Source organism: Thalassospira sp. GO-4 (assembly GCF_023588965.1).
In the GTDB taxonomy this organism is placed as follows: Bacteria; Pseudomonadota; Alphaproteobacteria; order Rhodospirillales; family Thalassospiraceae; genus Thalassospira; species Thalassospira povalilytica.
The window spans coordinates 921612-1036954 of sequence record NZ_CP097807.1 but is presented as its reverse complement, the minus strand read 5'-3'; the positions used below and the strand labels follow the sequence as shown (position 1 = coordinate 1036954).

The window sequence follows — 115343 nt, the reverse complement described above, 5'->3', positions numbered from 1 at the left end:
AGAAACAATCATTCCAAGCAGCGCGAACAAGGGCGTGTTTATCATTGCCCCGATGCTGACTTTCATTCTCGCGATCATTGCCTGGGCGGTTATTCCGTTCGACGAAGGCATGGTTCTGGCGGATCTGAATGTCGGTATTCTTTATATTTTCGCGATTTCTTCGCTGGGTGTTTACGGCATCGTGATGGCCGGTTGGGCATCAAACTCCAAATACGCATTCCTTGGTGCGCTGCGTTCCGGCGCGCAGATGGTTTCGTACGAGATTTCGATCGGCCTGATCATCATTTCGGTCCTGTTGACCACCGGCTCCTTGAACCTGAGCGACATCGTCCGCGGTCAGACCGGCGGTATCTGGGAGTGGAACTTCGTTTATCACTTCCCGATGTTCATCATCTTCATCGTGTCCATTCTGGCAGAAACCAACCGCGCACCGTTTGACCTTCCCGAAGCGGAAGCAGAACTGGTTTCGGGTTACAACGTCGATTATTCGGCCATGACCTTTGCGCTGTTCTTCCTGGGTGAATACGCCAACATGATCCTGATGAGTGGCCTGTGCGCCATTCTGTTCCTGGGTGGCTGGAGCGCGCCGTTGCCGTTCCTCGAATTCATCCCGGGCGCGATCTGGTTCATTCTGAAGATCTGCTTCGTTCTGTTCATCTTCCTGTGGGTCCGTGCAACCTTCCCGCGTTACCGTTATGACCAACTGATGCGTCTGGGCTGGAAAATCTTCCTGCCGCTTTCCTTCGCATGGGTCATGCTGGTTGCCACGTTCCTCGTTGTTTTTGACAAGGTCCCGGCCTGATCGCCGCGCATCGGAAAGAGAGAGGTAAACGATGTCATTTATTGATCGGACGGCCCGGAGCTTCCTGCTCGCGGAACTCGTATCGGGTATGGCGCTCACCTTGAAATATATGTTCAAGCCGAAAGTGACGCTGAACTACCCGTATGAAAAAGGCCCGCTGAGCCCGCGTTTCCGTGGCGAACATGCGCTGCGTCGCTACCCGAACGGGGAAGAGCGCTGCATTGCGTGTAAGCTGTGCGAAGCAATCTGCCCGGCACAGGCCATTACCATCGAGGTAGAGCCGCGTGACGACGGTTCGCGTCGTACAACCCGCTACGACATTGATATGACGAAATGCATCTACTGTGGTTTCTGCGAAGAAGCCTGCCCGGTAGATGCGATCGTCGAAGGTCCGAACTTCGAGTTCGCAACCGAAAACCGCGAGGAGCTGTTCTATGACAAGGACAAGCTGCTGGCAAACGGCGAGCGTTGGGAAGCCGAGCTTGCTGCACGATTGGAGGCAGACGCACCTTACCGGTAAGTGTCGCGTCTGATCGTTAGAAAGAGAGTTCATGGGCCGTTGTCAGCCAGAAGGGCGGCAACGGTTCGCCAAGGGGGTACCTTATGGTCGTACAGGCTTTGGCTTTTTACCTGTTTGCTACCGTCGCGGTCCTGTCCGCGACTGCGGTTGTGACCGTTCGCAACCCGGTGCATTCGGTACTGTTGCTGATCTTGACATTCTTTAACGCAGCCGGACTTTTCGTCCTGCTGGGTGCCGAGTTTCTCGCCATGCTGCTGGTCGTCGTCTATGTCGGCGCGGTTGCAGTCCTGTTCCTGTTCGTCGTGATGATGCTGGACATCAACTTTGTTGAAATGCGCCAGGGTTTCCTGAACTACCTGCCGATCGGGGTTCTGATCGCTGTGGTTCTGTTCGTCGAACTGGCACTTGTTGGCGCTGGTTGGACCCTTACCGACGGGGCGGTTGCGGTTCTCGCACAGCCAACACCGGAAGGGGTGACCAATGTCGAAGCACTCGGTCATCTGATCTATACCGATTACGCATACATCTTCCAGGCGGCTGGTCTGGTTCTGCTTGTTGCGATGATTGGCGCAATTGTCCTGACGCTGCGTCACCGTGAAGGTGTCCGCCGTCAGAAAATCTCCGAGCAGGTCAAGCGTTCCCGCGCTGATACGCTTGAAATCAAAAAAGTTCCGGTCGGAAGGGGGATCTGATGGAAATCGGTCTTGCACATTATCTGACCGTCGCGGCGATCCTTTTCACACTCGGGATCTTCGGCATCTTCATGAACCGCAAGAACGTCATCATCATCATGATGTCGATCGAGCTGATGCTGCTGGCGGTCAATATCAACCTGGTCGCGTTCTCGTCGTTCCTTGGCGACCTCGTTGGACAGGTCTTTACCATTTTCGTTCTGACGGTTGCTGCGGCTGAAGCGGCAATTGGTCTGGCGATCCTGGTCGTCTATTTCCGTAACCGCGGCAGCATCGCGGTTGAAGACATCAACATGATGAAGGGGTAAGGCAGATATGTATCCGTTGATTGTATTCCTGCCCCTGATCGCGGCAGCCATTGCCGGGACCATCACGCTGGTTGGCGCCATGTCGACCGCCAAAGATGCCCCGCATGACGCGCATGGTCACCACCATCATGGTGTTTCTTCGGCTGATCGTGTGGCACAGCTTGTCACCGTTTGCGGTGTTGTTATTGCCTTTATCATTTCGATCTTTGCCTTTGTGGACGTCGCGCTTGGCGGCAACCCGCAGACGATCGAACTGTTCACCTGGATTTCTTCGGGCAGCTTTGATGCATCCTGGGCCCTGCGTATTGATACGCTGACCTGTGTGATGCTGATCGTTGTGACCGGGGTTTCCTCGATGGTGCACATCTATTCGATCGGCTATATGTCGCATGACCCGGACAAGCCGCGCTTCATGGCGTATCTGAGCCTGTTCACCTTTGCGATGTTGATGCTGATTACCGCCGACAACCTGATCCAGCTGTTCTTCGGCTGGGAAGGCGTTGGTCTTGCATCCTATCTTCTGATCGGTTTCTGGTATTCCAAGCCGTCGGCATCTGCTGCTGCGATGAAGGCCTTTATCGTCAACCGTGTTGGTGACTTTGGCTTTGCCCTTGGTATCTTTGCCGTCTATGTGCTGTTTGACAGCGTTCAGTTCGACGTCATCTTTGGCAATGCCGAAGAAGTCGCTGGTGCGACGCTGATGTTCCTGGGGCATGAATTCTCGGCGCTGGAAATTACCTGCTTCCTGCTGTTTATCGGCGCGATGGGTAAATCGGCACAGCTTGGTCTGCACACCTGGCTTCCGGACGCAATGGAAGGCCCGACCCCGGTTTCCGCACTTATTCACGCGGCAACCATGGTGACGGCCGGCGTATTCATGGTCGCACGTCTGTCGCCGATCTTTGAATATGCTGAAACCACCCTGATGATCGTGACCATTGTTGGTGCGACCACGGCATTCTTTGCCGCAACGGTTGGCTGTGTTCAGAACGACATCAAACGCGTGATCGCATATTCGACCTGCTCGCAGCTCGGCTATATGTTCTTTGCGTGCGGCGTGTCGGCATATTCGGCTGGTGTCTTCCATCTGATGACGCACGGTTTCTTCAAGGCGCTTCTGTTCCTTGGTGCCGGTTCTGTCATCCACGCGATGTCTGATGAACAGGACATGCGCAAGATGGGCGGTATCTGGAAAATGGTTCCGCTGACCTTTGCTGTGATGATGGTCGGTACGCTTGCCATTACCGGCTTCCCGGGTCTTGCAGGCTTCTATTCCAAGGACCTTGTCATCGAAAGTGCCTATGCGGCACATACCGGTGTTGGTCTGTATGCCTTCTGGGCCGGCATTCTTGCTGCTCTGATGACCTCGTTCTATAGCTGGCGTCTTGTGTTCATGACCTTCTTTGGTGCGCCGCGCGCCGATGAACGGACCATGGCACATGTTCATGAAAGCCCGGCTGTCATGACTGGTCCGCTGCTGTTCCTGACCATTGGTGCGGTCTTTGCCGGCTGGTTCGCCAAGGACTGGTTCGGTGGTGGCGACTATGAAGAAATGCTGTCCTTCTGGAACGGCGCCATCTTCATGGCCGAAGGTCACCAGGCGCTTGAACATGCGCACCATGTTCCGGGTTGGGTCAAACTGGCACCGTTTGTTGCCATGGTTACCGGCTTTGTCATTGCGCTTGTGATGTACAAACTGGTGCCGTCGCTTCCGCGCACCCTGGCGAACACCTTCAACGGTCTGTATCGCTTCGCGCTGAACAAATGGTACTTCGACGAACTCTATGACAAGATTTTCGTCAAGCCGGCCTTTGCACTTGGCTATGGCTTCTGGAAATCGGGTGATGGTGCCATCATTGATGGTTGCGGTCCGGATGGTGTTGCTGCTGCTTGCCGTAACATCGCACGTCGCGTCAGCGCCATTCAGAGTGGTTTCGTCTATCACTATGCATTTGCAATGCTGATCGGTATTGCAGCGCTGGTCTCCTACACAATTTGGAAGATGGGTTAACGGGCGATGAGTGATTGGCCAATTCTTTCGATCGTCACCTTCTTGCCGCTGGTCGGTGCAGCTCTGCTGCTGCTGATCAATGGTGAAGAGGCGACTGTTGCCCGCAATTCCCGTTGGGTTGCGCTTTGGACCTCGGGGTTCACCTTCCTCGTCTCCTTGATGCTGTGGGTGAACTTCGATGCAACGACCGCAGATTTCCAGTTCGTCGAGCAGGCGGACTGGATGCCGGGTCTGAACATTTCCTATCACATGGGCGTTGACGGAATTTCGGTTCTGTTTGTGCTGCTTGCGACCTTCCTTACGCCGATCTGTATTCTTTCGGCATGGGAAGCAATCCAGAAGCGCGTGAAGGAATATATGATCGCCTTCCTCGTTCTTGAAACGATGATGGTCGGTATGTTCAGCGCCCTTGACGGTCTGCTGTTCTATCTCTTCTTCGAAGGCGTCCTGATCCCGATGTTCATCATCATCGGTGTCTGGGGCGGTCAGCGTCGCGTCTATGCGGCATTCAAGCTGTTCCTTTATACGCTTCTTGGCTCGGTCCTGATGCTGGTTGCGCTGCTTGCGATGTATTTCGAAGCTGGCACCACCGACATCCCGACCCTGATGGAGCACGGGTTCAGCTATAATATGCAGCTGTGGCTGTGGCTGGCATTCTTTGCATCCTTCGCGGTCAAGGTGCCGATGTGGCCGGTTCATACCTGGCTTCCCGATGCCCACGTTGAAGCACCGACTGCCGGTTCGGTTATTCTGGCTGGCGTGCTGCTGAAAATGGGTGGTTACGGTTTCCTGCGTTTCTCGCTGCCGATGATGCCGCTGGCATCTGAAACCTTCGCGCCGCTTGTTTTCACCCTGTCGATTGTTGCAATCATCTATACGTCCCTGGTCGCACTGGCCCAGCAGGACATGAAAAAGCTGATTGCGTATTCGTCGGTCGCTCACATGGGTATCGTGACCATCGGTGCATTCACCTTTAACCAGCATGGTATCGAAGGTTCGATCTTCCAGATGCTGAGCCACGGTGTGGTTTCGGGCGCGCTCTTCCTTTGCGTTGGTGTTGTCTATGACCGCATCCATACCCGTGAAATTGACGCCTATGGCGGTCTTGTTCACCGTATGCCGAGCTACGCACTGATCTTCATGTTCTTCACCATGGCGTCTGTTGGTCTGCCGGGGACGGGTGGGTTCGTTGGCGAAATCCTTGCACTGCTTGGTGCATTCGAAGCCAACACCTGGGTTGCGTTCTTTGCCGCAACCGGTCTGATCCTTGGTGCGGCTTATGCGCTGTATCTCTATCGCCGGATTATTTTCGGGGCACTCACCAAAGAGAACCTGAAAACCATCCTCGATCTGAGCCCGCGTGAATGGCTGATCTTTGCGCCGCTGGTGGTCATCGTTCTGTGGATGGGGGTCTATCCGGTCTCCTTCCTCGACATCATGCATGTTTCGGTTGAAAACCTCGTCAACCAGGTCGAAACGGCACAGGCTGCAGCGGCACATGCCGCCCAGCTGGCCGCGAATTGAGGGGAATGAACATGGGAGTTTCTATGCTCAACCTCGGGGCCGCACTGCCCGAAATGTTTATGGCAGTTTCTGCCTTGGCGCTGTTGATGCTTGGGGTTTTCGCCGGCAAGGACAAAGCGTTCCGTACTGTTTCCTGGCTGGCAGTTGCCGTTCAGGTCGTTGCCATCATTCTTGTGATGACGGGCGAGGGCGGTACCGCGTTCTTTGGACAGTTCAGTGCTGATGCATTTGCCAAGTTCTGCAAAGTCATGATCCTGATCGGTTCTGCAACCGGCATCATCATGGCGATGAACTTTGCCGAACGTGAAAATATGGCACGTTTCGAGTTCCCGATCCTGATCACCCTTGCCACCCTTGGCATGATGGCGATGGTATCGGCAACCGACATGCTGTCGCTGTATCTTGGTCTCGAACTTCAGTCGCTTGCACTTTATGTCGTTGCTGCTATTCGCCGTGACACCGTGCGTTCGACGGAATCTGGCCTGAAATACTTCATCCTTGGGTCGATCGCATCGGGCATTCTGCTGTATGGCATGTCGATGGTGTACGGTTTCACCGGTTCCACCAATTTCGGCGTCCTTGCAGAAATCCTGACGGCTGGCAATCTGCCGGTTGGTGCGATGGTCGGCATGGCCTTTATCTTTGCCGGTCTGTGCTTCAAGGTTTCCGCTGTTCCGTTCCACATGTGGACCCCGGACGTTTATGAAGGTGCGCCGACCCCGGTCACGTCCTTCTTTGCGGTTGCGCCGAAGATCGCCGGTCTTGCACTGTTCATCCGTGTCGCAATCGGCCCGTTTGGCGGTGTTGTCGAAGACTGGCAACAGATCATCGTTCTGATCTCGATCCTGTCGATGGCTGTTGGTTCGTTCGCGGCCCTGCGTCAGGAAAACATCAAACGTCTGATGGCCTATTCGTCGATCGGTCACGTTGGTTTTGCGCTTGTCGGTTTGGCAGCAGGCACCAAGGATGGTGTTACCGGTATTCTGGTTTATCTTGGCATTTACCTTGTCATGAACCTGGGCACCTTTGCCGTTATCCTGTGCATGCGTCGTAACGACCGTATGGCCGAAGAGATCACCGATCTTGCCGGTCTTGCCAAAACCAAGCCGCTGATGGCTGCGATCACCGCGATCCTGATGTTCTCGATGGCGGGGATCCCGCCGCTGGCTGGCTTCTTTGGCAAGTTCTATGTCTTCAAGGCGGCTGTCGATGCCGGTCTTGTGACGCTTGCTGTTATCGGTCTCGTGACCTCGGTTGTCAGTGCGTATTACTATCTGCGCATCATCAAGGTCATGTATTTCGACGAGCCGGTCGAAGGGTTCGATCGCAATGGCACCGAGATGAATGTGATCATGGCTGTTGCCACGATCGTCATCTTGGCCTTTGTCTTCTTCCCGAACCTTCTGATGGACAGCGCAGCGGCTGCTGCGGCATCCCTGTTCGGAATGTAAGCATGACAGCGCGAACGATCCGTCTTCCCGAAGGTTTCTACCTTCATGAACTGGAAGCGATCGACAGCACAAATGATGAGGCCAAGCGCCTCGCAGACAAGGGCGCCCAGAGTGGCGCCCTTGTTCTAGCAAGAACACAAACGTCCGGTCGCGGTCGCCGCGGCCGTGCATGGTCCTCGCCGGTTGGCAATCTGTATTCATCCCTGTTGTTGCGCCCGACCTGTTCGCTGGCCGAAGCCGCACGGCTGACCTTCCTGATTGCGGTCTCGATGGCCGAAGCGGTCGAAATGGTGACCGGCAATCAGGTGCGCCCCGATTGCAAATGGCCAAACGATCTGATGGTCAACGGACGCAAGATTTGCGGTATTCTTCTGGAAAGTGCATCCAATCAGGGATCGGCGACCGACTATCTGGTGATTGGGACCGGGGTGAATGTTGCCTTTGCGCCCGATGATGCCGAACGACCGGCGACATCGCTTTCGGCGCTTGGCGCACCGGTTTCGGTAGACGAGCTTGTATCGACCTATCTGGCGCGGATCGCCCATTGGCTTCCAATCTGGGAGGACAAGGGATTTGGCCCGGTTCGGGAAGCCTGGCTGTCGCGAGGTTACGGGATTGGCCAGCCGGTCGTGGCTCGATTGACCGAACGTGAACTTTCAGGAACGTTTGTCGGACTTGATGATGATGGTTCACTTGTCCTAAGAGAAGACAACGGAACCGAACACCGTATCGGGGCGGGCGAAGTTTTCTTTGCCACCGGATCTGAATGATTACCTTGCGATTTAGCGGAGGCCTGTAAGCATCATGTTGCTTGCGATTGACGCCGGGAACACCAACATCGTCTTTGCTGTTTTTGATGGCGATACCATCAAGGGACAGTGGCGCTGTTCAACCACCACCGAACGGACGGCAGATGAATTGGGGGTTTGGCTCCATCATCTGTTTGCGCTGGCAAATGTGCCGGTTGATGCGATTAGCGGTGCCATCATCGCAACTGTGGTTCCGGCTGCGGAATTCAGCCTCAAGACCTTGTGTCGCCGTTATTTCAGTGTCGAACCGATGGTGGTCGGCGATCCTGCGGTTGATCTTGATATGAAGATCATCATGGATCGCCCCAGCGAAGTCGGTGCAGACCGTCTTGTCAACGCGGTTGCCGCCCATCAATTGTTTGGCGGGCCGCTGGTCGTGCTTGATTTCGGGACGGCCACGACTTTTGACGTTGTTGATGGCAATGGTGATTATCTGGGCGGGGTGATTGCCCCGGGGGTCAATCTGTCGATCAAGGCATTGCATATGGCAGCCGCCCAGTTGCCGATGGTTGCCATCGAAGCCCCGCGCAATGTGGTCGGGAAAAATACCGTCGAAGCCATGCAATCAGGTGTCTATTGGGGCTATGTCTCGATGATTGAAGGCCTGTTGGCAAGGATCCGGAAACAGCAAAATCTTGATTATATCAAAGTCGTGGCGACTGGCGGACTTGCGCCGCTATTTGCAAAGGCTGTAGATGAAATTGAACATTTGCACGGCGATCTGACCATGTTGGGTCTTTTGATGATTTATCGTCGCAACAGCGACAAGATCGCCAAACAGGCCTGATCAGACCTGATCAGGTTTGCGCCGGGGGCGGGCATGTTTTGCGCCCCTGATCTGAGCGTCGAAAATAAAGGATTACGGTCAGTGGATTTGTATTTGCCAAAAGACGAAGTGTTGTTCGTGCCGCTTGGCGGTTCGGGCGAAATTGGCATGAACCTGAACCTTTATGGCTACGATGACCAGTGGCTGATGGTTGATATGGGGGTTTCCTTTGGTGAGGAAGGGCTTCCGGGTGTTGATGTTGTCATGCCTGACCCGTCCTTTATCGAGGACCGCAAGGACAAGCTGCTTGGTCTTGTTCTGACCCATGCCCACGAAGATCACCTTGGGGCTGTGCCATATCTTTGGCCGCGGCTGAAATGCCCGATCTATGCAACGCCGTTTGCCGCCGAATTCCTTAAGGCCAAGCTTGCCGAAACCGATTTCGCCGATCAGGTGCCGATCCATGTGATCGAACTTGGCGGCCGGTTCAAACTGGGCTGCTTTGACATCGAATTTGTCACCATGACCCATTCGATCCTTGAACCCAATGCGCTTGCCATCCGCACGCCCAAGGGATTGATCGTTCATACCGGCGACTGGAAATTTGATCCCGATCCGCAGATCGGCGAAGCATCCGATGTCAAGAAGCTTGAAGCACTGGGCGACGAAGGCGTCATGGCGCTGGTGTGCGATTCAACCAATGTCTTTTCCGAAGGCAAAACCGGATCAGAAGGCGAGGTCGCCAAAAATCTGTCGACCCTGTTTAAGGAACATCCGCAAGGACGCATTGCGGTTGCCTGCTTTGCGACCAACGTTGCCCGTGTTCAGTCGGTGATCGAAGCCGCGCATGAAAATGGCCGTTGCGTCGGACTTGCCGGGCGATCACTTAATCGCGTGACAGAAGCAGCCCGCGAAGTCGGTTACCTTACCGGCTATCCGAACCTTTTGTCCGACGAAGAGGCAATGGAAGTCCCCAAGGATCAGGTGCTTTTGATTTGTACCGGATCGCAGGGTGAACCGCGCGCGGCCCTTTCTCGGATCGCCAAGGGTGACCATCCGACGGTGGAACTTGATCCGGGTGATACGGTTGTGTTTTCCGCCCGCGAAATTCCGGGGAATGAAAAATCCATCGGCTATATCCAGAATCTTTTGATCCGGCGCGGGATCAAGGTCATTACCGCCCGCGATGAGCCGATCCACGTATCTGGCCATCCGGGACGTGAAGACCTGACACGGATGTATCAATTGACCCGCCCGCAAATTCTGGTGCCGGTGCATGGTGAAACCCGCCATCTGTGCGAACAGGCGGCATTGGGGGCGGAATGCCAGATCCCCGAACAGGTCATTCCCCATGATGGTACGGTCATTCGGTTGTCACCGGGCAATGCGCATGTGATTGGCGTGGCGGATGCGGGAATTCTTGCCCTTGATGGTGGTCGGCTGCTGAAACGTGATGCCGATACCATCCGCAACCGTAACCGGATTGTCTGGAACGGGGTCATGTTTGTCACCGTGGTCCTGAACCAGTTTGGCGAGATGGTGAACGATCCGATGATCACCGCGCCCAGCCTGTTTGATGAACCCGATGACCAGACGCGGCTTGATCATTTTGCTGCGGAAATCGGCAACCGGATTGATCAGCTTAATGATGATGAAGTCCTTGATGATGCGGCGGTTATCCTTGCCGTCCGTCAGGCATTGCGTCGTCCGGTACGTCAACGCCTTGGCAAACGGCCATTGATCGAAGTCCATCTGGTGCGGGTAACCGAAAAGGGCTGATGGCGCAATCAATGCGACCCTGATCACAGTCCATTGGGCGGGCGCGCGGATAATAACCCTTTCGACGAAATGGGGAATTGTCTTTTGGCGTCTGCCTATCCTAGATTGTCGGTGATCGGGCTGATCATATTCGCAGGAGCAAGACCATGATTGGACGGCTGAACCATGTCGCCATTGCCGTACCGGACCTTGAAGCAGGGATCGCGCAATATCGTGATGTCCTGGGGGCCAAGGTATCAGAGCCACAGGACGAACCCGATCACGGCGTAACCGTTGTGTTTGTCGAATTGCCCAACACCAAGATCGAATTGCTGTATCCGTTGGGAGACAATTCACCGATCAAGGGATTTCTGGAAAAGAACGCGTCGGGCGGTATTCATCATGTGTGTTATGAAGTCGACGATATCCTGGCTGCGCGCGACAAGCTTCAGGCAAGTGGTGCGCGTGTGCTCGGTGACGGCGAACCGAAGATCGGCGCGCATGGCAAGCCGGTGCTGTTCCTGCATCCCAAAGATTTCAACGGCACACTGGTCGAACTTGAACAGGTTTGAGCCCGCGTAAATCATCATTTGGCATCATCCGACCAATCGGGCAGGGTACATCCATCCTGCCCGTCCTATCAGCACCACCATCAAAAGAGATCTTCATGAACTGGTTTTCGGGACTTCTGGTTTACATCGTTATCTGGTGGCTGGTGCTGTTCATGGTGCTGCCGTTTGGTGTGAAACGGGCAGAAAATGTTGAACCGGGTCATGACAGCGGCGCCCCGCAAAAAGCCCATATGTGGAAAAAGGTGCTGGCAACCAGCCTGATTTCAGCCATCCTTTGGGTGGTTGCGGTTTTCGTTATCACCAGCGGCATGATCGAAGTCCGTCCGCCAAAATAATACCGGGTACGGTCAAACCACCAAAACAGGCCCGCCAACAGAAAACCCCGCACGAAATGCTGCGGGGTTTTGTCATTTTATGCTGCAAGGAGAACCGGGATCAAAGCGGCGGGCAAAAAAAAAGCAAGATCACAAGGATCTTGCTAAGATGCTATTTTTATAGCTGTTTTCCCGTAATCTTTTTATGCTTCCTCCTAAGACCTGGGCTTCTTGGCACAGGTTTTAATTCGACGTCGCGCCTGCTTCTTGTATGCTTATTGGCAACAAAGCCTCCCGCAATTTTATGAGCGGCTGCGATACGCCTTCCGCAACGATCTTGCGTCGAAAGCGGAGGACTAAAAAGCCACATGTTTCAGTTTTATGCAAGCTGTTTTGACCAAACTTCACAAATGTTTCGATGCTGCAGTGCACACAGATAGGGTGAAACTAAGAGATGCATAATATTCCATTGGTCGAACCTATGTTAAGCCGTGGTTTTGGTCATAAAATCAGACTATTGGCGGCTGTCGCCGTATCATTGCTGGTGACGGGGCCGATATCTACGGCACTGGCGCAGTCCGAATCCCCGCTGCCAACCAAACAGGATGAACCGGCATCGGGCGAAGCCGACCCCGCGGGTGCCGGTACGGAAACCGCAAAGCCCAAAATCATCGTGTCGCGATCAGCCTGCAAGGCCCTGGTACAGCATGTTCCCGATGATGATGTTGCCTACAAACCCGGCGTCGATGTTCACGGCAACAAGGTTGTTGGTGCCGATCTGGACGGGGGCAGCGACATCACCAAATCCCTGCCGAAACAGATCGAATTTCCGGTTACGCTGGATTTCTTTGAATATAGCGGCATCGCAGTACCAAGCGGCATGAGCGGCGAGCAATCTGTCGGCAAAATCACCTATCGCAATGGCAGGGTGTATTTCAATGACCAGCCCCTGGGCGATAATGCCTATGATGATGAATTGATTGCGGCATGCCGTGCGGCGGGTTTCCGGTAACCTGGCGATGGTGGAACTTTGGTCATCGCAGTTTTGCCATCATTGAAAATTAGGGTCCGCATTCAATTGCATGTGAACCTTATTTGGGCGGGGACCAGATAACCGAAGTTCCGGCTTGCGTTTCGGGCAGCTCTGTCGCATTTTCCGGGCAAGGTATTCAAACACCCAAATATTCAGATTTGATCATCACGAGGCATTGATGCGTCTTTCCCAGTTCTTCCTGCCGACCCTGAAGGAAACCCCGTCAGAAGCACAGATTGCTTCTCATCGTTTGATGCTGCGTGCCGGTATGGTCCGTCAGCTCACGGCCGGGATTTATTCATGGTTGCCGCTTGGTTACCGTGTTCTCAAAAAGATCGAGCAGATCGTTCGTGAAGAACAGGACTCCGTTGGTTGCAACGAATTGCTGATGCCGACCATTCAGCCGGCCGAGCTGTGGCAGGAAAGTGGTCGTTATGACGATTACGGTCTTGAGATGCTGCGCATCACCGACCGTCATGATCGCAAGATGCTGTTTGGTCCGACCAACGAGGAAGCGATCACCGATATCTTCCGCAAGGATATCCGCTCCTACAAGCAGCTGCCGCAGCTGATGTATCATATTCAGTGGAAATTCCGCGACGAGATCCGCCCGCGCTTTGGCGTGATGCGTGGTCGTGAATTCCTGATGAAAGATGCCTATTCTTTTGATATCGATTACGAAAGTTCGCGTCACGCCTATAACAAGATGTTCCTGGCTTATTGCCGCACCTTTACCCGTCTTGGTGTCAAGGCGATCCCGATGGTGGCCGATACCGGGCCGATCGGCGGTGATTTGAGCCACGAATTCATCATTCTTGCCGATACCGGCGAAAGCGAAGTCTTCTGCGACAAGAAGTGGCTGGACAAGGATCTGAGCGGCAAGGGCGTTGACCTTAATGACCGCACTGCACTTGAAAACTGGGTGCAGGGTACGCTGGTTGACTATGCCGCGACCGAAGAAAAGCACGATGCGGACAACAGCCCGATTTCCGGCGACGACCTGATTGCGACGCGCGGTATCGAAGTTGGCCATATCTTCCATTTCGGCACCAAATATTCCGAACCGATGGGCGCGACTGTTCTGGGCCCGGATGGCAAGGAAGTGCCGGTCATGATGGGATCGTACGGTATTGGCGTTTCGCGTCTGGTTGGCGCACTGATCGAAGCATCGCATGATGAAAACGGCATCGTCTGGCCGGATGCGGTTGCACCCTACAAGGTTGGTTTGATCAACCTGCGTACGGGCGATGACGAATGCGATGCCGCCTGTGAAGATGCCTATGGCAAGCTGACCAATGCCGGTGTCGAGGTTCTTTATGATGACCGCGATATCCGTGCTGGCGGCAAGTTTGCCGATATGGACCTGATCGGTCTGCCATGGCAGATCGTGATCGGTCCGAAGGGCCTTAAAAACGGTGTTGTCGAATTGAAAAACCGCAGAACCGGTGAAAAAACAGAAGTCACTTTCGAAGCGGCTCTGAATCAGATCAGCGCCTGATAGACCTTGTTCAAACGGGGCAGCGATTGCTGCCCCGTTGCCATTTCCGGTTCTGGATATATCTTAACCTGTTCAAACCGTTTCCCGACCCGCTTCCACAAGGATAGATTGCCCATGTTCAGTCCGTTCGAACGTATGGTGGCCTTCCGCTACCTGCGTCCACGTCGGCAGGAAGGCTTTGTTTCCGTCATCGCCATCTTTTCGTTGCTTGGCATCATGCTTGGTGTTGCAACGCTGATTATCGTGATGTCGGTGATGAACGGTTTCCGCGCCGAATTGCTTGGCCGTATTTTGGGGCTGAATGGGCATATTTCAGTTTATGCCCAGGGCAATGGCGGCATTGGTGATTATGCCAACATCGAAAAGCAGATCGCTGAAAACGGCAATGTCATGATGACGGTGCCGGTGGTCGAAGGCCAGGTCATGGCGTCCAAAAATGGTCGCGCATCGGGCGCTATTGTGCGCGGCATGCGCCCCGAAGACGTCAAGAAACGCAAAACCATTGCCGACAATATCGTTTTCGGATCCCTTGATGATTTCAAGGGCGATGACACCGTGATCATGGGCGCACGTCTTGCCATGAAACTTGGGGTCGGGGTTGGCGATACGGTCAATCTGATATCGCCCAAGGGCAATGTGACGGCATTTGGTGCCGTGCCGCGGGTGCGTGCATATAAGGTCGCCGGTCTGTTTGACATCGGCATGTATGAATATGACAGCGGCTTTATCTTCATGCCGCTATCAGCAGCCCAGGTCTATTTCCGTCTGCCCGAAAAGATCACGCATTTCGAAGTGATGCTTGATGATATATCGGCGCTTGACGATACCATGGACCAGTTGCTGACAACTCTTTCCGGTGAAAGTCTGCGCCTTGTAAACTGGCAGCAATCCAATGCCGGATTCTTTAACGCGCTTCAGGTGGAACGCAATGTCATGTTCCTGATCCTGACGCTGATCATTCTGGTCGCGGCCTTTAACATCATTTCGGGCATGGTGATGCTGGTAAAGGACAAGGGGCGCGATATAGCGATCCTGCGGACGATGGGGGCAACCCGCCAGTCGATCATGAAGGTCTTTTTCCTGGCCGGGGCATCAATTGGTGTCTTGGGCACGATCAGTGGCCTGATCATCGGGGTTCTGTTCTGTCTGAATATCGAAAATATCCGTCAGTTCATCCAGAGCCTGACCGGAACCGATCTGTTTAACGCCGAGATCTATTTCCTGTCGCAGCTTCCGGCAGATATGGATGTTGGCGAAGTGGTAATGGTTTGCATCATGTCGCTGAGCCTGTCGTTCCTTGCGACCGTGTATCCGGCATGGCGCGCATCACGCCTCGATCCGGTGGAGGCCCTGCGTTATGAGTGATCTTATCAAAACCACTGCTGAACAACGTTCGCGCAATGTCGTGCTGCGTCTGGAAAAGATTGATCGCATTTTCAATCAGGGTCCGGATCAGCTCGAAATTCTGAAATCGGTCGATCTTGAAATCCATCAAGGCGAAATTGTTGCGCTTGTCGGTCCGTCGGGTGCGGGCAAGTCAACGCTTTTGCAGATTGCCGGACTTTTGGAAAAACCCGATGGCGGGCTGGTTTCCATTGGTGGAAAGCGTAGCACGGATCTGTCGGACCTTGCGCGGACCGAAATGCGCCGGAACCATATCGGCTTTGTGTATCAGTACCATCATTTGCTGCCGGAATTTTCGGCCTTGGAAAATGTGGTCATGCCGCAAATGATCAATGGGCTGAAACGGTCCGAGGCCGAAGAACGCGGTCTCGAACTTCTGCGGTGCCTTGGTCTGGAAAAACGCGCCGATCATCGTCCTGCGCGTCTGTCAGGTGGTGAACAGCAACGCGTTGCCATTGCGCGTGCACTGGCCAATGTGCCCGATGTGCTGTTTGCTGATGAACCGACCGGTAACCTTGATCCGCATACTGCCGATACGGTGTTTGGCATGTTGATGGCACTGGTGCGTGAAACCGGTCTGGCGTCGCTGATTGCGACCCATAACCCGGAACTGGCGCGCCAGATGGATCGGGTTGTGACCCTGCGCGATGGTCATCTGATCGAACTTGACCGGGCTGAACTTTCCTAATCGGTCAAAATTCTTTAAGCTGATTTCCAGCGTCGCTTCGCATTCTAGCAAAGCGGCGCTTTACCTGCCTTTTGTCTTATTTTCCGGGGTTAGACTTCGATGGAAAACGGTTTCGTCCATCTTCGTGTTCACACCAACTATTCGCTTGCCGAAGGTGCCATCACGACGAAGGAGCTTGCCAAACTTTGTGCAGCCGATGGCCAGCCCGCCGTTGCGATGACCGATACCGACAATATGTTCGGTGCTCTTGACTTTGCCGGCGTACTGAGTGGTGGTGGCGTGCAGCCGATCCTGGGTGTCCAGATGGGGGTCGAGCGGTTTGGTGATAAACCGGCCGTTGGCAAAATTGCCCGTGAACCGATGCCCGATCGACTGGTGCTGATTGCCCAGAACAAGGAAGGTTATTTCAATCTTCTGAAAATCGTGTCACGCGCCCATATGACGTCCGAAGCCGGGAGCGAGCCCAAGGCGCTTTATGACCATATTCGGAAATATTCCGGACATATCATCTGTTTGACAGGCGGCCCGACTGGTCCGCTGGCCCGCTTGCTGGCCGATGAACAGGTTGAAAAGGCCGAAGAATGTCTTGCGCAGCTCAAGGATATTTTTGGCAACCGGCTTTATATCGAACTGCAACGCCATGGCGAGGAACTGGAAGACCTGGTGGAACCGGGGCTGATCAAGCTTGCCTATGATCATGATGTTCCACTGGTTGCGACCAATAACTGCTACTTCCCGTCGGCAGATATGTATGAAGCCCACGACGTCTTCATCTGTATCGGGCAGGGGGCGGTTGTCGGCCAGGAAGATCGCTGGAAACTGACGCCCGATCATCGGTTTAAAACCGCAGCAGAAATGCGCGAACTGTTTGCCGATATTCCCGAAGCCTGTGACAACACACTTCTGATCGCCAAACGCTGTTCCTGGCATGTCGAAAAAATTGACCCGATCTTGCCGCCATTTGATTGCGGTGAAGGCCGGACAGAGGTCGACGAACTGCGTCACATGTCAGAGGAAGGGTTGAAAGGCCGCCTTGAAAAATATGTCTTTACCGAAGACATGTCGGATGCCGAAAAAGAAGAAATCGCCAAACCGTATTGGGAACGTCTGGATTATGAGCTGGGCATCATCAACCAGATGGGGTTCCCGGGTTACTTCCTGATCGTTGCCGACTTTATCCAGTGGGCGAAGGATCATGACATTCCGGTCGGACCGGGTCGTGGTTCGGGTGCCGGTTCGCTGGTTGCATATGCGCTTTTGATTACCGACCTTGATCCTTTGCGGTTCTCGTTGCTGTTCGAACGTTTCCTTAATCCGGAACGTGTGTCCATGCCCGACTTTGACGTCGATTTCTGTCAGGACCGGCGCGGCGAAGTTATCGAATATGTGCAAAAGAAATATGGCCATGACCGCGTGGCCCAGATCATCACATTCGGTAAGTTGCAGGCAAAGGCAGCCGTGCGCGACGTCGGGCGTGTGTTGAGCATCCCGTATGGTTATGTCGATAAAATCTGTAAAATGATCCCGGGCGACCCGGCCAAACCGATCCCGCTTAAGGAAGGGATCGATATGGAACCGGATTTGCGGCGTATTGCGCGCGAAGACCCGGACATTGACCGACTGCTGTCGATCGCCATGCAGATCGAAGGTCTTTATCGTAACTCCTCGACTCATGCCGCCGGTGTTGTGATTGGTGACCGCGATCTTGACGCGCTGGTCCCGCTTTATCGTGATCCGCGCTCGGACATGCCGGTAACCCAGTTCAACATGAAGTTTGTTGAAAATGCCGGTCTGGTGAAGTTCGACTTCCTGGGTCTTAAGACGCTGACGGTGATTATCGAGGCCGTCAACCTGATGCGTCAGCGCAAGGATGTCCCGCAAAACTTTGATATCGGGGCTATTCCGCTTGATGATCGTGCGGCGTTCAAGCTTTTGTCTGCAGCCGAAACGGTTGGCGTGTTCCAGCTTGAATCCCAGGGGATGCAGGACGTGTTGCGCGGCCTGAAGCCAGATACGCTAGAAGACATTATCGCTGTTGTGGCCCTGTATCGTCCGGGGCCGATGGATAACATTCCCCATTACATCGCGCGTAAGCACGGTCAGGAAGAACCTGACTATATGCACCCGATGTTGCAGCCGATCCTCGAAGAAACCTATGGCATCATGATCTATCAGGAGCAGGTCATGCAGCTTGCCCAGATCATGGCGGGTTATTCGCTTGGTGGTGCTGACCTGTTGCGTCGCGCAATGGGTAAGAAAATTGCCGAAGAAATGGAAAAACAGCGCGGGCTGTTTGTTGATGGTTCCGAAAAGAACGGCGTCGATCGTGCCCAGGCGTCTGATATCTTTGATCAGGTCGCAAAGTTCGCATCCTACGGCTTTAACAAATCGCACGCGGCGGCCTATGCGCTCGTGGCGTATCAGACTGCCTATCTGAAGGCGAACTATCCGGTCGAGTTCATGGCTGCTCTCATGACGCTCGATATGCATAACACCGAAAAACTGGCGGTGTTCAAGCAGGAGGTCGAACGGCTTGAGATCGAAATTCTGCCACCATGTGTCAATAATTCCCAGGTGGCGTTTTCGGTTGAAAACCATGACGGGGTTCGCAAAATCCGATACGCGCTGGCGGCGGTTCGAAATGTCGGTGATGCGGCGATGGAAAGCCTTGTCGCCGAACGCGAAGCCAACGGTCCGTTCAAGGACATTACCGATTTCGCATCACGCATCGACAGTCGCGCTGTCAACAAACGTCTGCTTGAAAACCTTGTGCGGGCAGGGGCGCTTGATTGTCTGACGCCCAACCGCAAGGTCATGTTTGAAAATGTCGATAAGGTGATTGCCGTCGCGCAGCGTGAAATGCAGGCGCGCAATGATGATCAGATTTCGATGTTTGGTGACAGCAGCGGCTTTGGCAAGGACAAGATCCGCCTGCCTGATGATCGTGACTGGGTGCCGATGGAAAAACTGACCGAGGAATTTTCCGCCATCGGTTTCTATCTGTCAGCACATCCGCTTGATACATTTGGCAAAAGCATCCAGCGGATCGGTATTGCCCCGATCAAGGAACTGCCCGCGCGCATGCGTGCCCAGAACAAGGGCGCCATTCGTCTTGCCGGGACATTGATCAATGCGCGTGAAATGATTTCAAAAAAGAACGGGTCAAAGTTTGCCTTTGTCATGTTCTCGGACCCGACCGGAAGCTTCGAGGTTGCCTTCTGGGCAGAAGCATGGGCGGCTTATAAGGAAATCATCAATGCGGGGCGGCCTGTTCTGTTGATTGTGGCAGCGGAAATGCGCGAAGGACAGCTGCGCATCCAGGGACAGCGCGTTGAGGATCTTGAACAGGCTGTTGCTGGCGCGGCCGAGGGTATTCGTATTCGCCTCAATCGTCCTGACCCCGTACCGGAAATTTGTCAGCTTCTTGCCGATGCCGGCAAGGGACGGGGGCTCGTGACGCTTTCATCTGTCTGCGATGACGGTCGCATGGCCGAAATTGAACTTGAAGACAAATACAAGGTCGGGCCGTCGCTGATTGGTGCGATTGGCGCAATTCCGGGTGTGGAATTCGCCGAAGAAATCTGATGATTTGACGTCGAAACTGTCCGCGTGTCGGGCAAAGGTTCCCGGATCGCGCAGAAATGCGTACTTTAGGGCTTGCATTCTTGTCGGGACGGGATTAAAACCCGCCCCGAACATCGCACGCGAAAGAGCGGCGACTGCCGTCATATGGCAACTCGTCCATCCGGTGTTTCATGCATGAGGCATGAGATTCCCTTTCGCGGAGGTATTAACCGGAAAAAGGTAGGAACTATTATGGCATTGCCAACCTTTACCATGCGCCAGCTCATGGAAGCTGGTGTCCACTTTGGTCACCACACCCGCCGTTGGAACCCGAAGATGAAAAAATTCATCTTTGGTGCACGTAACGACATCCACATTCTGAACCTGCAGGAAACCGTTCCGATGCTGCATCGCGCGATGCAGGCAGTTCGTGACGTTACCGCATCTGGTGGTCGTGTTCTTTTCGTCGGTACCAAGCGTCAGGCTTCCCCGATCATCGCAGACGCTGCAAAGCGTTGCGGCCAGTACTATGTGAACCATCGCTGGCTCGGCGGCATGCTGACCAACTGGAACACCGTTTCCAACTCGATCAAGCGCCTTAAAGAACAGGAAGAAATCCTGTCTTCTGGTGCAGAAGGTCTGACCAAAAAAGAAATCCTGAACCTGACCCGTTCGCGCGATAAGCTTGAGCGCGCGCTTGGCGGTATCAAGGACATGGGTGGTCTTCCGGACATCATCGTCGTGGTCGACACCAACAAAGAATCTCTTGCCATCCAGGATGCCAAGAACCTGAACATTCCGGTCGTTGCAATCCTCGACTCCAACTCTGATCCGGCAAACATCCAGTACCCGGTTCCGGGCAACGACGATGCGATCCGTGCGATCCAGCTGTATTGCGACCTGTTCGTCGGTTCTGTTCTGGACGGTATCCAGGAAGAAATGACTGCTTCTGGCGCAGATCTCGGCGAAGCGGAAGAAGTTCCGGCCGAAGCAGCTGCCGCAGCTGACGCTGCAGAAGAAGCTTCCGCATAAGTTTCATTTTGTACCTGATGAAACGGCGGCTAGCATGCCGCCGTTTTGTTAGGTGTTCACCTGATCGCGTAATAGGGGCTTAAAAAATGGCTATTACCGCTGCTCTCGTAAAAGAGCTTCGCGAAACCACCGGCGCTGGCATGATGGATTGCAAAAAAGCGCTGTCTGAAACCGATGGTAACCTTGAAGCAGCTGTTGACTGGCTGCGTACCAAAGGTCTTGCTGCTGCTGCCAAGAAAGCTGGCCGTGTTGCTGCCGAAGGTCTGGTTGCTGTTGCTGTTGACGGCACCAAAGGTGCAGTTGTCGAGCTGAACTCGGAAACCGACTTCGTTTCGCGTAACGAAGACTTCCAGAAATTCGTCAGCGAAATCGCAGTACAGGCTGTTTCGGCAAATGGCGACATCGATACCCTTAAAGCTGCTGCGTTCCCGGGTACGTCGCGTAACGTCGAAGAGCAGGTTACCCACATGATCGCCACCATCGGCGAAAACATGTCCCTGCGTCGTTCGGCTGGCCTGTCGGTGGAAAAAGGCGTTGTTGCGTCCTACATCCACTCGGCTGTTGCTGCAAACCTCGGCAAGATCGGCGTTCTGGTTGCTCTGGAATCCGAAGCTGATGCTGCTGTTCTCGAAGGCCTGGGCAAACAGATTGCAATGCACATTGCAGCAACCAACCCGGCATCGGCAACGGTTGATGATCTGGATCCGGAACTGGTCGAGCGTGAAAAAGCCGTTCTGACCGAGCAGGCCAAAGAATCCGGCCGTCCGGCAGAAATCATCGAAAAGATGATCGAAGGTCGTATCCGTAAATATTACGAGCAGGTCGTTCTGGTTGAACAGACCTTCGTTATTGACGGTGAAAGCAAAGTCAAAGCCGTGATCGAAAACGCTGCCAAAGAAGCTGGCAAGCCGATCACCCTGAAGGGCTTTGTTCGCTTCGAACTCGGTGAAGGCATCGAGCGCGAAGAAAAAGACTTTGCTGCAGAAGTTGCTGAGCAGCTGAACAAATAAAACATCTGATCGGAATGGTGCGTTCGTCATCATTTCGTGTATGATCCAGACCGGCGAGGTCGGCAGCGCATATCCGCCCTGTTACTCGCCGGTCTTTTTATATCTGAATTTTGCATTTCCCGATCCGGGGCAGTGCGCTACATCGGCATTTAAGAGGCATTGAGATATGGCAGAAAACGGCCAACTGAAATTTCGCCGCGTTCTTCTTAAGCTCTCGGGTGAGGGGCTTTTAGGGAAACAGCAATACGGAATTGATCCTGAAACGGTTGACCGGATTGCCAGCGAAATCAAAGCCGTTCATGACATGGGTGCCGAAGTTTGCATGGTGATTGGCGGTGGGAATATTTTCCGCGGCGTCAAGGGCGCCTCACAAGGGATGGAACGCGCAACCGCCGACTATATGGGCATGCTTGCGACCATCATGAATGCGCTTGCGGTTCAGAACGCGCTTGAGCGCCACGGGGTTCAGACCCGTGTGCAGTCCGCGATCCCGATGTCCTCTGTTTGCGAACCCTATATCCGCCGTCGTGCTGTTCGTCACATGGAAAAGGGCCGCGTCGTCATCTTTGCAGCCGGGACGGGCAACCCGTTCTTTACCACCGATACCGCTGCTGCTTTGCGTGCGGTTGAGATGGGCTGTGATGCCCTGCTTAAGGGGACGCAGGTTGACGGTGTTTATACCGCAGACCCGAAAACGGACCCGACTGCGGAACGCTATGATCAACTGACCTATATGGAAGTTTTGTCCAAAGATTTGCGTGTGATGGATGCATCGGCTATTTCTTTGGCACGCGAAAATGATATTCCGGTTATCGTATTTTCTTTGCATAATCCGGGTGCCTTTGCAGACGTCGTTACTGCGAAGGGGACGTTTACGATTATTTCGAATGGAGACTGAACGTGTCTGACGTTGCTGGCCTAAAAAAGGACCTGTCCCGCCGTATGGAAGGGGCTGTCGAAGTGTTGCACAAGGAATTCACCGGTTTGCGGACCGGACGAGCCAGTGTGAGCCTTCTTGAGCCGGTCATGGTTGAAGCCTATGGCGTTCCGACCCCGCTTAACCAGGTGGCGTCTGTTAGCGTTCCCGAGCCGCGTATGCTTTCGGTTCAGGTATGGGATAAGTCCATGGTCAAATCCGTTGAAAAAGCCATTCGTGATTCGGGTCTTGGCCTGAACCCGGCTGCTGACGGAACTCTCGTGCGCGTGCCGATTCCGCCGCTGAACGAAGAACGTCGTGCTGAATTGTCCAAAGTTGCTGGCAAATACGCTGAACAGGCCAAGATTTCCGTACGTAACGTCCGTCGTGACGGTATGGACCAGCTCAAAAAATGGGAAAAAGACAGCGAGATTTCCAAAGACGAGCTGCACAGCGAAGAAAAAGAGATCCAGAAGCTGACTGACAAGGTCATCGGCGAGATCGACGAAGCGCTGTCGCACAAAGAACAGGAAATCATGCAAGTCTGATTATGGCTGTGCTTTCTTCGCAAACCCAACCGTCAGATACGCAAATTGTCCCGCGTCACGTTGCCATCATCATGGATGGCAACGGGCGTTGGGCGCGTAGCCGCGGGCGTCCTCGTACAATGGGGCATCGCGCAGGCGTCGAGGCCGTGCGTCGTACGATCGAGGCATCTGTCGAACTCGGTATCGAGTATCTGACGCTGTACGGATTTTCGACCGAGAACTGGAAACGCCCGGAAAGTGAAGTAAGTGACCTGATGGGCTTGCTGCGCCTGTTTATCAAGCGCGAGCTTTCCACCTTGCAGAAAAATGGTGTGAAAATCCGGATTATCGGTGACCGGTCGCGGTTTGCAGATGATATCCGTGCTTTGCTTGATAAGGCCGAAAGCGCAACCAGTGGCAATTCGCGGCTTAATCTTACAATCGCACTTAGCTATGGCGCGCGTGCCGAATTGACCCAGGCGATGCGTGAAATTGCCAAAAAGGTCGCATCCGGGGAAATTTCGGTAGACGCGATTACCGAAGATCTGATTGAACAGAACCTGTCCACAGTCGGGATTCCTGATCCTGATTTGTTGATCAGGACCAGTGGCGAGCAGCGTATCAGCAATTTCCTTTTGTGGCAGTCCGCCTATACAGAATTCGTTTTCGAAGACGTATTGTGGCCGGATTTCGACCGTAACCATCTGGAAAAAGCCATTGACAACTTTGCCGGACGGGAGCGGCGTTTTGGTGCAGTCATCTGAAACCGAACGTCTCAAAGATAATAATTCCGGATTGAAGCCGCGCATTCTTTCTGCGCTGGTTATGACCCCGGTGGCTGTTGCCGCTGTGTGGTTTGGATCACCATATTTCGATATTCTGCTGTTTGCTTTTTCCGCGGGTATGATGTGGGAATGGTCGCGCATGTGCGCGCGGGCAAACTATAATGGCATTTCGGTTGTTGCTGCTGTGGCACTTGGTGTTGCGATGTTGATGCAAATGACCGGCCAGGAAGAATATATCGTGATGCCGCTTGCTATCAGCGTCATCATTGGCGCTGCCCGGTCGGGCAAGAATTGGTTCCTTGCCGGTTTTGGCATTCTGTATGTATCGCTTGCTGCATTGGCGGCACTTTGGTTGCGCAATCAGGATCATGACGGATTGCTGACCATCATGTGGTTGTTCTTCCTTGTCTGGGCCACCGATACGGGGGGCTACGCTTTTGGAAAGATGATCGGCGGGCCGAAGCTTGCACCGCGTTTCAGTCCGAAAAAGACGTGGGCGGGGCTGATTGGTGGTATGGTGTGTGCGGGTTTGATTGGCGCAATTGTCACCTATTTCAGTGCCGATGCAATCAACTGGATGATTGTTGGTGTCAGCATGTTGCTTGCTGTGGTCGCACAGGTTGGCGACCTTGGTGAATCGGCGCTCAAACGTCGGTTCGCAGTCAAGGACAGCAGCAACCTGATCCCGGGGCATGGGGGCCTGCTTGATCGCGCTGACGGGATGCTGTCGGTGTTTCCGGTTGCCTTTGTTATTATCTGTTTCGCAGGGCTAGCACTGCGATAGGGCGGTTGAACCAGCGACCGCTTTTTTTACAGGTGTTTGATGAGTTTGAAGAAATCCGTCAGTGTTTTTGGCGTGACCGGTTCAATCGGGACCAGTACGGTTGATATTCTCAAAAGCCACGCGGACAAATATAGCGTCGATGCAGTGACAGCACACCGCAATGTTGAGGCCTTGGCGCAAATCGCCAGGGATCTGTCGGCAAAATTCGCGGTGATTGGCGATCCTAACCTTTATGATGAGCTGTGCGATGCGCTTGCCGGATCGGGTATCGAAGCCGGTGCAGGTGAAAGTGCCCTGATTGATGCCGCTCAGCGCCCGTCCGATATTGTTATTGCTGCTATTGTTGGCGCTGCCGGCTTGAAACCTACATTGGCGGCAATCCGGCGCGGGGCACGTGTCGGTTTGGCCAACAAGGAAACCCTTGTCTGCGCCGGTGCCCTTATGACGGCAGAAGTTGCGCAACATGGGGCGACACTCATTCCGGTTGATTCGGAACATAGTGCTATTTTCCAGGTTCTAGAAGACCGTTCGGAACACCAGGTTGATCGCATATTGCTGACGGCTTCAGGCGGACCGTTTCGCGAATGGTCCCTGGACAACATGAAGTCGGTGACCCGTGCACAGGCGCTTGCCCACCCAAATTGGGATATGGGGGCGAAAATCTCAATCGACTCTGCGACGATGATGAACAAGGGGCTGGAGCTGATCGAAGCCTGGCATCTTTTCCCAGTACGGGAAGACAAGATTGAAATTGTTGTTCATCCTCAATCGGTTGTGCATAGTATGGTCGAATATTGCGATGGTTCGGTACTTGCGCAACTCGGTTCACCGGATATGCGAACCCCGATCGCCTATGCGCTGGCATGGCCGGAAAGGATCAAGGTCGATGTACCTCGTCTTGATTTTGCCACGATCGGAGGGTTGAACTTCCAACAACCGGATACAGAACGCTTTCCTGCATTGCGTTTGGCACGCCAGGCCTTGCAGGAAGGTGGTACACTGCCTACTGTCCTGAACGGCGCAAATGAAGTTGCGGTTGAGGCCTTCTTGCGCGATCAGATAGGATTCCTGGATGTTGCGGGAATTGTCGAGACTGTGATGAACAAGATCGGCAGTCATCGATTGACCGATCTGGAACAGGTGTTTGAGACAGATGCGATGGTGCGCCGTGAAACGGCTGCCTGTATCGCTGCTGTTTAAGTTGAAATTTCCGGTTTTTCCGGACAAGGGACGTCTTGATGGAAACCTTACTTGCCTTTCTTTTTGTTCTGTCGGTTCTCGTGTTCGTTCACGAATACGGTCACTATTGGGTCGCCATCAAGAACGGGGTCAAAGTCGAAGCATTTTCCATTGGTTTCGGGCCGGAATTGTTCGGCTGGAAAGATAAAAAAGGTACGCGCTGGAAAGTAAGCCTGATCCCGCTTGGCGGTTATGTGAAGATGTTTGGCGACATGAACCCGGCAAGTGCCGGTCAGCGCGATGATCTTGATGCCGAGGAAGAAAAATACGCCTTCCATCACAAAAGTGTTGCTGCACGCGCAGCCATCGTATTCGCTGGGCCGTTTGCAAATTTCATCTTTGCCATTGTTGTCTTTACATTCTTGTTTGCCGCTGTTGGCCAACAGCGCGCGCTGCCTGTCGTTGGGGATGTGCTTGATGACAGTCCGGCTGCGACCGCCGGCTTGCTCAGTGATGATCAGATCACGGCAATTGATGGTGAAAGCGTTCAATGGTTCTCTGAACTCTCGGAAATCGTTCGCGCCCATCCGGCGCAAACACTTTCGATTACTGTTCTTCGTGATGGCCAGCAGATCGATCTTTCTGTAACGCCAGAGGCAATCACTGCCGATGAAAACGGTCAAACTCAGACCTTTGGGCGTTTGGGCATTACAGCAGGGGCCTTTGACACCAGTCGGGACGGCGTGATCGATGCCGTAAGCCGGGCGTTTGAGACATTCTATTCACTGACAACGCAAACTTTTGCCGCCCTTGGTGAAATGATCAGCGGTGATCGCGATAGCTCTGAGCTTGGTGGGCCGATCCGGATTGCACAGATGTCGGGGCAGGTGGCCGAAGGGGGCCTAGGACCTCTTCTGTTCTTTATGGGCTATCTTTCAATCAGTCTTGGGTTGATCAATCTGATGCCGGTACCTGTTCTTGATGGCGGGCATCTTGTGTTTTACGCGATCGAGGCAATTCGCGGTAAGCCATTGGGGGCAAAAGCACAAGAATATGGTTTCCGTATCGGCGCTGGTTTGGTATTCAGCTTAATCATTTTCGCAACGTGGAACGATTTGACGCAATTGGGTGTCTTCAGTTTCCTCAAAGGACTTGCTGGCTAATGAATGACAGCAACAGGGGGGTTAACTTGCTGCGTAAGGTAAAAGCGGCCGCACTGGCTGCGGCACTGCTTGGCGGTACAGCGCCAATTGTTATTCCGGTGGCAGCATATGCCCAACAGAATTCCGGCCTGATTCGCGAAATTCAGGTCGAAGGCAACAATCGAATTGAAAGCGGTACCGTCAACGCGTATCTGACCGTTGCACCCGGTGATTCCTATGACGCCCGCCAGATCAATGATTCCCTCAAGGCATTGTTCTCGACCGGTCTGTTCGCAGACGTGTCGTTCAGCTTCAACCAGGGTGTGTTGAAGGTAAACGTTGTTGAAAACCCGATTATCAACCGCATTGCATTTGAAGGTAACAATCGTCTGAAAGACGATGTTCTCAGTGCCGAGTTGCAGTTGCGTCCGCGTGTTGTTTATACCCGGACCAAGGTTCAGGCAGATGTCCAGCGTATTCTGGAATTGTATCGCCGAAGCGGGCGTTTTGCGGCAACTGTTGATCCCAAAGTCATTCAGCTCGACCAGAACCGCGTTGATCTGGTCTTTGAAGTTGATGAAGGCGAAGCAACCGGTGTTCGCAAGATCAATTTCGTCGGCAACAAGGCGTTTGATGACGGTGAGCTTTCCGATGTCATCCGTACCACCGAAAGTGCGTGGTGGAAAATTCTGACATCCGATGACAACTACGATCCCGATCGTGTGACCTTTGACCGTGAATTGCTCCGTCGCTTCTATTTGTCGGCGGGGTATGCCGATTTTCAGGTTCTGTCATCTGTGGCGGAACTGACGCCGGATCGTTCCGATTTCTTCATTACCTATACGGTGAGCGAGGGACAGCGATATCGCTTTGGCGATGTAAAGATCGTATCGCAGATCGACAAAATCGATGCGGACTCCCTGTTGCCATTGGTCGAGATCGAAAAAGACGAATGGTATAACGCGACCATGGTCGATGATGCTGTTGATGCATTGACCAACAGTGTCGGCGATCAGGGCTATGCCTTTATCGATATCCGCCCGAGTGTTCAGCGCAACCGCGAAACCGGTACCATCGATTTGACCTTCACGATTGCCGAAGGACCCAAGGTCTATGTCGAACGGATTGATGTTGTCGGCAACGTCAGGACGCTTGATGAAGTTATTCGACGTGAATTCCGTCTGGTTGAAGGCGACGCATTCAGCAGTTCGAAAATGAAGCGTTCAAAGCAGCGTATTGAAAACCTGAACTTCTTCAAATCGGTTGATGTCAAAACGCTTCCGGGCCAGACGCCGGATCAAACCATCCTTGAAGTCGATGTTGAAGAAAAATCGACCGGCGAATTTTCGATCGGGGCAGGTTACGGCACGGATAACGGTGCTTTCGGGCAGTTGGGTATTCGTGAACGCAACCTTCTTGGTAAAGGCCAGGATCTGCGACTTAACTTCACTTTGGGTTCCACGGATCAGCAAATCGATTTGTCCTTCACCGAGCCTTATTTCTTGGATCGTGAAGTCGCCGCCGGTTTCGATGTTTATCGTCGTGAAGAGGATAACCAGGACGAAAGCTCGTACGATGAAGAGCAGACTGGTGGACGTCTTCGTGCCGGCTTCAAATATACCGAAGACCTGTCTCATTCGTTCCGCTACACGCTTGAGCAAAACAGCTATTCCGACATCGACGAAGATGAAGCATCACGTCTGCTGTTGGCAGAAGAAACCGAATTTGTTGAATCCGCCATTGGTCACACGCTGACTTATGACAAGCGTGACAGCGCCGTCGCCCCGACCGAGGGCTATTTTGGGCGCTTGTCCAACGATTTTGCGGGCCTTGGCGGGGACGAGACCTATCTCCGTACGCGACTTGAGGGCGGTTATTACTATCCCCTTGATCGCGAGCACGAATGGGTTCTCTCGACCCGTGCCGGTACCGGTTATATCTTTGGTATCGGTGATGACACCCGCATTTCCCAGCGCTTTATGGTTGGTGGTTCCAACCTTCGCGGTTTCGAATCCGCCGGTGTAGGCCCGCGTGATATCGCAACGGGTGACTCCCTGGGTGGCAAGATGTATTACACCGGGTCTGTCCAGATGGACTTCCCGCTTGGTTTGCCGTCCGAGTTTGCCCTGAAAGGGCGCGTATTCAGTGACTTCGGCTCATCCGAAGGCGTTGACGGTGCGCGTGCCGGTGAAATTTATGACACCGGATCCATCCGTGGATCGGTCGGTGTCGGTGTTGGTTGGGAATCGCCGTTCGGCCCGATCGGTGTCGATCTTTCCCAAGCCATCCTGAAAGAAGACCACGACAAAGAGGAAGTGTTCCGACTTAACTTCGGAACCAGATTCTAATGATGAAAAAGTCGTTCCAGAAAATTCTCGTTGCGTCCGCACTCGTTTTTGGTGCCGCAATGGTTCCGCAGGCCCAGGCGCAAGAAACGCCAAATCCGGAAACCGTCGCATCGGTCATGATTGTCGATTATGCGGGCATCATGCGTGAAGCATCGGCCATGCAGGACGTGAAAAAGCAAATTCGCGAGCGTCAGGTAACCTATCAGCAGGATATCGAAACGCGTCAGCAGGCGCTGCGCGAAGAGGAAAAGCAACTGGCGCAACAGCGCACTTTGCTTGCTGCTGACGTCTATCAGGAAAAGCAAAAGCAGTTCCAGCAAAAGGTCGCAGCATTCCAGAAGTTTGCCCAGGGACGCAGCCGTGTACTTGATCAGGCGCTTGCCGAAAGTCAGGCAACTTTCCAGAAAGCATTGAACGAGGTTATTGCCGGTCTGGCTGAAGAGCGCCGCGCAACGCTCGTCCTGCATCAGGCTCAGGTGATTATCTTTGCCAATGCAATGAATGCCAGCAAGGAAGTGTTTGACCGGATCAATAAAAAAGTGCCGACGATCAAGGTTGAGTTCAAGGAAGGCTCCTGATGGCTGATTCCCGTTTTTTTAGCCGCAAAGGACCATTCAGCGTCGCGCAAATTGCCGAGCTGACGGGAGCAGATGTTGTAAATGCTCCTGATCGCGACCGCGTGTTTGATGATGTTTCGCCGCTGCAAAATGCCGACAGCACGATCCTGAGCTTCTTTGATAACCGCAAATACATTGATGCGTTTATCAATAGCAAAGCCGGCGCGTGCTTTGTCCGGCCCGAGTTTGCCGACCGTGCACCAAAGGACATGGTCCTGTTTACGACCAACGATCCATATCGTGCCTATGCCAAGGCTGCGACGGCGTTTTACCCGTTCGAGACCGGAAATGGTTCCATTTCCGAATTCGCGGTTGTTGACCCGTCTGCCAAGCTTGGAAAAGGCGTGCAGGTCGATGCCGGGGCCGTTATCGGTGCGAATTGCGAAATCGGTGATGGAACCATCATCGAAGCCAATGCGGTAATCGGCAAGGGTGTGGTTATTGGTGCGGGATGCCGGATCGGGGCAAATGCATCAATCAGTCACAGCCTGATTGGCAATCTTTGCCTGATTTATCCTGGTGCGCGTATCGGTCAGGATGGGTTTGGCTTTGCTATGGGCCCGCAAGGGCACGTAAAAGTGCCACAGCTGGGCCGCGTTGTAATTGGCAATGATGTCGAGGTCGGGTCGAATTCCACGATTGATCGTGGTGCAGGCCCGGATACCGTTATCGGCAATGGTTGCCGTATCGACAATCTGGTGCAAATCGGCCATAACGTCGAAATGGGTATGGGATGTGTTATCGTATCCCAGGTCGGCATTTCGGGATCGACCAAGCTTGGCAATTTTGTGGTTCTTGCCGGGCAGGCCGGGATCACCGGCCATCTTGAAATTGGCGATGGCGCCAAGGTTGCTGCCCAATCGGGTGTCATGAAAAATATCGGGCCGGGGGAAACAGTTGGCGGAAGTCCTGCTGTTCCGGTCATGGAATATCATAAACAGACGGTGGCCTTGTCCCGTCTGATACGAAAAAAGAAATAAGGGCTACACACATGACCGAATTGGTAAGTGTTGATATTCAGCGCATTCTGGAAATGATTCCGCACCGTTATCCGTTCCTGTTGATCGACAAGGTTGTCGATATTGCCGAGGGTGAATCCGCAACCGGCATCAAGAACGTAACGATGAACGAGCCGCAATTTACCGGTCATTTCCCGCAGCAGCCGATCATGCCGGGTGTTCTGATCGTTGAAAGCATGGCGCAAACTGCGGCCATCTTGGTTGTTCAGACCCTGGGTGCGGATGCCGAAGGCAAACTTGTCTATTTCATGAGCATCGATAACGCCCGTTTCCGCAAGCCGGTTACACCGGGTGATGTCATGCATATTCATGTCACCAAAAAGCAAAGCCGCGGACCGGTCTGGAAGTTCGAAAGCCAGGTCAAGGTTGACGGTCAGGTCGTTGCCGAGGCCACCATCGCCGCGATGATCCGGGATAACTGATAATGTCAAAAGTGCATCCAACCGCCGTTGTCGAAGATGGCGCGCAGATTGGTCAGGATGTCGAAATCGGGCCGTATTGCGTTATTGGTCCGAATGTTGTCTTGGGTGACCGTGTCAAATTGCACAGCCATGTTGCGATGGCCGGGCACACGACCCTTGGCGAGGAATGCGAAGTCTATCCGTTTGCTTCGGTCGGTCATGCGCCGCAGGACTTGAAGTTCAAGGGCGAGCAAAGCCGCCTTATCGTCGGAAAACGCACTAAAATTCGCGAAGGTGCGACCCTCAATCCCGGTACTGAAGGTGGCGGGATGGAGACCACCATCGGCGATGACTGCCTGCTGATGACCGGGGCCCATGTCGGGCATGATTGTCACGTTGGAAATCATTGCATTCTGGTCAATAACGGCACTTTGGCCGGGCATGTTGTGGTTGAAGATTTCGCGATTGTTGGCGGATTGTCGGCCGTGCATCAGTTTGTGCGCATTGGCAAACACGCCATGATCGGTGGCATGACCGGTGTCGAAAGCGATGTGATCCCTTATGGGTCGGTGATCGGCAACCGTGCATATCTGTCGGGCCTGAACATTGTCGGCCTGAAACGGCGCGGATTTGATCGTGAAACCATCCATTCCCTGCGCAAGGCATACCGTTTGCTGTTTGCCCAGGAAGGAACACTGGCCGAGCGCGTAGAAGAAGTTGCCAAAGACTTCGAGGGTGTCGGTCCGGTGATGGAAATCATCAACTTCCTCAAAGCGGAAAGCATGCGTTCCGTGTGTACGCCGAAATATGACAGCTCCGCAGGATAATCCGCTACCGAAACTGGGGATTATTGCTGGGGGCGGGGCGCTTCCGGCCCGCTTGGCTTCTGCTGCGCAGACGGCCGGGCGGGCTGTTTTCGTTGTGAAACTTGACCGCCACGCCGATGACCCCGAACTCGACCAATATCCCGGAATAACGGCAAGGCTGGGGGCTGCTGCCAAGATTCTGGACGCCATGCGTGACAATGCTTGTCAGGATGTCGTCCTTGCCGGCAAGGTCGCCCGCCCAAGTTTTACGGCCATTCGGCCTGATTGGCGCGCGGCCAAGCTTTTGATGAAAGTCGGCATGAAGGCACTGGGCGATGACGGATTGCTGCGTCTGGTCGGTCAGGAGCTTGAACGCGAAGGCTTTCGACTGGTTGGTGCGCACGAAATTCTGACAGATCTTGCTGTTTCAGAAGGCGTTCTTGGCACCATCAAACCCGATGATCAGGCATTAAGTGACGCCAGACATGGCTTGCGGGTTGCCCGGATCCTTGGTCAGGCGGATGTCGGGCAGGGATGTGTCGTTCAACAGGGGCTTGTTCTGGCACTCGAAGCGATCGAGGGCACGGATGAAATGGTGCGTCGATCAGCCAATTATCGTCGTGACGGCGTTGGCGGAGTTCTGGTCAAATCATCAAAGCCCCAGCAGGACAAACGTCTTGATCTTCCGGCCATCGGTCTGACGACGGTGGAAGAAGCCCACAAGGCAGGCCTGTGTGGTATTGCGCTTCTGGCTGGTGGGACAATGATCATTGACCGGTCGGCTGTGATTGAACGTGCGGACAGGCTCGGGATGTTTGTCATTGGCATCCGTCCTGACCATGACGGGGATCCCGAAAATGACTGATGATGCCCCGGCAACCGGGCCTAAAATCATGCTTGTTGCGGGCGAGGCATCCGGTGATCAGCTGGGCGGGCGTCTGATGGCGGCAATTAAACGTCAGGAACCGGAAGCCCGTTTCATCGGTGTCGGTGGCCCGAGAATGGAAAGCGAGGGCCTGAAAAGCCTGTTTCCGATGAATGAGATGTCCGTCATGGGACTGACCGAAGTCGTGCCCCATATTCCGCATCTGCTCAAACGGATCTCGCAAACGGCGGAATTTGCCAAAACACAAAGGCCCGACGCCGTCGTAACCATAGATGCCCCGGATTTCAGTTTTCGCGTTGGTAAAAAACTGAAAGGCAAAGGCATTCCCCTGATCCATTATGTCGCACCATCGGTGTGGGCCTGGCGTGAGGGACGGGCAAAGAAGATTGCCGGATTTCTGGACCATCTTCTCGCGCTATTGCCGTTTGAACCGCCATACTTTGAAAAAGAAGGCCTTCCAACCACCTTTATCGGCCACTCAGCGGTCGAAGAGCGTCATGACGGCAATGCTGAACGGTTTCGGGCCAAACACGATCTGGACGCGGATAAACGGCTTTTGGCGGTATTGCCCGGCAGCCGCAATTCCGAGGTAAAGCGTCTGTTGCCGATTTTCCGCGAGGTCATCGACGCCATTGCTGCAAAATATCCCGATACCCGTATTGTCGTGCCGACGGTCAGCAAGGTGGCGCAAACGGTAACCGACGAAATGCAAGACTGGCCGTTATCGCCGATTGTCGTTACGACCGATCAGGAACGGCATGATGCGTTTGCGGCGGCCAATTGTGCCCTTGCCGCATCGGGTACGGTATCGCTGGAACTGGCGATTGCCGGTGTGCCGCATGTCATTGCCTATCAGGTCAATGCGATTACGGGCTGGATCGCCAAACGTTTGATCAAGATTGACACAGTCACCATTGTCAATCTTGTCTTGGGGCGGAAATTGATCCCCGAGTTTCTTCAGGACAAATGCCGGGCAAAGGCGATTTTGCCTGCGCTTGAAGATTTGCTGAATGCGACCCCGGCATATGAAGAGCAAAAGGCCGGATTTGACGAGGCATGCCAGATGCTTGGTTTCGGGGATCGCGCGCCCAGCGAAAAAGCAGCCGAACAAATTCTGGCAATTATCGCTAAAAAATAATGGCTAACGACTGGCATCGGTCGTGAAATGCATTTAGTTTCAGGTCATTGATCAATCCATGACGGAGACATTGCTATGCGTTATTTGCACACGATGGTGCGTGTCGAAAATGTCGATGAATCGCTGAAATTCTATTGCGATCTGCTTGGCATGAAAGAGACCCGCCGTATCGAGAGCGAGCAGGGGCGTTTCACCCTGATCTATCTGGCTCCGCCGGCTGATATCGAAAGTGCCAAGGCAACCAAGGCCCCGGAACTTGAACTGACCTATAACTGGGATCCGGAAAGCTATACCGGTGGGCGCAATTTCGGCCATCTCGCCTATGAGGTCGACGACATCTATGCAACCTGTCAGAAACTGATGGATGCCGGTGTTACCATTAACCGTCCGCCGCGTGACGGCCGCATGGCGTTTGTGCGTTCGCCTGACGGAATTTCGATCGAATTCCTTCAGAAGGGCGGCAACCTTGAGCCGGCCGAACCATGGGTAAGCATGGAAAATACCGGCAGCTGGTAACACAGTTTATCCGGTGAACAGCCAATACCTGTTCACCGGAATTGAAATGCAAAAAGGCCCGGATTTCTCCGGGCCTTTTTTTGATCTTGTTCAGATCGTCGTCGGTACGACTTAACGTTTGTCGACCGGAACGAACGGACGTTCTGCGACGCCGGTGAACAGCTGACGCGGACGACCGATTTTCTGCGACGGATCTTCGATCATTTCTTTCCACTGGGCGATCCAGCCGACGGTACGTGCAACCGCGAACAGCACGGTGAACATGCTGACCGGGATACCCATCGCCTTGAAGATGATGCCCGAATAGAAGTCGACGTTCGGATAGAGTTTCTTCTCGATGAAGTACTCGTCTTCACGTGCAATGCGTTCGAGTTCCTGAGCAACGTCAAGCAGCGGATCGCTGATGTTGAGTTCCTTGAGAACTTCGTGGCAGGTTTCCTGCATGACTTTGGCGCGCGGATCGTAGTTTTTGTAAACGCGGTGACCAAAGCCCATCAGACGGAACGGATCGTTCTTGTCTTTTGCTTTTGCAACGAATTCCGGAATGTTTTTCACATCGCCGATTTCGTTAAGCATAACCAGAACCGCTTCGTTCGCACCGCCGTGTGCCGGGCCCCACAGGGACGCGATACCAGCAGCAATACAAGCGAACGGGTTCGCACCCGAAGAACCGGCAAGGCGCACGGTCGAAGTCGAAGCATTCTGTTCGTGGTCAGCATGCAGGATCAGGATACGATCCATTGCCTTGGCCAGAACCGGATTGACTTCGTATTCTTCGCACGGGTTGCCAAACATCATCTGAAGGAAGTTTTCAGCAAAGCCCAGCTTGTTGTTCGGATAACGGAACGGCTGACCGATCGAATACTTGTATGCCATCGCTGCGATGGTCGGCATTTTCGCAATCAGGCGATAAGCCGAGATCAGACGCTGCTGCGGATCATTGATGTCGGTGCTGTCATGATAGAAAGCAGACATTGCGCCAACGACACCGCACATGATGGCCATCGGATGCGCGTCACGGCGGAAGCCGTTATAGAAATTGCGCATCTGCTCATGCACCATGGTGTGCATGGTGATGTCGTTTTCGAACTGTGCCTTCTGGGTGGCGTTCGGGAGTTCCCCGTACAGCAACAGATGGCAGACTTCCAGGAAGTCGGAGTTTTCTGCAAGATCGTCAATCGCATAACCACGGTGGCGCAGGATCCCTACGTCGCCGTCAATATAGGTCAGCTCGGACTGGCAGGAGCCGGTCGAAGTGAAGCCCGGATCATAGGTAAAATATCCAGTTTCAGCGTACAGCTTGCGAATGTCGATAACAGACGGGCCTACGCTACCCTCAATCACCGGCATCTCGAACGACTTGCCAGTGGCATTGTCGGTCAGTGTTACGGTGTGGGAAGTCTTGGAATTCTGAGCCATGACTTATTTTTCCTTCCCTGTTTGAACGAACACGGTTTCAAGTTGGGTGCAGCATAATGCTGCGGCGCATTAAGCGCAAACAGACTATTAGTTTTTTATAATTCGCTGTTGTTATGCATCGAAATGTCGAATGCGTTTCAGCGTTTGCTCTTTGCCAAGCACGATCATTACTTCGAAGATGCCTGGTGAAGAATTGGAACCGGTAAGCACCGCCCGCAAGGGCTGCGCAACTTTTCCGAGTTTAAGATCAAGTTTCTCGGCAGTTGCACGAACACATGCGTCAACGTTCTCTTCGGTCCAGCTTTCAAGCGCTTCAAGACTGTTGGCCAATTCTGCAAACAGACCTTCAGGTGCGCTATCGATCAGGGACTGAGCTTTCTCGTTAACGGACAATACGCCGTCAGTAACATAGAAGGCCGAAGATTCGGCGAGCTCGATAAGTGTCTTGGCCCTTTCTTTAAGGCCTGACATGCCATTGATCAAGATTTCTTTTTGCGCTGCATCAATTGCATCGGTTCCAATAATGGTCGCAACCCGTTGGGAAATCTCGTCTACAAGCCGTTTATCGTCGGCCTGACGCATGTAAATGCCGTTAAGGTTTGTCAGCTTCGCAAAGTCGAAACGTGCCGCACCCTTGCCAACATCCTTGATGTCGAACCATTCGATGGCCTGTTCCTGGGAAATGACTTCATCATCTCCATGGCCCCAGCCCAGACGCAGGAGATAGTTGTTCACGGCTTCCGGCAGGAAACCCATCTCGTCACGATAGGAATCAACACCCAGCGCACCGTGACGTTTCGACAGTTTCGCACCATCCGGCCCGTGAATAAGCGGAATATGGGCAAAGGTCGGAACATCCCAGCCCATGGCGTCATAAAGCGCCTTCTGGCGAAACGCGTTGGTCAGGTGATCGTCACCGCGAATGACGTTGGTAACGCCCATATCATGGTCATCAACAACAACCGAAAGCATATAGGTCGGGGTGCCGTCGCCACGCAGAATGACATAATCGTCAAGCTGTTCATTGGCGACGCGGACTTCGCCCTGGACCTGATCATTGATCACGGCGTCGCCATCCTGTGGCGCCTTGAGACGCACGACAGGTTTTACACCTTCCGGGGCTTCTGACGGATCGCGATCACGCCAGGTGCCGTCATATTTCATCGGGCGGCCTTCGGCGCGGGCCTTTTCGCGCATCGCGGTCAATTCTTCGGGCGTGCAATAGCAATAATATGCCTTGCCGGCATCCAGCAATTGTTGTGCAACTTCGGCATGGCGGTCGCGACGGGCGAACTGGAAGGTCGGTTCATCGTCTGCGGTCAGGCCAAGCCAGTTGAGTCCGTCAAAAATGGCTTCGACGGCCTCGGGCGTTGAACGTTCGCGATCGGTATCTTCAATACGCAGCAAGAATTTGCCGCCGGTGTGCTTGGCATAAAGCCAGTTATAAAGGGCGGTGCGTGCGCCGCCGATGTGTAAAAACCCGGTCGGAGACGGGGCAAAACGGGTAACAACCGTCATTCAATCTATCCGCTATCTGGATGTTGTCGCTTGTCGTATGGACTTTTGGCGTGCAGGCTATAGCACAAATGACACGCTGTTGCACCACAGCCGATGTTAGATAGAAACTAAGCTTAAGGCGGGCTATTGGACATTCGTCGTAATACTTTTACAAGAAGTATTAAAAAACAAAGGCTTGCGGGGTTTTTCTCGCAAGTCATATTTGTTGTTACAAGCCAAAGAAATAAATGGTTTCTGTCCTCTGTTATCTTCTTTGGGTTGGGATGTGCCCTTTATTTCTTGCTTCCTGCGCGCATTTCCGTTGCAGAGATTTCAGTTGCCGTGATTCTTTCGGTCTGCGCGTTCTGGATGGTTCGCAGCAAAGCCTGGCTGGCATTTTTGATGCAACTGATGGCCAGTATCACAGCAGGTTGTCTGATCAGTGCCCTGCATACGGAACTGGGACCGGAAAACATCCCGACCAGAACCCTTTATTCGACCGAAATCACCGGAACTGTCATCGGTATTGAACCCCGCGGCAGTCGCATGCGCGTTACCCTTGATCCGACAAATATTCAGGGTCTTTCCGATGATTGGAATGTCCGGCTTAGTTTTCTCGGTGACAGCGCGCTTTCAATCGGTGATGAGGTGCGCGTAAAGGCACGGTTGTTTCCACTGCGCCCGCCGTCGGTTCCCGGTGATCCCGATTTCGCGCGCAACCTTTATTTCAGCCAGATCGGCGCAACCGGGTTTGCATTCGGCCGTCAGTTTGAAGTGTTGAGCGAGAAGGATGCATATGAAAACAATGGCATAGGATCGATTGTTGAACATCTGCGTCAGAAAACATCCGACGTGATCAATCGATATGTAACCGCGCCCGAGGCCGGGATTGCCAAAGCATTGATCATCGGTGAACGCGGCGATGTCACTGCTGAAATTGCCGAGGATCTGAGGAAATCCGGGCTGGCCCATCTTTTGGCGATTTCCGGATTGCATATGGGGTTGCTGTGCGGAACCGTTTTCTTTCTGGTGCGTCTTGGGTTGGCTGCGATACCGGGGATCGCATTGCGCTATCCGGTCAAAAAATGGGCGGCACTTGCGGCCGCCGGGGCGGGGTTCATTTATCTCGGACTGTCGGGGGCAACAGTGCCGACGCAGCGGGCCTTTGTGATGTTGCTGGTCGTATGGATTGCTCTGTTGCTTGATCGCCGTGCCATATCGTTACGGTTGGTGGGGGTGGCCGCACTGGTTGTTTTGGTGTTAAGGCCCGATGCGGTGCTTGGTGCCAGTTTTCAGCTTTCCTTTGCTGCTGTCGGGGCACTTGTTGCCTTTTATGACGGGCCCGGGCGTCGATGGCTTGACCGCCATGGCGGACGTCCGTGGCATGAACGTCTTGTGGTCTATATGGCGGGGCTTTTGATCACCAGTGTCATTGTGACGGTTGTGACAGCACCGATTATCGGATTTCATTTCGGGCGGATATCGGTGCTTGGCATTGTTGCCAATCTGGTTGCCATTCCGATAATGGCATTTTGGGTGATGCCGTTAATTGTCCTGACGCTGGCATTGATGCCATTCGGGTTGGCGGGCGGTGTGCTTGCACTGATGGCGCCCGGATTGACTGTTCTGATCAAAACAGCATCCCTTGTCGCCGCCCAGGAATGGGGTTTGTGGTATGTGGCCGGGCTCGGTGATGTGGCAACCGCCTGTTTGTTGCTGGCAATTGCGTGGGCCGTGATCTGGCGCGATCAGATTGCCCTTGTGGTGTCCGGGCCGCTTTTGATCATCGCCATCATTGCGCAGGTGACCCACCAAACACCGGATGTTCTTGTATCGGGTGATCAGGAAAGCTGGGCCGTTTATGACAGGGAACAGGAAATCCTGCATTTGGCCGACGGGCTTGGTGATTTCCAAAAATCCCTGTGGATGAGCCGTTTTGGCATCCGTCCGGAAGATGAAGCCGCAAGAATAAGGCATTGTAAAAACGATCCGTGTCTTGTGGTCACTGGCACTGGTGATAAGGAGACTAGGACCATTGTCGCAACCAGTCTGGCCAATCCGTTCTATGCCTGTCGCAATGCCGATCTTGTGATTACGCTAAAAAACGATTTGCCAATCCGAAACTGTCGCCAGGACGGGGCGCGGGTGATGATTGATGATGACGTTTTGTGGTGGCAGGGCGGTGTGGCCCTTGATACGGCGAAGCTTGATCAGGGAAGGTCGTCATTTGAAACCGTGCGGGCAATATCCGGTCACTGGCCGTGGATCGTGATTGGCGGCAAAGCTGCTCCATCGCAACGGTAATCAGTGGTCGTACCTGGACCGGGTCGGATGCACTGATCCCGAATACACAAAATCGCCCGTGCGAAGATCACAGCGGGCGATTTTGTGTGTGTAGTTGTCGGTGGCTTAATACTGGCGCAGCAACCCGACCAGACGACCCTGAATACGGACGCGATCCGGTGACAGGGCGCGCGTCTCATACCGGGCATTCGCCGGTTCCAGAAGAACCTCACCGCGCCCGCGTTTAAGGCGCTTAAGGGTCGCTTCGCTGTCATCGACAAGGGCAACGACAATCGTGCCGTCATGGGCCTGCTCGCACCGCTGGATCAGGACGGTATCACCATCAAGGATGCCGGCCTCGACCATGGAATCACCCGATACTTCAAGTGCATAGTGATCGCCTGATCCCAAAAGGGCAGCGGGCACCTGAACCATGGTGCTTTGATCACGCAATGCCTCGATCGGGGTACCCGCAGCAATGCGACCATAAAGTGGAAGCGAAATGGCTTCGCCGGTTTCGGCAAAGGCCGTGGGCACGGTTGCCGGACGATGGGGGGCTTTGCGCGCACTGGCAATGGATGTGACGTTGTTCGGGGTTTCGGGGGTGTCATCGTCGCTGTTTTCCGGAAGCCGGATGACTTCCAGCGCACGGGCGCGATGCGCAAGACGGCGGATAAAACCGCGTTCCTCAAGCCCGGTAATCAGACGATGGATCCCCGATTTGGATTTAAGGTTCAGGGCCTCTTTCATTTCATCGAAAGAGGGCGAGATACCGTGATCGCGAAGGTAATTGTCAATATAGACCAGCAACTCATATTGCTTGCGCGTCAGCATGATATTTCCCGAACCTGTAGCAAGAACAAAAAGGATACACAAATGTTCTACTTTAGTTCTTTTGTCGGGTCAAGCGCATCGGGCCAAAAACAACGGATTGGCCGTGATTCAGGCAATAATTGCGGGTTTTGAATGGTAGCCGCCCGCCCGCAAACACCCTAATCTGCGATGAAAGTCCCCGATTTCCCGCCTTCCTTGCGGGTGACGCGGATATCGGTAATCTGCATGGCCTTGTCGACGGCCTTGCACATGTCAAATACGGTCAAGGCTGCGACAGAGGCCGCTGTCAACGCCTCCATCTCGACACCGGTCTTGCCGGTGGTCTTGCAGGTCGCGGTGATATCAACCCCGTCAACATCATCGGCCAGTTCAAGATCAACCGTCACCGATGTCAGGGGCAGGGGATGGCAAAGCGGAATGAGGTCGGGTGTCTTTTTGGCCCCCATGATCCCGGCAAGCTGCGCGATGCCAAGAACATCACCCTTTTTGTGGCCACGATCAGCAATCAGCTTTGCCGTTTGCGCAGACATCAATACCCGCGCCTTGGCAATGGCAACGCGGGTGGTATCGGTCTTGTCCGAAATATCCACCATCACGGCGTTGCCACCGGCATCAATATGGGAAAGTTGGTCTGCCACGGTGGTTCCTTGTTTTATTTATAATTGCATGATAACTCAAAAATACACGCAAATTTACTGGTTGCATGAAATGTCTACTCATATGAATAGATACACTAAATTTCTTTTTAGCGGAACTTTTGTACTTCTTCAGGCCTGCGGTATCCAGCATATGCCAGAGAGGCTCCTTGCCGAAAATGAAGTTGATCATCTTCGTGAAGTTGGAACAACTATTCTGGAAAGAGAATACCAAGATCCGTCATATTTGCCCCCTGGTTACGCAAAGCTAAGTCGCCAAGAGGTCGAAGCCACTCTTACCGGCAAATCATTCACGTTTGTTAATCCGGCAACCGCCTTGCAATTCCGGGCGTCGCTAGATACAGGCGGTCAAACCTTGATTCGAGGGCGAGGTGCCATTTCTTGGTCCGGTGAAGCGACTTGGGGAACTTTTACCGGAGAAGCCTATCATGATCGGGATAAGCTTTGTTTCACGCCGAATTTTTGTTTTGTCTTTTCACGGTTTGATGAACTGGAAGGTAACGACATGCTTGGGGCGCGGGTTCACCAGAGCGGACAAGAGATGCTGCCGCTCAATCTGCGTTACTGGGTCTTCACGCACATAGATCCCATTAACGCCCCGGCTGACTAATAGGATAGCCAGCCGTAGCAAGCTCTGATTATTACGCCGCAAGGCCAAGAAGGTTGCGGGTTGCCGCAGTGACGTCGTCCTGACGCATCAGGCTTTCCCCAATCAGGAAGCATTGCGCACCAACCTTGGCCATGCGTGAAAGGTCTTCGGGCGTGAACAATCCGCTTTCGGCGACCAGAAGACGGTCGCTATCGACCATGCCAGCCAGTTCTTCGGTCGTGGTCAGCGAAATTTCCATGGTCTTGAGGTTACGGTTATTGACCCCGACCAGACGCGATTTCAGTTTCAGGGCACGTTCAAGTTCCGGCGCGTTGTGAACTTCGATCAGAACATCCATGCCAAGGCTGTGTGCCGCATCTTCAAGTTCGGCAGCCAGTCCGTCTTCAAGGGCTGCCATAATCAAAAGAATGCAATCAGCCCCCAAGGCGCGTGCTTCGGTGATCTGGTAGGGATCAACCATGAAATCCTTGCGCAATGCCGGAAGGTCAACAGCAGCGCGCGCCGTCACAAGATAGCTGTCATCCCCCTGGAAATAGGGCATATCGGTCAGAACCGAAAGGCAGCTTGCCCCGCCAGCCTCATAGGCCTTTGCCAGTTCCGGCGGATTGAAATCGGCGCGGATCAGTCCCTTGGACGGGGATGCTTTCTTGATTTCGGCAATCAGGCCATAACGGCCATCGGCAACACTGGTTTCAAGGGCCTTGATAAAGCCGCGCGGTGCCGATTGTGCTTTGGCTTCGGCTTCAAGCGTGGCAAGGCTTTTGCGGGTCTTGCAGGCGGCAACGTGTTCGCGTTTGTCGTCGCAGATTTTCTTAAGAACGTCGCTCACGCTGCGTTTCCTTCGTTGGTAATGGTGACAAGACCCTGAAGCGTTTCTGCGGCCTTGCCGCTATCAATTGCTTCGGATGCCTTTTTGATGCCATCGGCAAGATCGCTGGCAACGCCGGTCACTACAAGTGCCGCCCCGGCATTCATCAGAACGATATCGCGATAGGCATCTTTTTTCGCTGCCAGAAGGTCAAGAATGGCCTTGGCATTCACATCCGCATCGCCGCCCCTAAGGTCATCAAGCGTTGCTGTCTCAAACCCGAAATCGCCCGGGGAAATTTCAAAGGTCCTAACATTGCCGTCTTTGACTTCGGCGACAAAGGTCGGGCCCGTGGTCGAGATTTCATCAAGACCGCTGTGGCCATGAACCACCCATGCATGAACCGATCCAAGGCGATTGAGCACATGGGCAACCGGTTCGACCCATTCCTTGGCAAAGACGCCAAGAACCTGGCGTTTGGTCTTTGCCGGGTTGGCAAGCGGACCCAGCAGGTTAAAGATCGTGCGTGTGCCCATTTCAACGCGGGTCGGCATCACGTGACGCATCGCCGAATGGTGACGGGTCGCCATCATGAAGCACAGACCAATCTCGCCAAGGGCCTTTTCCAGCAATTTCATATCGGCATCAAGATTGACACCAAGCGCCATCAAAACATCAGCCGAACCCGATTTCGACGATGCCGCGCGGTTGCCGTGTTTGGCAACGGTCGCACCTGCGGCGGCGGCAACAATCGCCGCACCGGTTGAAATATTGAAGGTGCCGCTGCCATCACCACCTGTGCCACAGGTATCAACCGCATTTTCCGGGGCAATGATGCCGGTGGCCTTTTCACGCATGACACGTGCTGCCCCGGTAATTTCGTCAACGGTTTCGCCCCGAATGCGCAACCCCATCAGGAAAGCCCCCATCTGCGACGGGGTTGCCTGACCCGACATCAGCACGTTAAAGGCCTGTTCGGCCATGCTTTCGGTCAGCTTTTCACCATCTGCGACTTTGGCCAGAATTGGCTTCAGATCATTATCAGTCGACATTCGGGGTTCCTCGGTTTGCGGTCCGGTGCGGTTTCAGGCGCCGGTAAAGTCGATAAAATTCTTTAACAATGCGTGGCCATGTTCCGATGCGATGCTTTCGGGATGGAACTGAACGCCATGTATCTGATGGGTTTTGTGCCGAACGCCCATGATCAGACCATCCGCGCTTTCGGCCGTGATTTCAAGACTGTCAGGCAAAGTTTCGCGTTCAATCACCAAAGAATGATAACGCGTTGCTTCAAACGGGCTTGGAAGACCGGCAAAGACGCTGGCACCTGAATGGGTCATGGCATCGGTTTTGCCATGCATGCATTCGGGGGTGCGAACAACCTTGCCGCCAAAAGCCTGCCCGATGGATTGATGGCCAAGGCACACGCCCAGAAGTTTGACCTTTCCGGCTGCTTCCCTGATCAGATCAAGGCAGATACCTGCACGTTCCGGATCACAGGGGCCAGGTGAAATCACAATGCCTTCGGGCTTGAGAGCAAGAGCATCTTTAACGGAAATCTCATCATTGCGGCGCACTTCGACCTCGGGGCCGAGTTCGCGCAGATAATGCCACAAATTGAATGTGAAGCTGTCGTAATTATCGATGAGGAGATACATCGGAAAAGGCGCCTGTGCACATGAAGGTCGGCAGAGAATAAACGCCCTTGCCGCTACGTCAAGCGGAAGCAGGGTAAGGGTTTTTTCCTACAGCCGGTTGTTGTCGCCCGCGCATAAAGGATCTCTTAACCCGGTGCTAACCAGCACCGATTTAAAACATCCCGACAATATCCGACATGATCGGTCTATAATCACCATATGGGAAGGAACTGCGAGGTCATCTTCGCAGAGCCTACGAGCGACCCAGAAAACGATACTGGAGACCACCGCGTGGCACGCCGGGCAACGACCGCCAAACGAAAAAAGGCGGCACCCAAAAAATCCAACCGCAAAAAAGCTGCACCGAAAAAGAAATCGGGTGGCATTGGCCGCCTGATGCTGGGGGGGGCCTTTGTTGCGGGAACGCTGTCGGCCATTATTGCCGTTGGCAGCATGCTTGAGCTTGACCGCGCGTCCGACGAGTTCGGCCGTGCATCCGATCAGCGTGCACCGGACTACACACTTGCGGCACCCGAAACAAAGCCGATGCTGCGCAAGGATTATCAGCTTCCCGACACACCGCCCCCGGGCATTCAGGGGCGTACAGGCTATCTGATTGATGAAAACGGGCGCCAGACGGCAAATCAGGGCAAAAATCAGGGGCAGGGTGGACAAAACCTTTCGGATTTCGTCGAAAACCCGAAACCAGACTCCAAAACATCGGTCTTGCCTGGTGAAAGCGGTACGGATAGCCCGGCGCTGACAACTGCTACGCCGACAGACAATTCAGTGCCCTGGCGCAAATTTGCGGCCCTTGCCCCCGATGCCGGGCAAAAACCGGTCATTGCAATCGTGATTGATGATGCCGGTCTGGATCAGCCGCGCACCGCGCGCACGGTCAAACTGCCCGGACCGATCACGATTTCCTATTTGCCCTATGCCCGCGATTTGCAGCCGCAAGTCAATGCCGCACGCACTGCCGGGCACGAGGTCATGCTTCACATGCCGATGGAGCCGTCATCTGCTGCGGTGGATCCGGGGCCACATGCGCTGCTTGCGACCTATGATCGTCAAAAAATCCTCAGTGAAATGAACTGGATGCTTGACCGGTTTGACGGTTATGTCGGTGTGAACAACCATATGGGCAGCAAATTCACATCCGATCCGGAACGGATGCAGATCGTGATGGAAGTCATGAAGTCGCGCGGATTGATGTTCCTTGATTCGCGTACAAGCGCCACATCGGTAGGCTATTCGACCGCCAACAAATTCGGCGTTCCCGCCATCACACGCGACGTTTTCATCGATGATGCGGATGATGCGGAAAAAATCGCAGAAATGCTGGCGCGTACCGAACGTGTAGCAGCCAAACAGGGATATGCGATTGCCATTGGTCATCCCCGTGACCTGACGATCAGTGCCCTTCAAAAATGGATACCCGAAATCGAAGCACGCGGCTTTGTGCTTGTACCGGTCACGGATATCTTGCGCCGGTCATCACAAAGCGTAACCGGTTAGTTCAATATTCTGAAAAATTCAGACATTAAAAGGGCCGCAAATGATTGCGGTCCTTTGGTATTTGATCAGCTTGGATATTATGCGAACCGGTATGCTTCGCGGGCCGCGGCCATCAATGCACCGGCCTTGTTGCGGCATTCCTTGTGTTCAAGTTCCGGTTTACTGTCGACGACAATTCCCGCACCGGCCTGAATATGGATTTTCTCGTCCTTGATGACGGCGGTGCGCAGCGCGATACAGGTATCCATTGACCCGTCGGCCGAGATATAGCCGATACACCCGGCATAAATACCGCGCCGTACCGATTCCAGTTCATCAATGATTTCCATGGCCCGAACTTTTGGGGCACCCGATACGGTTCCAGCCGGGAACCCGGCCTTGAGCGCATCCATGGCGTCATATTTCGTTTCGTCAATCTGACCGACGACATTGGAAACGATATGCATGACGTGGGAATAATATTCGATCTGTTCGCGATCTGTGACGCGCACGGTGCCCGGTTTTGACACGCGCCCGACATCATTGCGACCAAGATCAAGCAACATCAGATGCTCGGATCGTTCTTTCGGATCATCCAGAAGGTCCTGGGCCATGACCTTGTCGTCTTCTGGCGTTTTGCCGCGCCGGCGTGTTCCGGCAATCGGGCGAATGGTGACTTCGCCGTCGCGCAGCCGCACCAGAATTTCCGGGCTGGCGCCGACCACCTGGAAACCACCAATATCAAGATAGAACATGAAAGGTGACGGGTTGATCCGTCGCAGTGCACGATAAAACGCAAAGGGCGGTAACTGATAGGGCAGCGTATAGCGTTGCGACAGCACCACCTGGAAAATGTCACCAGCCCGGATATATTCCTTGGCCTTGTCGACCATTTCGTAAAACCCGGCTTCATCCACGCTGACTTTCGGATCGGGCAGGGTATTGGGCACGGATTTGGAACGGCGATCGATGAACAGATTGCGCTGGAACTGCATCACCACGTCATTCAGACGCGCACAGGCCAGATCATAAGCCGCATTGGCATCAATGCCGTCTTCCGGGCGGACCGGGGTGACGACGGTTACAGTATCTTCGATGGTGTCAAAGCTTGCCGTGACGGTAGGGCGAATGAAAATGCCATCAGGTACGCCAAGTTCATCTTTGTTGCTGTCTGGCAGCTTTTCCATCAGGCGCACTGTGTCATAGCCCATATAGCCAACCAGACCGGCACTCATTGGCGGCAGGTTGTCGGGCAGTTCGATATGGCTTTCGGCAATCAGCTTCTTCAGGCTTTCAAGCGGGGCTTCGGTTTCGTCGACGAAGGCGTCGGCATCGGCCATTGCACGGCGGTTCAGTTCGGCCTTGTGGCCAAAACAACGCCAGATCAGGTCGGGTTTAAGGCCCAGAAACGAATACCGACCGCGAACAGCGCCGCCTTCAACAGATTCAAGCAAATAGGTATTGGGCATGCCTTCGGCGATCTTGAGGAAAGCCGAAACCGGCGTATCCAGATCTGCCGTCAACGCAGTCCAGAGAACCTGCGAGACGCCGTTATCGTAATTTTGCTTGAAGCTGTTGAAATCCGGTTTGATTTCCATGGTCTATCCAAATGTTGGTCTTGGTCGTAAATGTCATAAAAGAAAAAGGGCGACCGGATCAACCGGTCGCCCTTTTGTGTGGCTGTCAGTTTGCAGCGGACGGGGCGTAAAGCCCGTTAATCACGCTGTTATTGACCGTGACCGAGATTTCATCACGCAGATAGTCAAGATACTGCGACAGGATATCTTCATTGATCGCCTGTTTGAGTTCATCATTGACCGGCTGGGCATCTGCGGTTTCGACATTGGCCTGCTTGATTTCGTCAAGACGCACAACCAGGACGTCTTCACCGGTCTGGATTGCCTTGGCCTTGCCGTCTTCAAGCGTGAAGAGGGCTGCTGCAACCGCCGGATTGACATCAGCGCCAAGGCCCTGTCCGGTCCGCTTGGTCAGGCCGCTTTCCTTGACCGATGCGCCATTTTCCGATGCAACTGCTGAAAGGTCAGCACCAGATGTGTTGACGCTGTTGGCAAGTTCTTCGGCCTTGGCAACCATCAGTTTCTGGCGTTCTTCGGACTTCCAGGCGGCAATGACATCTTCGCGGACATCTTCGAACGGGCGCAATGCCGACGGCGTTACATTTTCAACCCGGACAACATAACGGGTGCCCGATGCGGTTTCTTCAAGGAAGCTTTCCTCGCCGTTTTCAAGCTCGAAGATCTTTTCATTGATCTCGTCAGCCCCGTCGATGTTTTCGCCGGCAAGACCTTCGCCGCGGACAATACCGTTAAGCTTGTAGGTCTTTGCTCCGACATCGCGTGCAGCGTCTTCGATCGGGGTGCCAGCACCCAGTTCTTCGTCAAAATTGGCCGCCAGATCATAGATCGCGTCTTCGGCCTTGAACTGTTTGATCCCGTCGACAATCTCGTCGCGGACTTCGTCAAGCGACTGAATGCTGCCCGGCGTTACCGACGTCACACGCAGGATATGCCAGCCAAGTGCCGTTTCAACAGGTTCGGAGAAACCGCCTTCGGGCAGGGCAAAGGTCGCGGCACTCAGGTCAGGCAAAATGTCGTTGGCGGTGAATTCGCCAAGCTTGACCATCGACTCATCCATGCCGGCTTCCTTGGCCGTTTCCATGAAATCGGCACCGCCCTGAAGGCTTTTGTAAGCTTCGCGGGCGGACTGTTCATCACCCGGCGCAAACAGGATTTGCTCGACAACGCGCTTTTCCGGGGTCTGGAACTCTGCTTCGCGCTGCTTGTAGGACTCCGCGATTTCGTCTTCGCTAACAGTGACCGTCGCAATCAGGTCCGCAGCACTCAGCGTTGCAAGCGTTACGTCACGGCTTTCCGGTGCCGTGAACTGCGCTGCATTGTCTTCGTGGAATTTGCGAAGGGTGGCGTCATCTGCAACGGCGATATCATCGAACTCTGCACCATTCAGGGCAAAGAACGAACCGCGACGCTGTTCATTGCGATAGGCAACAATCTGCTTTGCCAGCATTTCAGGAACAGCCGCCGTGCCGGTAAGGCTGCCGACAACCTGCTGGCTCATCAGATCGCCACGAACACCTTCGATGAATTCCTGTTCGGTGTAGCCCGCAGTGTAAAGAGCCTGAAGGAAACGGTCGCGGCTGAACTGGCCGGTGGTCGGGTCCTTGAAGTTGTCCGACGCAAAGATGGTATCGCGGACTTTATCGTCGCTGATGCCGATCCCCATATCCTTGGCGTCTTCACGCAGCACCTTCTGCGAGACAAGCGACTGAACCGTATTGTTCAGAAGACCCATCTGGACAGCCTGTTGCTGGTTGAAATTCGGGCCGAATACATTTCGCATATTCTGCACGCTGCGTTGGAAGGCGCGTTCCAGTTCGACCGGGGTGATCTTCTGGCTGCCGATTTCGGCAACTTCACGCGATGTGCCAAGATTCAGCATCGATGCGTTCAGGCCCCAGATAACGAAGCTCAGTGCAATCACGCCAAAGATCACTTTGGCAAAGATTGATTTCGAAAATGTGCGAATGCCAGCAAGCATATGATAAGCCTAACAATTCGTGGTTTGGTGTCGATATAATGTATCGACAGCTTTTAATTATGATCGCCCAGGGACGCAAATCCCGACGAAATTGCCGGGCATCTTAATGGCGAGAGGTAACAGCGGCAACAGCCGATTGCATAGAAGATCATTGCAATTCCAAACGAAATGCATGAACGCGTGTTTTCCGGGACTTGGCCCGGTGCGGTGGACATGCTAAAAGCCGCTTCGAAATTGATCCTGTAACAATTCGTAACGATTGCTATTGATGTGATATCGAATTGTTATCAAAGGAATTTATCTGAAATCGACCAGCACGAGGTAGCTTCCCATGACCCAACGCCGTCCCCTGATCGCCGGAAACTGGAAAATGAACTGTTTGCGTGCGGATGGTCTTGCGCTGGCATCCGGACTTGCTGCAAAGGCATCCGAAAAGGGAACTCTGGGCTGCGATATTCTTGTATGTCCGCCTGCGACACTGCTGTCTGATGTGGTTGGCGTCACCAAGGACAGTGCGGTTGGCGTTGGTGGCCAGGATTGCCACGCAGCCGTATCGGGTGCGCATACCGGTGACATTGCTGCACCCATGCTGGCCGATATCGGCGCTGGGTATGTTCTGGTCGGTCATTCGGAACGTCGTGCTGATCATGGTGAAAGTTCAACCGATATCCGCCGCAAGGCCATCGCGGCACATGATGCCGATCTGATTGCTGTGGTCTGTGTCGGTGAAACCGAACAGGAACGCGATCTTGGTGCGACACTGTCTGTTGTAAACGGGCAGGTGGCTGTTTCGGTCCCGGACGGGGCAACCGCAAAGAATACCGTGATCGCCTATGAGCCGGTCTGGGCAATCGGAACCGGACGTACCGCAAGTGTTGCCGAAGTCGCCGAAGTTCACACCGCGATACGGGCCGAGCTTGTCAAACGCTTTGCCGATGGGAACGAATTCCGGATTCTTTATGGTGGTTCGGTCAAACCGTCCAATGCGGCGGAATTGCTTGCCCTTGAAGATGTGGATGGCGCGCTTGTCGGCGGGGCGAGCCTCAAGCTTGAAGATTTTTGGAAAATTATTGAAACTTGCGCCTAGCCAACAGCCATAAAACGCGTTAAATACGCATCAAATTTATGCCCGATCCGGGCCAAATTGCGTTCGGATCGGAAGTTAGGACAAGAGTTTCGAGACCATGCAAACAGTCATTCTGGTAATCCACCTTCTTCTTGCGCTTGGCTTGATTGCCGTCATTCTCGTGCAGCGCAGCGAGGGCGGTGGGCTTGGTATCGGCGGTAACAGCGGCGGCGGAGGCGGTGGCTTCGGCGTGATGAGTTCACGCGGCGCTGCGAACCTGCTGACCCGTACCACTGCGATTCTGGCAGGTGCATTCATGATCACCAGCATCATTCTTGCACTGCAGTCCAACAGCCACACCAAGCCAGCTTCCATTCTGGAACAGGCACCGGCTTCGGCCCCGGCGGTTACTGAACCCGCCGAGGATACCGGGCCCGCGGCTCCGACCCGCTAAACAAATTAACCGACGACACGAGGCGGCAAACTTGCCGCCTCAATTTTTGATTGTTGTATTCCCCGGTTCGTGATGCACTAAACGGCATTGAACCGAGGCTTTGTGCTTTGAGATGAGGCAAAGAAATGACTCGTTATATCTTTATTACCGGTGGCGTTGTTTCTTCGCTGGGCAAGGGCCTGGCTTCCGCTGCTTTGGGTGCTTCGTTACAGGCACGCGGTTTTACAGTTCGTCTGCGCAAGCTTGATCCGTATATCAACGTTGATCCGGGCACCATGAGCCCGTACCAGCATGGCGAATGCTATGTGACCGAAGACGGTGCCGAGACCGACCTTGATCTTGGTCACTATGAACGTTTCACCGGCGTTTCTTCGCGCCGTTCCGACAACGTGACCACCGGGCGCATCTATTCGAACGTGATCGCCCGCGAACGCCGCGGTGACTATCTTGGCGGGACCGTCCAGGTCATTCCGCACATCACCGATGCGATCAAGGAATTCGTTCAGTCTGACGCGACCGAGGACTTTGTTCTTGTCGAAATCGGCGGCACGGTTGGCGATATTGAAAGTCTGCCATTCCTTGAAGCGATCCGTCAGATGGGCAACGATCTTGGTGATGGTCGCACGCTGTTCATGCATCTTACCCTGGTGCCCTATATCTCGACCGCTGGCGAGCTGAAAACCAAACCGACCCAGCATTCCGTCAAGGAACTGCAAAGTGTCGGTATTCAGCCTGATATTCTGCTGTGCCGTTGTGATCGTGAAATTCCGATCAATGAACGCCGCAAGATCGCGCGTTTCTGTAACGTCCGCGAAGCAGCAGTCATTCCGGCCTATGATGTCGATAACATATATCAGGTGCCGATCAGCTATCACCAGTACGGCCTTGATAGCGAAGTTCTGCATCACTTCGGTCTTCAGGCCCAGGACCCGGATCTGGCACCGTGGGAAAACATCTGCAACACCATCCGCAACCCTGAAGGTGAGGTCACCATCGGTATCGTTGGCAAATACATCCAGCTTCCCGATGCCTACAAATCTCTGACCGAAGCACTGACCCATGGCGGTATCGCCAACAAGGTCCGCGTCAATCTGGAATGGATTGCGTCTGACGAGCTGGAAAAAGAAGGCAACGTCAACGAAATCCTGTCCAAGCTTGATGCGATCATGGTTCCGGGCGGCTTTGGCGAACGTGGCGCAGAAGGCAAGATTGCCGCGGCACGTTATGCTCGTGAAAACAAGGTGCCGTATTTCGGTATCTGCTTTGGCATGCAGATGGCTGTTCTCGAAGCAGCCCGTAATCTTGCCGGTCTGAAAGATGCATCTTCGTCCGAATTCGGCCCGACCAAAACCCCGCTTGTTGGTCTGATGACCGAATGGGCAAAGGATGGCGGTTCGGTTGAACGTCGTACCGGCGAAGATGATCTTGGCGGCACCATGCGTCTGGGCAATTATGAATGCAAGCTGGTTGACGGCACCCGTGCACGCGACATCTATGGCAGTGAAACCGTTCTGGAACGTCACCGTCATCGCTATGAAGTTAACGTAAACTTCATGTCGCAGCTTGAGGAAAAAGGTCTTAAATTCTCTGGCCTGTCGCCGGATGGTCGTTTGCCGGAAATCGTTGAATACCCGGATCATCCGTGGTTCATCGGTGTTCAGTTCCACCCGGAACTGCGTTCGCGTCCGCTCGATCCGCATCCGCTGTTCGTGTCTTATATCAAGGCCGCCAAAGAGCGCAGCCGTCTGGTATAATTGGCACGCAGTCTGATTGCGCGAATGGCCGCGTGCTGTATGCGTGAATGGCCGAATGCTTGAATGAAAGTCATCGCAATGACCGAAATTAAAACTGTCAAAGTCGGCAATATCGAAATCGCCAATGACAAGCCCTTTGCCGTTCTGGCCGGGCCGTGCGCGATCGAAAGCCGTCAACATGCACTCGAAATGTCCGCAGCCCTTAAGGAACTGTCCGAAGGGCTCGGCATCGGTCTGGTTTACAAAAGCTCGTTTGACAAGGCGAACCGCACCAGCACCACATCCAAGCGCGGTGTTGGTCTGTCCGAAGGTCTCGATATCCTGGCAGAAGTCAAATCGGTCACCGGTCTTCCGATCGTGACGGATGTGCATTTGCCTGACCAGTGTGCGGCGGTTGCCGAAGTTGCCGATATTCTTCAGATCCCGGCATTCCTGTGCCGTCAGGCGGATCTGTTGCAGGCGGCGGGCAAAACCGGTCGTGCGGTCAATGTCAAAAAGGGCCAGTTCCTGGCACCCTGGGACATGGCCAATGTGGCCAACAATCTTGCCGCGACCGGCAATGACAATATTATGCTCTGTGACCGTGGAACCAGCTTTGGCTATAACACGCTTGTCACGGACTTCCGCGGACTTCCCACCATGGCCCGTCAGGGCTATCCAGTTGTTTTCGATGCAACCCATTCGGTTCAGCAGCCAGGCGGGCAGGGCACGTCGTCCGGCGGCCAGCGTGAATTCGCGCCGGTTCTGGCCCGCGCAGCCGTTTCGGTTGGTATCGCAGCACTGTTTATCGAAACCCACGATAATCCGGCAACGGCCATTTCGGATGGCCCGAACCAAATCCCGTTGAACAAATTACCCGAAGTTCTTTCGGTCCTGATGGACCTGGACAAAGTGGCAAAAGCCAATCCGGTTCGTCTGGATATGTTTGACGCATGATTTTCAAATGCCGCCAATCGTCATTGGCGGCATTCTTTTTTGCTGTAACCTGCATGCCTGACAAAAAGGCATGGTTCCTACCAGTGAGGAGAACGTTTCTGTCATGACCGCTATTATCGATATTCGCGGCCGCGAAATCCTTGACAGCCGTGGTAACCCGACGGTCGAAGTTGATGTAACTCTGGAAAATGGCGCCTTTGGTCGTGCAGCCGTTCCGTCGGGTGCATCCACCGGTGCCCACGAGGCTGTTGAACTTCGCGACAAGGAAGACCGTTATCTTGGCAAAGGCGTGACCAAGGCTGTTGCCTCGGTCAATGGTGAGATTTTCGAAGCGCTTGTCGGCATGGATGCCGAAGACCAGGTTGCTGTCGACAATGTCATGATCGAACTCGACGGCACGGATAACAAGTCCCGTCTGGGTGCGAATGCCATTCTTGGCGTTTCACTTGCGACTGCCAAAGCCGCCGCAGAAGACGCAGGCCTTCCGCTTTACCGTTATGTCGGCGGTGCCTTTGCCCGGACGCTTCCGGTCCCGATGATGAACATCATCAACGGTGGCGAGCACGCGGACAACCCGATCGACGTTCAGGAATTCATGATCATGCCGGTATCGGCAGAGACCGGTTCTGACGCGATCCGCATGGGTGCGGAAATCTTTCACAACCTGAAAAAGGCGCTGTCGGCAGATGGTCTGAACACCAACGTTGGTGACGAGGGCGGCTTTGCCCCGAACATCGCATCGACCGAAGCTGCCATCAGCTATGTCATGAAATCGATCGAAGCTGCGGGCTACCGTCCGGAAGAAGACGTCGTTCTGGCCCTTGATGCGGCATCGACCGAATTCTACAAAGACGGCAAATATGTTCTGGCGGGCGAGGGCAAGACCCTTGATTCCAGCGGCATGGTCAAATACTGGGCCGACCTTGTTGGCAAATACCCGATCTTCTCGATCGAAGACGGTATGGCCGAAGACGACTGGGATGGCTGGGCTGAGCTGACGGCCGCCATTGGCGCCAAGACCCAGCTTGTCGGTGATGACCTGTTTGTCACCAACCCGAAACGTCTTGCTGATGGCATCAAAAAAGGCGTGGCCAACTCGATCCTGGTCAAGGTGAACCAGATCGGTACGCTTTCTGAAACGCTGGAAGCTGTCGAAATGGCTCATCGTGCCGGTTACACCGCGGTCATGTCACACCGTTCGGGCGAAACCGAAGATTCGACCATTGCTGATCTTGCTGTTGCGACCAACTGTGGTCAGATCAAAACCGGTTCGCTGTCGCGTTCTGACCGTATGGCAAAATACAACCAGCTGATCCGCATCGAAGAGATGCTTGATGCCGGCGCCTACTATCCGGGTCGTTCGATCCTGAAATAACCGGAACGGGTGATTTCACATCACCGGATTTCTGCGGGATGCACCATATGCTGGTGCATCCTGTTTTTTGTTTCGATGGCGTTTTGCGGGCTGACTGACAGTGGAAAACAGTAAATCAGAACTATCTGATTGACCGTAAATTGCGGTGCTTGAGGGTGCCGTTTAACGCTATTTTTACCAATGTCTGTGTTACTTGGTGCGTAATGTTGGCTGATCTATGACTTTGTTCTATGGCAAGTTGCTGAAGACAAAGGGAAATGACGTATGTTGTTTTCTTGTTTTGGTTTCAAAATGGTCAGTGATGCGGTCAAAGTCGCGTTTCCGCGCAAGGGGCAAGGGTAAATGTCGTCACACTCACCGGTTTTTCGTCGTCTGCAACAGGCAGTCGCGCCGGTCATCGCATTTACAGTCATGGCATATTTCATCTTTCACAGTGTGGAAGGTGAACGTGGTCTGCTGACCTACTGGTCGATGCAGGACCGGGTGACCGAAATTGCCAAGGTGCTTGATGAAACGACCGAGCGCCGCAAAAAGCTTGAACAGCATGTCATTTCCTTGCGCGCCAATCATCTTGATCCCGATCTTCTCGATGAACGCGCACGTGCGATGCTGAATGCTGCACATCCCGATGACGTCATCATCTTTCATCATGACGGTTATCAGGACATGACCACCATCGCTGCCCACACCAACTGATCTGTTCCCGAACGGCTGATCGCATCCGCCCAGAGAATCCGGGGGCGTGGTATCCCGTGTCTGGGCGGGGCAATTGGCCGTTGCGGCGCGCTGTCACATCAAAAATCAAAGAAATTCCTGGTTGTGAAATCTGGTCAGCAATGATCGTTTGCCGGTAAGGTATTGTTTAAACTGACTTCTGGTTTATAGTCGGAAAACGGGCCGGATCGGTTGATTGCATTGATAATGAATGCATTCTTTGGGTTGTTTTCGATCTAGAACGGCTATGCGGTATTATCGTCATAAAAGCATAGCATTTGTGACACAGGGGAATGAACGAAATTTAACGCATTCGCCCAAGTCGCTGAAAATACTCAATCTCTGTATATTTGCCAAAATGCGCAAATTAACTTAAATCGAGTTTATTTGTGATTGTGCGTTGCAAAACAACAGTTTATTCGGCGTTTGATTGCTTGCCCTTGGAGGTCGTTTTAGGTAGTCATTTCGGTGGTCCAGTACCGAATTAAGCGCTCATACATGATGCTTAAGCGATAGCCATCCACCGGGAGGAAACATGGCGACCACGAAACGCAAACGCGCCACTACGCGCGCCGACAACCAGGCGAGCAGTGACGATCTCCTCAAATATTACCGTGAAATGCTGCTGATCCGCCGCTTTGAAGAAAAAGCCGGTCAGTTGTATGGCATGGGTCTTATTGGTGGCTTCTGTCACCTGTATATCGGGCAGGAAGCCGTTGTTGTCGGCATGCAGTCTGCCATCACGGGTGATGATGGTGTGATCACCAGTTACCGTGATCACGGCCACATGCTGGCTTGCGGCATGGATGCCGGTGGGGTTATGGCCGAACTGACGGGCCGCGAAGGCGGTTATTCCCGCGGTAAAGGCGGCTCCATGCACATGTTCTCCAAAGAAAAGAACTTCTATGGCGGCCACGGGATCGTCGGTGGCCAGGTGCCGCTGGGGACCGGTATTGCCTTCAATTACAAATATCGCGGTGAAGACCGTGTTTGCCTGACTTATCTTGGTGACGGTGCCGTCAACCAGGGTCAGGTCTATGAAGCCTTCAACATGGCCGCTCTCTGGCAGCTTCCGGTGGTTTATTGCATCGAGAACAACCAGTACGCCATGGGCACCTCGACCCAGCGTCACTCGTCCAGTCCGGATCTTTATCAGCGCGGTATGGCCTATGGCATTCCGGGCGAACAGGTCGATGGCATGGACGTTCTCGCGGTCAAGGAAGCCGGTGAACGTGCCGTTGCACACTGCCGCGAAGGCAAAGGCCCTTATATCCTTGAGCTGAAAACATACCGCTATCGCGGTCACTCGATGTCGGACCCGGCGAAATATCGCACCAAGGACGAACTCGACAAGATGCGCAAGGAACACGACCCGATCGATATGGTCAAAAAGCTGCTGATCGATGGCAACATCATCGACGAAGCTGGCCTTAAGGATATCGACAAGGAAGTGAAAGCCGAAGTCGCAAAAGCGGCCGAGTTCGCGCAGAACAGCCCGGAACCGGATGTTTCTGAACTGTTCACCGATATTCTGATCGACGCGTGATCGCGACTTTCGCGAACCGCTTTTGACCGATTTTTCCCGGGAGAGAGGGAACAATGCCGATTGAAGTTTTGATGCCGGCCCTGTCGCCGACCATGACCGAAGGCACGCTTGCCAAATGGAACGTCAAGGAAGGCGACACGATCGCATCCGGTGACGTCATCGCAGAAATCGAAACCGACAAAGCAACGATGGAAGTCGAAGCTGTCGATGAAGGTACTGTGGGCAAGATCGTCATCGCCGAAGGTACTGAAAATGTCGCAGTGAATGCTGTTATCGCCTATATCCTCGAAGAAGGCGAAGACGCATCCGCGCTTGATAACGTTTCTGCATCGTCTGGCGGCGCTGCACCGGCTGCCGAAGAAAAACCGGCTGCACCGGCCGAAGAACCAGCACCGTCTGCAAGTACGGCAAGTGCCGCACCGGTTGCGGCCAGTGGCGCAATCGAACGTTCGGATGCCGAGCCGCGCGCCATGAGCGTGATGAACGCGACCCAGGACGAAAAGACCTATACCAGCTTTAAAACCCAGACCGTGCGTGAAGCCCTGCGTGATGCAATGGCCGAAGAAATGCGTGGTGACGAAAACGTCTTCGTCATGGGTGAAGAAGTCGCACAGTATCAGGGTGCCTACAAAGTCACCCAGGGGCTGCTTGATGAATTTGGTGATCGCCGTGTTGTCGATACCCCTATTACCGAAATCGGTTTTACCGGTATGGCAACGGGTGCGGCATTCATGGGCCTCAAGCCGATTGTTGAATTCATGACATTCAACTTCGCGATGCAGGCCATTGACCACATCATCAACTCTGCGGCGAAGACGCTTTACATGTCCGGTGGCCAGCTTGGTTGCCCGATTGTCTTCCGCGGTCCGAACGGTGCTGCTGCCCGTGTTGGCGCACAGCATTCGCAGTGCTATGCATCCTGGTATGCACATTGCCCGGGTCTCAAGGTGATTGCACCGTGGTCGGCAGCTGACGCAAAAGGCCTTCTTAAGGCCGCGATCCGTGATCCGAACCCGATCGTCTTCCTTGAAAACGAAATCATGTATGGTCAGAGCTTCGAAGTTCCTGACGATGACGATTTCGTTCTGCCGATCGGCCAGGCCAAAATCGAACGCGAAGGGACCGATGTTACCATCGTTGCTTTCTCGATCATGGTTGGCAAGGCGCTCAAAGCGGCTGAACAGCTGGCAGAGCAGGGCATCTCGGCCGAGGTCATCAACCTGCGTACCATTCGTCCGCTCGATGTGAACACCATCATTCGCTCGGTAATGAAGACCAACCGTCTTGTTACCTGTGAAGAAGGCTGGCACTTCGCCGGTATCGGTTCGGAAATCGCATCTGTGGTCATGGAACATGCCTTTGACTATCTCGATGCACCGGTTGCCCGCGTGACCGGCGAAGATGTTCCGATGCCGTATGCTGCAAATCTCGAAGCGCTTGCGCTTCCGCAAGAGCAGCACATCGTCGATGCGGCCAAGGCCGTTTGCTATCGCTAAGTGATACGGACAGGGGCAGGCGCCGTCCAATGTGCGCCGCCCCGTTACCGGGAGAATGTGTTCATGCCTGTAAAAGTATTGATGCCGGCCCTGTCGCCGACCATGACCGAAGGCACCTTGGCAACATGGCGCGTCAAGGAAGGTGACACCGTTGAATCGGGCGATGTCATCGCAGAAATCGAAACCGACAAAGCCACGATGGAAGTCGAAGCCGTCGACGAAGGCAAGATCGGTAAAATCCTTGTTGCCGAAGGCAGCGAAGGTGTTGCTGTAAACGAAGTCATCGCGCTTCTGCTTGAAGAAGACGAAGACGAAAGCGCGCTTGATGGTGCCGATACGTCTGCTGCGGGTGCTGCCCCGGCGGCCGAAGCCCCGTCCGAACCCGCATCTTCGTCGGCACCGGCCCAGTCAGATGCACCGGCAAAAGCCAGCCCGGCCCCGGCTGCGCCGGTTTCGGGTGGTGATCGGATCAAGGCAAGCCCGCTTGCGCGTCGCATTGCCGCCAATGACGGTGTTGATCTTGCATCGGTGACCGGTTCTGGCCCGCGTGGCCGTATCGTCAAACGCGATGTCGAAGCCGCCAAATCGGCAAAACCGACAGCAGAATCCGCATCCGCCGAAAAAGCAGCACCCTCTGCACCGGCTGCGGCAGCCGCACCGGCCGCTTCGGGCTGGAACCCGGATCTTACCGGTCTGCCGGAATACGAGGAAATCCCGAACAGCGGCATGCGCAAAACCATCGCGCGTCGCCTGACGGAATCCAAACAGCAGGTTCCGCATTTCTACCTTACGGTCGATTGCGAACTCGACAATCTGTTGGCAACCCGCAAGCAGCTGAATGAAAAAGCCGGTGACGGCGTCAAGATTTCGGTCAATGACTTTGTCATTCGTGCGGTGTCGCTGGCGCTTAAGAAAGTCCCGGCTGCCAACTCCATCTGGACCGACAAGGCGACCCTTCAGTGCAAGAAACAGGATATCTCGGTGGCGGTTGCCATTGATGGTGGTCTGATCACGCCGGTTGTCCGTGATGCCGGTTCCAAAGGTCTTGCCGAAATCTCGTCCGAGATGAAAGCACTGGCTGGTAAGGCCCGTGATGGCAAGCTGATGCCCGAAGATTACCAGGGCGGGACATTCTCTGTCTCCAACCTCGGCATGTTTGGCATCAAGGAATTCTCTGCCATCATCAACCCGCCGCAGGGCTGCATTCTGGCCGTCGGTGCCGGTGAACAGCGCCCGGTCGTCAAGGATGGCGCACTTGCCATCGCGACCGTCATGAGCTGCACGCTTTCTGTTGACCACCGTGCGGTCGATGGTGCGGTCGGTGCCCAGTTCATGGCCGAATTCAAAAAGCTGATTGAAGACCCGCTGAGCATGCTGCTCTAACGGTCCAAAGTTGCGCGGGGACTTTCGAAAGTCCCCGCAAGCATTTGAATTTTAAGACCTGTGACCGGATACGGGCAGGCGAAGGAGATCCTACGATGGCGGATAGCAATTTCGACGTAATCGTGATTGGTGCAGGTCCGGGTGGTTATGTAACCGCAATCCGTTCTGCCCAGCTTGGCCTGAAAACGGCCGTTGTTGAACGTGAACATCTTGGTGGCATTTGCCTGAACTGGGGCTGTATCCCGACCAAGGCGCTGCTGCGTTCGGCCGAAGTTTATCGCAACATGAAACACGCCAAGGAATATGGCCTGTCCTGCGAAAAACCGTCCTTTGATCTTGATGCGGTCATTCAGCGTTCGCGCGGCGTGTCCAAGCAGCTTGCTGGTGGCGTTGGTCATCTTCTGAAAAAGAACAAGGTCACCGTGATCAACGGCGAAGCCAAGTTTGACGGTCCGAAAAAGATCGTTGTAACGGGCAAGGATGCCGGCACCTATACCGCGAAAAATTACATCATCGCGACCGGTGCACGCGCCCGTTCGCTGCCCGGTCTTGAAGCCGATGGCAAAGTTGTTTGGGATTACAAAAAGGCGATGACGCCTGACAAAATGCCCAAAAGCCTTGTTGTTGTCGGTTCTGGCGCGATTGGGATCGAATTTGCCAGCTTCTATCACACCATGGGTGCGGATGTGACCGTGGTTGAAATCATGCCGCAGATCATGCCGGTCGAGGACAAGGAAGTCGCAGCCCTTGCACAGAAGATGATGACCAAGGACGGGATGAAAATCCTGACCGAAGCAAAGGTCGCCAATCTCAAGCGCAATGCAGACAATGTTGTTGTGACGGTCGAAACCAAAGACGGCAAGAAACAGGAACTCACCGTTGATCGTGTGATTTCGGCTGTTGGTGTGATCGGCAATACCGAAAATCTTGGTCTTGAAACCACCAAGGTCAAAGTTGATCGCAACGTCATTGGCACCGATGAATATTCCCGCACAGCCGAACCGGGCATCTTTGCCATCGGTGACGTTGCAGGCCCGCCGATGCTTGCCCACAAGGCCGAGCATGAAGGCGTGATCTGTGTTGAAAAAATCGCGGGCGTTAAAAACGTCCATCCGATTGATCCGCTCAAGATCCCGGGATGCACCTATTGCCACCCGCAGGTCGCAAGTGTCGGTCTGACCGAAGCCAAGGCCAAGGACGCGGGTTACGACGTCAAGGTCGGTAAATTCCCGTTCATCGGCAATGGCAAGGCGGTCGCATTGGGCGAGGCCGAAGGTCTGGTCAAAACCGTGTTTGATGCCAAGACCGGCGAATTGCTTGGTGCGCACATGGTTGGCGCCGAAGTGACCGAACTGATCCAGGGCTTTGTCGTTGCGATGGGCCTTGAAACGACCGAAGAAGATCTGATGCATACGGTCTTCCCGCATCCGACCCTTTCGGAAATGATGCATGAGTCGGTCCTTGACGCTTACGGGCGTGCGATCCACTTCTAAAATATTGCGTTTTACCGGGCGCACATGCCCGGTATGACCATTTTTGACGAATGTCGGTTTGACAAATGCGTGACGTGGCGGCAAATTGCCGCCCGTCCAATCCTTCGGAGGTAACTCTATGTCGACGGCGCGCAACGAAGCAAAAGCACTTCGTCACCCGGAAAAACAAAAACGGCCTGATCGTCCTTCCGGACGCAAGCCGTCCTGGATTCGCGTCAAGGCGCCAACCTCCAAGGGCTATCAGGAAACCCGCGAACTCGCGCGTGGCCTGAACCTTCATACGGTTTGCGAAGAAGCCGCTTGCCCGAATATCGGGGAATGCTGGCAGAAGAAGCACGCATCCTTCATGATCATGGGCGATACCTGCACGCGTGCATGTTCGTTCTGTAACGTGAAGACCGGCATGCCAAACGCGCTTGACCCGTTCGAGCCGGAAAACCTTGCAATGGCCGTTGCCGACATGCAGCTCAAGCATGTTGTGATCACCTCGGTTGACCGTGATGATCTTGCCGATGGCGGGGCGGCCCATTTTGCCCGCGTGATCGAAGCCATCCGCTACAAGTCGCCGGAAACCACCATTGAAATTCTGACGCCGGATTTCCGTGACAAGCCAGGTGCCGTTGAAATCGTCGCCAAGGCCCGTCCGGACGTGTTCAACCACAATCTTGAAACGGTTCCGCGTCTTTACACCAACATCCGTCCGGGCGCGCGTTATTACCAGTCGCTGCGTATCCTTGATCGCGTCAAGCAGATTGACCCGACCATCTTCACCAAATCCGGCCTGATGGTTGGCCTTGGCGAGGAACGCAAGGAACTGGCACAGGTGATGGATGACTTGCGTGTGGCGGATGTCGATTTCCTTACCATCGGTCAGTATCTTCAGCCGACGTTGAAACACGAACCGGTGCATCGCTTTGTCACGCCAGACGAGTTTGACGAATATGCGTCGATGGCACGTGGCAAGGGCTTCCTGATGGTGTCGGCAACGCCGCTGACCCGTTCGAGCTATCACGCTGATCGTGACTTCGAACAGCTGCGTGAAGCCCGCGAGAAAAAACTCGCCGCCGCAGAAGAAGCAAAAGCCAAGGCAGCACGTGCAGAAGTCGCTGCCCAGTAAACCTGAAACGATACGCGCGACGACAAGGGGAGATACGAGTGCCGACGCATGCAGAGCGCAGGAAACTGCCCTATACGCCGGAACAGCTCTTTGAACTCGTCGCGGATATCGATTCCTATTCCGAGTTTTTGCCGTGGTGCGTTGCATCACGGGTGCGCAAGCGTGATGGCGATGTCTTGCAGGCCGATCTTGTAATCGGCTTCAAGATGTTTCGGGAAAAATACACGTCCAAAGTCACCCTTCAACGCCCCCATCGCGTCGATGTCGAATATCTTCAGGGGCCGTTCAAATACCTCAATAACCATTGGGTATTCGAAGAGGACGAAGATGGTGGGACCTGGCTTGATTTCTTTGTCGATTTTGAATTCCGCTCGGCATTGCTGCAAAAGATGATCGGTGTCGTCTTTAACGAAGCAGTCAAGCTGATGGTTGGCGCATTCGAAAATCGCGCCCGCGAAGTCTATGGGGATCCGAACACCGGTTCTTCGCAAAGCTGATAATGCGATAAGGCGTGCTTTAACAGGGCCGGGCAGGGTGCTTTAACCGCCCAGGCCCTTTTTCTGATCAATCATCTCGGCGATCAGGGCAAATGCCTTAAGAACCGTGGCCTTGCGAACAGCGTGGCGGTCACCGGCAAAAACTTCGTGATAGGCAACCGTCTGGCGTGCTGTGCCCGCACAGCCAAAATGAACCAGCCCGACCGGCTTGGTTGCCGTTCCGCCGCCCGGGCCGGCAATGCCGGTTACTGAAACAGCAATGCTGGCATTGGGCGCACGGTCAAGTGCGCCTTCGCACATGGCGCGTGCAACCGGTTCGGAAACTGCGCCATGTTTTTCAAGTAACGCTGTTTTTACGCCAATCAGTTCATGTTTGGCTTCGTTGGAATAGGTCACGAACCCGCAATCGACAACGGACGAGCTGCCATCCACCCCGGTCAGCGCCCCGGTAATCAAACCACCGGTACAGGATTCGGCCGTGGCAATCATTTCGCCATTTGCAGCGCATTTCGCAATCAACGCGCTTGCTGCTGCAAGAATGTCCTCATCGATTTGCATAACTCATCCACCCGTCAGGTAAACCACGCCCGCCAGAACGATCATGGCAAAGATACCGGCCAGAACATCGTCAAGCATGATGCCGAAACCGCCACCGACCCGACGGTCGACCCAGCGGATCGGCCAGGGCTTGGCCACATCGAATGCACGGAACGCCACAAAGGCCACAAGAAGCCACACAATGTCCATCCAGTCGGCTGCCAATGGCACGACAAGCAGGCACATCCACTGACCAACGACTTCGTCAATTACAATTTCACCGGCATCATGAATGCCAAGCAAGTGACTGTATTGATGGGCAACCCAGATACCGATCGCAAAAATAATGATGCTGGCGATAATCAGCGCCTCATTGCCGCCGTAAATCCAGATCATCCAACCAAAGGGTAGGGCGGCAAACGATCCGGCTGTTCCCGGTGCCTTGGGGCTTTTGCCGCTATAGAACCAGGTTGCCAAACATGTGACCAGAAAACGGGAAAAAGCCATGGATCAGATACGTATGAGCTGTGAAAGATGGCCATAGGTAACACACCAAAGTGCCCGCACGGTGAAATTTTTACCCTTAAGGGTGTGTTAACACACTTGCCTGCGTGCAAAGTTACAGGTAGCGTAAAGAAAAAGATTAATAAGTCGCAGGCGGGGTCAAAGAAACTCTACGCAACCGGGATACCCGGGCGTGAATACGGGCAACTAGGGGTTAGACACTGAATATGTCGGCGTTTCAAGGCATGCGTCGCTTGGTGGATAAATGGTTTCCTGACCGGCAAATTCTTGTTCGGTCCAATGATTCTGTTTACCAGCTTCGTCTTGGAAAATATGGACAGCTTGCGCTGGCTTCGTTCGGAGCCGCGGCCATTATCTGGTCGGTGGGTGTAACTGGTTATAGTTGGTACCTCGATCAGCGTCTTGCAACGCGTGAGGAACAGCTTTTCCGCAGCGAGCTTTCCTATAATCGTCTGATTGCGCGTGTGACCGAAAGTCAAAGACGTTTCGGCGAAATCACCGCACAGATGGAAGATACCCATCGCAATTTGCTGTCGATGGCTGAAAAGAACCTGCAGCTTCAGGCGCGGGTACAGGATTACACTTCCAAACTCGCCAGCAGCGAGAAGGAAAAAGTCCGGATTTCGGCCCTTCGCACATCGATGGATAACCAGATGAACGCGCTTCAGGGGCAGATTGACGGGATTACCAACCGTAACCTTGCGCTGCGCGATGAACTCGAAACCGTTGAAACCGTCATGTCGCGTGTGATGCGTGAACGTGATCAGGCCCTGCAACGGTCCAAAAAACTTCAAAGTGAACTCAGCGATGCGCGCCAACGCATTGCCGATTTGCACACGGTCCAGCAACAGGCCATGCAGCGTGTCGCCGAAACGGCCGACAACACGATCCTTGAGCTGGAAAACGTTCTGGAAATGACCGGTTTGCAGCCGGAAACCTTTATTCTTCCGCCGATGAAACCCCAGGAGCCGGGGGTCGGTGGTCCGTTCGTGGCGTTCGAACCTGAACATCCCAAGGACGAGGAATTTGTAAATGTGGCGATGGCGCTCAGTGATCGTATGGATCAACTCGCCAACCTGCATGACAGACTGAAAAAGACGCCAATCGGGGAACCTGCCGCGTCTTATTATCTTTCGAGCTCGTTCGGTAAACGAAAAGACCCGATCAATGGTCGCTGGGCTTTTCATTCCGGTGTTGATCTTGCCGGGCCGATCAGAACACCAATTCTGGCAACTGCACCGGGTAAGGTGGTGCATGCAGGATGGAGTGGAAAATACGGGAAGATGGTCGAACTCGATCACGGGAACGGCATTAGAACCCGTTATGGACACTTATTTAAGGTCCTCGTCAAGAAGGGCGACGAAGTGCGTTACCAGGATCAAATAGCGTTAATGGGAAGTACCGGACGAAGCACGGGCAGCCATGTACACTACGAGGTTTTGGTCCATGACAAGCCGGTCAATCCCCTAAAGTTTATTGAGGCGGGACGTTATGTTTTCAAAAACGAGCAAGACGACACAAACAACTAAAAGCGGCAACCCGGTTGCAGAAAAAAAGGGTGGCCTTTCCATTATCAATGCGGATCTCCGGGTTACCGGTGATCTGATCTCGGAATCGGATGTTCAGGTCGACGGTTCTGTGAATGGTGACATTCGCACCCGTACCCTTACCATCGGTCAGCATGGCGAAGTGCGCGGCGAAATTGTCGCTGACAAGATCCGGATTTGCGGGGCCGTTATCGGCCAGGTCCGTGCACGCGATGTTTCGCTGTCTGAAACCGCACGTATGATTGGTGATATTCTTCACGAAAGCCTTTCAATCGAACCGGGCGCCCATATCGAAGGGCATTGCCGTCGTATTGAAGGTGTGTCTGAAGAAGGCGGTCTTACCGTCATTCAGGCCGGCCAGGTCGTTGCGGCCAACGTGAAAAAAGAACACAAATAATCATCAAAAAGATGGTGCTGATGGTGCCGCGATGACGGGTCCGGTTGTCGCAAAGCCACACAGATACGCAAAAAGGCAGGTCTGATTGGACCTGCCTTTTTCAATTGTGTATGCAAAACTTGCCCGGTTACCGGGCCGCATCACATGATTTATGCCTTTTCCGGGCTGGACAGCAGCGGCAACAATTCATCAAGACCACTCAGAACCACGTCCGCCTCGTGCGACAGTCGTTCTTTGGGTTGCTTGCTTCTGTTGATCCACGCGGTGCGGAAACCGAAATGCCCGGCCCCGGCGATATCCCAGCCATTTGACGACTGGAACGAAATTTCGGCCGGCTCCAGTTCAAGTTTGTCTGCGGCCAGCTGGTAAACATCGGGATGGGGTTTATAGGTCTTCAGGTCGTCAACACAGATGATCTGGTCAAACAGCGACAGAATTCCTGACGATTTGGCAGCTGAAATCAGCATATGTTTTGCGCCATTTGACAGAATGGCAAGCTTATGTCCCTGCGCCTTGAGGGTGTTGAGCGTTTCGACCACCTCGGGAAAGGTATCAAGCGACAGGTATGTTTCCATCAGTTTGGCGCGCAGAACCGGATCTTTCTTGCCGGTCTGGTCCATCGCGTAATCAAGCGCATCGCCTGTCACGGTCCAGAAATCGGCAAAATCCCCCATCAGGGATCGAAGCCAGGTATATTCAAGTTGTTTCTGACGCCATAAAGCGGAAAGGCGGTCTGCCTCGTCACCGACGGCATCGCGCAGTTTCGCAACCGCCGAACCGACATCAAACAACGTTCCATATGCATCGAAAACAAATGCGCGGCAGGAAGACAGTACATTCTCGGACATATTGCTGACCTTTTCTGACAAGCAGTATTGATCAAATATGGGCAATCAGGCCAAAAGCGCAAATGAAGCCCCGGGCAGGTCAATCCCGCCCGGGTGTCTCATTCTGACCCATTGCAATCTCATCGCGGGCAAAACGCCGACGATAGACATAGGTTCCCTCCATTACGCGCTGTACGTAATTGCGGGTTTCGCTATAGGGAATCATTTCGATCCAGTCGACCAGATCAACCTCCGGATCACGGGGATCACCATATTCGTTGATCCATTGGCGGACACGGGTCGGACCGGCGTTGTAGCTGGCAATCGTAAGGGCCTCTGCGCCATCCCAACGATCAAGAAGCCTGCTGAGATAGGCGCGTCCCAATGTGATGTTGAAGGACGGGTCATCGGTCAACCGGTCGGTTTCATAATCGAGGTCAAGTGACTTTGCCATGCGTTTGGCCGTGGCCGGCATCAGTTGCATCAAACCGCGGGCACCTGCGGATGACACGGCCTGCGGGTTGAACAGGCTTTCCTGACGCATGATGGCATGAACCAGTGCCGGATCGGGCGCATGGCCAAGCGGCACCTGTTCATGGATCGGGTAGGCGGCATCAAGATAACCGCTGCCGGTGCGAATGCTGCGCTTGGCGGCAATGATGCCAAGGTCGGCACGGCCATATTCGCGGGCAAGGTCGGTCGCCATAGCAAGGTATTCCGGCTCGTCATGTTCATAGACCAGCGCCATGATGAATGGCCGGATAATGTTGCCAAGCCCGATGGCGCCAAGCTTGCGCACGACCTGAACAAGTTCCTGATTTTCAAATGCGGCGCGCTGTTCCGCCGTCGGCACCGGCTGTTCAACCGAATAGGACGGTTTCAGGCCAAGCGCATCAATGGCAAGCTGCCCATAGAATGTGTGCGCATGCTGGGCGGCGAGTTCATACCATTCCTTGGCCCGTTTTTCATCGCCAAGGGCTGCATTGGCGCGACCGGCCCAATAGGCCCCGCGCGACAGGCTGATCGGGTATTGGACAACGTCATACAGATTTTGGAAATGGGTCAGTGCAATGTCGGCATCGCCCAGAAATTCCAGCGCGATCCAGCCCGCATACCATTCGGCTTCCGCAATATCGCCCGGATCGGTTTGCCCGTGATTGGCAACCAGACGATAGGCGTCGGTGATATGGCCCTTTTGCAAGGCACGCCGCGCCAGAATGGCCTTTTCAAGCCACCAGTATTGCGGGCGGATCGAGATATAGGCAAGGTCGTTTGCCTGCGACAAAAGCAAATCACGGGCTTCCTGATCGCGGTCCTTGACCCGGCGCCAGCGCACGCGTTCATAAATCAGACCCGGATCATTCTGATATTTCTTCGGGACCCGGTTGATGGCCGCATCGACACCGCCGGTCATTGCGCGCAGGGCTGCGCGGGCTTCTGCCAGCAGGCGATAGTCATTGCTGACATATTTCATTGTGCGTGACGCGGTAGTCAGGCGACCTTCCCACAACAGACGGTCAAGACGCTGCTGATGGGTTTCCTGATCGATATATTTGCCATATCGGTCCAGAAATCTTTTTTCCTGCCCGCGCCCGAAATTCTCGTTGATCCAGCTGGTCCGGACAAGGGCAATGGCCGCCGATTCCTGACCCGCGCCCAAAAGCGCCTTGATCTGGCGGGTTGCACCATCGGCCGTAACCGGGGCAGACCGTTTGAACCATGCCAGAATTTCATCATCGGGCACGGCGTCATTCATTGCCTCTTCGGCACGCTGACGCAACAGGGCCTGACTTGGCCAGGTCGGGTGGGTGTCGATAAAATTGGTAAGTTCTTCAAAGCTGCGGCCGGAATTCGGCGACGTCAGCAACATCCATTCGGCTGCCTTTTGCAGCAACGGATCGTCGAAATTGGGCAGAAGCTTTTCAAAGCTTTCGGTACGACCATCTTCGACGGCATCAAGGAATGCGTTCAAACGCGCGCGACTGACAGCCGAATAGGTCGGCGAGGGCGGCTGCATCAGAAGAATGCTATCTTCGTTTGCTGCGGCCTGTGCCAGATGACCTGTTGGCATCAATATCGAAAAGCCCAGTGCCAATGCGCAGACTGAAACTCTGCGGAAAGACGCTTGCGCCATGTAATTGTCCCCTTTGCCTGACGGCAGCGAATGCACTCTAGACCGGCGCATTATGACAGTGAAATACGGAAAAGCCAAACAGTCCTGAAGGGAAATTGCAACCCCGATTACAGTTCCTTTCGATTAATGTATACAGTGCTTGCGGGATTGGCGAACAGCCGCTATTTTCGCGACCGCTTTCAATATATCCAATGTTTGGAGATCTCCATGTTTAAGGGTTCAATCACAGCTTTGATCACACCGTTCACGCAAGATGGTGCGATTGATGAAAAGGCGTTCCAGTCTTTTGTGGATTGGCAGCTTAAACAGGGCACGACAGGTGTGGTGCCTGTCGGAACCACTGGTGAATCCCCGACGCTGAGCCACGCTGAACATCATCGTGTTGTTGAACTGGCACTCGAAGTTGCCAAGGGCCGTGGCCCGGTAATTGCCGGAACCGGTTCCAACTCGACCGCAGAAGCCGTTTCGCTGACGCGCCATGCGCAGAATGCCGGTGCGGATGCCGCACTTGTTGTAACGCCTTATTATAACAAGCCGACCCAAAAGGGCCTGTATGCACATTACAAGGCCGTTCATGATGCAACCGATATCCCGATTGTCATCTATAACATTCCGGGTCGCTCGATTGTTGATATGAGCGTCGCGACCATGGCCGAACTGGCAAAACTGCCGCGTATCGTTGGTGTCAAGGATGCGACCAGCGATCTGGAACGTCCGGCACTGACCCGTCTGGCGGCCGGTGCTGATTTCTGCCAGCTGTCGGGCGAAGACGGCACCATCGTTCCGTTCCTGGCGCAGGGTGGGCATGGCTGTATTTCGGTAACGTCGAACATTGCGCCGAAGCTGTGTGCAGAATTGCATGCGGCCTGGGCTGCCGGGAACATTGCCAAGGTTCAGGAGTTGAACTACCGTCTGATGCCGGTTCACAAGGCAATGTTCTGCGAAGCAAGCCCGGGACCGGTCAAATACGCGGCTGAATTGCTTGGCCTTTGTGGCAGCCACATGCGCCTGCCGATGGTCGAGATCGCCGATGAATCCAAACGCAAGGTCGAAGCCGCGCTTAAGGGTGCCGGACTGCTCGGCCACTAAGCGATAATTAGCGTCTTATGGCACCGAAGAAAGAAACAGATAACAATAAGGTCGTTGCGCAAAACCGACGCGCGCGCTTTGATTATTTCCTGACGGAAACATTCGAAGCCGGGATCGTTTTGCGCGGGACCGAGGTCAAATCGCTCCGCGATGGCAAGGGCAATATTCAGGAATCCTATGCCGAAGCCAAGAATGACGAAGTCTGGCTGATCAACGCATATATTCCCGAATACCAAAGCAAGATGCCGTTCGGTCACGAAGAACGCCGTCCGCGCAAATTGCTGTTGCACAAACGCGAAATCGCCAAAATGCATGATGCCTTGAACAAAAAGGGTTTTACCCTTGTTCCGGTCAAATTGTATTTCAATGAACGCGGGATCGCGAAGCTGGAACTCGCCATTGCCGAAGGCAAGAAAAAGGCCGACAAACGCGAAGCGGTCAAGGAACGTGACTGGCAACGTGACAAGGCGCGTATTATGCGCGACTTCGGCTAATTGCAGAACAAGGCCCGGGTTATCGCGCGGAAGTGAATTGCCTTTTGCGACCGGTTTTATGATTAAATGGCGTTGTCATGGTGAACATGTCAGCGCCATTTTTCGTATCAGCTTGTGACAAGGGAGAAAGCGGTGACGCAAAGTTTTTCTGGAAAAATCAAAGACAAGCTGATCGAGGCCAAGCGCAAATGGGCCAAAGATGGTCGTTTACTGACCGGGACATCCGATGCCGCACGCGAAAACCGCCTGCCGCCCGGGCAGCGGCTGGTAAAGGATTGGCCGGTGCTTGATCTGGGCATCACGCCCCATGTCAGTGCAGATGACTTCAGGCTTGATATTACCGGACTGGTTGAAAATCCGCTGTCGCTCGGGTTTGTGGATCTGCTTGATCTACCAAATGTCCGGGCGCGCAATGACATTCATTGTGTGACCAGCTGGTCGCGATATGACAATGACTGGCAGGGTGTGTTAGCGCTAACATTGGCGGAAATGGTCAGGCCGCATCCTGATGTCAAACATGTCCTGTTTACGGCACATGACGGATACACCACAAATGTGAGGATTGATCAGTTTCTTGATGAAGACGTCCTGATTGCCCATCACTGGAACGACGAACCGTTAAGCGAAGAACATGGTGGTCCGGTCCGAGTTGTCATTCCCAAGCTGTATTTCTGGAAAAGCACCAAATGGGTGCGCGAAATCCGGTTTGTCAAAGAAGACGCACCGGGATTCTGGGAAGAACGCGGATATCACAATAATGCCGATCCCTGGACCGAGGAACGATATGGCTAGGTGTTTTCCTCAAATTGAAAAGGGTCGGCATTTCACTGTATTATGCGTGCTTGCAGTGATTACGGTCATTTTTTCCTGGAGAGGAACCATGGCATCGGAAGATGCAAAAACGGCGTATGACTTTTCATTCCCGTCCATCATTGGCGGGGAACTTCATCTTGCCGATTATCAGGGCAAGGTCATTCTGTTGGTGAATACGGCATCAATGTGCGGGTTCACCCCGCAATATACCGGCCTGCAAAAATTGTGGGATGATTACCGCGATGACGGGCTGGTCGTGATCGGTATGCCGTCAGGCGATTTCGGCGGTCAGGAATATGCGGAAGATGCCGCCATTCAGGAATTCTGCGAAGTCAATTTTGATGTCGATTTCCCGATGACATCAAAAACCACGGTGTCAGGGGCCGATGCACATCCGTTTTACAAATGGGCGATTGATGTGCTGGGCGCGGATAAGGCGCCAAACTGGAACTTTCACAAATATCTGATCGGGCGAAACGGGCAGTTGGTGGCCAGTTTTGATACACGCGTGAAACCGGGCGATGATGTGATTGTTGACGCCATCAAAGCACAGCTGTCAGGGCACTAGGGCCTGATGCCAAATTTTCGGGCGGCTGTTAGCGCCGCCCGTCCATCACATCAAGAAACGCCAGCCCATACTGATCTAGTTTCTTGACCCCAACGCCGTTAATGGACGCCATGTCTTCGAGTGTGCGGGGTTTGAAACGCACCATTTCCCAAAGTGTCCGGTCGCTGAAGATGACATAGGGCGGGACATTCTGGCTGGTGGCCAATTCGCGGCGCATGGTACGCAACCGTTCCCAAAGATCGCGGTCTTCCTCGTTTTCAAATTCGGTATCGAAATCGCGCAGGCGCCGCGTCATGGCGCGTTTGCTTTCGCCCGGGTCCTTGCGCATTTCGACAACTTTTTCACCGCGCAGGACCGGCCGTGATTCCTCGGTCAGGTAAACACCGCCATGCCCTTCGACATCGACCTGCAAATATCCCATGGCAAGAAGCTGACGGAAAACCGATCGCCATTGCGGTTGTGGGATATCCTTGCCAATTGCATAAACCGAGAGCTGATCATGGCCGTTCTGGCGAATTTTTTCGGTTTTGCGGCCCATCAGAACTTCGATCACATGGGCCGGGCCAAACCGTTGACCTGTCCGATAGACCGCTGAAAGCGCCTTGCGAGACGCATCGGTGGCATCCCATGTTTCAACCGGCTCAAGACAGGTATCGCAATTGCCACAGGGCTGATGTTGATCTTCGCCAAAATAGGACAGGATGACCTGGCGACGGCATTTGGTGGTTTCTGCAAGTCCGACCAGCGCATCAAGCTTGCGCGATTCAATGCGTTTCTGGGCTTCGGGCGCGTCGGAACTTGCCACCATGCTGCGGATCGAAACGATGTCTGAAAGGTCGTAATTCATCCAGGCATTGGCTGGAAGTCCGTCACGGCCTGCACGCCCGGTTTCCTGATAATAGGCTTCCATGCTTTTGGGCAGGTTCAAATGCGCAACAAAGCGCACGTTGGGTTTGTCGATGCCCATGCCAAAGGCCACAGTCGCACAAATGATCATGCCATCTTCACGCAGGAAGCGATCCTGATGGAGCTGGCGCGTTTCCTGTGTCAGGCCCGCATGATAGGGCAAGGCAGGGCGACCGTTATCGGTTAGCCATTGCGCGACATCTTCGGTCTTGCGGCGTGACAGGCAATAGACAATCCCGGCATCTTCGGCATGTTCACGATTGAGGAACGACAGCAGGCGCTGCTTGGCGTTGCCCTTGGTTTCAATGCGATAGGTGATATTGGGACGGTCAAAGCCGGTAATGAAGCATTTGGCATCGGTCAGATGCAGGTTTTCGGCAATGTCCTTGCGGGTCGGTGTATCGGCAGTCGCGGTAAGGGCGATGCGCGGTACATGGGCAAAGCGCGTCGGCAAAAGATCAAGCCGACGGTATTCCGGGCGGAAATCATGCCCCCATTGCGAAACGCAGTGTGCTTCGTCAATCGCAAACAAGGAAATGCTGATGCGATCAAGCAGATTAAGGAACCGGTCGGTCGCAAAACGTTCCGGTGCGACATAAAGAAGATCAATATCGCCATCAACGGCGCGGGCCTCGATCTCGCGGGCGGCTTCCGGGGCCAGGGTCGAATTGATAAAGGCCGCCTTGACGCCAAGCTGATTAAGGGCGTCGACCTGATCCTTCATAAGCGCGATCAGTGGTGACACCACAACAGCGGTACCCGAACGGCACAGGGCAGGGACCTGATAGCATAATGATTTGCCGCCACCGGTGGGCATCAGTACCAGCGCATCATTGCCAGCAATCACATGATCAATGATTTCAGCCTGCTGGCCGCGAAAACTGTCATAACCGAATACCTCGCGCAGGACGTCTATCGGCAGACGTTGTACGGGTCGGTCGAGCAGGTCGTTCATGGGCGATGTATCAGGCAAATTAACCGTCCAGATGTGCGCGGATGTCGGCAAAGACGTTTTCAAACATCTCTGGCGTCAGGCGATAAGTCTGGGTGTTGTAGCGCGAACAGTGATAGCTATCAAACAATGTGATGCCATTTTCCATTTTATGAGATGCGCCATGGCCAAATTTAAGCGATGAAAGCTTAAGGCCAAATGTCCTGAGCATCGCCTGATGGGCAACCTGACCAAGGCACAAAATGGCCGAAAGGTTTTCCATCGCATCAAATTCGCTGATCAGAAAAGGGCGACAGGCATTGGCTTCCGGTCCGGTCGGTTTGTTTTCCGGCGGGACGCATTTCACCGCATTGGTGATGCGACAATCAAGCAATTCAAGCCCGTCGTCAGGTCGCTTGTCATAGGTGCCCCTGGCAAAGCCGAACTTTTTAAGCGTGTCATACAAAAGGTCCCCGGCATAGTCGCCGGTAAACGGACGCCCGGTGGCGTTGGCCCCCTTAAGACCCGGCGCCAGTCCGACAATCAGCAATCGCGCATTCAGGGGGCCGAACGGGCGGACCGGGCCGTTATAGAAATGCGGAAACTTTTCCTGATTGGCGCGCCGGAATTCGACCAGTCGCGGACAAAGCTGACAATCAATGTCGGGTTGCAGATAGGCGGTCATGGTAATTCTGACATGCTTGCCGGTTACGGTTGGGACCGTAACCGGTCGTGATCACGTTGGGCGTATTTTGGGTGTATTTCCGGGCGAATTCGGGTTTTCTTACTCGAAATCGAAATCGTCAAGTTCCGGGTGAGCGGGGTGATCGTCGATATCGGGATGATCGCCATCGCGGCGTTGCTGAACCTTGCGCGCGATCGTTCCTTCGAGCTCGGTCAGCTCGATAAAGTTGTCAGCCTGGCGCCGCAGCTCGTCTGCGACCATCGGCGGATTGGATTTGACCGTCGATACGACCGTGACGCGAACGCCTTTGCGCTGTACAGCATCAACCAGACGGCGGAAATCACCGTCGCCCGAGAAAATGACAACATGATCAAGGTGTTGCGCCATTTCCATGACGTCAATTGCCAGCTCGATATCCATGTTGCCCTTGATCTTGCGGCGACCGGCAGCATCGGTGAACTCCTTGGTCGGTTTGGTGACCATGGTGTAGCCGTTATAATCAAGCCAGTCGACAAGCGGACGGATCGGGGAATATTCCTGATCTTCGATAAGGGCGGTATAGTAGAAGGCCCGGATCAGTTGACCTTTTTGGGCAAAAAGATCGAGTAAGCGTTTGTAATCAATATCAAAACCAAGGGACCGCGCCGCGGCATAAAGGTTCGAGCCGTCAATGAACAGCCCGATGCGTTCCTGCGGGTAAAAAATCATCCTGAAATTCCTCAAACATCAAATTTAATTATGCAGTTCCAAAAATACGGAACTCTCAATATCTACCGTGGGCAGAGGGACAAAGAAAGGCGAAAATATCGTAGACAGAGTATGATGGCTCCCTTAGATATGCCGTCTTTCGCGCAGCTGGCGAACAAGCCGTTGCTCGTTGAACCAACAAATATCCACCGAACTGAAAGTCTGCCTTGTGAGCACGCTGTCACCATCGACCACCAGCACACCGTCGGATGACGCCATTCTGATTGCGTTTGGTGCCAATCTGCCTACGGAAGAATATGGTGCGCCTGCACAAACATTGAAAGCCGCGTTGCAGCGTTTAATGCAGGATGGTGATATTTTGATCGACGCGGTGTCGTCCTTTTACGAGACAGCACCCGTTCCGATCTCTGACCAGCCTTGGTATGTGAACGGGGTGGCAAAAATTTCGACAAAGCTCTCTGCCCATGATCTGCTGGCGCGTCTTCATGAAGTGGAGGCCGAATTCGGTCGGGTGCGCCGCGAACGCAATGCGGCGCGTGTGATTGATCTTGATCTGATTGCCTATGGCCGCGAACAGGTTCGTGAGGAGGGCGGCATTCAGGTTCCCCATCCCCGGATGGCTGAACGCGCCTTTGTTCTGTTGCCTTTGCGCGATGTTGCGGGTGACTGGGTGCATCCGGTGATCGGGCGCACGGTAGAAGATCTGATTTCGGAGCTGCCCGAAGATCAGCAGATCAGAAAGCAGGCGGACTGACGAAAAAGCGTGCGAAAACCTGCGCCAATAAGCGGTTTCGCTGTTGCAACACAGAAGATCCGGCGTTATATAGGTCGGTCTGGACACCCCAAAAGTATTTCTGGAGACATTTATGGCGCGCGTTACCGTCGAAGATTGCGTTGACAAGATTCCGAACCGCTTTGAGCTTGTTATGCTTGCAGCTCAGCGTGCACGCAACATCTCGGCCGGTGCAGAACTGACCATTGATCGTGATAACGACAAGAACCCGGTTGTTGCGCTGCGTGAAATCGCCGAAGAAAAAGTCGATTTCGACGATCTGCGCAACGGCATGGTGCAGGGTCTGCAGCGGCATGTTGAAACTGACGAGCCGGAAGAAGCCGAAGACGATTTCGGTCCGAAACTGGTCGCAGAAGCTGTCGAAGACGCATCGGCTGGTGTTGTGCTTCCGTCAGAAGATGAATAAGGCCAGATTGATATTGATCTGAGCCCGTTTGAAAAGAAAAGCCACGGTATTCATCTTCCGTGGCTTTTTTTTGTCTAAATCGTACTATCTTATGTAAGGGCTCGGTCATGAGCCCTGCTTGGACTATACGGAGATGCCCCTGAATGATGCGCCAATACGAACTTGTTGAACGGGTGAAAGCCTATGATCCGGATGCGTGTGAAACAACGCTGAACCGGGCATATGTTTATGCAACCCAAAAACACGGTTCGCAGAAGCGTGCGTCCGGCGACCCGTATTTTTCCCACCCGATCGAAGTCGCGGGCATTCTGACCAATTACAAGCTCGACTGTGACACGATCATCACAGCATTGCTGCACGATACCATCGAAGATACCGATGCCACCCCCGAAGAAATCACCAAGCTTTTCGGGACCAACATCATGAAGCTGGTCGATGGTGTGACCAAGCTGACCCAGATCGAGCTGAAATCGGCAGATTCCAAACAGGCAGAGAACTTCCGCAAGTTGCTGCTTGCGATGTCGGAAGATATCCGTGTTCTTCTTGTGAAGCTGGCGGACCGTTTGCATAACATGCGGACCCTGCATTATATCTCGAAGCCGGAAAAACGCGTGCGTATTGCGGCTGAAACGCTTGAGATTTATGCACCGCTTGCCGAGCGTATCGGTATGCATGACATCAAGGAAGAGCTCGAAGATCTTGCCTTCCAGCATATCAATCCCGAGGCCCGTGATTCCATTCTGGCGCGTTTGGAATTCCTGCGCGAAAAGGATGACAATGTTGTCAGCCGCATTGTCTCGGAGCTCAAGGAAGTCATTTCGCGGCAGGGATTGAAGGTCGATATTTACGGGCGTGAAAAACGTCCATATTCGATCTGGCAAAAAATGCAGCGCAAGAACATCACGTTTGGCGAGCTGTCAGATATCATGGCATTCCGTGTTCTGGTCGATGACATGCCCGAATGTTACGAAGTTCTTGGCTATATGCATGCCAATTACAAGGTGGTGCCGGGCCGGTTCAAGGATTACATATCGACCCCAAAGCCCAACGGGTATCGTTCGATCCACACCACGGTTCTCGGCCCCGAAAACCATCGGATCGAGGTGCAAATTCGTACCCGCCAGATGCACGAGGTCAACGAAAACGGTGTGGCCGCGCACTGGGCCTATAAGCAGGAAGCCCCGACAGGACAGCAAAAAGAAGGTGTTCAGTATCGCTGGCTGCGTGATCTTCTGGATATTCTTGAACATGCGTCGGAACCCGAAGAATTCCTTGAACATACCAAGCTTGCGATGTTCCAGGATCAGGTCTTCTGTTTCAGTCCGAAGGGCGACGTGATCGCCCTGCCGGCACGTGCGACCCCGGTTGATTTCGCTTATATGATCCATACCCATATCGGGGACACCTGTGTGGGGGCCAAGGTCAATGGCGCGATGGTGCCGTTGCGCACTGTGCTCAATAACGGTGATCAGGTCGAAATCGTCACATCAAAGGCGCAAACGCCGAATCCGACCTGGGAACGGTTTGTTGTTACCGGGAAGGCGCGGGCGCGCATTCGCCGTTTCATCCGTCAGCAGCAGGAAGACCAGTACAAGGATCTTGGCAAGGCGATCCTGCAAAAGGCATTCCGTCAGGAAGGCTATGATTATTCCGACAAGGCGATTGAAGGCGTTCTCAAGATCTTCAAGCAGCCATCTGTCGATGCGCTTCTGACGCTGGTTGGTGCGGGCCACCATACCGGCCGCGAAGTTGTTCATGCGGTCTTCCCGGGCTCCAAGGACAAGGAAACCGCGCGCAAGGTTGTCCCGCTTGAAAAGGTCCGGGCGCGCAAACATGACCACGCCATTCCGATCAAGGGCCTTATTCCCGGGATGGCTGTGCATTATGCCGGCTGCTGTCATCCGTTGCCCGGTGACCGCATTGTCGGGATTGTTACAACCGGCAAGGGCGTGACAATCCATACGATTGATTGCGATACGCTTGAAACATTTACCGAGCAGCCGGAACGCTGGCTTGATGTTGGTTGGGACAATGACGGTGAACCCGAACATTTCATCGGACGTCTGGGCTTGACGGTCGGACACGAGCAGGGGGCGCTCAGTTCGATTACCAGTGTGATTGCCAAGAACCATGGCAACATTACCAATCTTCGCTTTACCAATCGCACGACGGACTTCTTCGAAATGCTGATTGATATCGACGTTGTCGATGTCAAACACCTGACCAATATCATCGCAGCCCTGCGGGCGACACCGGTGGTAAATGCCGTTGAGCGCGCGCGCGGATAATGGCGGGCTGTGAACCCAATCATCTTTTAGGTGAGAAACGCGTAAAAACCTTGCCAAGCGCGCAGTCAGCACTTACCCATATGCCTCGACTTTTTATTGCGTTACCTGATTTGTTCCAGAACTGACCCGCATGTTTCGGCGCCGCATTAAACCATCATCTTTGCAACGAGTACGTAACGTAGTCTGGCCGCGTGGCGGGTGGCGTCGTTCTTCACAGTATTTTGCACATCGTGTCGCACGTTTGCCCGGAACGCCTTACAGCATTGCGTCGGGCTTTGCGATCGGTGCCGCTGTGTCTTTTACGCCGTTTATCGGGTTCCATTTTGTTGTTTCGGCCCTGATCAGCCTGTTGACGCGCAGCAATGTGGTTGCATCCCTTTTGGGGACGGTTGTCGGGAACCCCTGGACATTTCCGTTTATCTGGTTGTGGCTGTATACCTGCGGCAACTGGATGCTGGGTGTTGATGAATCGAGTGTCGCTGTTCATTTCGACATGGCTGTTCTGTGGGACTTTGTGGTTCTGGGACTTAGCTATGTCGGGGGCGGGCTGATCTTCGGGCATTGGGATCCTGCGGATCACCAGACGCTTGGCCAGCTTTGGAGCAGCATCGTTGATATCATCTGGCCGATGCTGGTGGGATGTGTGCCGACTTCAATCGTGGTCTGGGCGCTGTTCTATTTCCCGGTGCGTCGGGCGGTTATCATTTACCGGCATAACCGGATCTTGCGCCGGATGAAAAAATCGGAGCGGCACGGGATTGGTCCCATGCTTGAAAGTGCCAAGGAAAAAATTGGCAGTGCTGCAAAGAGTGCCACCAAAAAGCAGGATGAAACCCCATGAGTTCGAAACTTCGGCTCGGCGTTAATATCGATCATGTTGCGACCATTCGAAATGCGCGTGGTGGCAATAGTCCTGATCCCGTGCGGGCCGCTGCCCTTGCAAAGGCTGCTGGTGCCGATGGCATTACCGCGCATCTGCGCGAAGATCGCCGCCATATCCGTGACGAGGATATGAAGCGACTGCGCAATGAAATTGATCTGCCCCTTAATTTCGAGATGGCAGCAACTGACGAAATGCTGGCGATTGCGCTGGCGACCAAGCCTCATGCTGTATGTCTGGTGCCGGAAAAGCGTGAAGAACGAACCACAGAAGGGGGTCTGGATGTTGTAGGCGGCCACAATCACCTTAAACGGTTTGTGTCGGAACTGGGCGATGCGGGTATCCGTGTGTCGCTGTTTATCGAAGCCTCCAAAGATCAGCTTGATGCTGCCAAAAGTCTTGGCGCGCCGGTTGTCGAAATCCATACCGGCGCCTATTGCGATGCTGAAAATGACGCAGACCGTGCCCATGAACTTGAACGTATCCGCAATGCCGTGACATACGGGGCAGGGATCGGGCTTGAAATTCATGCCGGGCATGGGCTTAACTTCGAAACGGTCGAACCGATTGCTGGAATGCCCGAAATTGCCGAACTGAATATCGGGCATTTCCTGATTGGCGAAGCGGTGTTTGTCGGGCTTGAAGCGGCGATTGCCGAAATGCGTCGTTTGATGGATGCCGCACGCGGTCAGACGAGTAATGTGAAATGATCATTGGGATCGGCACGGATTTGTGTGATATCCGTCGAATTGAAACCGCGCTGGAACGCCATGGGGAGCGTTTCATGAAGCGTGTTTTCACCGACGTTGAAATTGCCCGCGCAATTCGAAAGCCGCATCGGACCGCATCATCGTTTGCGATGGCGTTTGCTGCAAAGGAAGCCTGTTCAAAGGCACTTGGTACCGGGTTTCGCCGGGGTGTTTATCACAACACGATGGGTGTGGTACATCAACCAAGCGGCAAGCCGGACATGGTCCTCGTTGATGGGGCGCTGGCGCGATTGAACGAATTAACCCCGGACGGGAAAACTGCTTCGGTGTATGTGACCCTGACGGACGAATATCCCCTGGCGAATGCCGTTGTGGTAATTTCGGCCGACTGACAGATAAATTGATTGGTTAAAAACGGAATGGAAAAGCTTGTGCAGAAAAAGAAAACGGGTGGCCTTTTTGACACCTTGAAGACCGTTTTCTGGGCCATTGTCATTGCACTTTTGGTTCGGACATTTGCCTTCGAACCGTTCAATATTCCGTCTGGTTCTATGATCCCGACCCTGCTGGTGGGGGACTATCTGTTTGTGTCGAAATTCTCCTACGGGTATTCGAAACACAGCATGCCGTTCAGCCTGCCGGTCATTCCGGGCCGTGTGTTTGAAACCGAACCGGAACGTGGTGATGTTGTGGTTTTCAAACTGCCGTCCGACACCACCCAGGACTATATCAAACGCGTGATCGGCTTGCCCGGTGATACCGTTCAGGTCACTGACGGGCGCCTGTATATCAACAACAAGCTTGTTGAACGCGAACGGATCGAAGATTACATCCTGACCGATGGTACGGGCCGTTCCGCAGCGGTTCCGCAATATCTTGAAACGCTTCCGAATGGCAAGGTGCATCGTATTCTGGAACTGTTTGGTGATCAGGGTCCAAGTGACAATACCGAAGCCTTTACCGTGCCCGAAGGCCATTACTTCATGATGGGTGACAACCGCGATAATTCGGCAGACAGCCGTGCCTTCCCGTCGCGCTTCCGTTTTGTGCCGATCGAAAATCTGGTCGGCCGTGCCGAATTCCTGTTCTATTCCAAGGACAGCTCGCAGCCGGTCTATGATCTGGGCAGCATCCGGTTTGATCGCCTGTTCCAGGGGGTTAACTGATGAGCGACGGCATACCGGTGATCACCGAGATTGATCACGGTTTTTCCAATCCTGACCTGCTGCGTGTGGCGCTGACCCATCGCAGTGCGGCAAAGGGCAAGGATGCGCTAAGCGGTGGGAACGAGCGCCTTGAATTCCTGGGCGACCGGGTTTTGGGTCTTGTTGTGGCCGAAATGCTTTACACCCGGTTCGGGCGTGAGCGCGAAGGTGCGATGGCCAAGCGTTTCGTCGCATTGGTGCGTCGTGAAACCCTTGCGCGTGTGGCCAACCAGATCAATCTGGGTGACCACATCCAGATGGCAAAGGGTGAACGCGCCGCCGGGGCGGACGCCAATCCGGCAATTTTATCTGATTGCATGGAAGCCGTGATTGCCGCACTCTATCTTGATGGTGGACTTGAACCGGCGCGCCGCTTTATTGAAAAGCTCTGGACGCCGCTGCTTGATGAAGACAACAAGCCGCCGCAAGATGCGAAAACGCAATTGCAGGAATGGCTTCAGGGGCGGGGCAAGCCGCTTCCGAAATATGAAATGGTCGGACGTGAAGGTCCGGCGCATGCACCGATCTTTACGATCGAACTGACCACCAGTGATGGCGATCGTGTCAGTGCAGAAGGAAAATCGAAACGTGAGGCGGAACAACTCGCCGCCCGCATGATGTTGGACAAACTAAGCGATGAATGAGGTTCCCACACCGGTGGCCGAAGACAGATTACCTTATCAGCAGCGTTGCGGCTTTGTTGCGCTTGTTGGCGCGCCAAATGCTGGCAAGTCGACGCTTCTGAACCAGCTTGTCGGCACCAAAGTGTCGATCGTCTCGCCCAAGGTCCAAACGACGCGTACGCGTGTGCGCGGCATCGTCATGACCGAAGACGCGCAGATTGTTTTCATTGATACCCCGGGTATTTTCGCACCCAAACGCCGTCTGGACCGCGCGATGGTCAAGGCCGCCTGGAATGGTGCGGATGATGCGGATCTGGTGGTTCTTGTCATTGATGCCGGTACCGGCATTACCGACGAGGACCTTGCCATCATCAATCAGCTCAAGGATCAGAACCGCAAGGCTATTCTGGCACTGAACAAGGTCGACAAGGTCGCAGACAAGGAAAAGCTCCTGCGTCTGTCGCAGGAGCTGTTTGCCCACGATGTCTTTACCGATGTCTTTATGATTTCGGCCAAAAAAGGTGCCGGCACGCAGGATCTTGTGAACTTCCTGGCTGCAAAAATGCCAGACGGTCCCTGGATGTTCCCCGAAGATGACGTTTCGGACATGCCGTTGCGTCTTCTGGCAGCCGAAATCACCCGCGAAAAGCTTTATTATCAGCTTCAGCAGGAACTGCCGTATTCCGCAACGGTCGAAACCGAGTTGTGGGAAGAACGCAAGGACGGATCGGTCAAGCTTGAACAGACGATCTTTGTCGAGCGCGAAGGCCAGAAGGCCATCATTCTTGGCAAGGGCGGAAAACGGATCAAGGCGCTTGGCAGTGAAGCCCGCAAGGAGCTCGAAGCCATTTTCGAACGCCGGGTGCATCTGTTCCTGTTCGTCAAGGTTCGTGAGAACTGGGGTGATGATCCCAACCGCTTTGCCATGTGGGGCCTTGATCCCAACGCATAACCGTGCGCGTTGCACAGACAGATTATCAATTGCCGGGTAGATAATGGAAATCGGATCATTCTGGGGTGTCGTGATGATTGTTGTTGGCGCTGCTGCCGCAATGATTGTTGCCCGTGTGGCCAGACGCCCGTTCCGTAACCGCCGCGATTATAACGCTGTGCAACGCGAAAAATCCTTTTTGCATCGCCCGCTTAATCTGATTGCGCTTCTGGTTGCGCTTGGCATCTTTGTGCTTGGCCTGTTCTGGAAAATGACGGGCGGAGGACCAAACTGATGACGCCAAATTCAATCGATCCGATCGATCAGGCCATAGACGAGGTCGAAAACCGTTCATGGCTGCGTAAAGTGGTGTTCGGTATTGCGATCTTTGCGCTTTTTTCCTGTCTGTTGGGCATGTTCTTTCTGGTGACCCGTCTGATCGTGCCCAGCGGTTATTTCTAAGAGACCGCGATGGATTGGCGTGATGATGGCATCGTTCTTTCGACACGCAAACTGGGCGAAAGTTCGGTCCGGTTATCCGTCCTGACACGGGATTATGGTCGCCATGCCGGTATGGTCCGTGGCGCCATGAGCAAATCAATGCGCGGCACCCTGGAGCCGGGCAATGAAATCAGAGTAGGGTGGTCGGCCCGCCTTGCCGAACATCTGGGGCAGTTTCGTTGTGAACTGACCGGCGCACATGCCGCGGATCTGTTGTTGCAGCCGGGCCCGCTGATGGCAATGAGTTCTGCCTGTGCGATGCTGGATGCAACATTGCCCGAACGCGAAGCCCATCCCGATCTTTATCATGGCACGGTGGCCCTGATGGCTGCCCTTAAGCTCGACCAGTGGTTGCCGGCCTATATCCGCTGGGAAGTGGGGCTTTTGGAAGAACTTGGCTATGGCCTTGATCTTCAACGATGTGCCGCGACCGATGTTGCCAGTGATCTTGCCTATGTTTCCCCGAAAAGCGGCCGTGCAGTCAGCCAGGCCGCCGGACAGGCCTATCGCGATCGTCTTTTGCCTTTGCCGGCGTTTCTTGCCCTTGGGCGGGTATCGGGACCACGCGCGGATGCCGATATGCTTGAACAGTTGCGTGACGGGTTGAAGTTGACCGGTTTTTTCATTCACCGCGATATTTTCGAAGCCAAGGGCATAAAACCGGTGGCCGCGCGCGACCGGCTGGTCAGCCATGTCTGGCGGCTGTCAGGGGATGATGAAAAATAAATTGGTCAATTTGGTTCGCATCTGTTGACCAAGCCTATGCCCGGCGTAGTATGTTGCCAATATCGCAAGACATTCGGGGTTAGAATGCCCTTGCACCTGTCCATTCTGCCAAGCAACAAGAAAAATCGTTCATGAGCACCAAGACTTCCGAACCGGCCGGCGCCGGTCAAATCAGGGAAACCCGACTTGCTGATGCGCTAAGCGAACGGTATCTCGCATATGCGATGTCGACAATCATGTCGCGTTCCCTGCCTGATGTACGTGACGGCCTTAAGCCCGTGCATCGTCGTCTTCTTTATGCCATGCGTCAGCTCAAGCTGAACCCGGAACAGGGGTTCAAGAAATGTGCGCGTGTGGTTGGTGACGTGATTGGTAAATATCACCCGCATGGTGACCAGTCGGTCTATGACGCACTTGTCCGTCTGGCCCAGGATTTTGCGGTACGCTATCCGCTGGTCGATGGTCAGGGCAACTTCGGCAACATTGACGGCGATAACGCCGCGGCAATGCGTTACACCGAAGCCCGCATGACCGCCGTTGCCGCCGCCCTGATGGACGGTCTGGACGAGGATGCGGTCGATTTCCGCCCGACCTATGACGGGGAGGAGCAGGAACCCGTTGTCATGCCGGCAGCGTTCCCGAACCTTCTGGCAAACGGGGCCGCGGGTATTGCGGTTGGTATGGCGACCAATATTCCGCCGCACAATGTCGGTGAAATCTGTGCGGGCCTGATCAAGCTGATCGACAAGCCCGAAACATCGATTGCCGAACTGGTGCGTTGCGTGCCGGGGCCGGACTTCCCGACAGGCGGGGTTCTGGTCGAGCCGCATGAAAATATTCTCGAAGCCTATGCCACCGGGCGCGGATCGTTCCGACTGCGCGCGAAATGGGAAGTCGAAAAACTCAGCCACGGTCTGTATCAGATCGTCGTGACCGAGGTTCCCTATCAGGTGCAGAAGGCCAAGCTGGTTGAACGTATCGCCGATTTGATGGTGGCCAAAAAGCTGCCGTTGCTTAATGACGTGCGCGATGAGTCAACCGATGTCATCCGTCTGGTTCTTGAACCGCGTACCCGTGCGGTCGAACCGGAACATCTGATGGAAATGCTGTTCAAGAATACCGAACTGGAAATCCGGTTTGGCTTGAACATGAACGTTCTGGATGCCGACAATACGCCGCGTGTGATGAACCTGCGCGAAGTGTTGCGTGCGTTCCTTGCCCATCGTCAGGATGTGCTGATCCGTCGTTCAAACCATCGTCTGGCAAAGATCAATCATCGTCTTGAAGTTTTGGAAGGCTATCTTGTTGCCTATCTGAACCTTGACGAAGTGATCCGCATCATCCGGTTCGAGGATGAACCGAAAAATGCGCTGATGGCGGCCTTCAACCTGACGGAAGTTCAGGCTGATGCGATCCTGAACATGCGTCTGCGGTCGTTACGCAAGCTCGAAGAGATGGAAATCAAGAACGAGCATGCCAAACTGACCGAAGAAAAGCAGGGGCTTGAAGCACTTCTTGCCAGCGAAACGCTGCGCTGGGAGAAAATCCGCGATGAAATCGAAGTCATGCGCGAGAATTTCGGCAAGAAAACCGCGCTTGGCAAACGTCGCACGGAAATTGGCGATGCCCCGGAAGAAATCGAAGTGCCGCTTGAAGCTCTGATCGAACGTGAACCGATTACGGTGATCTGTTCGAAAATGGGTTGGATCCGTGCCCTCAAAGGGCACACTGCCGATATCAGTGATCTGAAATTCAAGGATGGCGACGAACATCGCTTTGCCATTAAGGCCTTTACGACAGACAAGCTTCTGATCCTGTCGACGGCGGGGCGTTGCTACACCATGTCCTGCGACAAGCTTCCGGGCGGTCGTGGTCATGGCGAACCGATCCGTCTTTCCATCGATCTGCCGCAGGAACATGACATTGTTTCGATGGTGGTTCACAAGGAAGGCCGCAATCTTCTGGTGGCAAGTTCTGCTGGACGCGGCTTCCAGGTCGCGGAAAAAGACGTTGTTGCCCAGACCAAGAACGGCAAGCAGGTCCTGAACCTTGGAACCGGGGAAGTGGCCAAAATCTTCATCCCGGTTGAAAAGGACCATGTTGCGGTTCTTGGTGATAACCGCAAATTGCTGATCTATCCGGTTGATGAAGTGCCGGAAATGACCCGTGGCCGCGGCGTCATCTTGCAGAAATACCGTCAGGGCGGTCTTTCAGACCTGATCCTGTTTAATCTGGAAGACGGTCTGAGCTGGGCAATGGGAGGCAGCGAAGGCCGGACCCGAACCGTCACCGAACTTGCCGAATGGACCGGCAAACGCGCCGGTGCCGGGCGACTGCCACCAAATGGTTTCCCGCGTTCGAACAAGTTCGAATGACGAAAACAGACCCGAATTAATGCATCAAAAGCCGGATGGAATATCACCATCCGGCTTTTTTTATGCCTGAAACCGGCCCGCGAAGATGCAAACAACATCATATGCTGAGAATTTGGCGAGAAATGGCGGAATTGCGTGCCAAAAGATATGGCGTTTTGGGTGGTTAAAATGTAACTTCGCAACCTGATTAACAGGAAGCCCGCAATATTCCTGTGTGATTCAATAAGGGCTTGGGAGTGAAAAGTGAGATTTCTGGGAAATTTCGTCCACGCGATAGACGGTCTGAATGACTGGATCGGTCGCGGGATAGCCTGGCTGGTAATCCCGATGGTCGTGATCACGTTTCTGGTTGCGACATTGCGTTACGGCTTTGCGGTTGGCTGGGTATCGATGCAGGAAAGCTATATGTGGCTTTATGGCATCATGTTCATGGTAGGGGCGGGATACACGCTTTTGCACGGTGGCCATGTTCGGGTGGACGTTTTCTATCGTCCGGCTTCGGCACGATACAAGGCATGGGTTGATCTTTTCGGATCCCTGTTCCTGATGACCCCGGTACTGGTCATGATCCTGATGTACAGCTATCCGTATGTTGCGACGAGCTGGCACCGTCTTGAAGGATCTCACGAGACGGGCGGTCTTCCGGGTCTGTTCCTGTATAAATCGGTGATTTTGGTGTTTTGTGTGCTGATGCTGCTTCAGGGGCTTTCGCTTGCTGCGCGCAGTATTCTGGTACTTGCCGGTCACAAAGAATTTGAAATCAAAGAAGAAGAACACGAGGGCGTTTGATGACGGGTGAAATTCTTAGCCTGGTGATGTTCGCCGTGGCCTGCGGCGTGCTTCTTCTTGGTTTTCCGGTTGCTTTCTCGCTTGCGGGCACCGGTCTTGCTTTTGCCCTTATCGGCAATGCGATGGGCACATTCGACATGCCGCTTCTGGGGTCGTTGCCGTCGCGCTATTTCGGTGTGATGACCAACGAACTCTATGTGGCAATTCCGCTGTTCGTGTTCATGGGGGTTATGCTTGAACGCGCGCGGATCGCCGAAAAGCTTCTGACCACCATGGGTATGCTGTTTGGCACCATGCGCGGCGGTCTTGGCATTTCGGTGGTGATTGTCGGCATGTTGCTGGCAGCATCGACCGGTATTGTCGGTGCGACCGTTGTAACGATGGGCCTGCTCAGCCTGCCTGCGATGCAGAAGGCCGGTTACGATCCGAAACTGTCGACCGGTGTGATCTGTGCGTCCGGTACGCTTGGTCAGATCATTCCGCCGTCAATCGTTCTGGTTCTTCTGGGCGATATCCTTCAGGGCGCTTATGCCGAAGCACAGCGTGCGATTGGCAACTGGGCACCGGAACCGATTTCGGTGATGGACCTGTTTGCAGGTGCCTTCATTCCGGGATTGTTGCTGGTCGCACTTTATATCACCTGGATCATTATCAAGTCGCTGATTGATCCCAAGGCAGCCCCGGCACTGGTCGAAGGCAAACGTCCGGAAGGCCTGTGGGGGGAAGTTCTGCGTGCCTTGCTGCCTCCGGGGCTTCTGATTGTTGCTGTTCTTGGCTCGATCCTGACCGGTATTGCAACGCCGACTGAATCCGCTGCATTCGGCTCGATCGGTGCGATTGTCCTTGCGGCATTCTACAAGCGCCTCGATATGGCGGTTCTGCGCCATGTTGTGCGCCAGACCGTTCAGGTCAGCGCGATGGTGTTTGTCATTCTGCTTGGCGCCTCGGTGTTCTCGCTGGTGTTCCGCGGTCTTGGCGGGGATCATCTGGTTGAAGAATTGCTGCATAACCTTCCGGGTGGCGTTTTCAGTGCCATGCTGGTCGTCATGCTGCTGATGTTCTTCATGGGCTTCTTCCTCGACTTTATCGAGATCGTATTTGTCGTGATCCCGATTGTCGGCCCGATCCTGCTTAAGATGGATATCGATCCGGTCTGGCTGGGCGTGATGATCGCCATCAACCTTCAGACCAGCTTCCTGACACCGCCATTCGGCTTTGCGCTGTTCTATCTGCGCGGTGTGGCACCGGCAGCGATCAAGACGCTTGATATCTATCGCGGTATCATTCCGTTCGTGATGATCCAGATGCTGGGCCTTTGCCTTGTCGCGGCATTCCCGTGGCTCGCAACCTGGCTGCCAAGTGTTCTGTTCTGATCAGACATCAGATGACCATTTCAAAGAAAGGCACCCGAACGGGTGCCTTTTTATTGCGCGATCCGTGGATCGAGAAGGGGGCATGTCAGCGAATTCCAGCCATCTTCTCATGTGCGAGGGGCAAAGAAAAAGGGCCGGCAAATTGCCGGCCCTTGATCGTTTCCAGAAATGGAAGACTTAGTATTTGAACGGCAGGACACGTGCCTGGGCAAATGCCGATTCCGAGAATTTCGACCATGCAATCGACTGGGTACGGAAGGCGATCAGGCTTTCGAAGACTTCCTGTGACAGCGGGTTCGAAGAAACCAGGTCACGCAGAACCTCACCCGAAAGTTTGCCAAGGCCGGTCAGAATGTCGTCAGAGAACGGACGAACATCGACGTTATGCTTGTTGCGCAGCGTGTCGAGTGCCTGAACGTTGCGGGCGGTGAATTCGGACAGAACCATCTGGTTAACAGCGCGGTTTGCCTGCTCGACAATTGCCTTCAGATCATCCGGAAGCGCATTCCATGCATCCAGGTTGATGAAGTTGTCAAGAACGGTTGCCGGCTCGTGCCAGCCTGGGTAGTAGTAATATTTAGCCGATTTATAAAGACCGAATGCCAGGTCGTTATACGGGCCAACCCACTCGGTCGCGTCAATCGCACCGGACTGAAGTGCCGGCGGGATTTCGCCGCCCGGAAGGTTCACAACGTTTGCGCCAGCCGCTTTGACAACTTCGCCACCAAGGCCCGGAATACGCATTTTCAGACCCTGATAGTCTGCAATGGTGTTCATTTCCTTGTTGAACCAGCCACCCATCTGCGTGCCGGTGTTCCCCGACGGGAAGAACTTACAGTTCAGTTCGGCATAGACCTTGTCAGCAAGTTCCTGACCGCCACCCCACTGGAACCACGCATTCTGTTCCTGAGCGTTCAGACCGAACGGCATTGCTGCGATATACTGGGTCGCGTCAACTTTGCCTTTCCAGTAGTAAGGCGCACCGTGGCCCATTTCGACGGTGCCGTTGCCAACAGCGTCAATGGCTTCGAATGCCGGGACGATTTCGCCCGCACCGAAAACGGTAACTTTCAGGCGACCATCAGATGCCTTGGTGATGTATTCAGCAAGAAGGTTCGCACCGGTACCAAGACCCGGGAAGTTTTTCGGCCAGGTGGTGACCATACGCCATTCACGGACGTCCTGGGCAAGTGCCGGTTTGGCAAAAGTGGATGCGGCAGCAGTCGCACCTGCTACGGCAGCGCCAGAAAGAAATTGGCGACGTTTCATTAGTTACAGCCTCCCAAAGATGCAAGCTCATGATTTATATGTATCAAAGCCGGTTAACCGGCTTTGTAAGGAGCTTATATGCGTCTTTGGATGCAGGCAACCGGGGATCGAGCTGATTTCTAGGACTTTAGTCTAATGTAGAATGATACGAAAGAAGGGTAGCCCATCCTATGCACAGGTATCGGGTCCGGTATCACTCATCGACACCCATTGCCCGTCCCGGAACCCTTCAAGCGGCTGAAAGCGCATCTTGTAGGACATCTTGCGACAGTCTCCGATCCAGTAACCCAGATAGATATGTGGCAAATCAAGAAGTTGTGCTTCTTCGATCAGGTCAAGGATGATGTAGGTCCCAAGTCCGCGCTTGTGTTCTGCCGGGTCAAAAAAGCTGTAAACCGCGGATAGCCCATCGGCAAGATTGTCCACGAGTGCAACGGCAATCAAACTGTTGTCGGCGCGACGATATTCATAGATCGATGTATCAATCGTGCTGTCTTCGATCATGGCGCGATAGTCGCGCGCATCCATCCGGGCCATATCGCCATTGCCATGACGGGCATCCTGATAGGTGCTGAACAACTGATATTGTTCCTGTGTGGCTGTCGGCGGCAGGATGGAACGCGTAAGGTCACTATTCTTGTTCTGGATGCGGCGGAATGACCGACTATGTTCAAAGTCCGGGCATCTTACCCGCACCGGAACACAGGCATTGCAATCGCTGCACGCCGGAAGATAGGCGATGGAATGGCTACGACGGAAACCGGCGCGCGACAACAGATCGTGAATATTGTTGGCCTCGGGGCCACGCAATTCGGTCACCAGCTTACGTTCAAATCGTCCGGGCAAATAGGGACACGGCATCGGGGCCGTCATGAAGTAATGCTGCGTAAGGCGGCGCTGGTTGACTGTCATCTGGTATTCTCAATCCCGATCACACGCGATCATCTATATTATGAGATTAAGTGCTGTTTGTGACAGTTTAAAGGTCATGCAGCCAAAAGGGCATTCAAATCTGTGACATCGCCATATGTTTATGGTTGTGACGGCACGCCGAATGTCGGACGACGCGGGGCAGCACCATTGGCTGGTGTCTCGGATTGCTGGGCCGGGGATGCACCGTTGGCAGGGGTGCCTGTGCCATTGCCATTCGGTCCATCTGATCCCAGTTCGGCGCGTTCACCGGTACCACGCAAAAGCGTGATACTGATGCGACGGTTCCTTTCATTCTTGGGATCATCAGGTACCAGCGGATCGGTATCCGAAAGACCGGCGACCTTGGCAAAGCGGGCGGTTTCCAGACCCAGGTCCTGAAGGGCGCGGCGCGTGGCCAGTGCACGGTCTGTCGACAGTTCCCAGTTTGAATAACCGTCAAGGCGGTTGAACGGTACCGCGTCGGTATGGCCTTCGATCGAGATATCCTGGGGCATTTTTTCAATGACCTCGGTAACCTTTTCGAGAAGAAGCCGCGTATGTTCAGCCATATCGGCACTGCCGCTCGGGAACATGGCGGTCCCGTCTTCATCAAGGATCTGGATCCGAAGACCTTCGTCGGTTTCCTCGATCCGGATGTTCTTTTCAAGCCCCTGAAGTTCCGGGCTTTCATCGATGGCCTTCAGGAGTTCTTCCTTGGCCTCGTTGAATTCCTGTTCTTCCATCTGGGCAACACGGATGGCTTCGCGTTCGTCGGGGGACTGCTGAGGCGGGATGTCCATGCTGACAGTTGGCATGCCGAATTCGGAGCGCAACGCGCCTTCTTCTGCAAGGCTGGTCCCGCCGAGCAAACCGCCCGAACCCGAATCATTCTGCGATATGGTTTCAGGTGTGAAATACATCGACACACCCTGAAGCTGTTCTTCGGTCGCGCTTGAAAGCAGCCACAGCAACAGGAAGAATGCCATCATTGCCGTCACAAAGTCGGCATAGGCAACTTTCCAGGCACCGCCATGGTGCCCGTGCCCACCTTTTTTGATCTTTTTTATAACGATATCGGGCATGTGCAGCGTTGTCCTCTAAACCAAAGCTCCCGGCTCAAGATCAAGCTGTGGGCGCATCTTGCAGCGCTTCGTCAAGTTCCTTGAAGCTGGGCCGAAGGTTATGGGGAAGGGTCTTGCGCGCGAATTCCACCGAAACCTGTGGGGCGTAACCCTGCATGTGACCGATCAGTGCGGCTTTGATACAGCCATAATATTTGCCGTCGGAATCAACCGTGTTCTTGATGATCGATGCGGTCGGGCCAACAAAGCCGTATGCACCAAGAATACCAAGGAACGTACCGACAAGGGCCGCTGCGATCAGGCCGCCGAGAATTTCAGGCGGTTCGGTCACCGAGCTCATGGTGACAATCACGCCAAGAACCGCGGCAACAATACCAAGTGCCGGAAGGCCATCGCCCGCGGTCTGAACGGCCGATGCAACGGCGTGTTCTTCTTCGTGGTGGGTGTCGAGTTCCTGATCCATCACCGCCTCGAGTTCATAGGCATTGGTGGTTCCCAAAGTCAGCAGGCGCAGATAATCACACATGAATTCCATCGCGTGATGATCTTTCATCAGATTCGGGAAGTTGGAAAACAGGCTGGAACTTTCCGGGTTCTCGACATGGCTTTCAAGTGCCAGATCACCCTTGGATTTTGCCAGACGGAAAATGGCATAAAGGCATATCAGGAGTTCCAGATATGCGGCCTTTTTCTTGGGGCCCTTCATGGCGCGCAGGGTATAGGTGAATGATTTTTTGACGATGCCAAGCGGGTTGGCTGTCAAATATGCACCGAATGCTGCGCCGAAGATGATCAAGACTTCAAGCGGTTGTACGAGAATGCCAAAGTCGCCATGCGGCAGATAGCCACCAAGGACAGAGCCGATTACGACGATATAGCCAATGATCAAGAACATTCTTTTTTCTTCTCCGCTAGCCCAAGCCAGATACCTGAACGATCAACCCCAAGTTCATTGAAACATCTGTCATCTGCGGCACTGCAAAACATGTTTCTGATATCTGTATGCTCTTATTAAGTTTTAATCTTATTAACATCGCGTTTAAATTAGCTGCGAGTTAGGTTTGACAGCGGGATGATTAGACGCCATTTTCCCCAAGCTCCATTCAGCGTGCGTCAACCATCCATATTTGTATACGAGAGCTGCCTTCAATATGTCTTTCTCTGCGCGCGATTTTCGCGATTGCCTTGGTCAATTCACAACCGGTGTTGCTGTGGTAACCACCCGCGCTGCAGACGGTGCAAAAGCCGGCATTACCATCAACAGCTTTGCTTCGGTCTCACTGGATCCGGCACTGGTTCTGTTTTCGGTTGATCACCGTGCGGCAACGCATGCGCTGTTTACCGGGGACGCAAAGAGGTTTTGCATCAATATCCTGAGCCAAAGCCAACAGCAGGTCTCCGAACTGTTTTCCGCGCCGGGGCAGGATGGCTGGGATCGCGTGGCCTATGAAGATGACAGTCTCGGCATGCCGCGCCTGACAGGAAGTGTTGCGGCACTGACCTGCGAACGTCATGCCCTCCATGAAGGCGGCGATCACAGCATCATCGTCGGCCATGTCCGCGAACTGGTGATGGGCGAAACCGGTGCGCCGTTACTTTATTATGGTGGTCGGTATCGCAGCCTGGGTGACTGATCTGCTGGCGATCATGTGATCGGGTTTACACAGAAAAAGGGCCGCGGTGACATACCGGCGGCCCTTTGTCGTTTGGCAGTCGATCAGGTCGGGCCTGATCAATCGAGTGATGTGTTGCCAAGCAGGCGCCCGCCAAATCCCGCCTTGATCAGGCGTTCGATAACCTGCTGGGCATGGACGGTATCGCGGACTTCCAAAACCATATCGACGTCGGTCTGTTTTGCCGGCACGTCATAGAAATGACGCTGGTGATAGACTTCGATGATATTGGCTTCTTCTTCGCCGATCAGCGAACTGATGGTTGCCAGCGCACCCGGCACATCGGGAATTTCAATACGAACGCGAACAAGGCGTCCCTGACGGGCCATGCCGCGCATCAGCACCTGGGCAAGAAGGCGCGTATCGATATTGCCGCCGCTGACAATCAGGCAAACTTTCTTGCCCTTGAATTTCTCGGGATGGTCAAGCAGGGCCGCAAGCGGCGCCGCACCGGCACCTTCGACAACGCTTTTTTCAATCTCGATCAGCATCTGGATGGACCGTTCGATACTGCTTTCATCAACCAGTACGACGTCGTCGAGCTTTTCCTTGCAGATTTCAAGCGTCAGACCACCGGGCTGTTTGACCGCAATGCCTTCGGCAATGGTGACACCGCCGCCGGTGTATTCTTCGCCGCGAATGCCCTCATACATGCTGGGATAAAGCTTTGTCTCGACACCGATAATCTCGATATCCGGGCGGCGCGATTTGACAGCGGTTGCCACCCCCGATGCCAGGCCACCACCGCCAATCGGCACGACGATGGTGTCGATATCGACATTTTCGTTCAGGATTTCGAGCCCGACCGTACCTTGGCCGGCAATGATATGGGCATCGTCAAACGGGTGGACAAAGGTCAGGCCGCGCTCTTTCTGAATGCGTCCGGCGGCCTCAAGGCTTTCGGCGAACACATTCCCGGTCAGGACAACTTCCGCCCCGTGGGATCGCGTATGATGGACCTTGGTAAAGGGCGTGTTTTTGGGCATGACGATGGTTGCCGGAATGCCAAGCCGCTTGGCGTTATAGGCAACACCCTGGGCATGGTTTCCGGCCGAAACGGCGATAACGCCGTTTTCGCGTTCTTCGGGTGTCAGGCTGGCAAGTTTGACATAGGCGCCACGTTCCTTGAACGAGGCGGTATATTGCTGGTTTTCAAGTTTAAGATAAACTTCTGCCTGGCAAATGCTTGAAAGCGTAAGTGATTTTACCAGTGGTGTTTTGGCGACAATGCCATCAAGCAAGCCGGATGCGCGTACAATATCGTGATAGGAAACAGTCATAATTTCCATGCTCCTGCGGCCACCATCGGTGTGATGTGGTGGCAATAATATCATGTGGTGGGTGAAAAACGGTAGTTAACCGGACCTGTCATCCGCAGATGACAGGGATCACATTCGCAGGTCGGAAATCCCCATAATCATGGCCATCGCACCGGCACGAAGCGTCGGACGGGAATGCGATGAAAGGATGTCAGTATATGCAGACATAGCCATGTTCTTTCTGGGTTAAAGATGTGTTTTCAAGCGGCAGCTTTGCGGATAAGTCGCCCAAGGTCAAGTGCCACAATAGAAAAACCGGGTTGCGTGTACCGCAACCCGGCCAAGTGGAACGCCTGGTTTGGGGATCGGGCGTTATTCCATATTCAGAATGACGGTTTTCTTGTAGGTGAAATGTTCAAGCATGCTTTCAAGTGATGCTTCCTTGCCAAGTCCCGACAACTTGATACCGCCATAGGACAGGTTCGGCTGAACAACAAGGTTCTGGTTGACCTGAACAAAGCCCGCTTCAAGGCACTTGGTGGCGACAAGGGCGGTTTTCAGATCCGTAGTCCAGACCGTTGCCGCAAGGCCAAAGTCGCTGTCATTGGCCAGTTCAAGGGCTTCTTCAAAGGTCTTGAATTTGAAGACGCAGGCAACCGGGCCAAAGATTTCTTCGCGGGCGATCCGGGCATTCGGGTCAACATTGGTGAAAATTACCGGGCGGACAAAAAGGCCGTCGGAAAGTTCGGCGTCCGTGGGAAGGGCGCTGAGCTCATGCTTGGTTGCACCCTCTTTTTCCCCGATATCGATATAGCCGCATACCTTGTCGAATTGTTTGCGGTTGATGATGGTGCCGATATCGGTTTCTTCATCAAGCGGGTTACCCATTTTGAGGGTATTAACCTTGTCAATCAGTCGCTTGACGAACTCATCATGAAGTTTTTCATGAACCAGCATGCGTGACGATGCGGTGCAGCTCTGACCCTGACGGGTGAAGCGCATGCCGCCGATTGCTCCTGCAACCGCCTTGTCGAGATCGGCGTCATCCATCACGATCATCGGCGACTTGCCACCAAGTTCAAGGGTGACCGGGATCAGCTTTTCGGCGGCGGCCTTGTAAACCGTGCGACCGGTTTCAACCGATCCGGTGAACGAAACCTTTTTGACATCCTTGTGTTCCACAAGCGGGCCACCGCAAGACGGGCCAAAGCCCGACAGGATGTTCAAAACGCCAGCCGGAAGAATTTCCTGCATGATCTGGCAGACGCGCAGAACCGTAAGCGGGGTGTCTTCGGCGGATTTCACCACAACCGTGTTACCGGCAACCAGCGCCGGGGCAACCTTGATCGCCATCAGAAGCAGCGGGACGTTCCACGGAATGATGGCGCCAACCACACCAACGGCTTCGCGGGTGGTCAGGGTCATCATGTTGGGGTTAAAGGGAACGGTTTCACCTTTGAGTTCCGAGGCAAGCCCGCCAAAGAAGACGAACATGTCGGCCAGAACCGATGCTTCGACGCGGCTTTCAGTGCGCAGCGCCTTGCCCGATTCCAGGGCGACCAGTCGTCCGAGTTCCTCTGTATGGGCCATCAGGACGCGACCGCATTCGGCAACCAGCTTGCCACGTTCACGGGCAGGGCGTTCTGCCCAGTCTTTCTGCGCTTTCTTGGCAATATCAACTGCAATTGCCACATCGTCGGCATCGCCGTCGGCTGCCTGACCGATAACCTTGCCGGTGGCCGGGTTGATGACGTCAAAGGTCTTGCCGTTTTTGGGGGCAACAAGTTTGCCATCAATCAGGTGGTGGCCGGAGAGTTCCGTCGCCAAAGACATCGGATCAAGGTTCGGTTCGAAAGGCATTTCAGGCTCCCTGTGGGTTGTGTGTGGTTGCGCTTTTTTGCGTGGGGCACACGATATTGGTTATTCGGTATTGGTTTACCAAATTATCGACAGGATGCCGCAATATCAAGATCAATTCGTGTTTACAGGCATGACAGTTTCGCAAAGGGCTGATAACCTTGTCGTGCAAAAAGGCCAGCCCGGCGGCGGTACGTGTCTGGGCGCCAGCATTTCGCAAACGATGGAGTATTTATGCCACGTCATTTCGATACGACGTTCGATGTTGTTAAGGAACTCAAGCCTTCCTATCCGGTTTATTGTCTCAGACCCAATATTCTTCGAGAAACAGCGCAGCGCTTTGTCGAAATGTTCCCGGGCGACGTCCTTTATGCCGTGAAATGTAATCCGCATCCCGAAGTGATGCGCTATCTCCATGAAGGGGGTGTTCGACATTTCGACACGGCATCGCCAGAAGAAATTTCGCTGGTACGTCGCCAGTTTCCGGGCATGAAGGCCTATTTTATGCATCCGGTCAAAAGCCGCGATGCCATCCGAAATGCGCATCGTGTGTATGGCATTGATCACTATGTCATCGACACGATCGAAGAGCTCGAGAAAATCCGCGAAGAAACCGAAGGCGACAAGAACCTTGTCATTCATGTGCGCCTGGCAACGCCCCCGGCCGGGGCGACCTATAACCTGTCGGCAAAGTTTGGCGCGCGTCCGATGGTCGCAGCAGAGCTCCTTAAAAAGGTTGATGAATACGGATATGAAGCCGGTCTTTGCTTCCATGTCGGGTCGCAATGCACCACGCCGAACGGCTATCGGATCGCGGTTGAGCTGATCCGCCAGGTTGTCGATTTCTCCGGTGTTCAGGTTAAACACATCGACGTCGGTGGCGGTTTCCCGGGCCAGTATATGAACCAGCGCGGTGCCAGCCTTGAAGAATTCATGGACGAGATCAAGGATTGCATTCGCTGGCTTGATATGCCCGAAACGACCTTTATGTGCGAACCGGGTCGTGCACTTGTTTCAAGTGGCATTTCCCTGATTACCCAGGTTCACCTGCGCAAGGAAGATACCCTGTTTATCAATGACGGTGTTTATGGAAGCCTGTCTGAAACCGTGACGGGGCAGCTTCGCTATCCGGTGCGGCCCATGCGGATCAATGGTGAATTCATCGAAGATGAAACGCTTGATTTCACTATTTATGGCCCGACCTGCGATAATATGGATGTGTTGCCAGCGGCTGTTTCCCTGCCTGCGGACATCCGCGAAGGGGACTGGATCGAATTTGGCCATATCGGGGCCTATAGCAACGCACTTGCGACCCACTTCAACGGGTTCTTCCCGGAAATGCAGGTCACGGTTGGCGAAGCATTCCCGTTCGTGGATGGCGAATTCCCCTATGTGGCCTGACCGCGCACCAAGTTGCGACGGTTAATTGATTACCGTGCGGGTAAGCAGTTTTTCTGCTTACCCGTTTTTTTATCGTGTTACGTTTGGAAAATATCATTATCGGTAAAAAGGTACTTGTTTACCGATAATGATTGATTGCACTATGTTGCCCGCATTCGGAACCGGCAGGGGACCTGTCGGCCAAAAGACCAATCTTCGGGGAAGCAATACAGTGACCAACAGCCTTTTCATGCGTATCCGTGACCGGTTTCCAAAAGACCTTTCGTCGGTTCTGATCGAAACACCGACCGGCAAGACATACAGCTATGCCGACGCGGATTCGGCATCGGCGCGGATTGCCGGTTTGTTGACGTCACTTGGTGCGCGCAAAGGGGATCGGGTGGCTGTTCAGGTCGATAAATCCCCCGAGGCACTGTTCCTGTATCTGGGGTGCATCCGGGCTGGCTTGGTTTACTTGCCGCTAAACACCGCCTACCAGGCCGGGGAACTTTCATATTTCATGGGCAATGCATCTCCGGTGGTGTTTGTTTGTCAGCCCCATCGATTGGAAGAAGTCACCGCAATCGCCAAGGAGCAGGGGGTGACCCATGTTCTGACACTTGGCACCAGGGGTGATGGCAGTCTTATGGATGGTGCCGCCGGACAATCCGGGCAGTTCGCGCCTGTGGCCTGTGCCGATGATGATCTGGCCGCGATCCTTTATACGTCAGGCACCACGGGAAAGCCCAAAGGCGCAATGATGACCCAGATGAACCTGTGGTCCAATGCGGCAACGCTTGAAAAGCTGTGGGGCTTTAACGGGGATGATACCCTTTTGCATGCCTTGCCGATTTTCCACACCCACGGGCTTTTCATCGCCTGTCACTGTGTGATATTGTCGGGCTCAAAGATGTTCTTCCTGCCGAAATTTGACAGTGACGAGGTCATGGCGCTTTTGCCGCGCAGTACGGTGATGATGGGTGTTCCAACATTCTATGTGCGATTGCTGGCAGAAGATGACTTTGATGCGGATGTTACCGCTAACATGCGCTTGTTTATATCGGGATCCGCCCCGTTGTTGCCAGAAACTTTCACTGCGTTCAAGCAGCGTACAGGCAAGGCTTTGCTGGAACGTTATGGCATGACGGAAATGGGGATGGCGACGTCCAACCCGCTGGACGGGGAGCGTATTGTTCATACTGTTGGCCCGGCACTTCCCGATGTTGAGGTTCGCGTCTGTGATGGGGACGGTAACGTTCTGGGAACCGACGAGATCGGCGTTCTTGAAGCGCGCGGGCCGAATGTTTTTGCCGGTTACTGGCAGATGCCGGAAAAAACAGCAGAAGAATTTCGCCAGGACGGCTTTTTCATTACCGGCGATATCGCCAAGATCGACGCCAAGGGCTATGTCCATATTGTCGGACGGGCCAAGGATCTTGTGATTTCTGGCGGCTTTAACGTGTATCCGAAAGAAATCGAAACCCTGATCGATAAAATGGAAGGGGTTGTTGAAAGTGCCGTGATCGGTGTTCAACATCCCGACTTTGGCGAGGCGGTTGTCGCCATAATCGTTCCGACCCACAAGGAGGCCCTGTCAGAGGATGGGGTAATCGGCGCCATCAAATCGCAGCTTGCGAACTTCAAGGTGCCCAAGCGGGTGTTCTTTGTCGAAGAGCTGCCGCGCAATGCGATGGGCAAAGTCCAGAAGAATGTCCTGCGCGACGACTATAAGGGCCTGTTTGCAAGCTAGGCGATTGGGCCGCCACGATGTTGAGGCCGCATGAGTGCGGACGTGGCTGAATACTGACGATGCTGAAATGCGGACAAAGAAAAACCCCGGCAGATCATCTGCCGGGGTTTTTCTCAAGGACGCTACGGTCGTGGCTTAGCGACCGAAAGCAACACGGTGTGCTACATCGTCGATCATGTCGCGGTTCAGACCGATGTCAGCCAGTTCGCGCGTATCAAGTTTACGCAGCGCAACCTGGGTCTGGTACTGAACGCGAAGAGCGCGAAGGAAAGCGAAGATTTTAGTTACGATCATTTCATCACCTATTTCAAACCGGCCGTTTCACACGGCGTCTATTCAGATAACCGGCATGTTCTCACCGAAGGTATTCCGCGAAGGAATAGTTAACTGGTTTGACGTGTCGGTTTGTTTACAATGTATCGAATGATCATCTGCTTGATGGCGCATTTACCAGTCGATACGTCCTATTCATTTGGTGAAGGCAATCTACGTCTGATTGTTGTGTTAATCCAATGCGTTTTTTGCATGGCAGCGGCTTGGAAAGCGCAGAAAGTCACCAAATGGCAATGAATTGGCGATAATACGGTTACATGAGGCTTCTTTTGCAACTTTAATTGCTATGCTAATGGTGCATGGCTAATGAAATTGCGCGACGCGTGTCGGTTGATTTTGGCAGTTGCGCGCATTTAACAGGAATTGGGATGTATTTGGGGTCGCAATCAGCCGGAAAAGACCGTAACTTGCGCGACCAAATGCACGAACAGGAGAATTGACCATGAGCATCAATCGGCCGCGTTTGAATTTTACGCAGGCAATCGACGCATATTTGCAATATGCGCCGCGATTGCCGCAAGTGCAGGCTGATGCTGTTCCGGCAAAAACCGACTATGTCGAAAATCTTCTGGCGATTTCCGATCAGTTTGATCTGATTGTGTTTGACGCGTTTGGCGTTCTCAATAGCGGCCCGACGGCCATTCCCGGTGCTGTCAAAACCATCGCCACGCTTCAGGAAGCGGGTAAGAAGATTGCCGTTGTCACCAACGATGCGTCCAGTTCGGCAGAGGCCATCCTTGCCCGCCATCGCAAACGCGGGTTTGATTTTGACAACAGCAACCTGATCAGCAGTCAGCAATTCATTGCACCACTGATGCATGAACATGCCGATATTACCCATTGGGGCGCAATGGCCCCGGCGGACTGGCCGTTTCATGTCTTGCCTGACACTGTCGAGCCGCTTGGCGCGGACCGCGCACTCTATGACCGTGTCGATGGTTTTCTGTTGATTGATTCGGAAAACTGGTCAGATCAGCAGCAGGAAATGCTGGAACAAAGCCTTGCCGCCAATCCGCGGCCGATTTTGGTCGGTAATCCGGATATCTGTGCGCCAATGGGGGACTTCCTGTCCGTGGAATCGGGCTATTTCGCCCATCTGGCAGCGGATGCATGCGGGGTGATGCCCCAATGTGTCGGTAAACCGTATCATCACGTGTTTGAAGAAGTTCTGCGTCGCCACCCGGATGTCAGCCGTGATCGCGTCCTGATGGTTGGCGATACGGTGCATACGGATGTCCTGGGCGGTCTTGCATCGGGGATCAAGACGCTTCTGGTGCATCAGGGGGGATTCCTTGATGGTCAGGATATCGAAAGTGTCTTTGCCAAATCCGGTCTGCGGCCGCATTTCTGCGCGCGTGCAATCGGCCATGGTATCGCCGACCCGGTCAGCGAAGCTGCCTGTTGCGCCTGATCATCTGACTTTATGATCCCGGGAAATGCAAAAGGGCCTCGTTTGAGGCCCTTTTTTGTGTTCTGGATCGGGATTGCGTGCTGTGGTTTATCCTTCAAGCGCCTCGGCGACTTCAATGGCGCTATAGGTCAGAACCCCGGATGCGCCCGCACGTTTGAAGCATGAAAGCGTTTCAATCGCGCAGCCGATATAATCCAGCCAGCCATTCTGGCCCGCAGCCCGCAACATGGCATATTCCCCCGATACCTGATAGGCAAAGACCGGTACGCCAAATTCCTGACGCACGCGATAGAGAACATCCAGATACGGAAGACCCGGTTTGACGATGACCGAATCTGCACCTTCTTCGAGGTCATAGGCAACTTCACGCATCGCTTCGTCGCTATTGGCAGGGTCAAGCTGATAGGTTTTCTTGTCTGCCTTGCCCAGCGCGCTTGCAGAACCGATGGCGTCACGGAACGGTCCATAGAAAGAGGACGCGTATTTCGCGGAATAGGCCATGATCTGAACGTTCTTGAGACTTTCGCCTTCAAGGGTTTTGCGGATCGCACCGATGCGGCCATCCATCATGTCGGATGGCGCGACAACGTCACAACCTGCCTGGGCCTGGACAAGAGCCTGACGGACCAATGCTTCGGTGGTTTCGTCGTTCAAAATCTGACCATCGACGACGATCCCGTCCTGACCATCGGAATTGAACGGGTCAAGGGCGACATCGGTGATGATGCCGATATTGGGGCAGGCATCCTTGATCGCCTTGGTCGCACGGCACACGACATTGTCGGGGTTATAGGCTTCGCGCGCGTCCTTGGTTTTAAGGTTCGCTTCGATATAGGGAAACAGTGCCAGGGCAGGGATGCCAAGTTTTTCTGCATGTTTGGCGGTTTCGACCAATACATCGACCGACTGGCGTTCAACGCCGGGCATGGACGGGATCGGGGTTCGCTGGTTGGTGCCATCAATCACAAAGACCGGCAAAATCAGATCATGTGCGGTCAAGCGGCTTTCCGCGACCATGCGACGGGACCAATCGGACATGCGGTTACGACGCTGCCGGGTGCTGGGAAATGTGCCATAGGCGAATTTGTTGGCCATGATCTGTACTCTGTTCTGTGAGGCGGGGCGAACCTTGGATCCTGCCCGAGGAGTGGACAGGCCAATTTATGGGACAGATTTCATGCGCAATCAACCATTGCTGGCGAATTGCAGCCGTGCACGCATGGTCAGAAGGTAAACCGGGATAATCAGGGCAAGGAAGCTGGCGGTGATGGCAAATGCTGTGACAAGGCCGGCCACCTGACCGATTGCGCCAATAATCGGCGGTCCTGCCATGATTGCCGAATAACCTGTGGCCGCGATGATCGACACCACCGCACCGCCACCTTTGCCCGTGGCCTTTGATGCTGCCGACAGCAAAAGCGGAAGAATAACCGCAAGCCCGGTGCCGGCAATGCCGCACCCGATCCAGGCCACGATATAATGCGGTGACAGGGCGATGATAAAGGTGCCAAGGGATGCCAGAACAGAGCTTGTCAAAAGAACCGGTGCACGGCCGAATTTCATCACCAACGCATCACCCGACAGCCGGGTTGCAGCCATTGCGCAGGAATAAATGGCAAAGCCGACAGCGGCCATGGTCGCACCCGATGACAGTTCGCTATTCATGAAGACTGTCGCCCAATCGGTAATGACGCCTTCGCCGAATTGCCCGATAAAGGCACAAACACCGAACGGAAGCAGCATCAGGAACATCGGGCGGTCCTTTTGCGCACCGGATGTTCCCGCATTGCCGGTAGCAGCATGGTCTGCCGTTTCCTGATTGTCCTGCAAGATGGCGATTGCATCCCGGTCGGGCAAAAGTTTGGTTTGGGCAATGATATGGGCGATCAGAAAGACCGAAAGAATGACGGGCAGGTGGTAGCTGTTGTCAAAGGGCAGGGCGAACCATGCCGCGGCAATCCCGGCACCGGCAAAGCCGCCAAGGCTCCAACAGCCATGAAGTCCTGACATGATGCTGCGTCCTTTGACCCGTTCGACATTCAGGCCATTGGCATTCATTGCCACATCAAGAAACGCACCGGAAAATCCAAGGGCAAACATCGCAACAGAGATACTGACATAGGATTGCATGAAAACCGGAATGCCAACCGCAATGAAATAGGCCAGCCCGGAATAGCGCACGACCAGTTCGCTTCCGATGCGATCAGAAAGGCGGCCGGCGATTGGCATCACGGCAAGCACCCCAATGGCAGCAGCCAGCAGAATACCACCCAGTTCGTCATGACCAAGGCCAAGCCGTTCCTGCACCAGGGGGATATGTGGTACCCAGCTTGAAAAGGCAGCGCCATGCAAAAAGAAGATGGTGCGTACCCGGTTATGGGGCTGGGAATAATTTTGCATCTTTGGTGGCTCCGGTCACTGGGCGTTTGGGCAGTCAGGCCTGAACAACGTTCATGCCGCGCTTGGCATAGTTTTTGAGATATCCGGCCGAAAGTTTGCGACCTGTTACAAGGTGGGATATCGCATCAATATCACACACCCGGAATGGCAGGCTGGTTTCAAGTTTGTCGGCGGTGGTGACAGCGATGATTTCGGCGGATTGGCTGATCATTGCGGCCTTTGATGCGCGTTCATCGGGGTGGCTGGTGGACAGACCCGACTCAGGATGCAGCGCACAAGTCCCGAGCAATGCCAGATCTGCATTATATTTGCGGATTTCATCAATTGTGGTCGGTCCACAAACAACCATGTCATTTTTCAGAAGCGTACCGCCCAGCATTATGACCCGGGCGTTCGGGTGGGCGGCCAATTCGACGGCAATCATCGGGTTGACGGTAATAACCGTGCCACGAAATGACGGTTTGAGGTGCCGTGCCACTTCGCAAATGGTGGTGCCGCTGTCAAAAAAGACCACGGCGTCATCCGGGATCAAATCGCGGGCTGTTTTCTGGGCAATGGCCGTGCGTTCAGGCTGAAGATCACGTGCGCGTTCTTCATAGGTTTCGCTTGGCTTGTTGGGAAGCACCGCGCCACCATGGATGCGGCGCAGCTGTCCTTCGTCTTCAAGCTGGCGCAAGTCGCGGCGGATGGTATCAAGGGATGCATGAAACAGGGCGGCCAGGTCATGAATATGAACTGTTCCCATGTTTCGCAGCAGTTTCAGGATTTCATCCTGACGGGTGATGACGCTCGACATTGCGGTGCCTGTTTTGCATGTTGTGCATGTTTTGCCGATTTCATCTAGGCCTGTTTGCGAATTTGGTCAATGAAAAACCGGTCGAACGTTGGTTCGACCGGTTGCAGATGACGTCGCAAAGTTTTGCAATATCAGGCTTTATCAAGGGCCTGTGTCAGATCGGCCAGAATATCGTCAATATGTTCAATGCCGATGGACAGCCGGACATAACCGTCAGTCACACCCGATGACAGACGATCCTGTTCCGACAGCTGGCTGTGAGTCGTCGTAGCCGGATGGATGGCAAGTGATCGCGTGTCGCCGATATTGGCGACGTGATAGAACAGCTCAAGCGCATTGATGAATTTCTCACCGGCGTCTTTGCCACCCGCCAGTTCAAAGCCCATCAGTGACCCGTACCCACCTTTAAGATAGCTGTCTGCACGACGGCGGCTTTCACCGTCCTGTTTGCTGGGATGGATGACCTTGGTGACTTTGGGGTGTGATGCCAGGAAGTCGGCAACCTTGTTGGCGTTCTCGCAATGACGTTCCATGCGCAGCGGCAGTGTTTCCATGCCCTGGATGGTCTGGAATGAATTGAACGGGGATGCAGCGGCGCCGATGTCACGCAACAGCGTGCAGCGCAATTTAATCGCATAGGCAACCGGGCCAATCGGTTTGACTGCCTGCGTCCAGACCGCACCGTGATAGCTGGGATCAGGTTCGTTCAAAAGCGGAAAGCGTTTGGCATGTTTTTCCCAGTCAAATTTGCCGGAATCGACCACAACACCACCAACCGACGTGCCGTGACCGGCAATGAATTTGGTGGTCGAATACATTACGATGCTTGCGCCATGTTCGATCGGTTTGCAGATGACCGGGGCGGCCGTGTTGTCGATAATCAGCGGAATGCCCAGCGCGTCACCGATGGTGGCAACTTCACGGATCGGGAAGACCTGCAATTTCGGGTTCGGCAAGGTTTCCGCATAAAAGGCACGGGTCTTGTCATCGGCGAGTTTGCGGAAGCTTTCCGGGTCAGCTGGATCTGCAAAGCGCACCTCGATTCCCATTTGCTTGAATGTATTGGCAAACAGGTTCCAGGTCCCGCCATACAAATCTGTCGAGCTGACAATATTGTCGCCGGCCTGTGCGATATTCAGCACGGCAAAAGTCGATGCTGCCTGACCCGAACCAAGTGCAACCGCAGCAGCACCACCTTCAAGGGCGGCAATGCGCTGTTCAAGCACATCATTGGTCGGGTTCATCAGGCGCGTATAGATATTGCCAAGTTCCTTAAGCGCGAAAAGGTCGGCGGCATGCTGGGTGTCGCGGAACTGATAACTGGTGGTCTGATACAGCGGAACCGCAACAGACCCGGTGGTCGGGTCGGCGCGATAGCCTGCATGAAGAACAATGGTTTCCGGTTTCGTGGACGACATGATGTGTTTCCCTGATTTATTGTTGTTCCTGACGCGGAGAAGGTAAGCCGACAGCACCATCATCAGCAAGAAACATTTGGTGAAAACGACTACGGGAATGCACGTAAACGGTGTGATTTTTTAATATAGTGATAATTCGGTACTGTTATACCGAATGAATTGACAAGAGGGTGTTTTCACGTTTACGTAAAGGGAAAACAGATAAACTTCAGAGGCGGCGATCCAATGGAATTCAACCTGTCTGACGATCAGCAGGCATTTGCCCAGGCTGCGCGTGATTTTGCCCAGAACGAAATGGCACCACATGCGGGTGAATGGGACGCAAAGCACATTTTCCCCGAAGAAACCCTGCGCAAGGCAGCAGAGCTCGGCTTTGCCGCGATCTATACGCGGGAAGAGTTCGGTGGAACCGGGCTTGGCCGTCTTGATGCGGCTGTCATCTTTGAAGAACTTGCGGCGGCGTGCCCGTCTACTGCGGCTTATATCTCGATCCATAATATGGCGTGCTGGATGATCGATAGTTTCGGATCGGACACGCAGCGCGAAACATATCTGCCCAAGCTTGTGTCGATGGAACATTTCGCAAGTTATTGCCTGACGGAGCCGGGCGCGGGGTCAGATGCCGGATCGCTTCGGACCCGGGCGGTTCGTGATGGCGATCATTATGTCCTTAATGGTGAAAAGGCGTTCATTTCCGGCGGATCACGCAGCGATATATATGTTGTGATGGCGCGTACCGGCGATGACGGCCCGAATGGCATTTCGACCTTTATCATTCCCAAGGACACTGACGGGCTTTCATTTGGCAAGCTTGAAGAAAAAATGGGCTGGAACAGTCAGCCGACATCCGCCGTTATCTTCAGCAATTGCAAGGTGCCGGTCGAAAACCGTCTGGGCGAAGAGGGTGAAGGTTTCAAATTTGCCATGAAGGGGCTGGATGGCGGGCGGCTGAATATTGCGGCCTGTTCGATTGGCGGCGCCCGTGCTGCAATGGAACATGCGCGCGATCACATGAAAGTCCGCAAGCAGTTTGGCAAAAGCCTTGATCAGTTTCAGGCGTTGCAATTCAAGTTCGCGGATATGGTAACCGAGCTCGAAGCAGCGCGCCTTATGCTGCACAAGGGAGCATGGAAGCTTGATCACAAGGCCGATGATGCAACGCAGTTCTGTGCCATGGCAAAACGTTTTGCTACCGATATCGGGTTCGAGGTCTGTAACCAGGCGCTGCAATTGCATGGCGGGTATGGCTATATTCGCGAATATCCGATCGAACGGCTGTTGCGCGACCTTCGTGTTCATCAGATCCTTGAAGGAACCAACGAAATCATGCGGCTGATCATTTCCCGTGCCGCTTTGAAAGACTAGGCCATGAATAACACTTCTGATACCCAAACCACTGTTGCTGACGCGCCCGTGCTTTTTTCCCAACAAGGTGCAATCGGGCAGATCGTTCTTAATCGCCCGCGTGCGCTTAATGCGCTCGATCTTGTGATGGTTGATATGATGATGGGGCAACTCAAATCATGGGAAACCGATCCGTCGATCAAGGCCGTTGTGATCGAGGGTGCCGGTGAAAAGGCCTTTTGTGCAGGCGGCGATATTCGCGGTCTTTATGATGCGCGTAAGACTGATGACGAAGATCTGCTTGATGCCTTTTACCGGCGCGAATATCACCTTAATCATTACATCGCCAATTATCCCAAACCCTATGTCGCATTGATGGATGGCATCACGATGGGCGGCGGGGTCGGTGTTTCGATACACGGCATGTTCCGGGTGGCGACTGAGCGGACCCTGTTTGCAATGCCTGAAACCGGAATCGGGTTTTTCCCCGATGTTGGGGGTGGCTATTTCCTGCCACGATGCCCGGGGCAGATCGGCATGTATCTCGGCCTGACCGGTGCGCGGATAAAGGCCGCGGACTGTCTTTATGCAGGTCTTGCAACTCACGGCGTTGCAACCGACAAGCTTGACAGTCTTAAGGCCGATCTTGCGGTGGCGTCCTATGAGGGTGATGCAAAGGCCGTGATTGCAGATATTCTCAAGCGCTATGAAACGGCTTTTGGTGATGCGCCGCTTGCGACCCTTCGCGATGATATTGACCGGACGTTTGCCGGTGACAGTGTTGTTGCAATCTTCGAGGCGCTTGAACGTGAAGAAACCGCGTTTGGCAAGGAAACCCTTGATATTCTGGCGGCAAAGTCACCGACGGCACTGTGCGTCAGCTTCGACCAGATCCGTCAGGGGCGTGAGATGACGCTGGCTTCGGTTCTGAATATGGAATACCGGATGTCACAACGAATGGTGCGCAAGCCCGACCTGTTTGAAGGGGTGCGGGCCGTAATCGTTGATAAGGATCATGCCCCGAAATGGCAGCATGGCGATATCGGCCAGGTCGATCCGCGTGAAATTGCCGAGTATTTCGAACCGCTTCCGGTGGAAAAAGAACTTAATCTTTAAAACGATCCGGACCATTCTATGGTCCTGAAAAATCAAAACAAAAGTCCCGCACGGGATGTCAGAGGAGACTTCAAATGGCGACTATCGGTTTTATCGGTCTTGGCAATATGGGCGGCCCGATGGCGGCAAACCTTGTCAAGGCAGGGCACGACGTCAAGGTATTCGATCTGTCTGCAGATGCGGTGGCCAAGGCAGTTGATGGCGGTGCGGGCAAGGCTGCAACAGTGGCCGAAGCAGCAAGCAATGTTGAATTTGTTGTAACCGTGCTTCCGGCCGGAAAACATGTTCTTTCGGTATATGACGGCCCGGACGGGGTGATTGCCAATGCCAAGGCCGGTACAGTTCTGATCGACAGTTCCACGATCGAGGTCGATGCCGCGCGCAAGGCATCTGAGCTTGCCCGTGCGGCGGGCCTTGGTGCGGTGGATGCACCGATTTCCGGCGGAACCGCCGGGGCCGCAGCCGGGACCCTGACCTTCATGGTTGGTGGTTCTGATGCTGATTTCGCCCGCGCAAAGCCGATCCTCGAAGGAATGGGCAGCAACATCATCCATGCAGGTGACAGTGGTGCCGGGCAGGCGGCAAAGATCTGCAACAACATGGTACTGGGTGTCAGCATGATTGCTGTTTCCGAAGCCTTCATGCTGGCCAAGCGTCTTGGCCTTGATGCCCAGAAGCTTTTTGACATCTCGTCAAAGGCATCTGGCCAGTGCTGGTCGCTGACCAGCTATTGCCCGGTTCCGGGGCCGGTACCGACATCCCCGGCAAACCGCGATTATCAAGCGGGATTTGCAGTTGATATGATGCTTAAGGACCTGAAACTTGCCCAGCAGGCTTCGGCGGCATCGGGGGCGACAACGCCGATGGGGGCGCTCGCTGAAAGCCTTTATGCGCTTTATTCCAATAGCGGCCATGGGGGCATGGATTTCTCGGCCATTGTAAAAATGCTGGACGGGGAAAAGTGATCTCGTTCTCAGATGCTGTGTCAAAGCGGGTCCGGATTTCCGGGCCCGTTTTTGTTATCTATTGCGTTGTCCGAGAATGGGCGCACAATAGGGGCGGTTACATTCCCAAGGATCATCAGCATTACAATGACCACGCGACACAATACGTCAAACGAGATTTACTTTGAACTTCGTCAGGTGGGAACCTATCTGCGTTGTACGGCGATTGATGGTAAAACCGGGGTGGAGGTAACCGTTGCGGGACCTGTGAGTCGGAATCCTGAACAGTTGAAAAGGGTCGCCGCACAAAAACTTGAATACGTCCTGAAAAAGGGATAATGTATACAATATAAAGAGCGGGTGGCTTATCGGATCAGTGTTTTATTCCAATATCAATTCCTGATTTGGTGATTTTCACTAAAATCTCAAAGCCGCTTGCAGCCTTTGAACACATGTGTCTAAGGTTCACGCTCTAATCGCGCTTTCGGAAGTAAGAACCACAAACAGAATGGTCGGCTCCGAAGGCTAAAAACGGGTCATACCCGATAACAATAAGACGGAGGCTTCGCGGGTTTGCAAGGGGGCAATGGGGAGACTATGTCTCATCCAATCAATACATATATATGTGGCTTGATGCCTTCTGCCGAGCTGGCGAGGACCTTGTTTGTCTGTGCCAAATCTAAGGTTGTGCAATGGATTGGGCTTATTTCCTACAACAATTGATCAACGGTCTGACGCTGGGAGCCATTTATGGTTTGATCGCCATCGGTTACACGATGGTGTACGGCATCATCGGCATGATCAACTTTGCGCACGGCGAGATTTATATGCTCGGTGCGTTTCATTCCCTGATTACCTTCCTGATCTGTCAGGCGGCAGGGATCAGCGGCATTCTTCCGCTCACACTTCTTTTGATGCTGTTCGTTTCAATGGTTCTGACCTCGATTTACGGTTGGGGCGTGGAACGTGTGGCATATCGGCCCTTGCGCGGATCCTTCCGACTGGCAGCCCTGATTTCTGCCATCGGCATGTCGATCTTCCTGCAGAACTTTGTTCAGATTTCGCAGGGCGCGCGCGTTAAGCCGATGCAGCCGCTTGTTGAGGGCGGCATTACCCTTATGGAAAGCGCGAATTTCGACGTCCAGCTCAGCTACATGCAGATCGTGATCATCGTTCTGACCTTTGTGCTGATGGTTGTCTTCTCGCTGCTGATCGCCAAAACCTCGCTTGGTCGTGCACAGCGCGCTTGTGAACAGGACCGCACCATGGCGGGCCTTCTGGGCGTGAATGTGGACCGTACGATTTCGACCACCTTTGTCATGGGGGCCGCACTGGCGTCTGTCGCCGGGATGATGGTGACCCTGTATTATGGTGTGATCGACTTCTATATCGGCTTCCTGGCCGGTGTGAAGGCCTTCACCGCCGCCGTTCTTGGCGGTATCGGGTCGCTGCCGGGCGCCATGCTTGGTGGGTTGCTGATTGGTCTGATCGAAGCATTCTGGTCGGGATATCTCACGATTGAATACAAGGACGTTGCAACGTTCGGTATTCTGGTTCTTGTGCTGATCTTCCGCCCGTGGGGTCTGCTTGGCAAGCCGGAGGTTGAGAAAGTCTGATGTCATCTGCATTTGCATCAACTCGTACCAACGGCTCGGAAGTTGTTAAGGAACTCGCGTTCTTTGCAGTTGTCGCGCTGCTGATGTCGGTCATGATCCTTGGTGTTGAAACGGTTGACCGTCCGACCGGTTTGGAACTGGCCGTTCGCTGGGATCTTGTTCTGATTGCCATCGGATCAACCGTGGTCGGGCGTTTTGCCCTGATCATGCGCCGCGAAGGCATGTCCCGAATTGTCCAGGCATTGCTGATTACGGTGACTGCGGTTGCCGTGTTCGAAATGTTTGTCCGTTTCCGTGACATGGATGATCGCTGGGCATCGCCGGTGGTCTTGGATATGGCATTTGGCAGTGTGCTTAGCACTGTTGTCGCCATCGCCTTTGTCGCCATCGTTTTTGCCATCGCCTATTTCTCGATGAAGGAAAAAGGCGCGGTCGAAGTCGATGAAAGGGCAAAGCTGTCGTCCAAGATCCAGCTGGTTTATCGCTCAAACACCAAAAAGATCGGTCTGGTGGGGATTATCTTCTTCATCATCTTCCCTTTCCTGTTCGGGGAAAACCGTTCTGCGATCGACCTTGCGACCCTCGTGATGATTTACATCATGCTGGGGTGGGGGCTTAATATCGTGGTTGGCCTGGCCGGTCTTCTTGATCTTGGCTATGTGGCATTTTATGCAGTGGGGGCTTATTCCTATGCATTGCTGTCACAGAACTTCGATCTGAGCTTCTGGCTTTGCCTGCCGCTTGCCGGGATCTTTGCTGCCAGCTTTGGCATCATTCTTGGCTTCCCGGTTCTGCGTTTGCGTGGTGACTATCTGGCCATCGTGACGCTGGGCTTTGGTGAAATCATCCGTGTTGTTCTGATCAACTGGTATGATCTGACCGGTGGCCCGGATGGCATTTCTTCGATCGAACGTCCGAGCTTCTTTGGGCTTGCCGATTTCTCCCGCCGTGTGCCTGAGGGCTCCGTTGCCTTTAGCGACCTGTTCGGGATGGACTATTCGTCCATGCATCGCCTGATCTTCCTGTACTACCTGATCCTTGCACTGGCACTTGTGACCAACTTTGTCACCATGCGCCTGCGCAAACTGCCGATCGGTCGTGCATGGGAAGCGCTGCGTGAAGACGAAATCGCATGCCGTTCGCTTGGCATCAACCCGACCAACACCAAGCTTTCGGCTTTTGCGATTGGTGCGATGTTCGGTGGATTTGCCGGGGCCTTCTTTGCCACCCGTCAGGGCTTTATCAGCCCGGAAAGCTTCACCTTCCTTGAATCTGCCGTGATTCTTGCGATCGTGGTTCTGGGCGGCATGGGCAGTCAGATCGGTGTGGTTTTGGCCGCCATCGTGATGATCGGTTTCCCGGAAATGTTCCGTGAACTTGCCGAATACCGCATGCTGATCTTTGGTGCCGGTATTGTTGCCATCATGTTGTGGCGTCCGCGCGGTCTGTTGTCCTTCCGTGACCCGACCATTCTGCTCAATATGAGCCAGAAAGAAAAAGTTGCCGGAGAGTTGAAATGACCGACAACAAACTGCTCGAAGTCGAACACCTGACCATGCGCTTTGGCGGTCTGGTCGCGATTGATGACCTGTCTTTCACGGCTAATAAAAGTGAAATCACAGCAATCATCGGCCCGAACGGTGCTGGCAAAACCACGGTGTTTAACTGCCTGACCGGGTTCTATGTCCCGACCGAGGGGCGTTTGACCCTGCATGCCAATGATGGCCCCCGTTTGCTGGAGCGGACCGAAGGGTTCCGCATTCCGCGCAATAACGGTGTTGCACGTACATTCCAGAACATTCGCCTGTTTACCGGGATGACGGTTCTGGAAAACCTGATCGTTGCGCAGCATAACCGGCTGATGGAAGCATCTGCATTTTCCATTGCCGGGCTGTTCAACCTTGGCCGCTATGCAAAGGCGGAAAAGGAAGCGATCGAAAAGGCGAAGTTCTGGCTGAACAAGGTTGGTCTGTATGATCAGGCCGACTGGAATGCCGGTAACCTGCCATATGGTTCCCAGCGTCGTCTGGAAATCGCACGTGCAATGTGTACTGATCCGTCACTTCTTTGCCTGGATGAGCCGGCAGCGGGCCTTAACCCGCGTGAGTCGGCAGAACTGAACATCCTGTTGCAAAGCATCCGTGATGATCAGGGCGTTGGTTGCCTTCTGATCGAACATGACATGAGCGTCGTGATGCAGATTTCCGACCATGTGATCGTTCTTGATTACGGACGAAAGATTGCCGATGGCAATCCCGATGCCGTCAAGAATGATCCGGCCGTTATCCGCGCCTATCTTGGCGAAGAAGAGGATGACGAGCTTCCGCCGGAAGTTGCCGCCGACCTTAATGTTGATCCGAATGCGCACTGAGGGAGTTCATCGATATGTCCATGCTTAAAATCGAAGGTGTTCATACCTTCTATGGCAATATCGAAGCCCTCAAGGGCATTGATATGGAAGTCAACGAAGGTGAAATCGTTACCCTTATCGGCGCCAATGGTGCCGGTAAGACCACGTTGCTGATGACTTGCTGCGGATCGCCGCAGGCAAGCAAAGGCCGGATTTTGTTCGAAGGTCAGGATATCAGTCGCATGCCGATGCATGAGATCTGCAATCTTGGCATTCAGCAATCGCCGGAAGGTCGTCGCATCTTCCCGCGGATGTCGGTTTATGAAAACCTTCAGATGGGGGCAATTACCCAGGACCCGAAACATTTCGATTCGGATCTTGAAATGGTGTTTGATCTGTTCCCGCGCCTGAAGGAACGCATCAGCCAGCGTGCAGGGACCATGTCCGGTGGCGAGCAGCAGATGCTTGCGATCGGCCGTGCCCTTATGGGACGTCCACGTCTTTTGCTGCTGGATGAGCCGTCACTTGGTCTGGCACCGCTTGTGGTGAAGCAGATTTTCGAGACCGTTGAAAAGATTAACCGCGAAAACAAGGTAACTGTCTTCCTTGTCGAGCAGAACGCATTCCATGCGCTCAAGCTCGCTCATCGCGGTTATGTGATGGTCAATGGCAATATTACGCTCTCGGGGACGGGTGCGGAACTTCTGGCAAACCCGGAAGTTCGTGCAGCCTATCTCGAAGGCGGCCACTAAGGAGGTCTGATATGGAATCCATTACGGGGACCAGCATTGGCGTCACCATTGGCATGACCATCATTCTGATGGGCTTCTGTGCCTTTATGACCGGACAGGCCATCGCCAATACCTGGCGGCCGTCATACCAGCTTTTGCCGTATGCGCTGTTGCTCGGTCTTGTTGATCGTTTCATGGTCTATGCGCTGTTCGAAGGCGAACTTCTTTCGCTTTCAGGCTATATTTTTGACACGGTAATCTTGTTTACAATCATGCTGGGGGCCTTCCGGCTGACCCAGGTGAACAAGATGCTGTCGCAATATCCGTGGCTTTATGAACGCGTTGGTCCGTTTGCATATCGTGCCCGCGAAGGGGCGGATGTGCGCTGATTTTTGTGGTGGCGTTTTGCGCCACCACACCATTGCTAAATAATTGGCAATACACCAGTTTGTACTATTGCACACCAATTCAGG

General features: G+C 54.0%; 109 protein-coding genes (1 of these 109 only partly in view). 82 read left to right on the top strand and 27 right to left on the bottom strand.

Annotated features, from left to right (window positions below):
- The 33 genes from nuoH to M9H61_RS04820 all read left to right on the top strand — a co-directional run.
- Window positions 1-802, top strand: partial view of an NADH-quinone oxidoreductase subunit NuoH gene (gene nuoH / locus M9H61_RS04980; RefSeq protein ID WP_068518917.1) — the 3' portion only. The gene continues 212 nt to the left of window position 1, outside the view; the window shows 802 of its 1014 coding nt (coding positions 213-1014); its start codon lies beyond the left edge, outside the window; the stop codon is at window positions 800-802.
- Between the two features lie 31 nt (window positions 803-833).
- On the top strand, window positions 834-1322 hold the full coding sequence (nuoI, locus tag M9H61_RS04975) for an NADH-quinone oxidoreductase subunit NuoI (RefSeq protein WP_068518918.1): 489 nt from the start codon (window positions 834-836) through the stop codon (window positions 1320-1322).
- 83 nt (window positions 1323-1405) lie between these two features.
- Window positions 1406-2014 carry an NADH-quinone oxidoreductase subunit J gene (locus tag M9H61_RS04970; protein ID WP_068518919.1) on the top strand — a complete coding sequence of 203 codons (609 nt, stop codon included), beginning with the start codon at window positions 1406-1408 and terminating at the stop codon, window positions 2012-2014.
- Window positions 2014-2322 carry an NADH-quinone oxidoreductase subunit NuoK gene (nuoK, locus tag M9H61_RS04965; RefSeq protein WP_250283722.1) on the top strand — a complete coding sequence of 103 codons (309 nt, stop codon included), beginning with the start codon at window positions 2014-2016 and terminating at the stop codon, window positions 2320-2322. Before M9H61_RS04970 ends, nuoK begins: the two co-directional genes overlap by 1 nt.
- A gap of 7 nt (window positions 2323-2329) precedes the next feature.
- Window positions 2330-4333, top strand: coding sequence for an NADH-quinone oxidoreductase subunit L (gene nuoL / locus M9H61_RS04960; RefSeq protein WP_068518920.1), 2004 nt, complete (start codon window positions 2330-2332; stop codon window positions 4331-4333).
- A 6-nt stretch (window positions 4334-4339) separates the two neighbouring features.
- Window positions 4340-5857 carry an NADH-quinone oxidoreductase subunit M gene (locus M9H61_RS04955; RefSeq protein WP_068518921.1) on the top strand — a complete coding sequence of 506 codons (1518 nt, stop codon included), beginning with the start codon at window positions 4340-4342 and terminating at the stop codon, window positions 5855-5857.
- Window positions 5858-5868: 11 nt separating this feature from the next.
- Complete coding sequence (gene nuoN / locus M9H61_RS04950) at window positions 5869-7308, top strand: NADH-quinone oxidoreductase subunit NuoN (protein ID WP_324788949.1); 1440 nt, start codon at window positions 5869-5871, stop codon at window positions 7306-7308.
- A 2-nt stretch (window positions 7309-7310) separates the two neighbouring features.
- Entirely contained in the window at window positions 7311-8078 is a 768-nt protein-coding gene (locus tag M9H61_RS04945) for a biotin--[acetyl-CoA-carboxylase] ligase (protein ID WP_250283720.1), read from the top strand.
- A 34-nt stretch (window positions 8079-8112) separates the two neighbouring features.
- The gene (locus M9H61_RS04940) at window positions 8113-8904 is read left to right on the top strand and encodes a type III pantothenate kinase (RefSeq protein WP_250283719.1); all 792 of its coding nucleotides are present in this window, start codon (window positions 8113-8115) and stop codon (window positions 8902-8904) included.
- 81 nt (window positions 8905-8985) lie between these two features.
- Window positions 8986-10662 (top strand): ribonuclease J, encoded by a 1677-nt coding sequence (locus tag M9H61_RS04935; protein ID WP_181848943.1) that lies wholly within the window; start codon window positions 8986-8988, stop codon window positions 10660-10662.
- Window positions 10663-10808: 146 nt separating this feature from the next.
- A complete protein-coding gene (gene mce, locus M9H61_RS04930; RefSeq protein WP_008891215.1) occupies window positions 10809-11213 on the top strand; it encodes a methylmalonyl-CoA epimerase in 405 nt (134 codons plus the stop codon).
- 95 nt (window positions 11214-11308) lie between these two features.
- Entirely contained in the window at window positions 11309-11548 is a 240-nt protein-coding gene (locus M9H61_RS04925) for a DUF1467 family protein (protein ID WP_068518925.1), read from the top strand.
- A 460-nt stretch (window positions 11549-12008) separates the two neighbouring features.
- A complete protein-coding gene (locus tag M9H61_RS04920; protein WP_250283717.1) occupies window positions 12009-12539 on the top strand; it encodes a hypothetical protein in 531 nt (176 codons plus the stop codon).
- Window positions 12540-12738: 199 nt separating this feature from the next.
- A complete protein-coding gene (gene proS / locus M9H61_RS04915) occupies window positions 12739-14058 on the top strand; it encodes a proline--tRNA ligase (protein WP_250283714.1) in 1320 nt (439 codons plus the stop codon).
- A 114-nt stretch (window positions 14059-14172) separates the two neighbouring features.
- Window positions 14173-15423 (top strand): lipoprotein-releasing ABC transporter permease subunit, encoded by a 1251-nt coding sequence (locus M9H61_RS04910; protein ID WP_250283712.1) that lies wholly within the window; start codon window positions 14173-14175, stop codon window positions 15421-15423.
- Window positions 15416-16150, top strand: coding sequence for an ABC transporter ATP-binding protein (locus M9H61_RS04905; protein ID WP_114113330.1), 735 nt, complete (start codon window positions 15416-15418; stop codon window positions 16148-16150). Before M9H61_RS04910 ends, M9H61_RS04905 begins: the two co-directional genes overlap by 8 nt.
- 99 nt (window positions 16151-16249) lie before the next feature.
- On the top strand, window positions 16250-19735 hold the full coding sequence (gene dnaE / locus M9H61_RS04900) for a DNA polymerase III subunit alpha (protein WP_250283710.1): 3486 nt from the start codon (window positions 16250-16252) through the stop codon (window positions 19733-19735).
- A gap of 231 nt (window positions 19736-19966) precedes the next feature.
- Window positions 19967-20746 (top strand): 30S ribosomal protein S2, encoded by a 780-nt coding sequence (rpsB, locus tag M9H61_RS04895; RefSeq protein ID WP_068518931.1) that lies wholly within the window; start codon window positions 19967-19969, stop codon window positions 20744-20746.
- An 86-nt stretch (window positions 20747-20832) separates the two neighbouring features.
- On the top strand, window positions 20833-21756 hold the full coding sequence (gene tsf / locus M9H61_RS04890) for a translation elongation factor Ts (protein ID WP_068518932.1): 924 nt from the start codon (window positions 20833-20835) through the stop codon (window positions 21754-21756).
- Window positions 21757-21922: 166 nt separating this feature from the next.
- Window positions 21923-22654, top strand: coding sequence for a UMP kinase (pyrH, locus tag M9H61_RS04885; RefSeq protein WP_068518933.1), 732 nt, complete (start codon window positions 21923-21925; stop codon window positions 22652-22654).
- 2 nt (window positions 22655-22656) lie between these two features.
- Entirely contained in the window at window positions 22657-23220 is a 564-nt protein-coding gene (frr, locus tag M9H61_RS04880) for a ribosome recycling factor (protein ID WP_068518934.1), read from the top strand.
- 2 nt (window positions 23221-23222) lie between these two features.
- Entirely contained in the window at window positions 23223-23963 is a 741-nt protein-coding gene (locus tag M9H61_RS04875; protein ID WP_250283708.1) for an isoprenyl transferase, read from the top strand.
- Window positions 23950-24768, top strand: a complete 819-nt coding sequence (locus M9H61_RS04870) for a phosphatidate cytidylyltransferase (protein WP_250283706.1) — start codon at window positions 23950-23952, stop codon at window positions 24766-24768. Before M9H61_RS04875 ends, M9H61_RS04870 begins: the two co-directional genes overlap by 14 nt.
- A gap of 39 nt (window positions 24769-24807) precedes the next feature.
- The gene (locus tag M9H61_RS04865) at window positions 24808-25968 is read left to right on the top strand and encodes a 1-deoxy-D-xylulose-5-phosphate reductoisomerase (protein WP_250283704.1); all 1161 of its coding nucleotides are present in this window, start codon (window positions 24808-24810) and stop codon (window positions 25966-25968) included.
- Window positions 25969-26006: 38 nt separating this feature from the next.
- On the top strand, window positions 26007-27110 hold the full coding sequence (gene rseP, locus M9H61_RS04860) for an RIP metalloprotease RseP (RefSeq protein ID WP_250283702.1): 1104 nt from the start codon (window positions 26007-26009) through the stop codon (window positions 27108-27110).
- Complete coding sequence (gene bamA / locus M9H61_RS04855) at window positions 27110-29437, top strand: outer membrane protein assembly factor BamA (protein ID WP_250283700.1); 2328 nt, start codon at window positions 27110-27112, stop codon at window positions 29435-29437. The genes rseP and bamA overlap by 1 nt, the downstream gene beginning before the upstream one ends.
- A complete protein-coding gene (locus tag M9H61_RS04850) occupies window positions 29437-30015 on the top strand; it encodes an OmpH family outer membrane protein (protein WP_068518939.1) in 579 nt (192 codons plus the stop codon). Before bamA ends, M9H61_RS04850 begins: the two co-directional genes overlap by 1 nt.
- On the top strand, window positions 30015-31034 hold the full coding sequence (lpxD, locus tag M9H61_RS04845; protein WP_101246315.1) for a UDP-3-O-(3-hydroxymyristoyl)glucosamine N-acyltransferase: 1020 nt from the start codon (window positions 30015-30017) through the stop codon (window positions 31032-31034). The genes M9H61_RS04850 and lpxD overlap by 1 nt, the downstream gene beginning before the upstream one ends.
- An 11-nt stretch (window positions 31035-31045) precedes the next feature.
- Window positions 31046-31495: a 3-hydroxyacyl-ACP dehydratase FabZ gene (gene fabZ / locus M9H61_RS04840; RefSeq protein WP_068518941.1), complete on the top strand. Its 450-nt coding sequence runs from the start codon at window positions 31046-31048 to the stop codon at window positions 31493-31495.
- A 2-nt stretch (window positions 31496-31497) separates the two neighbouring features.
- Entirely contained in the window at window positions 31498-32301 is an 804-nt protein-coding gene (gene lpxA / locus M9H61_RS04835; protein ID WP_101246314.1) for an acyl-ACP--UDP-N-acetylglucosamine O-acyltransferase, read from the top strand.
- A complete protein-coding gene (locus tag M9H61_RS04830; RefSeq protein ID WP_250283697.1) occupies window positions 32282-33145 on the top strand; it encodes an LpxI family protein in 864 nt (287 codons plus the stop codon). Before lpxA ends, M9H61_RS04830 begins: the two co-directional genes overlap by 20 nt.
- The gene (lpxB, locus tag M9H61_RS04825; RefSeq protein WP_250283695.1) at window positions 33138-34304 is read left to right on the top strand and encodes a lipid-A-disaccharide synthase; all 1167 of its coding nucleotides are present in this window, start codon (window positions 33138-33140) and stop codon (window positions 34302-34304) included. The genes M9H61_RS04830 and lpxB overlap by 8 nt, the downstream gene beginning before the upstream one ends.
- A 75-nt stretch (window positions 34305-34379) precedes the next feature.
- The gene (locus M9H61_RS04820; protein ID WP_068518945.1) at window positions 34380-34820 is read left to right on the top strand and encodes a VOC family protein; all 441 of its coding nucleotides are present in this window, start codon (window positions 34380-34382) and stop codon (window positions 34818-34820) included.
- Window positions 34821-34931: 111 nt separating this feature from the next.
- On the opposite strand, the gene M9H61_RS04815 is transcribed toward M9H61_RS04820, so the two are convergent.
- Together M9H61_RS04815 and gltX are read right to left on the bottom strand one after the other, a co-directional pair.
- Window positions 34932-36239, bottom strand: coding sequence for a citrate synthase (locus tag M9H61_RS04815; protein ID WP_068518946.1), 1308 nt, complete (start codon window positions 36237-36239; stop codon window positions 34932-34934).
- 111 nt (window positions 36240-36350) lie between these two features.
- Window positions 36351-37757 carry a glutamate--tRNA ligase gene (gene gltX / locus M9H61_RS04810; RefSeq protein ID WP_228195568.1) on the bottom strand — a complete coding sequence of 469 codons (1407 nt, stop codon included), beginning with the start codon at window positions 37755-37757 and terminating at the stop codon, window positions 36351-36353.
- Between the two features lie 126 nt (window positions 37758-37883).
- Between gltX and M9H61_RS04805 the strand changes: the two genes are divergently transcribed.
- Window positions 37884-40040 carry a ComEC/Rec2 family competence protein gene (locus M9H61_RS04805; protein ID WP_250283693.1) on the top strand — a complete coding sequence of 719 codons (2157 nt, stop codon included), beginning with the start codon at window positions 37884-37886 and terminating at the stop codon, window positions 40038-40040.
- Between the two features lie 105 nt (window positions 40041-40145).
- Here the strand turns inward: M9H61_RS04805 and lexA are convergent, their stop codons facing one another.
- Both lexA and moaC read right to left on the bottom strand, forming a co-directional pair.
- Window positions 40146-40853 carry a transcriptional repressor LexA gene (gene lexA, locus M9H61_RS04800; RefSeq protein WP_101246310.1) on the bottom strand — a complete coding sequence of 236 codons (708 nt, stop codon included), beginning with the start codon at window positions 40851-40853 and terminating at the stop codon, window positions 40146-40148.
- A gap of 158 nt (window positions 40854-41011) precedes the next feature.
- Window positions 41012-41491, bottom strand: a complete 480-nt coding sequence (moaC, locus tag M9H61_RS04795) for a cyclic pyranopterin monophosphate synthase MoaC (RefSeq protein ID WP_256469488.1) — start codon at window positions 41489-41491, stop codon at window positions 41012-41014.
- 70 nt (window positions 41492-41561) lie between these two features.
- Between moaC and M9H61_RS04790 the strand changes: the two genes are divergently transcribed.
- Entirely contained in the window at window positions 41562-42119 is a 558-nt protein-coding gene (locus M9H61_RS04790; RefSeq protein ID WP_250283691.1) for a hypothetical protein, read from the top strand.
- Window positions 42120-42150: 31 nt separating this feature from the next.
- Here the strand turns inward: M9H61_RS04790 and trpC are convergent, their stop codons facing one another.
- Genes trpC through M9H61_RS04775 form a run of 3 tightly spaced genes read right to left on the bottom strand, consistent with a single transcriptional unit; the run spans window position 42151 to window position 44585 of the window.
- On the bottom strand, window positions 42151-42948 hold the full coding sequence (gene trpC / locus M9H61_RS04785; RefSeq protein ID WP_250283689.1) for an indole-3-glycerol phosphate synthase TrpC: 798 nt from the start codon (window positions 42946-42948) through the stop codon (window positions 42151-42153).
- The gene (trpD, locus tag M9H61_RS04780) at window positions 42945-43979 is read right to left on the bottom strand and encodes an anthranilate phosphoribosyltransferase (RefSeq protein ID WP_250283687.1); all 1035 of its coding nucleotides are present in this window, start codon (window positions 43977-43979) and stop codon (window positions 42945-42947) included. Before trpD ends, trpC begins: the two co-directional genes overlap by 4 nt.
- Before the next feature lie 33 nt (window positions 43980-44012).
- Window positions 44013-44585, bottom strand: coding sequence for an aminodeoxychorismate/anthranilate synthase component II (locus M9H61_RS04775; protein WP_250283686.1), 573 nt, complete (start codon window positions 44583-44585; stop codon window positions 44013-44015).
- A 270-nt stretch (window positions 44586-44855) separates the two neighbouring features.
- On the opposite strand from M9H61_RS04775, the gene M9H61_RS04770 reads away from it, so the two are divergent.
- Window positions 44856-46082, top strand: coding sequence for a divergent polysaccharide deacetylase family protein (locus tag M9H61_RS04770; protein ID WP_250283684.1), 1227 nt, complete (start codon window positions 44856-44858; stop codon window positions 46080-46082).
- Window positions 46083-46159: 77 nt separating this feature from the next.
- On the opposite strand, the gene trpE is transcribed toward M9H61_RS04770, so the two are convergent.
- Together trpE and M9H61_RS04760 are read right to left on the bottom strand one after the other, a co-directional pair.
- Window positions 46160-47659 (bottom strand): anthranilate synthase component I, encoded by a 1500-nt coding sequence (gene trpE / locus M9H61_RS04765; RefSeq protein ID WP_250283683.1) that lies wholly within the window; start codon window positions 47657-47659, stop codon window positions 46160-46162.
- A gap of 85 nt (window positions 47660-47744) precedes the next feature.
- On the bottom strand, window positions 47745-49637 hold the full coding sequence (locus M9H61_RS04760; RefSeq protein WP_250283681.1) for a peptidyl-prolyl cis-trans isomerase: 1893 nt from the start codon (window positions 49635-49637) through the stop codon (window positions 47745-47747).
- A 331-nt stretch (window positions 49638-49968) separates the two neighbouring features.
- Between M9H61_RS04760 and tpiA the strand changes: the two genes are divergently transcribed.
- The 12 genes from tpiA (at window position 49969) to M9H61_RS04700 (ending at window position 63468) form a co-directional block, all read left to right on the top strand.
- On the top strand, window positions 49969-50724 hold the full coding sequence (tpiA, locus tag M9H61_RS04755; RefSeq protein ID WP_250283679.1) for a triose-phosphate isomerase: 756 nt from the start codon (window positions 49969-49971) through the stop codon (window positions 50722-50724).
- A gap of 97 nt (window positions 50725-50821) precedes the next feature.
- A complete protein-coding gene (gene secG, locus M9H61_RS04750) occupies window positions 50822-51157 on the top strand; it encodes a preprotein translocase subunit SecG (RefSeq protein ID WP_068518958.1) in 336 nt (111 codons plus the stop codon).
- A gap of 125 nt (window positions 51158-51282) precedes the next feature.
- Complete coding sequence (locus M9H61_RS04745; RefSeq protein ID WP_068518959.1) at window positions 51283-52911, top strand: CTP synthase; 1629 nt, start codon at window positions 51283-51285, stop codon at window positions 52909-52911.
- Window positions 52912-52989: 78 nt separating this feature from the next.
- Window positions 52990-53847, top strand: coding sequence for a 3-deoxy-8-phosphooctulonate synthase (gene kdsA, locus M9H61_RS04740; RefSeq protein WP_250283677.1), 858 nt, complete (start codon window positions 52990-52992; stop codon window positions 53845-53847).
- Between the two features lie 103 nt (window positions 53848-53950).
- Entirely contained in the window at window positions 53951-55222 is a 1272-nt protein-coding gene (gene eno / locus M9H61_RS04735; protein ID WP_068518961.1) for a phosphopyruvate hydratase, read from the top strand.
- A 342-nt stretch (window positions 55223-55564) separates the two neighbouring features.
- Window positions 55565-55918 (top strand): septum formation initiator family protein, encoded by a 354-nt coding sequence (locus M9H61_RS04730; protein WP_068518962.1) that lies wholly within the window; start codon window positions 55565-55567, stop codon window positions 55916-55918.
- A gap of 553 nt (window positions 55919-56471) precedes the next feature.
- Window positions 56472-57482 carry a pyruvate dehydrogenase (acetyl-transferring) E1 component subunit alpha gene (gene pdhA / locus M9H61_RS04725; RefSeq protein ID WP_068518963.1) on the top strand — a complete coding sequence of 337 codons (1011 nt, stop codon included), beginning with the start codon at window positions 56472-56474 and terminating at the stop codon, window positions 57480-57482.
- A gap of 53 nt (window positions 57483-57535) precedes the next feature.
- Complete coding sequence (locus M9H61_RS04720; RefSeq protein WP_250283675.1) at window positions 57536-58978, top strand: pyruvate dehydrogenase complex E1 component subunit beta; 1443 nt, start codon at window positions 57536-57538, stop codon at window positions 58976-58978.
- A gap of 63 nt (window positions 58979-59041) precedes the next feature.
- Window positions 59042-60361 (top strand): pyruvate dehydrogenase complex dihydrolipoamide acetyltransferase, encoded by a 1320-nt coding sequence (locus M9H61_RS04715; protein WP_250283673.1) that lies wholly within the window; start codon window positions 59042-59044, stop codon window positions 60359-60361.
- Between the two features lie 95 nt (window positions 60362-60456).
- A complete protein-coding gene (lpdA, locus tag M9H61_RS04710; RefSeq protein ID WP_068518966.1) occupies window positions 60457-61854 on the top strand; it encodes a dihydrolipoyl dehydrogenase in 1398 nt (465 codons plus the stop codon).
- Window positions 61855-61972: 118 nt separating this feature from the next.
- Entirely contained in the window at window positions 61973-62971 is a 999-nt protein-coding gene (lipA, locus tag M9H61_RS04705) for a lipoyl synthase (RefSeq protein ID WP_068518967.1), read from the top strand.
- A gap of 38 nt (window positions 62972-63009) precedes the next feature.
- The gene (locus M9H61_RS04700) at window positions 63010-63468 is read left to right on the top strand and encodes a type II toxin-antitoxin system RatA family toxin (RefSeq protein WP_068518968.1); all 459 of its coding nucleotides are present in this window, start codon (window positions 63010-63012) and stop codon (window positions 63466-63468) included.
- 42 nt (window positions 63469-63510) lie between these two features.
- Here the strand turns inward: M9H61_RS04700 and M9H61_RS04695 are convergent, their stop codons facing one another.
- On the bottom strand, window positions 63511-64026 hold the full coding sequence (locus M9H61_RS04695) for a CinA family protein (protein ID WP_250283671.1): 516 nt from the start codon (window positions 64024-64026) through the stop codon (window positions 63511-63513).
- A gap of 3 nt (window positions 64027-64029) precedes the next feature.
- Window positions 64030-64512 carry a phosphatidylglycerophosphatase A gene (locus M9H61_RS04690; RefSeq protein ID WP_250283669.1) on the bottom strand — a complete coding sequence of 161 codons (483 nt, stop codon included), beginning with the start codon at window positions 64510-64512 and terminating at the stop codon, window positions 64030-64032.
- Window positions 64513-64754: 242 nt separating this feature from the next.
- Between M9H61_RS04690 and M9H61_RS04685 the strand changes: the two genes are divergently transcribed.
- Both M9H61_RS04685 and M9H61_RS04680 read left to right on the top strand, forming a co-directional pair.
- Complete coding sequence (locus M9H61_RS04685) at window positions 64755-66059, top strand: M23 family metallopeptidase (protein WP_250283667.1); 1305 nt, start codon at window positions 64755-64757, stop codon at window positions 66057-66059.
- Complete coding sequence (locus M9H61_RS04680) at window positions 66022-66474, top strand: polymer-forming cytoskeletal protein (protein ID WP_068518973.1); 453 nt, start codon at window positions 66022-66024, stop codon at window positions 66472-66474. Before M9H61_RS04685 ends, M9H61_RS04680 begins: the two co-directional genes overlap by 38 nt.
- 149 nt (window positions 66475-66623) lie before the next feature.
- Here M9H61_RS04680 and M9H61_RS04675 read toward each other — a convergent pair whose 3' ends face one another.
- Both M9H61_RS04675 and M9H61_RS04670 read right to left on the bottom strand, forming a co-directional pair.
- Window positions 66624-67322, bottom strand: a complete 699-nt coding sequence (locus tag M9H61_RS04675) for a haloacid dehalogenase type II (protein ID WP_250283665.1) — start codon at window positions 67320-67322, stop codon at window positions 66624-66626.
- A gap of 79 nt (window positions 67323-67401) precedes the next feature.
- Window positions 67402-69435, bottom strand: coding sequence for a lytic transglycosylase domain-containing protein (locus M9H61_RS04670; protein WP_250283663.1), 2034 nt, complete (start codon window positions 69433-69435; stop codon window positions 67402-67404).
- Window positions 69436-69642: 207 nt separating this feature from the next.
- On the opposite strand from M9H61_RS04670, the gene dapA reads away from it, so the two are divergent.
- The 4 genes from dapA to M9H61_RS04650 all read left to right on the top strand — a co-directional run bounded on the left by dapA (window position 69643) and on the right by M9H61_RS04650 (window position 72399).
- The gene (dapA, locus tag M9H61_RS04665) at window positions 69643-70524 is read left to right on the top strand and encodes a 4-hydroxy-tetrahydrodipicolinate synthase (protein WP_068519201.1); all 882 of its coding nucleotides are present in this window, start codon (window positions 69643-69645) and stop codon (window positions 70522-70524) included.
- Window positions 70525-70541: 17 nt separating this feature from the next.
- Window positions 70542-71018: an SsrA-binding protein SmpB gene (gene smpB, locus M9H61_RS04660; protein ID WP_068518975.1), complete on the top strand. Its 477-nt coding sequence runs from the start codon at window positions 70542-70544 to the stop codon at window positions 71016-71018.
- Between the two features lie 132 nt (window positions 71019-71150).
- Window positions 71151-71810: a sulfite oxidase-like oxidoreductase gene (locus M9H61_RS04655; protein ID WP_250283661.1), complete on the top strand. Its 660-nt coding sequence runs from the start codon at window positions 71151-71153 to the stop codon at window positions 71808-71810.
- Between the two features lie 88 nt (window positions 71811-71898).
- Window positions 71899-72399 carry a glutathione peroxidase gene (locus M9H61_RS04650; protein ID WP_250283659.1) on the top strand — a complete coding sequence of 167 codons (501 nt, stop codon included), beginning with the start codon at window positions 71899-71901 and terminating at the stop codon, window positions 72397-72399.
- Window positions 72400-72427: 28 nt separating this feature from the next.
- On the opposite strand, the gene recQ is transcribed toward M9H61_RS04650, so the two are convergent.
- The 3 genes from recQ to M9H61_RS04635 all read right to left on the bottom strand — a co-directional run bounded on the left by recQ (window position 72428) and on the right by M9H61_RS04635 (window position 75629).
- Complete coding sequence (gene recQ / locus M9H61_RS04645; RefSeq protein ID WP_250283657.1) at window positions 72428-74260, bottom strand: DNA helicase RecQ; 1833 nt, start codon at window positions 74258-74260, stop codon at window positions 72428-72430.
- Between the two features lie 19 nt (window positions 74261-74279).
- Window positions 74280-74921 (bottom strand): uracil-DNA glycosylase, encoded by a 642-nt coding sequence (locus M9H61_RS04640; RefSeq protein ID WP_101246297.1) that lies wholly within the window; start codon window positions 74919-74921, stop codon window positions 74280-74282.
- A gap of 99 nt (window positions 74922-75020) precedes the next feature.
- Window positions 75021-75629: an NYN domain-containing protein gene (locus M9H61_RS04635; RefSeq protein ID WP_250283655.1), complete on the bottom strand. Its 609-nt coding sequence runs from the start codon at window positions 75627-75629 to the stop codon at window positions 75021-75023.
- Window positions 75630-75837: 208 nt separating this feature from the next.
- Here M9H61_RS04635 and folK point away from each other — a divergent pair, with 208 nt between their 5' ends.
- From folK to M9H61_RS04560, 15 genes are all read left to right on the top strand, one after another.
- Window positions 75838-76383 carry a 2-amino-4-hydroxy-6-hydroxymethyldihydropteridine diphosphokinase gene (gene folK, locus M9H61_RS04630; RefSeq protein ID WP_250283653.1) on the top strand — a complete coding sequence of 182 codons (546 nt, stop codon included), beginning with the start codon at window positions 75838-75840 and terminating at the stop codon, window positions 76381-76383.
- A 112-nt stretch (window positions 76384-76495) separates the two neighbouring features.
- Complete coding sequence (gene rpoZ, locus M9H61_RS04625) at window positions 76496-76828, top strand: DNA-directed RNA polymerase subunit omega (RefSeq protein ID WP_068518981.1); 333 nt, start codon at window positions 76496-76498, stop codon at window positions 76826-76828.
- Window positions 76829-76971: 143 nt separating this feature from the next.
- Window positions 76972-79116: a bifunctional (p)ppGpp synthetase/guanosine-3',5'-bis(diphosphate) 3'-pyrophosphohydrolase gene (locus tag M9H61_RS04620; protein WP_068518982.1), complete on the top strand. Its 2145-nt coding sequence runs from the start codon at window positions 76972-76974 to the stop codon at window positions 79114-79116.
- A gap of 130 nt (window positions 79117-79246) precedes the next feature.
- Complete coding sequence (locus M9H61_RS04615; protein WP_114113302.1) at window positions 79247-79957, top strand: DUF2062 domain-containing protein; 711 nt, start codon at window positions 79247-79249, stop codon at window positions 79955-79957.
- Window positions 79954-80706 carry a pyridoxine 5'-phosphate synthase gene (locus M9H61_RS04610; RefSeq protein WP_250283651.1) on the top strand — a complete coding sequence of 251 codons (753 nt, stop codon included), beginning with the start codon at window positions 79954-79956 and terminating at the stop codon, window positions 80704-80706. Before M9H61_RS04615 ends, M9H61_RS04610 begins: the two co-directional genes overlap by 4 nt.
- Window positions 80703-81098: a holo-ACP synthase gene (gene acpS / locus M9H61_RS04605; protein WP_068518985.1), complete on the top strand. Its 396-nt coding sequence runs from the start codon at window positions 80703-80705 to the stop codon at window positions 81096-81098. The genes M9H61_RS04610 and acpS overlap by 4 nt, the downstream gene beginning before the upstream one ends.
- Window positions 81099-81125: 27 nt before the next feature.
- On the top strand, window positions 81126-81872 hold the full coding sequence (gene lepB, locus M9H61_RS04600; RefSeq protein ID WP_068518986.1) for a signal peptidase I: 747 nt from the start codon (window positions 81126-81128) through the stop codon (window positions 81870-81872).
- The gene (gene rnc, locus M9H61_RS04595) at window positions 81872-82555 is read left to right on the top strand and encodes a ribonuclease III (RefSeq protein ID WP_068518987.1); all 684 of its coding nucleotides are present in this window, start codon (window positions 81872-81874) and stop codon (window positions 82553-82555) included. The genes lepB and rnc overlap by 1 nt, the downstream gene beginning before the upstream one ends.
- Entirely contained in the window at window positions 82548-83486 is a 939-nt protein-coding gene (gene era, locus M9H61_RS04590; protein WP_250283649.1) for a GTPase Era, read from the top strand. Before rnc ends, era begins: the two co-directional genes overlap by 8 nt.
- A 43-nt stretch (window positions 83487-83529) precedes the next feature.
- A complete protein-coding gene (locus M9H61_RS04585; protein WP_068518989.1) occupies window positions 83530-83760 on the top strand; it encodes a hypothetical protein in 231 nt (76 codons plus the stop codon).
- A complete protein-coding gene (locus tag M9H61_RS04580) occupies window positions 83760-83927 on the top strand; it encodes a hypothetical protein (RefSeq protein ID WP_156480870.1) in 168 nt (55 codons plus the stop codon). Before M9H61_RS04585 ends, M9H61_RS04580 begins: the two co-directional genes overlap by 1 nt.
- A 9-nt stretch (window positions 83928-83936) precedes the next feature.
- Complete coding sequence (gene recO / locus M9H61_RS04575) at window positions 83937-84692, top strand: DNA repair protein RecO (protein ID WP_250283647.1); 756 nt, start codon at window positions 83937-83939, stop codon at window positions 84690-84692.
- Window positions 84693-84823: 131 nt separating this feature from the next.
- Window positions 84824-87067 carry a DNA topoisomerase IV subunit A gene (parC, locus tag M9H61_RS04570; RefSeq protein WP_068518991.1) on the top strand — a complete coding sequence of 748 codons (2244 nt, stop codon included), beginning with the start codon at window positions 84824-84826 and terminating at the stop codon, window positions 87065-87067.
- A 243-nt stretch (window positions 87068-87310) separates the two neighbouring features.
- Window positions 87311-87856 (top strand): TRAP transporter small permease subunit, encoded by a 546-nt coding sequence (locus tag M9H61_RS04565; protein WP_068518992.1) that lies wholly within the window; start codon window positions 87311-87313, stop codon window positions 87854-87856.
- Complete coding sequence (locus M9H61_RS04560) at window positions 87856-89229, top strand: TRAP transporter large permease subunit (RefSeq protein ID WP_068518993.1); 1374 nt, start codon at window positions 87856-87858, stop codon at window positions 89227-89229. Before M9H61_RS04565 ends, M9H61_RS04560 begins: the two co-directional genes overlap by 1 nt.
- A 177-nt stretch (window positions 89230-89406) precedes the next feature.
- Here the strand turns inward: M9H61_RS04560 and M9H61_RS04555 are convergent, their stop codons facing one another.
- From M9H61_RS04555 to motA, 4 genes are all read right to left on the bottom strand, one after another.
- Window positions 89407-90498, bottom strand: coding sequence for a TRAP transporter substrate-binding protein (locus M9H61_RS04555; RefSeq protein ID WP_068518994.1), 1092 nt, complete (start codon window positions 90496-90498; stop codon window positions 89407-89409).
- 168 nt (window positions 90499-90666) lie between these two features.
- Complete coding sequence (locus tag M9H61_RS04550) at window positions 90667-91410, bottom strand: arginyltransferase (RefSeq protein WP_228195547.1); 744 nt, start codon at window positions 91408-91410, stop codon at window positions 90667-90669.
- 119 nt (window positions 91411-91529) lie between these two features.
- On the bottom strand, window positions 91530-92492 hold the full coding sequence (locus tag M9H61_RS04545; RefSeq protein WP_250283645.1) for a flagellar motor protein MotB: 963 nt from the start codon (window positions 92490-92492) through the stop codon (window positions 91530-91532).
- 40 nt (window positions 92493-92532) lie between these two features.
- Entirely contained in the window at window positions 92533-93387 is an 855-nt protein-coding gene (motA, locus tag M9H61_RS04540) for a flagellar motor stator protein MotA (RefSeq protein ID WP_068518997.1), read from the bottom strand.
- A 256-nt stretch (window positions 93388-93643) separates the two neighbouring features.
- On the opposite strand from motA, the gene M9H61_RS04535 reads away from it, so the two are divergent.
- A complete protein-coding gene (locus M9H61_RS04535; RefSeq protein ID WP_068518998.1) occupies window positions 93644-94126 on the top strand; it encodes a flavin reductase family protein in 483 nt (160 codons plus the stop codon).
- A gap of 98 nt (window positions 94127-94224) precedes the next feature.
- Here the strand turns inward: M9H61_RS04535 and M9H61_RS04530 are convergent, their stop codons facing one another.
- Together M9H61_RS04530 and M9H61_RS04525 are read right to left on the bottom strand one after the other, a co-directional pair.
- Window positions 94225-95445 (bottom strand): threonine ammonia-lyase, encoded by a 1221-nt coding sequence (locus M9H61_RS04530; RefSeq protein WP_114113345.1) that lies wholly within the window; start codon window positions 95443-95445, stop codon window positions 94225-94227.
- 351 nt (window positions 95446-95796) lie between these two features.
- Entirely contained in the window at window positions 95797-97284 is a 1488-nt protein-coding gene (locus tag M9H61_RS04525) for an aldehyde dehydrogenase family protein (RefSeq protein WP_250283643.1), read from the bottom strand.
- A 231-nt stretch (window positions 97285-97515) separates the two neighbouring features.
- On the opposite strand from M9H61_RS04525, the gene M9H61_RS04520 reads away from it, so the two are divergent.
- Window positions 97516-98682 carry a type III PLP-dependent enzyme gene (locus tag M9H61_RS04520; RefSeq protein WP_068519001.1) on the top strand — a complete coding sequence of 389 codons (1167 nt, stop codon included), beginning with the start codon at window positions 97516-97518 and terminating at the stop codon, window positions 98680-98682.
- Window positions 98683-98893: 211 nt separating this feature from the next.
- Complete coding sequence (locus M9H61_RS04515) at window positions 98894-100411, top strand: malonyl-CoA synthase (RefSeq protein WP_371922210.1); 1518 nt, start codon at window positions 98894-98896, stop codon at window positions 100409-100411.
- Between the two features lie 135 nt (window positions 100412-100546).
- Here the strand turns inward: M9H61_RS04515 and M9H61_RS04510 are convergent, their stop codons facing one another.
- Window positions 100547-100705: a DUF1127 domain-containing protein gene (locus M9H61_RS04510; RefSeq protein ID WP_082817820.1), complete on the bottom strand. Its 159-nt coding sequence runs from the start codon at window positions 100703-100705 to the stop codon at window positions 100547-100549.
- A gap of 481 nt (window positions 100706-101186) precedes the next feature.
- Here M9H61_RS04510 and M9H61_RS04505 point away from each other — a divergent pair, with 481 nt between their 5' ends.
- Window positions 101187-102155, top strand: a complete 969-nt coding sequence (locus M9H61_RS04505; RefSeq protein ID WP_250283641.1) for an HAD-IIA family hydrolase — start codon at window positions 101187-101189, stop codon at window positions 102153-102155.
- Window positions 102156-102242: 87 nt separating this feature from the next.
- On the opposite strand, the gene hemB is transcribed toward M9H61_RS04505, so the two are convergent.
- The 4 genes from hemB to M9H61_RS04485 form a co-directional block, all read right to left on the bottom strand.
- Window positions 102243-103250 carry a porphobilinogen synthase gene (hemB, locus tag M9H61_RS04500; RefSeq protein ID WP_068519004.1) on the bottom strand — a complete coding sequence of 336 codons (1008 nt, stop codon included), beginning with the start codon at window positions 103248-103250 and terminating at the stop codon, window positions 102243-102245.
- A gap of 90 nt (window positions 103251-103340) precedes the next feature.
- The gene (locus M9H61_RS04495) at window positions 103341-104555 is read right to left on the bottom strand and encodes an MFS transporter (protein ID WP_250283639.1); all 1215 of its coding nucleotides are present in this window, start codon (window positions 104553-104555) and stop codon (window positions 103341-103343) included.
- A gap of 34 nt (window positions 104556-104589) precedes the next feature.
- Complete coding sequence (locus M9H61_RS04490) at window positions 104590-105351, bottom strand: DeoR/GlpR family DNA-binding transcription regulator (protein WP_101246285.1); 762 nt, start codon at window positions 105349-105351, stop codon at window positions 104590-104592.
- 131 nt (window positions 105352-105482) lie between these two features.
- Entirely contained in the window at window positions 105483-106769 is a 1287-nt protein-coding gene (locus M9H61_RS04485; RefSeq protein WP_250283637.1) for an O-acetylhomoserine aminocarboxypropyltransferase/cysteine synthase family protein, read from the bottom strand.
- A 225-nt stretch (window positions 106770-106994) separates the two neighbouring features.
- Here M9H61_RS04485 and M9H61_RS04480 point away from each other — a divergent pair, with 225 nt between their 5' ends.
- The 9 genes from M9H61_RS04480 to M9H61_RS04445 all read left to right on the top strand — a co-directional run bounded on the left by M9H61_RS04480 (window position 106995) and on the right by M9H61_RS04445 (window position 115259).
- Window positions 106995-108134 (top strand): acyl-CoA dehydrogenase family protein, encoded by a 1140-nt coding sequence (locus M9H61_RS04480; protein WP_250283634.1) that lies wholly within the window; start codon window positions 106995-106997, stop codon window positions 108132-108134.
- 3 nt (window positions 108135-108137) lie between these two features.
- Complete coding sequence (locus tag M9H61_RS04475) at window positions 108138-109229, top strand: enoyl-CoA hydratase/isomerase family protein (RefSeq protein WP_250283632.1); 1092 nt, start codon at window positions 108138-108140, stop codon at window positions 109227-109229.
- A 74-nt stretch (window positions 109230-109303) separates the two neighbouring features.
- Window positions 109304-110194, top strand: a complete 891-nt coding sequence (mmsB, locus tag M9H61_RS04470; RefSeq protein WP_068519010.1) for a 3-hydroxyisobutyrate dehydrogenase — start codon at window positions 109304-109306, stop codon at window positions 110192-110194.
- Window positions 110195-110206: 12 nt separating this feature from the next.
- A complete protein-coding gene (locus tag M9H61_RS20660) occupies window positions 110207-110512 on the top strand; it encodes a hypothetical protein (RefSeq protein WP_371922209.1) in 306 nt (101 codons plus the stop codon).
- 353 nt (window positions 110513-110865) lie between these two features.
- Window positions 110866-111789 carry a branched-chain amino acid ABC transporter permease LivH gene (locus tag M9H61_RS04465; protein ID WP_068519011.1) on the top strand — a complete coding sequence of 308 codons (924 nt, stop codon included), beginning with the start codon at window positions 110866-110868 and terminating at the stop codon, window positions 111787-111789.
- Window positions 111789-113309 carry a high-affinity branched-chain amino acid ABC transporter permease LivM gene (gene livM, locus M9H61_RS04460; RefSeq protein ID WP_250283630.1) on the top strand — a complete coding sequence of 507 codons (1521 nt, stop codon included), beginning with the start codon at window positions 111789-111791 and terminating at the stop codon, window positions 113307-113309. Before M9H61_RS04465 ends, livM begins: the two co-directional genes overlap by 1 nt.
- Window positions 113306-114160 carry an ABC transporter ATP-binding protein gene (locus M9H61_RS04455; RefSeq protein WP_068519013.1) on the top strand — a complete coding sequence of 285 codons (855 nt, stop codon included), beginning with the start codon at window positions 113306-113308 and terminating at the stop codon, window positions 114158-114160. The genes livM and M9H61_RS04455 overlap by 4 nt, the downstream gene beginning before the upstream one ends.
- A gap of 20 nt (window positions 114161-114180) precedes the next feature.
- Entirely contained in the window at window positions 114181-114891 is a 711-nt protein-coding gene (locus tag M9H61_RS04450) for an ABC transporter ATP-binding protein (protein WP_068519204.1), read from the top strand.
- An 11-nt stretch (window positions 114892-114902) separates the two neighbouring features.
- The gene (locus M9H61_RS04445) at window positions 114903-115259 is read left to right on the top strand and encodes a DUF6867 family protein (protein ID WP_250283629.1); all 357 of its coding nucleotides are present in this window, start codon (window positions 114903-114905) and stop codon (window positions 115257-115259) included.
- The last annotated feature ends 84 nt before the right edge of the window (window positions 115260-115343 follow it).

Coding starts and splice junctions, on each gene's coding strand:
- nuoI (WP_068518918.1), top strand. CDS start 834: ATGTCATTTATTGATCGGACGGCCCGGAGCTTCCTGCTCGCGGAACTC.
- M9H61_RS04970 (WP_068518919.1), top strand. CDS start 1,406: ATGGTCGTACAGGCTTTGGCTTTTTACCTGTTTGCTACCGTCGCGGTC.
- nuoK (WP_250283722.1), top strand. CDS start 2,014: ATGGAAATCGGTCTTGCACATTATCTGACCGTCGCGGCGATCCTTTTC.
- nuoL (WP_068518920.1), top strand. CDS start 2,330: ATGTATCCGTTGATTGTATTCCTGCCCCTGATCGCGGCAGCCATTGCC.
- M9H61_RS04955 (WP_068518921.1), top strand. CDS start 4,340: ATGAGTGATTGGCCAATTCTTTCGATCGTCACCTTCTTGCCGCTGGTC.
- nuoN (WP_324788949.1), top strand. CDS start 5,869: ATGGGAGTTTCTATGCTCAACCTCGGGGCCGCACTGCCCGAAATGTTT.
- M9H61_RS04945 (WP_250283720.1), top strand. CDS start 7,311: ATGACAGCGCGAACGATCCGTCTTCCCGAAGGTTTCTACCTTCATGAA.
- M9H61_RS04940 (WP_250283719.1), top strand. CDS start 8,113: ATGTTGCTTGCGATTGACGCCGGGAACACCAACATCGTCTTTGCTGTT.
- mce (WP_008891215.1), top strand. CDS start 10,809: ATGATTGGACGGCTGAACCATGTCGCCATTGCCGTACCGGACCTTGAA.
- M9H61_RS04925 (WP_068518925.1), top strand. CDS start 11,309: ATGAACTGGTTTTCGGGACTTCTGGTTTACATCGTTATCTGGTGGCTG.
- M9H61_RS04920 (WP_250283717.1), top strand. CDS start 12,009: ATGTTAAGCCGTGGTTTTGGTCATAAAATCAGACTATTGGCGGCTGTC.
- proS (WP_250283714.1), top strand. CDS start 12,739: ATGCGTCTTTCCCAGTTCTTCCTGCCGACCCTGAAGGAAACCCCGTCA.
- M9H61_RS04910 (WP_250283712.1), top strand. CDS start 14,173: ATGTTCAGTCCGTTCGAACGTATGGTGGCCTTCCGCTACCTGCGTCCA.
- M9H61_RS04905 (WP_114113330.1), top strand. CDS start 15,416: ATGAGTGATCTTATCAAAACCACTGCTGAACAACGTTCGCGCAATGTC.
- dnaE (WP_250283710.1), top strand. CDS start 16,250: ATGGAAAACGGTTTCGTCCATCTTCGTGTTCACACCAACTATTCGCTT.
- rpsB (WP_068518931.1), top strand. CDS start 19,967: ATGGCATTGCCAACCTTTACCATGCGCCAGCTCATGGAAGCTGGTGTC.
- tsf (WP_068518932.1), top strand. CDS start 20,833: ATGGCTATTACCGCTGCTCTCGTAAAAGAGCTTCGCGAAACCACCGGC.
- pyrH (WP_068518933.1), top strand. CDS start 21,923: ATGGCAGAAAACGGCCAACTGAAATTTCGCCGCGTTCTTCTTAAGCTC.
- M9H61_RS04875 (WP_250283708.1), top strand. CDS start 23,223: ATGGCTGTGCTTTCTTCGCAAACCCAACCGTCAGATACGCAAATTGTC.
- M9H61_RS04865 (WP_250283704.1), top strand. CDS start 24,808: ATGAGTTTGAAGAAATCCGTCAGTGTTTTTGGCGTGACCGGTTCAATC.
- rseP (WP_250283702.1), top strand. CDS start 26,007: ATGGAAACCTTACTTGCCTTTCTTTTTGTTCTGTCGGTTCTCGTGTTC.
- bamA (WP_250283700.1), top strand. CDS start 27,110: ATGAATGACAGCAACAGGGGGGTTAACTTGCTGCGTAAGGTAAAAGCG.
- M9H61_RS04850 (WP_068518939.1), top strand. CDS start 29,437: ATGATGAAAAAGTCGTTCCAGAAAATTCTCGTTGCGTCCGCACTCGTT.
- lpxD (WP_101246315.1), top strand. CDS start 30,015: ATGGCTGATTCCCGTTTTTTTAGCCGCAAAGGACCATTCAGCGTCGCG.
- fabZ (WP_068518941.1), top strand. CDS start 31,046: ATGACCGAATTGGTAAGTGTTGATATTCAGCGCATTCTGGAAATGATT.
- lpxA (WP_101246314.1), top strand. CDS start 31,498: ATGTCAAAAGTGCATCCAACCGCCGTTGTCGAAGATGGCGCGCAGATT.
- M9H61_RS04830 (WP_250283697.1), top strand. CDS start 32,282: ATGACAGCTCCGCAGGATAATCCGCTACCGAAACTGGGGATTATTGCT.
- lpxB (WP_250283695.1), top strand. CDS start 33,138: ATGACTGATGATGCCCCGGCAACCGGGCCTAAAATCATGCTTGTTGCG.
- M9H61_RS04820 (WP_068518945.1), top strand. CDS start 34,380: ATGCGTTATTTGCACACGATGGTGCGTGTCGAAAATGTCGATGAATCG.
- M9H61_RS04815 (WP_068518946.1), bottom strand. CDS start 36,239: ATGGCTCAGAATTCCAAGACTTCCCACACCGTAACACTGACCGACAAT.
- gltX (WP_228195568.1), bottom strand. CDS start 37,757: ATGACGGTTGTTACCCGTTTTGCCCCGTCTCCGACCGGGTTTTTACAC.
- lexA (WP_101246310.1), bottom strand. CDS start 40,853: ATGCTGACGCGCAAGCAATATGAGTTGCTGGTCTATATTGACAATTAC.
- M9H61_RS04790 (WP_250283691.1), top strand. CDS start 41,562: ATGTCTACTCATATGAATAGATACACTAAATTTCTTTTTAGCGGAACT.
- trpD (WP_250283687.1), bottom strand. CDS start 43,979: ATGTCGACTGATAATGATCTGAAGCCAATTCTGGCCAAAGTCGCAGAT.
- M9H61_RS04775 (WP_250283686.1), bottom strand. CDS start 44,585: ATGTATCTCCTCATCGATAATTACGACAGCTTCACATTCAATTTGTGG.
- trpE (WP_250283683.1), bottom strand. CDS start 47,659: ATGGAAATCAAACCGGATTTCAACAGCTTCAAGCAAAATTACGATAAC.
- M9H61_RS04760 (WP_250283681.1), bottom strand. CDS start 49,637: ATGCTTGCTGGCATTCGCACATTTTCGAAATCAATCTTTGCCAAAGTG.
- tpiA (WP_250283679.1), top strand. CDS start 49,969: ATGACCCAACGCCGTCCCCTGATCGCCGGAAACTGGAAAATGAACTGT.
- secG (WP_068518958.1), top strand. CDS start 50,822: ATGCAAACAGTCATTCTGGTAATCCACCTTCTTCTTGCGCTTGGCTTG.
- M9H61_RS04745 (WP_068518959.1), top strand. CDS start 51,283: ATGACTCGTTATATCTTTATTACCGGTGGCGTTGTTTCTTCGCTGGGC.
- kdsA (WP_250283677.1), top strand. CDS start 52,990: ATGACCGAAATTAAAACTGTCAAAGTCGGCAATATCGAAATCGCCAAT.
- eno (WP_068518961.1), top strand. CDS start 53,951: ATGACCGCTATTATCGATATTCGCGGCCGCGAAATCCTTGACAGCCGT.
- M9H61_RS04730 (WP_068518962.1), top strand. CDS start 55,565: ATGTCGTCACACTCACCGGTTTTTCGTCGTCTGCAACAGGCAGTCGCG.
- pdhA (WP_068518963.1), top strand. CDS start 56,472: ATGGCGACCACGAAACGCAAACGCGCCACTACGCGCGCCGACAACCAG.
- M9H61_RS04720 (WP_250283675.1), top strand. CDS start 57,536: ATGCCGATTGAAGTTTTGATGCCGGCCCTGTCGCCGACCATGACCGAA.
- M9H61_RS04715 (WP_250283673.1), top strand. CDS start 59,042: ATGCCTGTAAAAGTATTGATGCCGGCCCTGTCGCCGACCATGACCGAA.
- lpdA (WP_068518966.1), top strand. CDS start 60,457: ATGGCGGATAGCAATTTCGACGTAATCGTGATTGGTGCAGGTCCGGGT.
- lipA (WP_068518967.1), top strand. CDS start 61,973: ATGTCGACGGCGCGCAACGAAGCAAAAGCACTTCGTCACCCGGAAAAA.
- M9H61_RS04695 (WP_250283671.1), bottom strand. CDS start 64,026: ATGCAAATCGATGAGGACATTCTTGCAGCAGCAAGCGCGTTGATTGCG.
- M9H61_RS04690 (WP_250283669.1), bottom strand. CDS start 64,512: ATGGCTTTTTCCCGTTTTCTGGTCACATGTTTGGCAACCTGGTTCTAT.
- M9H61_RS04685 (WP_250283667.1), top strand. CDS start 64,755: ATGCGTCGCTTGGTGGATAAATGGTTTCCTGACCGGCAAATTCTTGTT.
- M9H61_RS04680 (WP_068518973.1), top strand. CDS start 66,022: ATGTTTTCAAAAACGAGCAAGACGACACAAACAACTAAAAGCGGCAAC.
- M9H61_RS04675 (WP_250283665.1), bottom strand. CDS start 67,322: ATGTCCGAGAATGTACTGTCTTCCTGCCGCGCATTTGTTTTCGATGCA.
- M9H61_RS04670 (WP_250283663.1), bottom strand. CDS start 69,435: ATGGCGCAAGCGTCTTTCCGCAGAGTTTCAGTCTGCGCATTGGCACTG.
- dapA (WP_068519201.1), top strand. CDS start 69,643: ATGTTTAAGGGTTCAATCACAGCTTTGATCACACCGTTCACGCAAGAT.
- smpB (WP_068518975.1), top strand. CDS start 70,542: ATGGCACCGAAGAAAGAAACAGATAACAATAAGGTCGTTGCGCAAAAC.
- M9H61_RS04650 (WP_250283659.1), top strand. CDS start 71,899: ATGGCATCGGAAGATGCAAAAACGGCGTATGACTTTTCATTCCCGTCC.
- recQ (WP_250283657.1), bottom strand. CDS start 74,260: ATGAACGACCTGCTCGACCGACCCGTACAACGTCTGCCGATAGACGTC.
- M9H61_RS04640 (WP_101246297.1), bottom strand. CDS start 74,921: ATGACCGCCTATCTGCAACCCGACATTGATTGTCAGCTTTGTCCGCGA.
- M9H61_RS04635 (WP_250283655.1), bottom strand. CDS start 75,629: ATGATTTTTTACCCGCAGGAACGCATCGGGCTGTTCATTGACGGCTCG.
- rpoZ (WP_068518981.1), top strand. CDS start 76,496: ATGGCGCGCGTTACCGTCGAAGATTGCGTTGACAAGATTCCGAACCGC.
- M9H61_RS04620 (WP_068518982.1), top strand. CDS start 76,972: ATGATGCGCCAATACGAACTTGTTGAACGGGTGAAAGCCTATGATCCG.
- M9H61_RS04615 (WP_114113302.1), top strand. CDS start 79,247: ATGTTTCGGCGCCGCATTAAACCATCATCTTTGCAACGAGTACGTAAC.
- M9H61_RS04610 (WP_250283651.1), top strand. CDS start 79,954: ATGAGTTCGAAACTTCGGCTCGGCGTTAATATCGATCATGTTGCGACC.
- acpS (WP_068518985.1), top strand. CDS start 80,703: ATGATCATTGGGATCGGCACGGATTTGTGTGATATCCGTCGAATTGAA.
- lepB (WP_068518986.1), top strand. CDS start 81,126: ATGGAAAAGCTTGTGCAGAAAAAGAAAACGGGTGGCCTTTTTGACACC.
- rnc (WP_068518987.1), top strand. CDS start 81,872: ATGAGCGACGGCATACCGGTGATCACCGAGATTGATCACGGTTTTTCC.
- era (WP_250283649.1), top strand. CDS start 82,548: ATGAATGAGGTTCCCACACCGGTGGCCGAAGACAGATTACCTTATCAG.
- M9H61_RS04585 (WP_068518989.1), top strand. CDS start 83,530: ATGGAAATCGGATCATTCTGGGGTGTCGTGATGATTGTTGTTGGCGCT.
- M9H61_RS04580 (WP_156480870.1), top strand. CDS start 83,760: ATGACGCCAAATTCAATCGATCCGATCGATCAGGCCATAGACGAGGTC.
- recO (WP_250283647.1), top strand. CDS start 83,937: ATGGATTGGCGTGATGATGGCATCGTTCTTTCGACACGCAAACTGGGC.
- parC (WP_068518991.1), top strand. CDS start 84,824: ATGAGCACCAAGACTTCCGAACCGGCCGGCGCCGGTCAAATCAGGGAA.
- M9H61_RS04560 (WP_068518993.1), top strand. CDS start 87,856: ATGACGGGTGAAATTCTTAGCCTGGTGATGTTCGCCGTGGCCTGCGGC.
- M9H61_RS04555 (WP_068518994.1), bottom strand. CDS start 90,498: ATGAAACGTCGCCAATTTCTTTCTGGCGCTGCCGTAGCAGGTGCGACT.
- M9H61_RS04550 (WP_228195547.1), bottom strand. CDS start 91,410: ATGACAGTCAACCAGCGCCGCCTTACGCAGCATTACTTCATGACGGCC.
- M9H61_RS04545 (WP_250283645.1), bottom strand. CDS start 92,492: ATGCCCGATATCGTTATAAAAAAGATCAAAAAAGGTGGGCACGGGCAC.
- motA (WP_068518997.1), bottom strand. CDS start 93,387: ATGTTCTTGATCATTGGCTATATCGTCGTAATCGGCTCTGTCCTTGGT.
- M9H61_RS04535 (WP_068518998.1), top strand. CDS start 93,644: ATGTCTTTCTCTGCGCGCGATTTTCGCGATTGCCTTGGTCAATTCACA.
- M9H61_RS04530 (WP_114113345.1), bottom strand. CDS start 95,445: ATGACTGTTTCCTATCACGATATTGTACGCGCATCCGGCTTGCTTGAT.
- M9H61_RS04525 (WP_250283643.1), bottom strand. CDS start 97,284: ATGCCTTTCGAACCGAACCTTGATCCGATGTCTTTGGCGACGGAACTC.
- M9H61_RS04520 (WP_068519001.1), top strand. CDS start 97,516: ATGCCACGTCATTTCGATACGACGTTCGATGTTGTTAAGGAACTCAAG.
- M9H61_RS04510 (WP_082817820.1), bottom strand. CDS start 100,705: ATGATCGTAACTAAAATCTTCGCTTTCCTTCGCGCTCTTCGCGTTCAG.
- M9H61_RS04505 (WP_250283641.1), top strand. CDS start 101,187: ATGAGCATCAATCGGCCGCGTTTGAATTTTACGCAGGCAATCGACGCA.
- hemB (WP_068519004.1), bottom strand. CDS start 103,250: ATGGCCAACAAATTCGCCTATGGCACATTTCCCAGCACCCGGCAGCGT.
- M9H61_RS04495 (WP_250283639.1), bottom strand. CDS start 104,555: ATGCAAAATTATTCCCAGCCCCATAACCGGGTACGCACCATCTTCTTT.
- M9H61_RS04490 (WP_101246285.1), bottom strand. CDS start 105,351: ATGTCGAGCGTCATCACCCGTCAGGATGAAATCCTGAAACTGCTGCGA.
- M9H61_RS04485 (WP_250283637.1), bottom strand. CDS start 106,769: ATGTCGTCCACGAAACCGGAAACCATTGTTCTTCATGCAGGCTATCGC.
- M9H61_RS04480 (WP_250283634.1), top strand. CDS start 106,995: ATGGAATTCAACCTGTCTGACGATCAGCAGGCATTTGCCCAGGCTGCG.
- M9H61_RS04475 (WP_250283632.1), top strand. CDS start 108,138: ATGAATAACACTTCTGATACCCAAACCACTGTTGCTGACGCGCCCGTG.
- mmsB (WP_068519010.1), top strand. CDS start 109,304: ATGGCGACTATCGGTTTTATCGGTCTTGGCAATATGGGCGGCCCGATG.
- M9H61_RS20660 (WP_371922209.1), top strand. CDS start 110,207: ATGCTGTGTCAAAGCGGGTCCGGATTTCCGGGCCCGTTTTTGTTATCT.
- M9H61_RS04465 (WP_068519011.1), top strand. CDS start 110,866: ATGGATTGGGCTTATTTCCTACAACAATTGATCAACGGTCTGACGCTG.
- livM (WP_250283630.1), top strand. CDS start 111,789: ATGTCATCTGCATTTGCATCAACTCGTACCAACGGCTCGGAAGTTGTT.
- M9H61_RS04455 (WP_068519013.1), top strand. CDS start 113,306: ATGACCGACAACAAACTGCTCGAAGTCGAACACCTGACCATGCGCTTT.
- M9H61_RS04450 (WP_068519204.1), top strand. CDS start 114,181: ATGCTTAAAATCGAAGGTGTTCATACCTTCTATGGCAATATCGAAGCC.
- M9H61_RS04445 (WP_250283629.1), top strand. CDS start 114,903: ATGGAATCCATTACGGGGACCAGCATTGGCGTCACCATTGGCATGACC.